The organism is Phenylobacterium sp. (assembly GCF_030646615.1).
Taxonomy (GTDB): Bacteria; Pseudomonadota; Alphaproteobacteria; order Caulobacterales; family Caulobacteraceae; genus Phenylobacterium.
Genome location: NZ_JAUSLG010000089.1, coordinates 1 through 85062, shown reverse-complemented (window position 1 = coordinate 85062; position 85062 = coordinate 1). Strand labels below are relative to the sequence as shown.

Below are 85062 nucleotides of genomic sequence, written 5' to 3'. Positions count from 1 at the left end.
GTGGCGCCGGACGGCACGCAGACGATGACCTTGGGGTTCACGAAGCCCTTGCGGTTGTGAACCTTGCGGATGAAGTACTTGATCATCTCCTCGGCGACTTCGAAGTCGGCGATGACCCCGTCGCGCATGGGGCGGATGGCTTCCATGTGGCCCGGCGTCCGGCCCAGCATCTGCTTGGCCTCGATGCCCACGGCGTGGACGATCTTCCGTCCGCCAATGTTTCGGAGCGCCACCACCGAAGGCTCGTTCAGCACGATGCCCTTGCCCTTCATATAGATGAGCGTGTTGGCGGTGCCGAGGTCGATGGCGATGTCGTTCGAGATGGCGCCGAAGAGGGACGAAATCATGCAGGGCCCTGGTGAAATGGGGGGCTTGGAGGACGCTATTCTACGACACCCCGACCCAATGAGCGCCGACTCAGGCGCGTGGGCGGATCAGGCTGTCGCGAGAAGGACTTGAGGTTCGTGTGCCCCGGCCCTTTGTTGATTTCAAGGCTTATTCATCCAAGGCCCCGCCGCCGCGGCGATACAGAGGCCAGCCCGTGGTGGAATTCAACCCAGGCATGCCGGCGCCCAGGCCCTGGCGGCCCCGATGGGCGAGCATCGCTTCGAACCCGATGGGCTCCGCAGGGGAAGCCAAAAGCCATGAAGGCCAAGGTCCCAGACGATCTGAGCCCCCGCGGCGCCGGAGCGCCTTCACCATGAGACACCGGACGCCGCGAGCTTCACAATGGATTTGGCTCGTCTCGCGCCAAAAAACGGGGGGGACGAAGAGCCGCGGACCCGCGAGGTCCTGAGGCCGTGCCGCCGCCGGGCCCGATTCGCTCCGGGTTCGGAAGACGCGCCCTAGCCTAGGGCGGTCAGGATCACCCCTGCAGCGGTGGCCGCGCCGGCCAGGGCCTGACGCAGGCTGAGTCGTTCCTGGAACAGGCGACGCCCTGCGGCGGCGGCGATCGGCGCCTCGATCACCCCCACCGCCCGGACCATGCCGGCCGGCGCCAGGGCCAGGGCCGAAAACCAGCAGGCTGAGGCTGCCGCCCCGAAGAACCCGGCCCCCAGGGACGAGCGCCAGGCCCGCGCCACGGCCGCCAGCGCCTGGGGCCGCGCCGCCGCCAGATAGGCCCCCAGGCCCAGCGTCTGCAGCGCCTGGGCCACGCACACCGCCGCGGTGGCCGCGTAGATCGGATAGTCGGGCTCCAGGGCCAGCCCCGCCTGACGATAGCCGTTCAGCGCCACGGCGAAGGCCGCGCCGGAGGCCAGGCCCATGGCGCTGCCGATCAGGGCGCCCCGGGCCGCCGCCCGGCCGGGCCAGGACAAGGCCACCAGCCCGACCGTGGTCAGGGCCACGCCTAGCCAGGCCTGCACGCTGAGACGGTCCCCGAAGACCACCAGCCCCATGAGGGCGGCCAGCGGCAGGGACGCCTGCTGCATGAAGGTCGCCACCGCAAAGCCTGAGCGGCGCATGGCCACCAGCAGGGCCGCTGTCGCCAGCACCTGGCCCAGGGCGCCGGCGCTCACCGCCCACCAGAACCTGGCGGTCGGCGTCGGATCAGCCAGGGGCGTCAGCACCGCCACCACCGCGAAGATCAGCAGGGCGAAGGGCAGGCCAAACAGGAAGCGGACGAGGGTCGCGCCCCACGGCCCGGCCTGGGTCATCAGACCGCGCTGCAGGGCGTTGCGCGCCACCTGCAGGGGCGCAGCGGCGATCGTCAGGACGATCCAGAGCATGGGGAAGCCTCGCCCCTCCCCCTTGCGGGGAGGGGTTGGGGTGGGGGCGCTGGCGCGATGTCAGAGCGCCGTCGAACGATCGGGGCGGAGCTCGCTTACAGACGTTCAGAAGCCGCTGGCGATGGCGTCCGGCGCGGTCTTTTCCTTGCGGGCGAAGAGGTTGTTCAAGGCGTTCACATAGGCCTTGGCCGAGGCCGTCAGGGTGTCGGTGTCGGCGGCCTGGCCGGTGGCGATGCGGCCATCCTCCTCCAGCCGGACCGAGACCTGGGCCTGGGCGTCGGTGCCCTCGGTCACCGCATGCACCTGGAACAGGCGCAGGATGGCGGTGTGCGGCACCACCTCGTGGATGGCGTTGAACACCGCGTCGACCGGGCCGTCGCCCGTGGCCGTGGCCGAGCGCTCGGCGCCTTCGACCGTCACGGTCAGGTGGGCCTCCTGCGGGCCTTCGGTGCCGGCGATCACCCGCAGCTGCTTGACCTGGATTCGGTCGGCGCCCGAGGCCAGGGCGTCGTCCACCAGGGCCACGATATCGTCGTCGAAGACGTGCTTCTTCTTGTCGGCCAGATCCTTGAAGCGCTGGAAGGCCTCGTTCAGGGCGTTCTGGCCCAGCTCATAGCCCAGCGCCTTCAGCTTCTCGCGGAAGGCGTGCCGGCCCGAATGCTTGCCCATGACCAGGTTGGAGCCGCCCTGCCCGACGCTTTCCGGCGTCATGATCTCGTAGGTGCCGCGGTCCTTCAGCATGCCGTCCTGGTGGATGCCGCTCTCATGGGCGAAGGCGTTCTTGCCGACGATCGCCTTGTTGAACTGCACCGGGAAGCCGGTGATGGCCGAGACGTATCGGCTGGCCCGGGTGATGTGCTGGGTCTCGGCCCCGGTGAAGTAGGGCAGACGGTCGCCGCGCACCTTCAGCGCCATGACCACCTCTTCCAGGGCCGCATTGCCGGCCCGCTCGCCGATGCCGTTGATCGCCACCTCGACCTGGCGCGCCCCGCCCTGCACGCCGGCCAGGCTGTTGGCCACGGCCAGGCCCAGGTCGTTGTGGCAGTGGGTGGACAGGATGATGTTGTCGACGCCGGGGACGTTCTCCACCAGGTCGCGGAAGATGGCCTCGTACTCCGACGGGTAGGAATAGCCCACCGTGTCGGGGATGTTCACCGTCTTGGCGCCGGCCTTGATGGCGGCCTCGACGCAGCGGCGCAGGAAGTCCTGTTCGGTGCGGGTGGCGTCCTGGGCCGACCATTCCACGTCGTCGCACAGGTTGCGGGCGTGGGTCACCGAGCGGGTGATGGCTTCCAGGATATCCTCCTGGCTCATCTTCAGGATGTGGTCGCGGTGCGAGGGGCTGGTGGACAGGAAGGTGTGGATGCGTCCGCGCTTGGCCGGGCGGATCGCCTCGGCGCAACGCTCGATGTCGATCGCCGCCGCCCGGGCCAGGCCGCAGACGGTGCTTTCGGTGACGATCTCGGAGATCTGGCGGACCGCCTCGAAGTCGCCATTGGAGGCGATGGGGAAGCCGGCCTCGATCACATCGACCCGCATCTCCTCCAGGATCTTGGCGAGTTCCAGCTTCTCCTCCAGGGACATGGAGGCGCCGGGCGACTGCTCGCCGTCACGCATGGTGGTGTCGAAAACGATGACGCGATCGCGTTCGGACGCGGCGTTGGAAGCTTGGAAAGTCATGTCAGGATCTCTTCGCGGGAGCTCATTCTAGAAAGGTCGGGCGGCGGGGTCATCCCCTGAGCGCCCGGCCCCGCGAACTTTCGCGCGAGCCTACAGAGGCGCCCAGGGGCGGCTAAGCCCCAGCGAACGGCCAAGAAGCAGGTTGTCGCGCTGCGTAGACATGGGCGGAATTCTTATCGAACCCCCATGAGCGGCGCAACAGAATTGCTCCAATTCCTCAGGACAGTCCCTCGGCGGCAAGAACCGTGCGCACCGTCGCGCTCAAGCCTCCGAATCTCCAGGCCAGGTCCGCGGGTGACGCTCAGCCGTCCCGTTCGGTCCCGCCGGCCTTCTGCGCCGCCGCCTCTCGAGACTTTAACCACTTGCGGGCGAACCAGCCCATGACCACCCAGCCGACGACGATGGCGACCAGCAGGCCGATGTGCCCGACCCCACCGCCCTTCATGGCCTGGGCGATGGAATTGCCGGCGAAGGCGGTGACGCCGATCTTCGGGATGATGCCGAGCGCCGTGCCGGCGAAGAAGTGGAACAGGCGCATGGGCGTGACGCCAGCGGCCATGTTGACGACGATGAAGGGCGCCGAGGGCACCAGCCGCACGATCAGGCTGGCCCAGAAGCCGTTGCGTCCGACCAGCGCCATGAACTGCCGCACGCCCTCACCGGCGAAGGCGTCCAGGACCCGGCCGCCCGCCACCCGGCCGATGAAGAAGCCCACCAGGGACGATACCAGGGTGCCGATCCAGCTGTAGGCGAAGCCGGTCCAGGGGCCGAAGGCGACCACGGCCGCGGCGATCAGGACGAACTGCGGCACGCCGACAAAGGCCAGCAGGGCGAAGGCCGCCACCGCGGTCGGCAGCGCCCAGGGGCTGTGGGCGGCCATGCCCAGCCAGTGCTCGACCGTCGCCTCGCCGTCGAAGCCCAGCACCTGGGCGCCGAACAGGAAGACCAGCCCCACGCCGCCAAACAGCACGAAGGAGATCGCCACGCCCCGCCAGGCGCGGGCGTCCATATTGGTCAGAAACCGGAACAGGCGGCGCATGGCCATGGCCTCGCCGATCCTGGGCCAGGGGTCAAGCGCGTCGCGGACGCGTCACTCAGGTCTCACAGCGGACCAGGCTGGGCGCCTCGCCCGACGGGGCCCCTTCAACGCTCATGGTTCGCCCGGCCGGACCAAAGCTCAGATGCAGCCGCCGGCTCTCGGGCGGCGCCTGCGAGGTGCACAGCGCAGCGATCTCATAGCCGTCGTCCAGGGCCGCAACGCCTTCGAACCGGCAAGCGACATCGCCGGGCGCCGACAGGCCATCATGACGAAAGTCCCAGGCGCGGCTTGCGCACATGGCCGGGCTGGCCGCCCAGCGCCCCACATAGGCCGGCTGGCCCGTGGCGTCGGAAACCGGCGCATCGGCCGTGGCGGACGGTTCGGGCGCGAGGCTTGGTGCTGGCGGGGCTTCACCGCAGGCGGCGAGCGGCGTGAGCAAGGCAAGGACGAGGATCGATCGGATCATGGAGGCCTTCTGGCGTCGGGCGGCTCTTCTGTGGCCCAGGCGCAAACGGCTGCGCCTATCGCGCTGTTCCCGCCGCGCCTGGGTTTGCGCGGCGCAGGCCTTAGGATAAACCCGCCATCTCCGCCACCCGCTCCAGAGAGAGTCCGTCTCCATGTCGCTGCAATCGTCCACGCTCGCCCGCGTCAAGCCGTCCGCCACCATGGCGACCGACCAGAAGGCGCGTGAACTGAAAGCCCAGGGCCGCGACATCATCAGCCTGGGGGCCGGGGAACCCGACTTCGATACGCCGCAGAATATCAAGGATGCGGCCATCAAGGCCATTCAGGACGGCAAGACCAAGTACACCACGGTCGACGGCATCCCCGAGCTGAAGGAGGCCATCGTCGCCAAGTTCGCCCGGGAAAACGGCCTGACCTACAAGGCCAGCCAGGTGAACGTCTCGCCGGGCGGCAAGCCGGTGATCTTCAACGCCATGATGGCCACCCTGAACCCCGGCGATGAGGTGGTTATCCCCACGCCCTACTGGGTGAGCTATCCCGACATGGTGCTCCTGGCCGGCGGCACGCCGGTGTTTGCGCCGACCACGGCCGAGACCGGTTTCAAGCTGCGGCCGGAGGACCTGGACAGGGCGATCACGGCCAGGACCCGCTGGGTGTTCCTGAACTCGCCGTCCAACCCCTCCGGCGCGGCCTATACCCGGGCCGAGCTGAAGGCCCTGGCCGACGTGCTGATGCGCCACCCCGACGTGTGGATCCTCACCGACGACATGTACGAGCACCTGTTGTTCGACGACATGGAATTCGTGACCATCGCCCAGGTCGAGCCCGGGCTCTATGACCGCACGCTGACCATGAACGGGGTCTCCAAGGCCTACGCCATGACCGGCTGGCGGATCGGCTACGCCGCCGGCCCCGAGCCGCTGATCAAGCTGATGGCCAAGGTCATGAGCCAGTCGACCTCCAACCCCTCGTCTGTGTCACAGTGGGCGGCGGTCGAGGCGTTGAACGGCCCGCAGGACTTCATCAAGCCCAACGCCAAGCTCTTCCAGAGCCGCCGCGACCTGGTGGTGTCGATGCTGAACCAGGCCACCGGCCTGAAGTGCCCGACGCCGGAGGGCGCCTTCTATGTCTATCCGTCCTGCGAAGGGCTGATCGGCAAGACTGCGCCCAGCGGAAATGTCATCGCCTCGGACAAGGACTTCGCCAACGAACTGCTGGAGGCCGAGGGCGTGGCGGTGGTGTTCGGTGAGGCGTTCGGGCTGTCGCCCTTCTTCCGCATCTCCTACGCCACCAGCAATGCGGTGCTGGAAGACGCCTGCGGCCGCATCCAGCGCTTCTGCGCCTCGGTCAAATAGGCGAACGGCCCCTCCGCATCGGAGGGGCCGAACCGCCCACAGGGCCGTTGGTGGAACCTAGTGCTTTTCGCGCCAGGAGGACTTGGCCGCGTCCTTGGTGAGGTTCAGGCGGACCTTGTCGTCCTCGATCCGGTCGACCCAAGTGATGGGAATCATGTGGTGCTTGAGGCCGGCGCCCATGTCGAACTTGGCCAGCTCGATCTCCGTGCCGACCACGTGATCGACGCGGCCGACGTGCTCGCCGTCCGAACCCACGACTTCCATGTGTTCCTTGATTTCAGCGGCTTGGATCATCTTGCATCTCCGTCTTGAGGGACTTGCAAGACGAACGCCCTCGGACCCGATCAGGTTCACGCCACCTTGCCGACCGCCATCATCTCGGCGGCCACCTGGCGCGGCGTCAGGAAGGTGATCACACAGCGCACGCCCTGGGCCGGGAAGGTCAGGTCCACCTCTCCGTCCAACTGATGGGCGAGGCCGCCGACGATCAGGCGAGAGCCGAAGCCTCGCCGCTTTGGCGGCGTCACCGGCGGTCCCCCCTGCTCCTCCCAGATAAGGGTCAGACGCTCCTGCTCGGCGGTCGCCTCGGACAGGGTCCATTCCAGGGCGACATGGCCCGTGGGGTTGGAGAGCGCGCCATACTTCACGGCGTTGGTGGTGAGTTCGTGCAGGGCCATGCTCATGGCCACGGCGGTATTGGGCGACAGCCAGACCGCCGGTCCGATGATCTCGATCCGCGCCCCGTCCGGCCCGGCATAGGGACGAAGCTCGATCTCGGCCAGCTCAGCCAGGTTGGCGCCGCGCCAGGCGTCCCGCGTCAGCAGGTTGTGGGCGTGGGAGAGCGCGATCAGCCGATCCTCGAAATTGCGCCGCACGCTTTCCACATCGCCGGTCTGGCGCAGGCTCTGGGCGGCGATCGACTGCACGGTCGCCAAGGTGTTCTTGACCCGGTGGTTCAGCTCGTCGAGCAGCAGCTTCTGCCGGGCCTCAATGGCGATGCGGGCGGCCAGTTCCCGCTCTGCGGCCATGCGGGCCTTGCCCTGGCGCCAGGTGGCGACGGCCACCAGGCCCGTCGCCAGCAGGCCGCCGCAGGCAAAGATCCACGCCAGCTCATGGGCGGCGCTGAAGCCAAAGCCGGGCCCCGCCCGATAGACGATCGTCCAGGTTCCGCCGGCCACCGACACCTGGCGCACCGCGAACAGGCCCGACGCCTGGCCGGCGTCGAGGGCGCTGGCGGGGGCGCTGGCGGCCAGGAGGTTATCGGGCGCGATCTCGCCATTGTAGACGGCGTAGTCGAACTCCCTCTGGTCGATCCCGTCGAAAACCGCCTGCAGGAGATCGCCGGCGCGGAATGGCGCATAGAGGAAGCCTGCCAGGGCGCTGCGCCGCGCCTCCAGGGTCGCCGGCGGGGCGCCGCCGGCATAGACCGGCTCATAGATCAGGAATCCAGCCTGCCTGTGCTCGTCGATTTCCTGGACGAGCTCGACCTTGCCGGACATGGCGGCGAGACCTGTGTCTCGCGCCCGGCTCATGGCCTCGCGGCGCACCGGCTCGGCGTACATGTCCAGGCCGATGGCCATCCGGTTGCGGGCGTCCTCGGGCTCCAGGAAGAGCACGGCGTGCCGCGCTTCGGCCCCGCCGCGCTCTGGCGTGATCTGCGCCGAATAGCCCAGCCCCTGGATGCCGCCATAGCGCCCGCCCAGGTCCACACGCTCGGCGAAAGCCCGAAACTCGTCGCGGGTCACCGTCTGGCTGGCGGCGAAGAGTCCCGCCCCCGCATGGAGGATGGCGACATAGGTCTGGAGCTGGCCGCCCAGGGCGTCATTGGCCTGATCGGCGAGGCTGTCGAACCGTTGGCGGTCGCGGACATCCCCGACCCGGTCGACCATCAAGGCCCCCGACAGGGTCGCGGCCAGGCCCAGGGCGACGATCAGGATGGGGAGGACCGGCGTCGTGCGACGCAGCCGCCGAAGCGCCGTCGAAAACGAACTGCCGGCCAAATCGGGCCCCTCTTCACCTCGCCTCTGAGTGCACCATTCGCGCATCCGTGTCGAGGATGGGCCGACCTCGGATGATGTTGCGCCATCTTGCGAAATGCGGCCGTCCGGCGCAGGCTTTGGGCGACCGGTGGAGAAGACCGATGGGCGAAATCGTCAATCTGAACAAGGTTCGCAAGGCCCGGGACAAGGCCGCGACTCAGGCTCAGGCCAAGGTCAATCGCGCCAGCCATGGCCGCGCCAAGGCCCAGACCCTGGCCGAACAGCTGGAAGCTGAGCGCCAGCGCCGCAAACTCGACCAGTCCCGCCTCGACGACGACTGATCGGCGCCTTCCTTAAGCCTGGGCTTCGTCGCGGGCTTCCGGCGGGATGGCGTGATAGATGGTGGGCGGTGTGATGTTCAGCCGCCGGCGCGCGGCGTCCAGGGGCTCAGCCATCAGGGCCTCATAGTCCTCCCCCAGCAGCCAGGCCGCGGCCTTGCCCCGCTGATAGCCCTGCCAGATCGCCTTGGCGTAGGGATGCCTGGCCTTGCGGCCGCGCAGGGCGCCGCCCACCGCGATCAGCGCCCAGCCAAGACCCCGGGTCTGGGCGTAGGAAAAGGCCACCAGGCACCCCTCCCCCAGACCGTCGCGATGATAGCCGCTGAGGATATGCCAGATGTCATGCACGTCCCGGGTGCGGCGGCCGAACCAGGCATAGGGATGCATCACCTCGATCGGCTTGGCCCCCATCCGGCTGATCTCAGCCAGGCCCTCGGCCGACAGCTGCTCGCTGCGGATGAAGTCGCGATAGGCGTGGCCCACCGAGCCCAGGGGCAGGCTGTCGAGCCAGGCGTCGTCCATCAGCCGGGGCGCCAGCTCGGTGCGCTCATAGGCGATGCGGCCGCCCTGCGGGGTCTCCAGCAGACGGTGATAGCCCCAGGCCGATGACCGGCCGTTCAGGGCGCGCATGATCTCGAAGACCTGGAGGGTGTCTTCCTTGTCGGCCAGCAGGCGCCGCAGGGCCTTGAGCGCCGCGCCCCATTGCAGCCGGGGCTTGGGCAGGCGCTCGGGCGCTGGGGCTCGGGCCGAGGCGGGGGCGTAGCTGTCGGTGGCGAGGCTCATGCATGCATCTCCCGGTCAGACGCCGAAAGATGACGCCTGCGTCACTCTCGATCAATGCCAAGAAGCATTGCCGCGGGGTTTCGACCGCGCAAGATAGGCCGATGGCGCGCTTGAAGAAGAGATCCGTCCTGCTGGCCGGCCACGCCACCTCCGTGGCCCTGGAGCCGGAATTCTGGGGGGCGCTGGAGGACGTGGCCGCCCATCGGGGCCTGAGCCTGGCCGCCCTGGTGACCGAGATCGACCTGGCCCGCGGCGACCAGGGCCTGGCCTCGGCCTGCCGGCTGGCCGTGCTGGCCCATCTGACCGCCAAGCCCGGTTAGCGCCTCGGCGCAGGAGCCGCCCCCCGGCTGGGCGACGGCTCCCCTCACCCGATCAGAAGGTGCTGCTGACCCGCACGCCGAAGCTGCGCGGGCGCGGCGAGAAGACCCGGATGCCGTCGGGGGATTCCACGACGCCGATATAGGCCGCCTCGTTGCCGAGATTGTTGCCGAACACCGCCAGGTCCCAGTTGTCCCGGCGCAGGCCGACCTTGGCGTTGACCAGGGTGTAGGCCGGCAGCTTGGTGTAATACTGGTTCTGGCTGTTGAAGGTGGTGAAGGACTCCCCGCGATAGGCGAGGCCCCCCTGGACATAGCCGTCCAGGCCATAGGCCAGGGGCTGTTCGTAGCTGGCCTGCAGCGAATAGGACCAGTTGGGCGTCAGCGGGATGTCGTCGCCCTCATAGCCGAAGGTGCCGGCGGCGAAGACGTCGGCCGGCAGGTCCTCGGCCAGCTTGGCGTCCACATAGTTGATGCTGCCGGCGATGTTCAGGCCCGGCATCGGATCGAACGAGCCGTTCAGCTCGACGCCGTTCACCTCGGTCTTGCCCGCATTGATCGTATAGCCGAAGGCGCCGGCCGCCTGGGCCGAGAGCTGCTGGTCGCTCCAGTCGATCCGGTAGATCGACAGGTCGGCATAGAGCCGGCGGTCGAGCCAGTAGGTCTTCACGCCGGCCTCGTAGTTCCACAGGCTGTCGGGATTGTAGGTGCCCGGGAAGACGACCCCGGCCTGCTCGGCCAGGGAGGTGGCGGTGTTCACCCCGCCCAGCCGGAAGCCCGAGGCGGCGCGGGCATAGAGGTTGATGTCCGGCGTCGCCTTCCACATCAGCGAGTAGTTGTAGCTGGTGTGCGAGTTCGAGCCGCGGCTGTCGCCGGTGATCGAGGGCGTGGTCACCTGGCCGAAGATGTAGTCCGGGAACACGGTCTGCAGATTGACCACCGTGTCGTGGATGCTGGCTTCGAAATAGCGGATGCCAACGGTGGCGGTCAGGGTGTCGGTGATCGCATAGTCGCCCTGGGCGAACAGGGCGTACTGGCCCACGCCGCGCTTGGTGCGGGTGCCGAACTCATAGAGGCTGTTGCCGCGGCCCGGCTCGTGCAGGCCCTTGGCCACGCATTCCCCATAGCTGTAGCAGAGCGCCGTGCCGGTCGAGGTCGCGAGCACGGAATTGGTCTGGTAGGTGCTCTGGCTGTTTTCGTAATAGCCGCCGGTCACCAGCTGGAACGGCCCGTCGAAGTCCGACGAGAAGCGCAGCTCCGAGACCACATTGCGGAAGTCCACCGAGGCGATGAACAGGGTCGAGCCCGGCAGGCCGAAGCTGTTGGCCGTCGGCGTGCTGTCCTTGGGATTGGTGACCCGCTGGCTCGAATAGGAGGTCGAGGCGATCACCGAGCCAAAGCCCAGGTCGTATTCGCCGGTCACCGAAAACAGGTTGTAGTTGTCCCGGTAGAACTCGATCGTCGGCGAACTGGTCTCATAGGCGCCGTCAGCCTGCAGCCAGGCCTGGGTGCCGTCGACATCGATCTCCTGATGCAGCGCCAGGGCGGTGAGGTTGAAATTGTCAGTGGGGCGCCAGAGGCCGACAATCCGCCCGCCCTTCACATGGGCGTTGTTGTTGTTCTCGTACAACGCGCCGTTGATCGTCTGGTCCACATAGCCGCCGCCGCTCTCGCCCCAGCCGGTGATGCGGACGCCCAGGGTGTCCTCGATGATCGGCACGTTGAGGGTCGCCGAGCCTTCGAAGACCTCGTCGCCGCCCTTGACCGTGGCGGCCGAAGCCTCGACCCGGCCGCCGAACTCGAACAGGTCGGGCTTGCGGGTGATCACCCGCAGGGTGCCGCTCATGGAGCTGGAGCCGAAAAGGGTGCCCTGAGGACCCTTCAGGACTTCGACGTGCTGGATGTCGTGCAGGCGAACGCCCGGCTTGCCGTCGCCCAGGATGTTGCCGCCCAGGCCGCCCACCAGGGGCGCTTCGTCGAGATAGACGCCAGACGTGGCGCCGACGTTCGACTCGATGCCGCGGATCACCACCTTGGTCTGAGAGGCGCCGAAGCTCTGGACGTTCAGGGACGGATCCAGGCGGGTCAGGTCCTGCAGGGAGCTGATCCCCTGCTCTTCCAGCTGCTGGCCGGAAAAGGCGGTGACGGCCAGCGGCGTGTCGGCCACCGAGACCGCGCCACGGCGGGCGGCGGTGACCACCAGCTCCGACAGGGTCTCAGCCGCGGCTACGTCCTGGGCCTGGGCCTGTCCGGCCATCAGGCCCAGCGCCACCGCGCTGGTTGAGGCCAGAAGGCCCAGGGACCGGCGAAGCCGGGAGCCGCCAGGGCGGCGCAGTGCGGTGTGCGACATGATGATCTATCCCCAATCTATGTCTTGCAGCAGGGCGGCCCCCGGGGAGACGCTGACGTGACGCTTGGTTTTTCTGCGCCCCGTCATGCCCCCGTCTCCATTCGAAGGCCGTGTAGTTTGTCTGACAAACCTACAGTCATACATGGTGGGCGCCCTGCTGACGCCGTCCGCATCCGGTCGATTTCCGCCTGACGCCGAAAGCTTGGGCGCCCGGCTTTGCCTTTGTGCAGGCGACGGGCGCCTCCGCCCCAAACAGGAGCCTCTGGTGGGGGCTGGGGGCCCTTGCCGGCGCGAAAATTCGTAGGAGCCCGCCGCTGATTTCAGCCGCTGGTCACATCCCAGGCGCCCATCCCGCCGCAGATTATATTGTATGACAATCATATTGACCCCTGCGGCGGCGCGGGCGAGGTCGAAGGACAGTCAGGAGCCCGCCATGTTCACCACCCGCCCGGAAATCCGCGGCACCTTCGGCGTCGTCACCTCCACCCACTGGATCGCCTCGCAGGTGGGCATGGCCATGCTGGAGCGCGGCGGCAACGCCTTCGACGCCGCCGTGGCGGCCGGCTTCTGCCTGCAGGTGGTGGAGCCCCATCTGTGCGGCCCGGCCGGCGAGGTCCCGATCATCTTCCACAGCGCCGCCACGGGGAAGATCGAGGTGCTCTGCGGCCAGGGTCCGGCGCCGGCTGGGGCGACCATCGCGGCCTTCCGCGACCTGGGCCTCGACGCCGTGCCGGGCTCAGGCCTGATCTCGGCGGTGGTCCCCGGGTCCTTCGGCGCCTGGCTGACCCTGCTGCGCGATCACGGCCGCCTGCGTCTGGAAGAGGTCATGGCCCCGGCCATCGGCTATGCCGAGCACGGCCACCCCCTGTTGCCGGGCGTCTCCCGGGCCCTGGCCGAACTGAAAGAGGCCTTCACCACCGAATGGCCGAGCTCAGCGCCGGTCTGGCTGCCGGGCGGCGAAGCGCCCCCTGCCCACGCCCTGTTCGCCAACCCGACCCTGGCGGCCACCTGGAAGCGGATCCTCGCCGAAGCCGGCCAGGGCTCGCGCGAGGTCCAGATCGAGCGGGCCCTGGCCGCCTGGTACGAGGGTTTTGTCGCCGAGGCCATCGACCGGTTCGGCCAGGCCGAGGCCCTGATGGATTCCAGCGGCCGGCGCCACAGGGCGCTGCTGCGCGGTCAGGACATGGCCGGCTGGCGCCCCGCCTATGAGGCGCCCGCCACGCTGGACTATCACGGCTGGACGATCTGCAAGACGCAGCCCTGGGGCCAGGGGCCGGTGCTGCTGCAGGCCCTGGCCCTGCTGCGGGGCTTTGATGTGGGAGCCCTGGATCCCAATGGCGCGGACTTCGCCCACCTGGTGCTGGAGGCCGCCAAGCTCGCCTTCGCCGACCGCGAGGCCTATTACGGCGACCCCGATTTCGTGCAGGTTCCGCTCGACGCCCTGCTCAGCGAGGCCTACGCGGCTGGCCGTCGTGGTCTTATCGGAGAGGCGGCGTCCCGCGAGCTGCGGCCCGGCGTGCTGCCCGGTTTCGAGAGCCAGGTCGCCCGGTCCCTCGCCATGGTCCGCGTGGCCTCCGGGGAAGGCGGCGGCCTTGGCGTGGGCGAGCCGACCATGGCCCATCTCAAGCCCACCCTGAAGCCCGGCGACACGGTGCATCTCGACGTCATCGATTCCTGGGGCAACATGGTCTCGGCCACCCCGTCCGGCGGCTGGCCGCAGTCCTCGCCGACCATTCCGGGCCTGGGCTTCGCCCTGAACACCCGGGCGCAGATGTTCTGGCTGACCGAGGGCCTGCCGGCCAGCCTGGCGCCGGGCAAGCGCCCCCGCACGACGCTGACCCCGACACTGGCCCTGCATGAGGGCCGGCCGGCCCTGGTCTGCGGCACCCCGGGCGGCGACCAGCAGGACCAGTGGCAGCTCGCCCTCTTGCTGCGCCGGATCCATCACGGGCTGGGGCTGCAGCAGGCCATCGACATGCCGCTGTTCCACACCGTCCACTTCCCGTCCTCCTTCTATCCGCGGGAGGCCATGCCGGGCGTCTCGGTGGCTGAGGAGTCCATGGGCGAGGCGGTCATCGCCGACCTGCGCCACAGGGGCCACGACCTGCAGATCGCGCCGGCCTGGTCGGCGGGCCGGCTGACCGCGGCCGAGCGCGGCGCCGACGGCGTCCTGCGCGCCGCCGCCACGCCCCGCCTGATGCAGGCCTACGCCGTCGGCCGCTGAGGGGCGCTCGCCAGGGCGCGGAAGCTGGGACGGCCGAGCGTGATCAGGCCAGCGGCGATCAGGCCGGCGATCAGGCCGACCAGGCCCATGGAACGGCCCACCGCCATGGGATCGGCGAACCCATAGTCAGTCAGCAGCGCCACGGCGGTGGGGCCGATCCCCATGCCGATCAGGTTCAGGGCCAGCATATAGACCGCAGCGATCCGTCCCCGCAGGTCCGGCGGACAGATGATCTGCAGGGCGGCGGGCGCAGCCCCCATGGGGAACATCATCATGAAGATCGCCCCATAGAGGATGACCACCGTCGCCGCGGTCCCAGGCGACAGGACCAGGCCGCTGAGCAGGGCGGCGGCCCCCAGGGCGCCGATCAGGGCCATGCGCAGATTGGCGTCGAGCCGCCCCGCCGCCAGCCAGCGGTCAGCCACCCAGCCGCCGAGCAGCAGGCCGGCGCAGCCCGGGCCGAGGAAGCCCAGGCCCAGGATCAGGCCGATCTGCCCCTGCTCCAGCTGGTGGACACGGCCGAGCAAGGTCGGCGCCCAGGCGCTGAGGCCGTGGAAGGCGATGTTCACCACCGAACAGCCGACGATCACCACCCCATAGGCCCGCCAGTGCCGGCGAAGCGCCTCCAGCGCTGCGGCCGGCCGGGCGGCGAGGGAGGGTCCGGCCACGGCGGGCGCGGCGGCCTTGCGCCGGGGCTCGGCCACCGCCAGCACCAGCAGCGCCACCAGCAGGCCCGGCGCGCCGACCACCAGGAAGACCAGCCGCCAGCCGCTGAATTCCCCCAGCAGGGGCAGGCTGACCGGCGGAAGGCCCGACACCGCCATGATGGTCCAGCCGCCGATCAGGAAGGCGAGGCCCGAACCGAAGCAGGCGCCCATGGCGTAGACGCCCTGGGCCCGGCTGCGATGCTCGGGCTTGAAGAGGTCGGGGATCAGGGAATAGGCGGCCGGCGACAGGGTCGCCTCGCCCGCGGCCACGCCGATGCGCGCCGCCAGCAGGCTCCAATAGTTGCCCGCCGCGCCGCAAAGCACGGTCATGACGCTCCAGATCGCCACGCCCGCGGCGGCCAGGCCGCGCCGGCTGCCCTTGTCGACGATCATGCCGAAGGGCAGGCCCAGGGCGGTGTAGAAGATGGCGAAGGCCAGGCCGGTCAACAGGCTGATCTGGGTGTCGCTGAGATGGAGCTCGGCCTTGATCGGCCCCACCAGCATGGCCAGGATCGTCCGGTCGATGAACGAGAAGGTGTAGGCCAGCACCAGGATGGCCAGGGAGGACGAGGCCCGCGCCAGGCTCGGATAGGCGGCCGTCGCCGGCAGGACTTCGCCCGGGGCGGACATCAGGCGGCCCCGTCCAGGAGCCAGACGTCGCCGCCCTCGACCTCGACCTTGAAGGTCTTCAGCGGGAACTTGCACGGCAGGCTGCAGGCCTTGCCCGAGCGGACATTGAAGCTGCCCCCATGCATGGGGCAGAAGATCACCTCGCCCTCAAGGCGGCCCTCCGACAGCGACGCGATGGCGTGGGTGCATTCGTCCTCGACAGCCAGGAAGGCGCCGTCCACATGGCAGAGCGCGATGGGGTCCATGCCCTCGGGCTCCACCTTCAGGATCTGACCCTCATCCACATCCGCCGCCGCGCACAGTCGAATTCGCCCCATTTCACAGCCTTCCAGAATCGTAAGCCCAGACACAAAACACCGGCCGCGACCGGCTAGGCCTCGGCGTTTGACGGACAATTGTCTGATTGTCATACAATGCAAGGGCCGGACGCGCCGGCTCCGTGAAAATTTGCAACTGATCGGAGATTGGGCATGAGCCACGTCCTGGTGCTCGACGCCGGCGGGACCATCAGTTCCCGGGCCGATGCGCGCGGGGTGCTGGGCGGCGGCCAGGGCCTGGCCCTGGAGGCTCCCGATAGGGAGGTGCGCCTCAGCCTGGTTCAGGTGCATTCGGGTCTGAGCGACGAACTGAGCCTGGCGGACGCTGCGGCCATCGTCCACGCCGCCCAGGCGGCCGCGGCTGACGGCGCCGACGACCTGACCGGCATCGTGGTCGCCCACGGCACCGACACCATGGAGGAGACCGCCTTCCTCGCCGACCTGGTCTGGACCTCGCCCCTGCCCCTGGTCTTCACCGGCGCCCAGCGGGCCCCGGCCCATCCGGAATCCGACGGCGCCCGAAACCTGGCCGACGCCGTCGCCCTGGCCGCCAGTCCGGCCGCCCGCGACCGCGGCGTGCTGCTGGCCTTCGGCGGCCGGGTCATGCCGGCCCGCCACGCGGTCAAGGCGCATACCTCCGAGCTGGCGGGATTCGCAGACCGCCAGGGCGAGGCGGGGAGCTCCGGCGACATCCTGGCCCGGCTCCGGCGCCTTCAGGATCGGCCCGCCGCCCTGCCCGAGCTGCGCCTGGATCCATCGGTGGAGATCCTGGCCGCCAGCCTGGGCTCCGGCGGCGGGCTGATCGATGCGGCCGCGGCGCAAGGGGCGCGGGGGCTTGTGCTGCAGGCCCTGGGCCGCGGCAACGCCAGCCCCGCCGTGGTCGCCGCGGTCGGCCGGGCCTGCGCGGCCGACCTCGTGGTGCTGGTGGCCTCCCGCTGCCCCTTCGGCCAGGTGGCGCCGGACTATGCGTCGGGCGCCCGGCTGGCCGAGGCCGGGGCCATCTTCAGCGACGACCTGGGCGCGAGCCAGGCCCGCATCCTGCTATCGGCCCTGCTGGGCCTGGAGGCCTCAGGCGAGGCGGCCGCGGCCCGCATCCGCGCCTGGCTGGCCCTCTAGGCGCTGGGCAGATAGCGCTCGGCGCGGATCGCCGACAGGGGCGCGCCCAGCACCGCCAGGGTGGTCCGCGCCGCCTCGACCATGGCCGGCGGGCCGCAGAGATAATAGGCGCTGCCGGCCGCCACATCGTCGGCCTTCAGCAGCGAGACCGCCGTCCCCGGGCTCGCATCGGGTCCGGGTTCGCCGATGAACACCGCAAACCGCGTCTGGGCCCGCCCGTGGGCGGCGGCCAGGGCCTGCAGTTCGGCCACATGAAACAGGTCGAGCGCGCTGGTGACCCCGAAACAGACCACCACCTCCCCCGCGCCGGGCGCCATGTCGCGCAGCATGGAGAGGGCCGGCGCCAGGCCCGTCCCGCCGACCACGAAGACGTGGCGGTTGGCCCGGGGGTCGCCGGCGAAGGCGCCTAACGGCCCCTGGATCTTGACCGCGTCGCCGGGGCCTGCGGCCGTCGCCACCCATTCCGAGGCCAGGCCGCCGGGCACATGGCGGATCAGGAATTCCAGCTGGCTGTCATCGGCCGGGGCGCTGGCGATGGAGTAGATCCGCGCGCCGCTCTTGCCGGGGGGCCGCAGGCGCACATACTGGCCGCTCTGAAAGCTGAACCCCTCCGGCCGCTCCAGGGACAGGCGATAGACACTCTGCGACAGGCGCTCCACCTCCTTCACCCGGGTCGAATGGCGCGCAGGCGCCGAGGGCTGCGGCTCCAGGGCGTAGGGCAGGTCAAAGGCCGCATCGCCGTTCAGGCGTGTCTGGCAGGTGGGTCGCAGGCCGCTGGCCGCCTCGGCCGCCGAGATCGGCGAAGGTCCGGCGGCGTCGAACTCCGCCTCGCCCGAGGTCAGCTGGGCGATGCAGGCGCCGCATTCGCCAGAGGCGCAGTCATAGCGGATCGGGGCGTCGATCTGCATCGCCGCCTCCAGCACCGTCTGGCCCGGGGCGACGGGGACCGAGGTGACGCGACCATCGGAAAAGGTGAAATGCGCGGCGTACATCGGCCCTCGCCATTTGACTGAAGTTTGTATGACGATATGACATTACAGCGTGAACACAAGAGGCGGTCTTCCTGGCCGCGCGAGCCCCGATGGAGGATCTCATGAGCCCGGCCAGCCCAACCGAACAGCTCGCCCGCCAGCTGCTGGACGCCTATGAGGGCCCCCGCCTGGCGCCGATCCGCGAGGCGTTTGCGCCCGGCGACGTGGCCGCCGCCTATGAGGTGCAACTGGCCCAGGTCCGCCACTGGACTGGCCAGGGCCGCCGGGTGGTGGGGCGCAAGATCGGCCTGACCTCCAAGGCCGTCCAGGCGCAGCTCGGAGTGTCGGAGCCCGACTTCGGCCATCTGTTTTCCGACATGGTGTTCGGCGACAACGAGGAGCTGCCCTTCGCCCGCCTGCAGCAGCCTAAGGTCGAGGCCGAGGTGGCCCTGATCCTGTCCCGGGACCTGGACCTGCCCGACTGCACGGTGGCCGATCTCTATGAGGCCGTGGCCTGGGTGGTTCCGGCCGTCGAGATCGTCTCCAGCCGCATCGCCGACTGGAAGATCAACATCCTCGACACCGTCGCCGACAATGCTTCGTCGGGCCTGGTCGCCCTGGGCGGACCGGTGCGGCGCCTGGACGGCCTGGACCTGATCGGCTGCGCCATGACCATGAGCGTCAACGGGGTGCAGGCCTCGCAAGGCACGGGCGCCGATTGCCTGGGCAGTCCCCTGAACGCGGCGGCCTGGCTGGCGCGCCGCTCGGCCGCCCTCGGCCATCCCCTGCGCAAGGGTGAGTTGCTGCTGACCGGGGCGCTCGGCCCCATGGCCAATGTCTCGCCTGGCGACAGGGTGGTGGCCGAGATCGGTGGCCTCGGCGCCGTCAGCCTGAATTTCAGCCTCTAGAGCGCCTCAAAAACAGGCGCCGCCCCTCCCTGCGGCAGCAGGGTCACGCCCCGCGCTTGCCTCGACGATTTCCGTCATATTGTCATACAAACAAGATCGCCAAAGTCGGCGCGCGTCAGAGTAGGAATCCCATGAGCGAGGATCATTTCGTCAATCCAGAGGTCGCCAACGCGGTCGGCGACTGGAAGGGCTATGTGGAGGCCAAGCTCGGCTTCCGGAATCACTGGTACCCGGTGCGCTTCTCCAAGGAGATCGCCGAGGGCGAGGCGATCACGGTCAAGCTGCTGGGCGAGGCCCTGATCCTCAAGCGTATCGACGGCAAGGTCTATTCGATCCGCGACCGCTGTCTGCACCGGGGCGTGCCCCTGTCGAAGAAGCTGGACTGCTACACCCGGGACACCATCACCTGCTGGTACCACGGCTATACCTACCGGGTTCAGACTGGCGAGCTGGTCAACATCCTGGCCGTGCCCGACAGCCGCCTGATCGGCCGGCGCAAGATCACCACCTTCCCGGTGGAAGAAGCCAAGGGCGTGGTCTTCGTCTTCATCGGCGACACCGAGGACGGCCCGCCCCCGCCCCTGGCGCACGACGTGCCGCCGGGCTTCCTGGACGACGACGTCATGATCCTGGGCAAGCACCGGGTGGTGAACTCCAACTGGCGCCTGGGGGCCGAGAACGGCTTCGACGCCCTGCACATCTTCATCCACAAGGACACCACGCTTCGCCACTACCGGGTGTTCAACTTCCCCATCGGCCACACCCCCCTGCCCGGCGCGGTGGAGACGGTGGAGGCGCCCGACGGCCCCAAGGGGGTGATCGACGACTTCGCCCTGCACAAGCCGGCCTGGGAGGGCGAGGTGGACGGCGAGGTGGTGGTCCGCGGCGTCCGCTCGGGCGAAGTCAGCGGCACGTCTGCGGCCATGAAGACCTCCTGCTGGCTGCCCGGCGTGCTGAAGGTCGACTCCTTCCCGGCGCCGGGCCTCACCCAGTTCGAGTGGTACGTGCCGATCGACGCCGACTCCCACATCTACTTCCAGACCATCGGCCACGAGGCCAAGACCGACGAAGCCCGGGTCAAGTTCGCCAACGACTTCGAGACCATCTGGAAGCCCCACGGCCTGGACGGCTTCAACGCCGACGACATCTGGGCCCGCGAGGTGACCCAGCCCTTCTATCAGGACGACTATGGCTGGCTGGATGAGATGCTGTGCGAGCCGGACGTGACGATCCTGGAATGGCGCCGGCTGGCCAGCCGCTGCAACCGCGGCATCCAGACCCCGGAGCACCTGCGATGAGCGCCGAGATGAAGCTGGACGGAACCGGCGTCACCAGCCGGTTCATCGAGGTGGGCGGCGTGCGCACCCACTATCTGGAGGCCGGCGAAGGCCCGCCCCTGGTCCTGGTCCACGGGGGCGGGGCCGGCGCCGACGCCTATGGCAACTGGATCGAGTGCCTGCCGATCTTCGCCCGCACCCACCGGGTGATCGCCCCGGACATGATCGGTTTTGGCCATACCGACAAACCCTCGCCCGAGACCTATCTCTACGACCAGCCGGGCCGGAACGCTCACCTGGCCGCCTTCCTCGAGGCCATGGACCTGGGCCCCGTCGTCCTGGTGGGCAACTCCATGGGCGGCGCCTCATCGATCGGCGTAGCCCTGGATCATCCGGACATGGTCGAGCGCCTCGTCCTGATGGGCAGCGCCGGCTTGCCGATCCCGGAAAAGCCCTCGCCGGACCTGATGAAGAACCTGCAGTACGACTTCACGGTCGAGGGCATGCGCCGGGTGGTCTCGGGCCTCACCGGCCCGGACTATGTCCCGCCGGAGGCGATGATCCAGTACCGCTATGAGATCGTCGATGGCCCTGAGGCTCGCGCGGCGCTGGCGGCGATCAACGCCCAGACCAGGACCGGCACGCTCAACTATCCCGAAGAGCGCCTGGCCACCCTCAAGCACCCGATCCTGGTGGTGAACGGCAAGGAGGACGGGGTCTCCATCCTGCCCCGGGCCTATCGGTTCCTGGAGCTGTTCGAGAACTCCTGGGGCTATATCGTCCCCCATTGCGGCCACTGGGCGATGATCGAGCAGCGGGACGACTTCTGCCGCGCCGTGCTCGACTTCGTTCAGCCCCGGACGCTCTAGCCATGGCCGCGCCCGAGGGCGTTCACGCCATGATTCACCACCTGATCGCCACGCCGGCCGACCGGGGGCTGATCCGGAGTGATCCAGCCCAGCTGTTCGACCGCTTCGGCGTGCCGGATGAGGCCCGCGAGGTCCTGAACCAGGGCGGGCGCGACGATCTGCACGGCCTGGGCATCCATCCGAACCTGATCATCAAGTGGCTGATCTGGTCGGGTCGGGCGACCATCACGCCGTTCCCCATCAGCTATTATTTCGACCGGAGATAGCCCATGGGCGAGATCGTCGGAGCCTTCGCCACCTCCCATGTGCTGGGCGCGCCGGACGGCGTGGAGGACCAGGCCGAGCGGGTCTTTCAAGGGATGCGCGAGATCGGCCGCCGGCTGCACGCGACGCGGCCTGATGTCCTGGTGGTCATCACCGCCGACCACCTGAACAACTTCCATGCCGACCAGCCGGCCCCCTTCGCTGTGGCCCTGGACGATGTCCTGGTCCCCTATGGCGACATGGGCCTGCCCACCGACCCTGTCCCCGGCGCGGCCGCCTTCGCGCAAGGCCTGGCCGACTTCCTCGACGACCAGGGCCAGGCGGTGCAGACCCTCTCAGGCGTGCGGCCCGACCACGGCGTGATGATCCCCCACGGGGTCGTCGACCCGAACCGGACCCTGCCCACGGCGCTACTCTATGTGAATGCCGCCATCGCCCCGGCGCCGGAGCCCGAGGCCTGCTGGCGCCTGGGCGGTTTGCTGAAGACCTATGTGGAGACCGTGCGTCCGGCGGGCGAGCGGGTCGCCCTGCTGGCCGGCGGCGGCCTCTCCCACTGGCTGGGGGTGCCGCAGGAAGGCCAGGTCAACGCGCAATGGGACCTCGCCTTCATGGCCGCCATGACCGAGGGACGTGGCGCCGAGCTCGCCCGCCTGACCAACGCCGAGATCCTGGAGGCGGCCGGCAATGGCGGGCTGGAGGTCAGCGCCTGGATCGCCTTGGCCGGCGCCACCCCCGGCGCCCGCGGCGAGCGCCTGTACTATGAGCCTATGCCCAGCTGGGCCTCGGGCATGGGCGGCCTGGCGCTAACCCTCTAGGCGGCCGGGCACCCTGGCGTCGTCGGGTCGGGCCGGACGGCGGCGGGGCGCGCAGGCCCCAGCAGCGGCCGGCCGGGCATGGTGCCGGTCAGCGCCCCTGAGCGGATCACCGGCACGCCATTGATGACCACATGGCGCACGCCCACCGCGTACTGGTGGGGGTCTTCGAAGGTCGCCCTGTCGGCGATGGTGTCGGCGTCAAAGACGGTGATGTCGGCGAAGGCGCCCTCAACCAGCCGGCCCCGCTCGGTCTGGCCGACCTGGTCGGCGGCCAGGGAGGTCATACGGCGCACGGCGTCCTCCAGGGTGATGACCTTCTGCTCGCGCACATAGCGGGCGAGCACCCGGGGGAAGGCGCCATAGGTGCGCGGGTGCGGGAAGCCGTCGCCGAAGCCCACCGGGTCGCCGTCGGTCTCGATCATGGCCAGTGGGTGCTGCAGGATGCGCACCACATCGGCCTCGTCCATCACGTGATAGATGGCCGTAAACCCGCCCTTGAGCTGCAGCTCGATCAGCAGCTGGATCGCGTCCTCCGGCGTGCCGGCCAGCCCACGGTCACGGGCGAGGTCGGCCAGGGTCCTGCCGTCATAGGACGGATCGGCCGCCAGGCTGCGGAACTGCAGGCGCTCAAGGTCCGCCCCGCCCCGCTGGACCATCAGGATCCGCATCATCTCGACCTCCACCCTGGGCCGGACCTCGGGATCCTCCATTCGGGCCTTGAAGCCATCGGGGCCGCCGGCCAGGGCCCAGCCGGGGAACATCACCGCCGAGGACGAGCTGGAGGCCGAATAGGGGTAGAGGTCATGGGTGATGTCGAGGCCCCGGGCGCGGGCCTCGTCGATCATGGCCAAGGTCTTGACGCTCCAGCCCCACTGGGTGGAGCCCATGGCCTTGTGGTGGTTGATCTGGCCCGGCAGCCCGGCCTGTTCGGCGACGTCGATCACCTCGGCCACGGAGTCCAGCACGCCGGCCCCCTCGTCGCGCATGTGCGAGACATAGATCCCGCCCCAGCAGGCGGCGACCTTGGCCATGGCGATCACCTCTTCGGGCCGGGCGTAGTTGGCCGGCACATAGACCAGGCCGGTGGACATCCCCAGCGCGCCGTCAGCCATGGTGTCGGCGATGATCTTCTGCATCTGCGCCAGCTCGGTCGGGTTCGGCGCCCGGTTGGCCATGCCCAGCACCTGGGTGCGGGCGAAGCTGTGGCCGGCGAAGAAGCCGACATTGGGGGCGACCTTCAGGGCTTCCACATAGGGCTTCAGCGGATAGGGCTGCGGGCCGCTGTGCAGGCTGGCGATGATGCTGGTTATGCCCTGGCGCACGAAGTTTTCGGCCAGGGGATATTGGTCGATGTTGTCGGCGATGTGGGCGTGGTTGTCGATGAAGCCCGGCGCCACGATCAGGCCGCGGGCGTCGAGCACGGCGTCGCCGTCCTCCGCCTTGAGCCCGTCCCGGGCGATCCGCACGATCCGGTCGCCGTCAATGGCCAGGTCGGCGCGATAGGCAGGCTTGCCCGTGCCATCCACCACCTGGCCCCCCAGGATCACCAGGTCGAAGGCGGCGGCCTGGGCCGCGCCCGCCCCCATCAGGGCGGTGGCGAGCAGAAGGGATTTCAGGGTCGCGCGGCGCATGATCTTGGTCCTGGACTGGAGGAGGCCTCGAAAGACGTTCGGGCCGGAGCCGCCTGTGGGGATGACGGCTCCGGCCCTGGCCTGCGCGGCTAGACTTTGAATTTAGCGCCCGCGCAGGATGACGCGGCCGGCGCGTTCTGAGGTGACTTCGCCCGCCGCCAAGGCCGCCTTGCCGTTGACGAACACGTACTCCATGCCCTGGGAATAGGCGTGCGGCTTGGGATAGGTGGCCACGTCGCGCACCGTCTCGGGATCGAAGACCAGCACGTCGGCATAGGCGCCGGGCTTGATCACCCCGCGGTCTGGGATGGAGAACACCTGCGCCGGCAGGCCGCTGGACGAATGGATCGCCTGGGCCATGCTGATCACCTGGCGCTCGATCACATAGCGCCGCAGCTTGCGCGGATAGGCGCCATAGGCCCGCGGATGCTCGGCGCCCTCGCCGAAGGTCACCAGGGCGCCGTCCGACGAGGTCATCATCCAGGGCTGCTTCATCAGCAGCTCGAGGTCGTCTTCGTTCATGTTGAACGAGACGATGCCGGCCCCGCCCTTGATCAGCAGGTCGATGGCGGTGTCCAGCGGGTCCTTGAGGTCACGCCTTGCGATCTCGTCCAGGCGCATCCCCTCTAGGGACGGATCGGCGCTGTAGCTTGAGATCATGATGGCGTTGGCGCCGGCGCGGCGGGCCAGGTTCTCGACCATGCCCTCGCGGATCAGGGCGCGCTGCTCGGGGTTCTGCAGTCGCTTGGACAGGGCCTCCTGGCCGCCCTCCTGGGCCCAGCCGGGGATCAGGGCCGCCGACAGGCCGGTGCTGGAGGCCGCATAGGGATATTGGTCGGCCCAGATGGACAGGCCCTCGGCCCGGGCGGCCTCGATCATCTTGATCGCATCGTCGGACTGGCCCCAGACCGTGGGGCCGAGCATCTTCATGTGGCTGACCACCCCGGTGATCCCGGTCTGGCGGGAGACCTCGATCAGCTCGGCCACCGAGGCCAGCACGCCGATGTCATAGCTGGACTCGTCGCGGATATGGCTGGTGTGGAAGGCGTTCGGGAACTCCGCGGCCACCTTGGCCAGGGCGACGATCTCGGCGGTGTCGGAGTACTTGCCCGGCACATAGAAGGGGCCGCTGGACATGCCCAGCGCGCCAAAGGTCATGGCCTGCCGCACCAGGCCCTGCATCTCCGCCAGCTCTGCGGCCGTCGGCTTGCGGTTCTCCAGGCCCATGACGGCGCGGCGCACGCCGTTATGGCCGATCATCGGGATGACGTTGACGCCCGGGCGGTTGGTCTCGATGGCCGCCACCTGCGGGCGCAGGTCGGCCGGGCCGCCGCCGTCGGGATTGATCATCGCCGTCGTGATCCCCTGGGTGAGGACCGAGATGGCCGGCGCCAGTTCCGGCGTCTCGATGCCCGGGGCGGCGTGGGAATGGGTGTCGATGAAGCCGGGCGAGACATACTTGCCCGTGGCGTCGACCACGGTGGCGGCGGTCGCGGCCGCCGGGATCTCGCCCACCTCGACGATGCGGTCGCCCTTGATCGCCACGTCGGCGGCACGGCCCTCGGCGCCCGTGCCGTCGAACAGCAGGCCGCCGCGGATCAGCACGTCGTAGTCCTGGGCCAGGGCGTGGCCCGAGACCCCCGACATCAGACCGAGCGCGAGGCCCGCGGCCAGGACCCGGCGGCGGAGGAAGTCGGGGGGCGTCTTCATGTCAGATCCTTGTTCAAACCAGGGCCGCTCGGACCGGCGCAGGCCGGATGGGCGACGTCCGCCTCCCGATCAAATCTCGGTTCACGGGCTAAATATTGACAGGAAGACTGCTCGAATCTTCGCGCGGACGCCCCGGCGCCGAAGACGTCTTGCTCCGGCCCCTGGGAAGGGTGTCAGTCCTGCGACATTAGTGTCAATCAAGACGCCCCTTCCGAATATTGCGCGATCAATAGCCTGACGTCATGGCTTGGCGCCGAACAGCCGCAGATCTGGGGCGGCGCCCCGAAACCGTCGTCCTCTCGCCCGGAATCGGGCGCTGTACGCTCCGTGGGCGGCGCGGTCTCGTCCTTTCCCGGCGTCGGACACCTGTGTAGCCATCCCGCGCAAAGGCAGGCCGGCCAAGGCCTCCCTCAGTCTCGGCGCCGGCCAGCCCGGCCACACCTATGTCTGAGGGTTATAGGCCCTGCAATATTCCGAAGGGGAGCCGGCGTTGACACTCCGGTGGGTGGCCGACAACCTCGTTATGAATACGGGCGCAGATCATCGCAGTTCCGGCGAATTATAATAAAGCCGGGCGCCAAATGAACATTCTGCTTATCGTCAATTCCGAGGGGGTTAGTCATGTCAAGAAATCTTCAGATGCACAACGTGCGGGCTCGGGGGCTTCGATCTGCCCGCAAATTGGGCCTGACCCACGGCGCTTCGGCCATGGCCCTGTTGCTGGGCGTCTCCGCGGCCGGCGCAGCCAGCGCGCAGACCGCCGCGCCGGTTGGCGTGGCCAGCGTGGAAGAGGTGGTGGTCACCGGCACCCGGGTCGTCCGTGACGGCTATCAGGCGCCCACGCCCCTGACCGTGATCAGCGAGACCGAAATCCTCGCCGCCGCCCCCTCCAATGTCGCTGACTTCGTCAACGACATCCCGTCCATCGTCGGCAGCGCCACGCCGCAGACCTCCAACGCCTCGATCAGCGCCGGCACCTCGGGCGTCAACGCCCTGAACCTGCGCGGCCTGGGCGCCACCCGCACCCTGGTCCTGCTGAACGGTCAGCGCTCGGTGGGCTCGACGATCACCGGGGCGGTGGACGTCAACACCTTCCCGCAAGGCCTGATCAGCGGCGTCCAGATCGTCACCGGCGGCGCGTCGGCGGCCTATGGCTCCGACGCCGTCAGCGGCGTGGTCAACTTCATCCTCAACACCGACTATCAGGGCTTCAAGGGCTCGGTCGAGGCGGGCCAGACCACCTATGGCGACGATGACGAATACCGGGTCAACCTGACCTACGGCACGTCCTTCGCCGGCGGCCGCGGCCATCTGCTGCTGAACGGCGAGATCGTTGATCGCGAAGGCATCTATGGGGTGCCGCGGGACTGGAACAACGACGGCTGGTACATCATCACCAACCCGAACTACGCCCCGGGCAACGGCCAGCCCGAGCGCTTCGTCACCAGCGGGGCGGGCCTGTCCAACGCCACCCCGGGCGGCATCATCACCAACACCCCCCTGCGCGGCACAACCTTCGGCGTCGGCGGCGTGGTGGGCCAGCAAGCCTACGGCCTGACCCGCGATCCCTGGATGATCGGCGGCGACTGGGAGTCGGTTCAGGTCAACGACAAGCAGTCCCTCAACGCCGACGACCGACGCAAGGGCGTCTTCGGCCGGGTCAGCTACGACCTCACCGACAATGTCGAAATCTTCGGCCAGTTCTCGTACAATGAGCACGCCTCCCTCGGCTGGACCGGCGTGCAGTTCAACCAGGGCAATGTCACCATCCGGTCGGACAACGCCTTCCTGCCGGCCGACATCCGCCAGCAGCTGGCGGCCCTGAACATCGCGAGCTTCAGCCTCGGGACCACCAACGCCGACCTGCCGATCCGCAAGACCGACAATGAGCGCAGCGTCACCCGCTATGTGGTCGGGGCCCAGGGCGACTTCGACGCCTTTGACCGCGCCTGGCGCTGGGACGCCTACTATCAGCGGGGCGAGACCGAGACCCTTGAGATCGCCAAGGACATCACCAACAACGCCCGCCTGGCCCTGGCCCAGGATGCGGTCTTCGCGCCGAACGGCGACATCGTCTGCCGCTCGACCCTGACCAATCCGACCAATGGCTGCGTGCCCTTCAACCGCATGGGTATCGGCGTCAATTCCCAGGCCGCCCTGGACTACATCCTGGGCGATCCGCAGCGGAAGCAGTTCTTCACCCAGCAGGTGGCCGCAGCGAACATCTCCGGCGACCCCTTCTCCACCTGGGCCGGCCCGGTCTCCATGGCGGCCGGTATCGAGCACCGCAAGGAAGAGGTGTCCGGCGAGGTCCCGACCGAGTTCCAGTCGGGCTGGTTCGTGGGCAATTATCGCCCGACCTTCGGCTCCTACACGGTGACCGAGGCCTATCTGGAAGCGGTCGTTCCCCTGGCCGACGGCTTTGACGTGAACGCCGCGGTTCGCGGCACCGACTACAGCACCTCGGGCTATGTCACGACCTGGAAGGTGGGCGCGGTCTATTCGCCGATCCCCGACGTCCGCTTCCGCGTCACCCGCTCGCGGGACATCCGGGCGCCGAACCTGAACGAGCTATTCGCCGCCGGCACCAGCCGCACCAACACGCTGCTGGACCCGTTCAACAACAATCAGTCCACCCAGTTCCTGGAGCTGACCACCGGCAACCTCAACCTCGACCCCGAACTGGCCGACACCTGGGGCGTCGGCGTGGTGCTGCAGCCCACCTTCCTGCCGGGCTTTGCGGCGGCCATCGACTATTTCGATATCCAGATCGAAGGCGCCATTGGCTCGGTGCTGGCCAGCACCATCGTCGATCGCTGCTTCCAGGGTAATCAGGAATACTGCGCGGCCATCGTCCGCTCGGGCAACCAGATCAGCCAGGTTTCGGTGAGCCCCTTCAACTTCGCGGTTCAGAAGTCGCGCGGCCTCGACCTGGAGGCCTCCTACCGGTTCAACCTCGGCGACGGGGCCGTGGCCCTGCGGGCCGTGGGCACCTACTACCTGGAGAACTACGAGGACAACGGCATCGACGTTCCGACCGACAACGCCGGTTCGATCGCCCTGCCGGAGTTCATCTATCGGGCGACGGCCACCTACACCGCTGATCCCTGGACCATCCAGGTCACGGGCCGCGGGGTCAGTGACAGCAAGCTCGACAACGCCTTTGTCGAGTGTGTCACCGGCTGCCCCGCCTCGACCATCGCCAACCGCACGATCAACGACAACCATGTGGATGGCGCCTTCTATGTCGACCTGGCCATGACCTACGACCTCAAGGTCCTGCAGAAGACCGAAGCCTTCGTCAGCATCTCCAACCTGTTCAACCGCGACCCGGAGATCGTGCCCCAGGGCCCGGCGGGCACCGCCTACGGCAACCCGTCCACCAGCCAGGGGGTCTATGACATCCTCGGCCGCGTGTTCCGGGTGGGCGTACGCTTCGAATACTAGCCAAGTCCAAGGGAGCCCCGGGCGAGAGCCCGGGGCTCTTTTCGTAACGGCCAGGCCGGCCCCGCATTTTGATCGGAAGGCCTGGAGAGGAACCGACGCCTCAAAACGTAACAGTTCGTGGAGACCACCATGACCCCCGCCCCTCACGTCACGACCCCGCCGAGTTTCCTTCGCCGCCGCGTCCTGGCGGCGGGCCTCGCGCTCAGCCTGATGTCGGGGGTCTCGGCCACGGCCCTGGCCCAGGAATACGACGTCCTGATCCGCGGCGGCATGGTCTATGACGGCACCGGCGCCGAGGGCCGCGCCGCCGATGTGGCGATCAAGGGCGACCGCATCGTCGAGGTCGGCGCCATCCCGGCCACCGCGACCGCCGCCACCACTGTCGACGCCACGGGCAAGATCGTCTCGCCGGGCTTCATCGACCCTCATTCCCACGCCGCGCCGGAGATCGGAACGCCCGAGCTCTCGGCCGCCGTGCCGATCCTCTATCAGGGGATCACCACCGTGATGATCAATCCCGACGGCGGCGGGCCTGGCGATCTCCGCCCCCAGATCGAGGCCATCGAAACCCATGTGCCGGGCGTGAACGTCGTGCCGATGATCGGCCACAACGGCGTGCGCAAGGACGTGATGGGCCTGGAGAACCGCAAGCCGACCGCCGCCGAGCTGGCCCAGATGGAAGCCCTGGTCAAACAGGCCATGGACCTGGGCGCCTTCGGCTTCTCCAGCGGCCCCTTCTATATTCCCGGCAAGTATTCCGACACGTCCGAACTGGTGGCCCTCGCCCGGGTCGCCCAGACCTATCCCGACGCCTTCCACATCAGCCACATCCGCGACGAGTCCAGCTATGACGTCGGCGTGCTGGGCGCGATCGAGGAGTTGATCGAGGTGTCCCGACAGACCGGGATCATCGGCGTGGTCACCCACATGAAGATGCTCGGCCCCAGCGTCTGGGGCCAGTCCGAGCAGGCGGTGGAAATGATCAACGCCGCCCGCGCCGAGGGCCTGTCCATCTGGGCTGATCAGTATCCCTATGCCGCCTCCGGCTCCTCGCTGCAGGCCTCCCTGGTGCCGGGCTGGGCGCAGGAGGGCGGGCCGGACGCGACGGTCAAGCGCCTGCAGAACCCCGAGCAGCGCGCCCTGATCCGTCAGGAGATGGTGGCCAATCTGGAGCGCCGGGCCGGCGCCAACGCCATTATGATCCGCAACTACGCGCCTGATCCCTCGCTCAACGGCATGCGCCTGGATGAGATCGCCCGCCGCAACCTGCAGGATCCCCTCGACACCGCCATCGACATGCTGGTCGAGGGCGGCGCCAGCATTGTCTCCTTCAACATGAACGAGCGCGATGTGGAGCGGCTGATGCGGCAGCCCTGGACCATGACCTCGTCCGACGGCGCCCTGGGCCCCTTCGGGGTCGGCGGCGAGCATCCGCGGGCCTATGGCGCCTTCCCGCGCAAGTTCCACCGCTATGTGCAAGAGCGCGAGGTGATCAGCATGGCCCAGGCCATCCACGCCTCCAGCGGCCTGTCAGCCGAGGTGTTCTCGATCAAGGATCGCGGCGTCCTGCGGCCAGGCGCCTATGCCGACGTGCTGGTGTTCGATCCCGAGACCATCCGCGATGTGGCCACCTACCAGCAGCCCCACGCCTATTCCGAGGGGATGGCGTACATCTTCGTCAACGGGAAGCCCGCCGTCATGGCCGGCGAGGTGACCGACGAGCGCCACGGCCGGGTTCTGCGGCGCGGCCAGTAGCCCTATCAAGACCTGGCGCGCCCGGCATGGGGCGCGCCAGCCGTACCTGTAACGCGTGGATGGTCCCGATGAGTCACCCGCAGCCCGCCTCGTCCGCCACCCTGCCGGGGCCTGCCTGGGCCGCCCGCCTGTCGGCCGAGATCGGCAAGGCGGTGCTGGGCCAGGCGCAGGTCGTCGAACGGCTGCAGATCGCCCTGCTGGTGGGCGGGCACGTCCTGCTGGAAGGCATGCCGGGCCTGGCCAAGACCCTGCTGGTCAAGTCCCTGGGCCAGGCCATGGGTCTGGATTTCGAACGCATCCAGTTCACGCCCGACCTGTTGCCCAGCGATGTGGTGGGCACGCTGGTCTATTCCCCCCACGACGGCAGCTTCACGCCGCACCTGGGGCCGGTCTTCGCCAATATCGTCCTGGCCGACGAGATCAACCGCTCGCCGGCCAAGGTGCAGAGCGCCCTGCTGGAGGCCATGCAGGAGCGGCAGGTGACCATCGGCGGAACCCGCCATCCCCTGCCCGACCCCTTCCTGGTCCTGGCGACCCAGAACCCGGTGGAGCACGAGGGCACCTATCCCCTGCCCGAGGCCCAGACCGACCGCTTCCTGTTCAAGGTCCTGCTCGACTATCCCTCCGATACGGACGAGCTCGAGATGCTGCGCCGCTGGGGCTCGGCCACAAGGTCGCCCTCGGTGGAGGCCACCTCCAACGGCCCGGAACTGCTGGCCCTGCGCCAGGGCGTCGATGAGGTGTTCGTGGCGCCGCAGATCGAGGCCTATCTGCTGGCCCTGGTCCGCAGGACCCGGGACATGGCTGCGCCCGGGACGCCAGGGCTTCGTCAGCTGGCCTTCGGCGCCTCGCCGCGGGCGACGCTGGCCCTCTATCAGTCCAGCCGGGCCCTGGCCTTCATCCGCGGCCTCGCCCAGGTGACTCCGGCCCTGGTGCAGGAGGTGGCGCATGACGTGCTTCGGCACCGGATCGGCCTGACCTATGAGGCCGAGGCCGCCGGCCTGAGCGCCGAGACGGTGGTCGCCCAGGTTCTCGCCGACGTTCCCGTCCCCGGCTGACGCGAGCCCATGACGGCCCGTCCGCCCGAGATCGACCCCCGCGCCCAGACCGCGCTGCGGCGGCTGGAATGGCAGCTGCGCCGGCGTTCGGTGCAGACCCTGCTGGCCGGCGGCTATCGCTCGGTGTTCCGGGGCCGGGGCATGGAGTTCGACCAGGTGGTCCGCTACGAGTTCGGCGACGACATCCGCGACGTCGACTGGAACGTCACCGCCCGGCTCGGCGACCTCTATCGCAAGGTGTTCGTCGAGGAGCGGGAGTTGACCGTCTACGCCGTGGTCAGCGACGACCCGGCCCTGCAGTTCGGCTCCGGCGGCGCCAGCAAGCGCGAGGTGTTGCTCCAACTCGCGGCGCTGACCCTGATGCTGGCGGTGGTCAACCGCGAGCGGGCCGGCCTGCTGCATGTCACCCCGGACGGCGCCGCCGCCTTCAGTCCCACAAGGCGCCGCGCCCGCATCCTTTCGGCCCTGGCCGCCCTGTTCGCCGCCCCGCCGCCGGACCCCGCGCCCGCCACGCCCTTCACCCCCTGGCCGCTGATCTCGCAGCAGGCGCCGCAGGGCGCCCTGGTGGTCTGGTTCGGCGAGGTTCCGGCCAGTCTCCCCCCGCCGGAATGGGCCGCCCTTCGCCGCCGCCATCCGGTGATCGGGGTGCGGGTGGAGGACGCCTGGGAACGGGACGGCCCCGCAGCCCAGGGCGTGACCGCCTATGATCCCGCCGCCGGCCAGCTGGTCTGGATGAACGCCACCCCGGCCAGCCGCGCCGCGCATGCCGCCTGGCGGATCGAGCGCGAGGCCCGATGGGCGGCCTGGTGGCCAAATCCCGGCGACCGGCTGGTGGTGCGCGCCGACGAAGATCCCCTGGCCGCCCTGGTGGGTTTCCTGCGCGCCCGCAGCGCCGGCGCCCTGCGCGCGGCCTCATGAGCCAGTTCCAGCTCGCCGCCCCGGCCTTCCTCCTGCTGCTCGCCCTGATCCCGGCGCTGGTCGCCTGGCGGCTGTGGCGCGGCCGCGCGCCGGTGTGGCTTGTGCCCTATGCCGCAGCCTGGAACCCCCGCAGCCGCACGCCCGCCGCCCCCTGGCGCATGGTCGCCCTCTGCGTGGGCCTGGCCCTGGTGGCGCTCGCCCTGGCGCGCCCCCAGCGCACCGACCAGCGGCAGGAGGTGGTCTCCCGGGGCTATGACCTGATGCTGGCCATCGACCTCTCCACCTCGATGCTGGCCGAGGACTATGTGGGCCCCGACGGGCCAATCAACCGGCTGGAGGCTGTCCGCCCGGCGATCCAGGCCTTTGTCACCCAGAGGCCCAATGACCGGATCGGCGTGGTGGTGTTCGCCGCCCGGGCCTACACGCTGGCGCCGCTGACCACCGACCACGCCTGGCTGGAGGACCAGCTCGCCTCCATCCAGATCGGCCTGCTGGACGACGGCACCGCCATCGGCGACGGCCTGGCCATCGCCCTGGCCGGCCTGGAGAATGAGCGCGACGGCGATGAGGCCGCCGTGGGCAAGTTCGTCATCCTGCTCACCGACGGCGCCAACACCAGCGGCAGCCTGACCCCGCCCCAGGCCACCGCCATCGCCCGCCATCGCGGCGTCCCGGTCTACGCCATCGGGGCGGGGCGCAACGGCATGGTCCCCTTCCCCATCTTCGACGATCAGGGGCAGAGGGTGGGAACCCGCCAGTTCCCCTCGGCCCTGGACATCGAGGCCCTGCAGCGCATGGCCCAGGAGACCGACGGCCGCTTCGTCCAGGCGGGCGACGTGCAGGCCCTCAACGCAGCCTTCGCCGCCATCGACGCGGCCCAGAAGACCGCCTTCAGCACCCGCACCCGGGTCGTCACCACCGAACTCTTCCCCTGGCCCCTGGGCGCAGCCCTGGTCGCCCTGCTGCTGGCGGCCCCCATCTGGAACGGCCTGGGCGCGCGCCTGGGCGGCGGCCGTCGTCGCAAGGCGGCGGCATGAGCTTCCTCTGGCCCCAACTCCTTTGGCTGGCCGCCCTGGTCGCGATCCTGGCGGCCCTGGATGTCTGGCTGTCGCGCGGCGGCGACGGCAAGACCGCCTGGCCGCAGATCCGGCGGGGCGTGGCCGCAGGCGGCCGGGTGCGCTTCGCTGACCGCCGGCGCGGGCGCCCGCAGCTGGCCTGGCGCTTCTGGCTGGCGCTCCTGCTGCTGGTGCTGGCCCTGGCGCGACCCCAGTGGGGCCAGGCGCCGCCGGCCGAGGGCGACCAGGCGCCGGGCGAGGTGATCATCGCCCTGGACCTGTCGCGCAGCATGCTGGCGGCCGATGTCTCGCCGAGCCGCCTCGCCCGGGCGCGCAGCCTCGCCACCCGGCTGGCCGAGGATCTGCCCGACCGGCGTATCGGCCTGATCGGCTTTGCGGGCACGGCCCACCTGCTGGCGCCGGTCAGCGAGGACCGGGCGATCCTCTCGGCCTATCTGCCGCAGATGGCGCCAGAGCACATGCCGGTCCCGGGCAGCGACTTTTCCGCCCTGCTGGATCTGGCCCTGGCCAGCTTCAGCGACGCCGACCAGGGCCGGGTCCTGGTGATCCTGACCGACGGCGAGGCCGAGCCCGGCGCCTGGCGCGAGCGGCTGGCCGACCTGCACGCCCGGAATGTGCGGATCGTCGCCGTGGGCCTGGGGACCGAGGCCGGGGCGACGCCGCCGGGGCCGGACGGCCAGCCCCTGGCCTTGGCTACCGGATCGCCGGTGGTCTCCCGCCTGGCGCCCGCCACCCTGAGCGAGCTGGCCAGCGCGACGGGGGGCCAGGTGGTTCCCCTGGCCGAGGCCGCCGACCTGACCGAGCTTGTCCGCACCGCCAGCCTCACCCCGCCGGACGGAGCCGGCGCCATCGAAGGCCGCCCCACCGCCAAGGCCGACCAGTTCGCCTGGTTCACCCTGGCGGCGCTGGCCCTGCTGGTCTGGAGCGCGGCGGTGGAGATCCCCGCCCGGCCCAGGCTGCGGCAAAGGCGCGCCCAGGCCATGGCTCAGGCGGCCCTGGCCGGCCTGCTGGCGCTGGCCTTCCTGCCTTTGGACCGCTCCCTGGCCCAGTCGCCCCTGCTGACCGAGGCCGATCTGCAGGGCGAGGAGGATCCCCTCCAGCAGATGCGCGGCCTGGCCGAAGAGCTGGTGGCCAAGCGACGGCTGGGCGCGCCCGACTATCTGCGCATCGCCGAGGTGGCGACCCGCTATGGCGAGATCCACCGGGGCCATGGCCACGCCCTGGAGGACGGGGTCATGCGCGACGGCCTGGCGGCCGCCCGGCGCGGCCGGGCGCTCGAGCCCGACCTCGCCGACTGGGCGGCCATCGAGGCCAAGCTGGAGCGCCTGCTGGTCCCGCCGCCGCCGGTCCCCATGGACGATCCCGGTCCCGCCGATCCCGCCAACGAACCCATGGGCGCCCAGGGCCAGCAGCCGGTGGCCGGCGAAGACGCCCGCGACGGCGGCGGCGATGGCCCGCCCGAGGACCAGCAGGAGCCCACCGCCGGCGAGCAGGGCCTGCAGAATGTCGGCGGCTCGCAGGAGGACGTCTTCGATCCATCCGAATGGAGCAATCCGGCCCTGGTCCAGCCCCTCGACGAGCTGCGCCGCCTGCGCGCCGCCGACTCCCCGGCCGAGCTCTTCCAGCGGCTGCGCAGCGCCACAGCCGAGTCCCGGCCGCCGGGAGCCCAGACATGGTGAACCTTCGCCGCACGGCCACCGCCTTCGCCGCCGTGGTCGCCCTGTGGGGCGCGCCCGCCATGGGTCAGAGCGTCACCGGCGCTTTCGAGGCGCCTGACAAACCCCTGTGGGCCGGGGAGGTCTTCGACCTGACCCTGGCCTGGACCGTGGACTGGGCGACCTTCGGCAATCTGGAGGGCGAACTGGAATGGGCGTCCGAGCCCCTGGTCGCCGAACCCTGGGGGGAGCCCGCCCTGCGCAATCCGCCTGCGCCGGGCGCCGCCCGGGCCGTCATCGAATTCAAGACCCGCGCCATGGCCCTGCAACCCGGACTGACCCCTCTGTCGCCGGCCAGCCAGGTCATGCGGCTGCAGACGGGCGTGGTGGACATGGAAGAATACCAGCGGGCCATCACCGAGACGCGGACCATCGAGAGTGACACCGGCCTGTTCAACATCCGCCCCCTGCCGCCAGCGCCGGAAGGCTTCACCGGCGCGGTCGGCCAGTTCACCGTCACCTCCGAGGTCGAGGCCGAGGAGATCCGTGTGGGCGAGAGCCTGACCTGGCGGGTGACCCTGTCTGGAACCGGCAACTGGCCGGCCATCCGGGGACTCCCGCCCCGCCAGGTCTCCCGCGACTTCGAGGTGGTCGGCGCGCCGGAGCTGGACGAGGCCGAAGGCTCGGGCCTGTTCGAACGGACCCTGAGCGAGACCGTGGTGCTCGTACCCCAACGGGCGGGCCGCTATGTGTTGAGCGACTTCGAAATGGTGGTGTTCAATCCCCAAGCCGGACGCTTTGAGCGGGTCCGGGCCGACGCCATCACCCTGGACGTCCTGCCAGGCCCCAACGGCGACCTGGTCCCGCCCGACGCGGCGTCCCCCGATGCGGCGGAGGATGAGGCCCGGCTTCCCCCGATGCTGAAGGGCCAGGGTTCGGCGGTGGGGCCGCCGGCCGGCCGCTTGTGGTTCGCCGCCCTGCTGGCTCTCCCGCTCATGCTGGCCGCCCTGTGGGGCCTGCTGGCGCTGTGGCGCGCCCACCAGACCGATCCCGACCGGATCCCCCGGGCCGCCCATCGCCGGCTGGCCGCCACCCTGGCCCGACTGGCCCGGAGCGCAGAAACGGCCGAGCGTCGGCGTCTGGTGCGAGCCTGGCAGGCCGACGCCGCCCTGCGCTGGCGTCTCGGCCTGGCGGCGCCGGCGCCAGACGCCTTCCCAGATCCTGAATGGCGCGCCCTGTGGGCGCAGGCCGACCAGTTCCTCTACGCCCGCGCCGGCGTGCTGGCCGACGACTGGACGCCGCGCGCCCAGGCCGCCTTGGCTGACCTTGGCCCGCCGCCGCCCTTCAAGCCGGCCACGGCCCTGCGCCGCGGCAATCTGCTGCCCGCCGCCGCCATGGCGGGGCTCGCCCTGATGGTGATGAGCGGCCAGGCCCTGGCCCAGGACATGACCGCGCAGGCCCTGCGCCAGAGCGTGGCCGAGGCGCCCCTCGACTGGCGCGCCCGGCACAACCTGGCCATTGCGCTCGCCGCCCAGGACCAGTGGGAAGAGGCCGCCGGCCATGCGGCGATCGCCTGGCTGCACAACCCCGCCGATCCCCAGACCCGCCAGCTCTGGATGACCACCAGCGCCAAGGCCGGCTACAGCCTGGAGCCGCGCGCCAGCGTGCCGCGCCCCCGGGACTGGCGCGGCCGGGCCATCGCCATCGCCTCGCCGGCCGCCTGGCGCTGGCTGCTGATCGGGTTCGCCTGGGTCGCCGCGGCCGGGCTCGGCGCGGCGCTTTATGCCCGCTACCGGCCCAGACGCCATCTCGCCCAGGCGGGCCTCGCCCTGGCGGGGCTGGCCTTGGTCGGCGTCGTGATCTGCGCCACGGCCCTGAGCGGCTATGGCGTACTGGCCAGCGACAGGGCCGTGCTGGTCTGGGGCGCCGGTCCCTTGCGCCCCCTGCCGGTGGACACCCCGGCCGAGGAGGCCGAGATCCAGCTGGCGGGCGGCGCGGTCGGGCGGGTCGACAAGGCCTATCTGGGCTGGCGCCGCGTGCGGCTGGCAGATGGCCGGTCGGGTTGGACACGGGCGGAGCGGCTTCTGCCGGTCTGGGACAGCCCGAACTGACCGGCCTGAGCTGAGGCTGGCCTACTCGACCGGCTTGGCGCGATAGGCGACCTCGTCCAACTCACCCTCCCACTTGGCCACGGTGACGGCCACCACCAGGTCGCTGGTGGCGTTGGGCACGGTGCGGGTCATGTCGAGGATGCGGTCGAAGGGCAGGATGAAGCCCACCACCAGGGCGGTCTGCTCGGCGCTGAGGCCGATCACCTGCAGCACGGCGGCCAGCATGAACAGCGAGGCCGAGGGCACCGGCGCGGTGCCGACCGCGACGATCACGCAGACCAGACCCACCATGAAGTACTGAGCCACACTCATATCGACCCCAAAGGCCTGGGCCGAGAACACCGCCAGCAGCGCCACATAGAGGGCCGTGCCGTCCATGCTCAGCGTCGCCCCCAGCGGCAGGGTGGTGGAGGCCACCGTGTGGCTGACGCCCAGGTTCTTTTCGGCCACCCGCATGGCCACGGGCAGGACCGCGGCGCTCGACGAGGTGGAAAAGGCGACGATCACCGCATCGGCGATGTCGCGGAAAAAGGGGACCACCGGCAGGCGCGCGATCAGGCCGATAACGCCCCCGTGGACGATCAGGCTCTGGATGGCGCAGCCCAGCACCAGGGCGCAGGCCAGCAGGAAGACGTGGATGAAGGTCTCCGGGCCTGAGGTCCCCATCACCCAGGCCACCAGGGCGAAGACCCCAAACGGCGCCAGCTCCATGATCACCCGGACGAGGACCAGCATGATGTCCGAGCCGATCTGGAACAGCCGGACGGCCGGAGCGGCCGGCTCGCCGATGATCAGCACCCCCATGCCGATCAGGATGGCGAAGAAGATGATGGCCGGGATATCGCCATTGCTCAGGGCGGCGAACGGGTTGAGCGGCACGATGCTCATCAGATAGGCGCCGAGCGTCGGCGCTTCGCCCAGCACCTGGGGTGTCGTGCCGGCGAAATCCATGCCGGCCCCGGGCTGGAAGAGGACCCCGAGCGACAGGCCCACCGAGACCGCCACGACCGTGAGGGCCAGGTACATGAACAGCGTCTTGGCCCCGATGGACCCCAGCCGTTTCACATCGCCCATGCCGGCGATGCCCGAGACGATGGAGAAGAAGACCAGCGGGGTGACGATCATGCGGATCAGCCGCACGAAGAGGTCGCCGATCCACTTGATCCCCATGGCTTGCTCGCCGATGGCCAGTCCCAGGATCGTGCCCAGGACCAGACCCAGAAGGATCCGCTTCCACAGGGTGACCTCGAGCCAGTAGCGCCGGACGAAGCCGCCGACGCCCTTGCGGTCAGGCGTGGCGGGCGCCGCAGGCTCAGGGGCGAGGTCGCTCATCGGCAGGTCTCCAGGACGAGGGGCAGGCGATCCTTAAGCGCGGCGACCCCGTGGGATCAGGCCGCGGTCTCCGGTGTCGCAGAGTCGGGCACGCCCCAGAGGGTCTCGGGCGGCAGCAGTTCGGCGCCGCGCTGGACCGCGCCGCCGGCATAGTCGTCGGCGAGCCAGGTGGGGCCGTCGAGATCGACGAAATCGGCGTGGCGGGCCACATGGAAGGCCGGGGCGATGGACATGGACGACGAGACCATGCAGCCGACCATGACGCCAAAGCCCATGCGACGGGCCTCGGCCAGCAGATCGAGGGCTTCGGTCAGGCCGCCGGTCTTGTCGAGCTTGATATTCACCACCTGATAGCGGTCCTTCAGCCCCGGCAGGTCGGCGGCCACATGGCAGGACTCGTCGGCGCAGATCGGCGCGCAGCTCTCGAAGCCCAGCAGGTCGCCATCCTCGTCGGCCGAGAGGGGTTGTTCGATCAGGGCGACCTTCAGCTCGCGAAGCACCGGCTGGAGCTGCGCCAGGGTCTCGATGGTCCAGCTCTCATTGGGATCGACGATCAGGGCGGCGTCGGGCGCCGCGGCGCGGACGGCCGCCAGGCAGGCGGCGGGATCCTTCCGGTCGACCTTGACCTTGATCAGGGTCGCCCCGGTCATCCGTGCGGCCGCCTCACCCATCGCCTGGGGGGTGTCCAGGCTCACGGTCAGCGCACTCACCAGGGGATGGAGCGGAGGCTGGCCGAGGGTGTCGGCGACCGCACGGCCGGCCAGGCGGGCTTCGAGATCCCACAGGGCGCAGTCGATGGCGTTGCGGGCGGCGCCCGGACCCAGCCGGCCGGCCAGGTCCGCGCGCGTCATCCCGTTGGTCAGCTCGGTCGACAGGCTGTTCACCTGCTCCAGGACCGACTCGATGGTCTCGCCGTAGCGGGCATAGGGCACGCCCTCGCCCCGGCCCCGCCGTCCGTCCTGGACCACGGTCACGGCCACCACGTCAGCGGCGGTCTTGACCCCGCGGGAGATGCGGAAGGGCGTGCTTAGCGGCCAACGCTCTGCTCGGACTGCAACGGTGCGAAGCATTCAACTAACCTGTCGACGATCTGGTCCACGCCCATGGAGACGGGGTCCTGGCAAGGGAGATTGAAGCGCGCAGAGGTCTCGTCGCAGAGACGGCGCGCCTCATCGGGGGCGAGGTTGGAGGTGTTGAACGCGATCCCCACCGGCGTCACGCCCGGATTGGTCAGGGCGGCCGAGGCGAGATTGGCCTCCAGGCAGGCCTTGAGGTCCGGCAGGGCGCGACCGGTGATGCCGCGCATGTGCGGACGGCCGGGCTCATGGCAGAGCACGATGGCGTCGGGCTGGGCGCCGTGCAGCAGGCCGAGCGACACCCCGGCGAAGGACGGATGGAACAGGGAGCCCTGCCCCTCGATCAGATCCCAGCCGCCGTCGGTGCGGGCTGGCGTAATGGCTTCGATGCCGCCGGAGATGAAGTCGGCGATCACCGCGTCGATGGGCACGCCCGACTGGGCGATGAAGATGCCGGTCTGGCCAGTGGCCCGGAAGTCGGCGTTCAGGCCGCGGCCGCGCATTTCCCGCTCGATGGCCAGCGTCGTGTACATCTTGCCGACCGAACAGTCGGTGCCGACGGTGAGCAGGCGGTGACCCGCCCGCGGCCGGCCGTTGCCGACGTCCATCTTCTTTGGCGGCTCGCGCACGTCGAACAGGGACAGGCCATTGCGCTCAGCGGCGGCGACGATCTCGGGATGGGCGGTCAGGCGCTCGTGCAGGCCCGAGGCCACATTGAGGCCGGCGTCCAGGGCCTTGACGGCGTCGGCGACGATCTTCGGCCCCAGCACCCCGCCCGCGTTGGCGACGCCGATGATAAGGGTCTTGGCGCCCCTGGCCGCAGCCTCGGCGAAGTCCAGGTGCGGCAGGTTCAGGGTGACCGTGCAGTCCGGCCCCCGGTGCTCGCCCAGGCTCCATTCGGGACGCCAGTAAGCCACCCCGCGGGAGGTTTTCACGGAAAGCTCGTTCTGGGAGTCGCCAAGATAGAGCAGGTAGGGCGGCGGGATCATAATGCCTCACTTCGGGCCGGCGCAGTGGTGTTGCGCAATCATCGCGCAACCAGGGCGCGCGCGAAGCTCGAAAGAAAGAGGAGTGTTATAGCCCCGGGTTATGCGCCTGCTGCTGGTCCTGGATATCGGCCTTGAGGGTGTTCACGAAAGCCTTGGCGATCTTGGAAAGCGGGCGGTCTTCCAGGTATATGCAGTAGACGCCAAAGTTGACCGGATGCTCCAACGGCCTGAAATCGAGATCAGGACCCAGGTTTTCCCGGGCGGTGAACTCATCGACAATCGCCACGCCCGCCCCGTGGCGCACCAGGGCGGCGGCGACATAATAGGTCTGCACCACGATGCCTTCGGGACCGCTGCGCTTTCCTTGCACCACCTCGCTGGCGTAGAGCGCCCCCACCGGGCCGCTTCCGGTCAGGCTGATCAGCTCGTGGCCGGCGAAGCGGTCGAGGCTGACCCGCGGCGGGGCGTCGGGCAGATACTCGCGCCGGTAGAGCACCACCAGTTCGCCCGTGCCGATGCGGATGTGGGCCAGGCGGGGATGGCGCGGGGCGTCATAGGCCACCGCCAGGTCCGCCTTGCGTTCATAGAGCGCGCGCAGCACGTCCTCGTCGTGCAGGGTCTGCAATCCAAAGGTGACCCCGGGATTCTTCTTGCGGAACAGGGCGACGGCCCGCGGCGCGACGCCGAGGCCGAGGGACGGCAACACCGCCAGGCCAATATGGGCCGACCCGCCCTTCAGCAGGTTGCGGGTGGTCTCCTTCAGCGACTCGATCTTGGTGTAGATCTCGTCCACGTCGCGGAAGAGGGCGTGGGCCTCCTCGGTCGGGGTCAGGCGTCCCTTGACCAGCCGGAACAGGGGAAAGCCCAGCCGGCCCTCTGCATGCTTCAGCACCTTGCTGACCGAGGGTTGCGACACATAGAGGGCCCGGGCCGCGGCGCTGATCGAGCCGGCCCGATAGACCGCGTGGAAGACCTCGATATGACGCAGATTCATCGAGGGTAGATTGGCGCCGGTCGGTTCCATGCCTCCTCAGACCATACCGCCGATGGCGCCGCAAGCGGCCGGGGTCAGCCGCCGCCCAGGTGCGCGTCCCGGCGTTCGAACAGGCTCGCATCGGCGAAACCCGCGGTTTCCGGGCGTCCGCGGCCCAGCATCACCTGCAGGTAGCAGTCCTCCTCGGTCTCGTTGACATAGCCATGGATGACGCCGGGCGGACACGAGATCATCTCCCAGGGGCCCAATTCCTGCGACAGGCGCCGGCCGTCCTCGTCCTCGATGAACACCACGCAGCGGCCCTGCAGGATGAAGAACACCTCCTCGACCTCGTGGGTGTGGGGCGCATTCCCCTGCCCCGGCGGCACCAGCATGATCGACAGGGTGAAGCCGGTGGCCGGGATCACCCCAGCGTCGTCATGCTTGCCCGAGGCGCCGGCGCCGATGAAGCGATGCTGGGCGCGGCGATAGCCTTCGATGCTGGCGTCGGAAAACGCGTTCCAGTCAGGGGTGCGGGTCTCGAACCTGGCCACATAGCGGGCCATCAGATCTTCGAGGGAGGCGTCGGCCAGTTCGGCCGGACGGGGATGGCGGGCGACGGACATGGGGCGGTGTTCCTTGGGGGCTAGAGGACGGCGTCGGCGACCTTCACGCTGTCGATCAGACAGGCGCGGCCGATGAAGGCGTCATGCAGGTCGGGGTCGAGACCGGCCTGGCGGATGGTCTCCAGGCCCTTGGCGCGGGCCTCGGGGTCCTTCTCGCCAAGCGTCTTCTTGTTCTGGATGCTCTGGGCCTGGACGAAATCGGTCTGGGCCTTGCGCCGCTGGCGGGAATAGCGGTCCAGCAGGGGCTGGGCGTCCGCCCCGCCGTTGAGGATCTCGTCCAGCTTGGCGGCCAGATTGACCGCGTCGTGGATGCCGCCATTCATCCCCATGCCGCCCACAGGGTTGTTCACATGGGCCGCGTCCCCGGCCAGCAACACCCGGCCCTTGTTGAAGGTCGCCGCCACCCGCTGGTGCACGCGATACAGCGCCACCGTGGCGATCTCATAGGGGCCATCCTTGGGGCAGAACTTCTGCAGGCGGGCCTCGATGGCGTCCGGCGACAGAAGCTCTTCGTCGGTCTGTTCGGGCAGGGTCGGGCTGACCGCCCGCCACAGGCCGCCGCCGTCCGGGCCGCGGGCCTTGAACAGGTTCATCCACTCGTCGGGATCGGAGAAGTAGTTGCGGTTGCTGAGGTCGGGCCGCAGGGACATGAAGTCGAAATGGGTGTCGACCTTGAGGAAGCGCTCGGGCCAGGTGAAGCCCTCGAACTCGATCTCGGCCAGGCGGCGGACCGTGCTGCGGCCCCCATCGCAGCCGATGAGATAGTCGCCTTCGATCTCCACCACGCCGTCGGTGGTTTCGAGCACGGCGCGGACCTTGTCGGCGCCCTGGACGATCTCGGTGAGACGGGCGCCCATCATCACCTCGCAGCCCGCATCGGCCTTCAGGCGCTCCAGGATGGTGGCCGAAATCTTGTACTGCTCCCACTGCAGCACATAGGGGTGCTCGGGCGGGGTCTGCATCTCGCGGATGTCGAAGCGGGCGATCCGCTGGCCGGTGGGCCGGTCCATATAGTGGAAGACCGGCGAGACCAGGCCCTGCTCCAGGCCCGCCTCCAGCAGGTCCAGCTCGGCCAGCATGGCGATGGTCGGGGGATGGCAGGAGGCGGCGCGGCAGTCGATCTCCGGCGCCAGCAGAGCCTCGACCAGGACCACCGGCACGCCCCGGCGGCGCAGGGCGTAGGCGGCGATGGTCCCCACGGGGCCGGCCCCCACCACGATCACTTTCGACCCAGACGCCATGGTACGCACTCCTCTTGAGAGGGGCGAGGCTAACGGCCTCCAGTTTGTATGACAATATTAGATGTTGGCGCCGAAGACCGCTTTGGGCGGCGCCTAGGAAGCAGCCTTTCGTTTCGCCGGAATGGCGGTTTTTTCATCGGCTTCGAGACGGGCCACGATGGCCGCCCGGGCGTTACGCAGGTGAACGGCCATGGCCTCGGCGGCCCGATCGGCGTCGCCGGCCTGCACCGCCTCCATCATGGCGTCCCATTCCTTCAGGCCGCCATCGAGGCGGCCGGGCTCGGCCATGGAGCGGATACGCAGATAGTTGACCCGCGCCAGCAGGGGGCGGGCCACCTCATAGATCACCCGGCTCTTGGCCCCGATCAGCACGCGCTCATAGAACTCGCTGGCGATGGCCGAGAGCTGGGCCATGTCGTTCTTGCTGAGCGCCTTGACCAGCCGCTTGTGCACCGCGGCCAGGGCCTTGCGCTCGGCGTCGTCGGACAGGGCGACGAAGCGCCGGATGGCCTGGGTCTCGAGCATTTCGCGGATCATGTAGATGTCGGCGGCGTCCTGGGCGGTGATCACCGCCACATTGATGCTGCGCCGCCGGCCGACCTCGACGAGGTTTTCCGACTGCAGCTGGCGCAGGGCCTCGCGCACCGAGGTCCGGCTGACCCCCAGGGCCTCGCACAGCTCCCGCTCCACCAGGCGCGCGCCGGGGGGATAGAGGCCAGAGCTGATGGCGTTGCGGAGCTTCGAGATCGCATGGTCGCGCACCAGCGACGGCGTATCGACAATCCTCAGGTCTTCGTATTCCAAGTCAGCCCCTTGTCACGCGGATCAGTGGTTCGCCGCGTCGCGATTCCGTGTCCGACAACCCTACCGTGGATTTGGCCCGGTCAGGGCTCAGGAAACAAGCCCGCCTGCAGGCGAGCCGCCGGCAGGCCGATCCCCAGCCGGGCGCATTGCAGCAGGCTGTGGGCCGTCAAGGCCGAGGTCTTGGGGTTGTCCGGCGCGGCCACGGCGAAGATCTCGAACAGGAACCGGCCGAAGTCGCCCTCGGCGGTGATGACGCCCAGGGGGTCGCTCACCTTGCGCGAGGAGATCAGCCGCACCCGGGTGCGGTCGAGCCCCAGCCCCGCCAGGGAGACGGCCACCGAGACATTGGCGTTCTTGGGATAGGCCGCCGCCGCCGCCCGGGCCGAGCCCTCGAAGAACACCTGCTCCTCCGCCGGATCGTCCAGGTCGATGGCCTGTTCGGCTGGCGTGCCGCGCCAGGCGTGGGGCGGCTTGTGGGAGTCGTAGGTGACGGCGCTCAGTCCTGCGAGGCTGGCGGCCACGAGACCATCGAGCCCTGCCACCGCGCCGGCCGGGATCAGCAGCCGCCCGCCCCCGGCCTGTTCGGCCGCCAGCAGGCGCCGCGTCAGATCGGTGTCGGTCAGGGCGCCCACGGAGGAGACCACCAGATCGACGCCGGCCGCCAGGATCTGCGCCCCGAATTCGCGCACCGCCCCATGGCCGGCGCATTCCAGCACCACATCCGGCTTCGACGCCAGCAGGCCCGCCAGATCATGGGCGCAAGGGACGCCGGCGGCCTCGCGGCCCGGCCGCACCAGCACGGCGCAGACGCTGTCAGCCTCGCCCAGGCGCCCGGCCGTGGTGATGATTTCCTGCCCGATCGCCCCAAGGCCGATCAATGCGATGCGTTTGTCGCTCGCCATTTCCAAACTCCGCTGAGCACCCTTGACTTATAATATTGTATGACAAGATTGCCACCCGAATTGAGGGCGCTTCGGGCGTCCGCAAACAGGAGAAGCAGCGCCGTGGAGTCCCCATCCTCGCCGGTCAAGGTGGCCATCATCGGCCCGGGCAACATCGGGTCGGACCTGATGATCAAGATCATGCGCCTGTCCAAGACCCTCGCCATGGGCGCCATGGTCGGCGTCGATCCGGCCTCCGATGGTTTGCAGCGGGCCCAGCGGATGGGGGTGCCCACCACCGCCGGCGGCATCGACGGCCTGGTGGCCATGCCGGAGTTCGGCGACATCCAGATCGTCTTCGACGCCACCTCGGCCGGCGCCCACCAGCGGCATGACGAGGTGCTGCGCGCCCATGGCAAGACGGTGATCGACCTGACCCCGGCGGCCATCGGCCCCTATGTGATCCCGCCGGTGAACGGCGAGGCCAATCTCGACCAGCCGAACCTCAACATGGTCACCTGCGGCGGCCAGGCGACCATCCCCATCGTGGCGGCGGTCAACCGGGTCTCCCCGGTGATCTATGGGGAGATCGTCGCCTCCATCGCCTCAAAATCGGCCGGCCCCGGCACGCGGGCCAATATCGACGAGTTCACCGAGACCACCTCCCGGGCCATCGAGCAGGTGGGCGGCGCGCGGCGGGGCAAGGCGATCATCGTGCTCAATCCGGCCGAGCCGCCGCTGATCATGCGCGACACGGTCTATTGCCTCTGCGAGGGCGGCGACCCGGCCGCCATCGAAGCCTCGATCCTGGAAATGGTCGCCGAGGTGCAGACCTATGTGCCCGGCTATCGCCTGAAGCAGGCGGTGCAGTTCGAGACCATCACCGACAATGCCCGCCTGCTGATCCCGGAGATGGGCGAGGCCTTCGCCGGCCTGAAGGTCAGCGTCTTCCTCGAGGTGGAGGGCGCGGCCCACTACCTGCCGGCCTATGCGGGCAATCTGGACATCATGACCTCGGCGGCCCTGCGCACCGCCGAGCGCATCGTTGAACGCCGCGGCGCAGGAGTTTCCGCATGAGCGCCCCCGCCCCCGCCCGCAAGCTCTACATCCAGGACGTCACCCTGCGCGACGGCATGCACGCCATCCGCCACCAGTATGGGCTGGACCAGGTCCGGGCCATCGCCCGCGCCCTGGACGAGGCCCGGGTGGACGCCATCGAGGTCTCCCACGGGGACGGCCTCTCGGGCTCGTCCTTCAACTACGGTTTTGGCGCCTGCACCGACTGGGCCTGGATCGAGGCGGTCGGCGAGGTGCTGCAGCACGCCGTCCTGACCACCCTGCTCCTGCCCGGCATCGGCACGGTGCATGACCTGAAGCGCGCCTATGAGCTGGGCGTCCGCTCGGTGCGCGTGGCCACCCACTGCACCGAGGCCGACGTCTCGCGCCAGCATATCGAGGCCGCTCGCAACCTCGGCATGGACGTCTCCGGCTTCCTGATGATGAGCCATATGAGCGCGCCCGAGGCCCTGGCGCAGCAGGCCCTGCTGATGGAGCGCTACGGCGCCCACTGCGTCTATGTCACCGATTCCGGCGGGGCGCTCACCATGGAGGGCGTGGCCGAACGGCTGCAGGCCTATGACGCGGTGCTCAAGCCTGAGACCGAGCGGGGCATCCACGCCCACCACAACCTGTCGCTGGGCGTCGCCAACTCCATCGCCGCGGTCCAGAACGGGGCCATCCGGGTGGACGCCTCCCTGGCCGGCATGGGGGCCGGCGCCGGCAATGCGCCGCTGGAGGTCTTCATCGCCGCAGCCGACGTCTATGGCTGGGACCATGGCTGCGACCTCTTCAAGCTGATGGACGCGGCCGAGGACCTGGTGCGCCCGATCCAGGACCGCCCCGTCCGGGTGGACCGCGAGACCCTTAGCCTCGGCTATGCCGGGGTCTATTCCAGCTTCCTGCGCCATGCCGAAAAGGCCGCCGAGACCTATGGCCTCGACACCCGCGCCATCCTCATCGAGCTCGGCCGCCGCCGCATGGTCGGCGGCCAGGAGGACATGATCGTCGACGTCGCCCTCGACATGGTCCGCACCCGGGAGGGATGAGGCCTGTCATGATGACGTCTAGCGTTCGCTGGTAGGCTGAAAGCCATGAGCAGCAGCGCGCGCGACGTCATCGGCCTCTACCGGCGCCATGCCGCGGCGTGGGTGCGCAACCGCGGCGACCAACTGACCGAGGGCGTCTGGCTCGACCGGTTCCTGGGGCTGCTGCCGGAGGGCCGCCGTGTGCTCGATCTTGGCTGCGGGTCTGGAAGCCCGATCGCGCGCCACTTGATCGGCCAAGGTTGCGCCGTGACCGGCGTCGATGGGTCACCAGAGCTGATCGCGGTCTGTGAAGCGGCCTTTCCCGATCAGACCTGGCGCGTGGGCGACATGCGCCTCACTGACCTGGGCCAGAGGTTCGACGGCGTGCTGGCCTGGGACAGCCTGTTCCACCTGGATCATGACGATCAGCGGCGCATGTTTGACGTGTTCCGTCGCCACGGCGCGCCAGGCGCGGCCCTGATGTTCAACAGCGGTCCGGCCCATGGCGAGGCGGTCGGCGCCTTCAAGGGCGAACCCCTCTATCACGCCAGCCTCGCGCCCGCGGAATACAGGTCCCTGCTGGCGGAGCGCGGGTTCGAGGTGGTCCGGTTCACGCCGGAGGACCCGACGTGCGGCGGACGTTCGGTCTGGCTCGCCCGGCTGCCTTGAGGCAGGCAGTTTGAGCGCCTCACCTTGACCTAAGCGGACACGCCTTGATTCAGAGTCGGGAAAGCCACGCCTGGAGACGGAATGCCGAGGAACGGGCAGAGCTGGCCCCAGCCCTGCCCGCCGGCCACATCCAGTTCCAGCAGATCATTTGGCCGTTGGGCGAAATAGCGCCGAACCTCGCCGTGATGGCGGATGAATGCATCGGCCAGCGTCCGGCGTTCAAAGCCAACGGTCTCGTAGATGGCCATTCGCCGCGCAATTCGATCATGCTCGCCTAGGACAGGGCGAGGATTATGCAGATGAGACCGTTCCATGGATGCGAGCCAGCTCTCGACCGTTCGCGTGGTCAGCACGAACTTCGAGCCCGGAAAAATGTAATCCAGGTATTTGAAGTGGAGCACCACTGTGTTGCCGGACCCGCCTTGCAGATTGCGAAGCACGTCAAATGTCGGGTCCTGCTGAACCGGGTCATATCCCAATAGCTGAAGACCGGCGCAGAAGGACGTATTCCCCGTCCTCGCCAACCCCACGCCCCAGCAGCGTTGCTGTTGGCTCATCTCAGATTCCGCCTGGAAGCTCTTCGCGCTGAGCGCTCAACGGTGAACCCTGACTCACAGGCTCCCGTACGCCACGTAGTCGGCGTCGGCATGCCACTCGCTGAAGGTCGCGAACGGATCCGACGCGATGTGACCCCGCTTGGACAGCATCACGCGGTCGCCCTCGACCAGATAGGTGAGGCGATCCCCGGGCTTCAGATCGAGGGCCGCACGAACGGCCCGGGGAATGGTCGTCCGCCCCGAGGACGTGAGCTTGCTGGTGATCATGGAGAGCGCCTGCCAGGCTTGCCGAACTGCGGAGGACATCGGACAAGTTTCAAGACACCGTGTCCAGCCACCCACCCCCTAAACCCGCGGCGGATCGGCTTCGAAGTGGGCCAGGAGGGCGTCGATGAAGGCTTCGACCGCGGCCTCGGCGGCGTCGGGGTCGCGCTGCTCGAGGGCCTGCAGGATGCGGCCGTCGCAGAGCAGGGTCAGCTCGCGGTTGGCGGCGGTCTCGTGCAGGCGCCCGCGCATGGTCTGGAAGACGTCGTCCACCATGGCCGCGCAGCGCCTCAGCAGGGCGTTGCGGCAGGCCTCGCGCAGGGCGCTGCGGAACTCGCTGTTGCGCTCGACGAACACCCGGGCGCGGCCGGCCTCGTGGGCGGCCCGCTGACGCTCCAGGGTCCTGCGGAGGGCGGCGATCTCCTCCGCGGTGGCCCCCAGGGCCGCATGGCGGGCGATGCGGGCGTCCAGCAGCCGGCGGACCTCCAGCCGGTCGACCACATCCTTCTGGGTGTCGACGGGCACCAGATAGCCGCGCTCCTGCGGGGTCAGCAGGCCCTCGCGCGCCAACTGCAGCAGCACCTCGCGCACCGGGGTGCGGGAGACGCCATAGGCCTTGGCCAGCTGCAGCTCCACCAGCCGGGCGCCGGGCTCCAGCAGACCCGACTGCAGCTCCTCGCGCATGCGCCGATAGACCTGGTCGCGCAGGCGCTCGGTGGGGGCGACGGCTCGCGAAGGTCCTGGCAAGCGCGGGATTCCCTTAATTGACGGCGATCGATCCCCCTTCGACTAGGCCATAGACGCGCCGGCGGCAACGGCGCCTCGCAGCGGGCGCCTGACAGAGAATACGGGATACTGTATACAATAGACTTGAAGCCGAGGCGCGCCTCCCGCCAGATGGCGCAGCGCTCGCGCACCTTGTTTCGATCAATGGGATTTCAATGTCGTACAGGACCCTCCAGGCCCAGCCGCTTACCCCCACCATCGGCGCCGAGATTTCCGGCGTCGATCTGACCCAGCCCCTGAGCGACGAACAGGTCGCCGAGGTGCGTCAGGCCCTCCACGACCACGGCGTGATCTTCTTCCGCGACCAGCCCCTGGATCCGGCCTCGCTGAAGCGGGTCGGCCAGTATTTCGGAGAGTTGCAGATCCACGCCCTGAAGGGGCTGCCCGAGCATCCGGAGGTGCGCAAGCTGCACGCCGACGCCACCTCCAAGCACGTGGCCGGCGAGGAGTGGCACACCGACATGTCCTGCCTGCCGGTCCCGCCCATGGGCAGCGTGCTCTATCTGCACACCCTGCCGCCGATGGGCGGCGATACGGCGTTTTCCAGCATGTATGCGGCCTATGACGCCCTGTCGGCGCCGATGAAGGCCTATCTGGAGCAGCTGACCGCCACCCATGACGGCAAGCTGGCCTTCGGCCGCTTCGATCCCGACGGCAAGTATCCGGTCGCCGTCCATCCGGTGATCCGCACCCACCCGATCACGGGGCGCAAGCTGTTGTTCGTCAACCGCGGCTTCACCAGCCACATCAACGATGTGCCGCAGGACGAGAGCGAGGCCATCCTGCAGTACCTCTTCAAGCATGCGGAGAACGCCTATTTCCAGGTGCGCTTCCGCTGGACGCCCCATGCGGTGGCCTTCTGGGACAATCGCTGCACCCAGCACCTGGCGATCTGGGACTATTTCCCGCACGAACGCTCGGGCTTCCGGGTGCAGATCGAGGGGAATGCGGCAGACTACGCCGCGGCCTGATCGCCGCCTTACGGCCGGAACGACAAAGGGCCCGCGCCAGGGGATGGCGCGGGCCCTTCCTTTTCGTTGCGACGACCGGGGAGAGCCGCGCAAGGAAAGCTCAGGTCACGGAGACGGGGCCGCCGCGGCGGCGCTCCTGATAGGGGTTGAGGGTCAGGACCAGGCTGGAGGCCACCAGGCAGAGCCCTGCGCCGACGGCCAGCATGGCCTGGTAGGAGCCGGTCAGGTCGAAGACGAAGCCGAAGGCGACGGGGCCAAGCCCCATGGCGATCATCACCGCCCCGAACAGGACCCCGAAGATCTGGGCGAAGCACTTCAGTCCGAAATAGCGGCTGGCCAGATAGGCCAGCATGTCCACCTCGGCGCCCAGGCTGCCCCCCAGCAACAGGGCCGGGAAGATCATCGCCCAGGCCGGCAGCGGCGCCCACAAAAGGGCCAGCCCCACCGCCGAGAGGCTGAAGAAGACCAGGCCGATATGCCGGGCGTCGAACTTGTCCAGCAGGAAGCCGATCAGGATCCGGCCGCCAAAGGTGGCCAGGCCGAAGATCGAGGCGACCCCGGCGGCGGCCTCGGGGCTCATGCCCCGGTCGCCGAGCAGGGGCACCATGTGCGGGATCAGCCCATAGAGAACGAAGGCCAGCACCACGAAGATGGCGATCAGCATCCAGAAGTCGCGCTTGGCCATGGCCTGTTTCAGCGTGTCGCCCAGGGCGGCGGCGGGCGGGGCGTCCGCCCCCTGCCCGGCCGGCGCGCCCGGCTGTTCCTGCAACAGGAAGACCACCATGGGCAGGGCCACACAGAGCAGGATCAGGCCCAGCGCCACATAGCCGCCCTGCCAGCCGAACTGCGAGATGGCGCCCTGGCCCACCAGGGGCACATAGGCGAAGCCGAAGCCCGTGCCGCTGCCGGCGATGCCGATGGCCAGGCCCCGGGACTTGTCGAACCAGGTGGCCAGGACCCGCATATAGGCCACGCTGTTGGAGCCCGCCGCCACCGTGCCCATGGCCACGTAGATCCCCATGAAGTGCCAGAGCTGGGTGACCTGGGTCAGGGCCAGCATGCAGGCCGCCAGGATCACCAGGGAGGGGATCAGCACCCGGCGCGACCCGAACCGGTCCACCAGGCGTCCCACCAGGGGCATGGAGACCGCCGAGCACAGCATCATCAGCGAGGCTGCGGCGCTCATCTCCGCCCGGCCCCAGCCGAACTGCTGCTCGAAGGTCCCGATGAACAGGCCAAGCGAGGCGATGCCGAAGGCCGCTGGCCCGGCCGAAATTCCCACCAGGGAAACCGCGACGATCAGCCAGCCTCGGACGGTCGGCCTTGCGGCGCCCGGCTCGCCGGTTTCGGCGACGGAGACCGCGCTCACGGGTTCACCATCTGGACGTACAGGTTCTCGCCGCCGGCCTTGTAGACCACCCCGCCCTTCATCACGAACTGGACGCGCTCCAGTTCGGTGATGTCGGTCAGGGGATCGCCGGCGACGGCCACGATGTCGGCATAGCGGCCGGCCTGCACCGCGCCGATCTCGTTGGAGCCGATCAGGTCGGCGGCGTTGGCCGTGGCGGCCAGGATCACCTCGGCCGGCGTCATGCCGGCCTCCACCATCAGGGCGGCCTCCTGCAGGTTCTCACCGAGCCCCGTGTCGCTGCCGAAGGCGATCTTCACCCCAGCCTTATGCGCCCGGGTCAGCTTGCCGATGCTGGATCCCATCTCCAGCACCTTGCGCACCGTGTACGGGTTGAGGGTCTGAGGCGCATGGGTGGCCAGGTCGTACAGCCGCTGGGTGGTCAGCAGGGTCGGCACGAAATAGGTCCCGTGGGTCTTCATCAACCGCCAGCTCTCATCGTCGGCATAGGTGCCGTGCTCGATGGAGGACGCGCCTAAGCGCACGGCGATGTCGATGGCTTCCTTGCCGTGGCCGTGGGCGGCGACCTTCATGCCCATGGCGTGGGCGGTGTCGACGGCCGCCCTGATCTCGGCCTCGGTCATCAGCTGGGCCTTGGGATCGTCCCCCTGGCTGACCACCCCGCCGCTGGGCATGATCTTGATGATATTGACGCCGAGCTTGTGCTGGGTGCGCGCCAGGCGGGTGACGGCGTCGGCGCCGTCGGCCAGCCCTGCCCCCCAGTCGCGGCGGGACATGTCCTCGGCATAGCCATGGCTCCAGTCGGTGTGGCCGCCGGTGGGGCCTATGGCCTCGCCGGCCACCCACATGCGCGGGCCGGCCACTTCGCCCAGCTCGATGGCCTTCTTCAGGGCGAGGTCGGTCCCGTAGTTGCCGCCCAGGTCACGCACCGTGGTGACGCCGGAGCGCAGGATGGCCTCGGCGTTGACCGTGGCGGCCAGGGCCATGTCCAGCGGGGAATAGGTGACGCTCTTGGCGATGCCGTTGCCCGTGCGGCGCAGGGAGGTCACATGGGTGTGGCCATCGATCAGGCCCGGCAGCACTGTGGCGCTCGACAGGTCGATCACCTCGGCCCCGGGGGGCGAGACAAAGCCCGGCTCCACCGCCGTGATCCGATCGTCGGTGATCAGGATGGTGACCTGGCTCTGCGGCCGGGCCGAGAGGCCATCGATCAGGCGGCCGGCGTGTATGGCGGTGGTTTTCGGCGTCGGCGAAGGCCCCGGCGCCTGGGCGAGGCTTGGGCTGAGCCCCACGGCGCAGGCCAGGGCCACGCCGCCGGCCAAGGTTCTGAACAAGCTCGCCATATAAACGCCCTCCACACGAATTACGTATGATTGTCATACATCAATGCGGTGTTGAGCGAGCCCGTTTGCGCCCCGGCGAGCGACGGGGCGCCGGGCGCCCCGGGCGACGGCGTTCAAGGCGATCGGCGCCGCTTTCCTAGGCGCCCCTGTTGGCTGGCGTGAAGCCCGCCGCGCTCGGTGAGTATGCTGGAAGCCCGTCGGGCCCACGTCCTATGCGGCAGACGCGAGCAGACGGCGCCGCCCCGGGGCTGGACCGGTCAGACCTCAGTAGAGCTGGGTCTTGTAGTTGGTCTTGAGGCCGCTGGCGATGAGACCCCGGTTGACCGACAGTCGCAGCAGGGTGGCCGCCACGCCTCGGGCCTTGTTGTGCTTCAGATGCGCCATGAGGATGGCGGCGGGATCAATGTCCGGCGCCGGAGCCTCGCCAGCCCAGGGCGCGGCCCGCTCCAGGGCAGGACTGTCAACAAGGTCGAGGTTAAGGTCATCAATGAGCATGGCCAGGATCGGCGCCTTGTCCTCGACGACAAAGGCCGCGCGAAGGGCCTCTTCGGTGGTGAGCTGGGCCCGCCCGGAGAGCTTCAGAACGCGGCTTGCGCCAGGAACCAGGCCAAGGGCGGCGATTCTCGGCTGGGTGATGATGTTGCGATAGCCAAACGCCAGGCGATTGCCCGGGCGTTCGGCCAGCGCCGCGCGGCCCTCGATCAACCGGATCAGACGGCCGGCTGGATCCCCCTTGGGGCTGATATCGACGCGGCCCTCTTCGTCCATGCTGGCCAAGGCCAGGAAGCGGACTGCGCCCAGGAAGGCTTCGGGTGCAGATGGCGGCGCCGCCTCGTCGGCCGCCCAGAAGTCGGAGCGGATCAGCGCCTTGGCGCAGTGGACAAAGCACTCATCGACGGCGATCTCGACGGCGTCAGCCGAGAGGCCAGCGATCCGGCCATTGACGCGCAGGGTTTCCCCGACCCCGGGGGCGAGGAAGAGCGCGCCGGCTCCGGCCCCCTCGTGAATCTGGTCGAGGCCATCGATCGCCGAGCGGGGAATCCTCAGCTGCGCCGGGGCCGGCGCCGAGGCGAAGCCGGCCGTTCCGCCCGCCACCGCCGCCTGCGGTCCGTCTGGCCCGCCGATGGCGACGAAGGCGAGCGGCGAGGACGCCAGCCATCGCGCCGCCTCGGCGTCCAGGTGATCGATAATCTTCATCTTCACCGGCAGGGCGGCCACGCCGATGCAGGCCTCCAGATCCTCAAGGGTGTCGATCATCCCGGTCATGCCTCGTGACAAAGGGTTGCAGGGTCGCTTGCAGCAACGACGTTGGAGCGCCCGTTCGCCGGACCACCTCCGCCGGTAAAAGGCTTGGAGGGGAACCAACCCCTCCGCGCCGTCCATACTTGCTAATAATTATTACATGCATTAATGCCCTCGAGAAGCCCTATCGAGGAGAGCCCCATGCGCGCGACCATCACCGTAACCCTCGCCGCCGCCCTGCTGGGGTGGGGAACCCTGGCCGAGGCCCACGAGGTCTGGTTGGAGCGCGATGGCGCAGGACCCGTTCGGGTCTATCTCGGCGAGCCGGCCGAGCCGGTTCCTGCCGGCGGCGATCCGGAATTCGCCAAACTGAAGGCGCCGGTGGTGTTCACCACCGACCGCAGCGCGCCCGCCGTCCTCACCCGCAAGACCGACCACCTGGAGGTTGCCGTCACCGGCGATGGGGATGTGCGCGCCACCGACGACTCGGTGTTCGCCCCCTGGGGCGAGGACGACGCCAAGGAGGCTGCGGTCTTCCACGCCCGCGCCGGGCGAACCGAAACCCGCACGGTCCTGGACCTGGAGATTGCGCCGGTCACGCCGGAAGGGGACACCTTCGCCGTGACCTATGAGGGCAGCCCCCTGGCCGACGCTTCGGTGACGCTGATCAATCCGGATCGCTGGTCGAAGTCTTTCAAGACCGACGCCGCCGGGCGTCTCACCATCCCGACCACCTGGGATGGCCGCTACCTGCTTGCCGTGAGCCACACCGTCGAATCCCCCGCCAGGGTGGGGGAGCACGAAGTCGCCAAGATCCACCACATCGCCACCCTCACCTTCGTGGATTAGCCGGCCGGAACGCCGTTGCCGCCCCCGTGGGACGGCGCAAATTCTCGCGACCCTGCCTGGAGATGATCCAGGCAGGGTTTTTTGATGCGACGCCGGGAACCGCCATCCCTGCTGAACCTCGTCGAACATTGACTCCGATTTCTGAGTATGGACTATTTCGTCCACATGCGGAGCTAGATGGGGGCCACGGTGGCGTTTCAGTTTGATCGCCTGTTCATTGGCGGAGAGTGGGTGGCGCCGCTGGATGGCGGCCTCCGCGCCAGCATCGATCCCGCCACCGGGCGGAGCTGGGGACAGGTCGCCTATGGCGGTGTTCAGGATATTGACCGTGCGGTGGCCGCGGCGCGGGCGGCGTTCGAGGGGCCCTGGGGACGGCTCGCCGGCTGGGAGCGGGCGGCGATGCTCCGCCGCTTCGCCGATCTCTATGCGACGCAGGTCGAGGCCCTGGCCCAGGTCGAATCCCAGGACAATGGCCGTGCGATCCGCGAGTCGCGGGCCGATATCGGCCTGCACCCCCAATACTTCCACTGGTTCGCCTCCCTGGCCGACAAGCTCGATGGGCGGACCATTCCCCTGGACGACGCCGTACACGCCTTCACCAGCCGGGTTCCCGTCGGCGTGGTCGGCGCCATCACGCCGTGGAATGTCCCGTTGATGGCGGCGACCTGGAAGCTTGGCCCGGCCCTGGCGGCCGGCTGCACGGTGGTCCTCAAGCCCGCAGAACAGACGCCCGCCTCGTCCCTGGCGCTGGCGCATCTGGTCGAGGCGGCGGGTCTACCGCCCGGCGTCGTCAATATGGTCCCAGGCGACGGGGCGAGCGCCGGCGCCCGGCTGGCCACACATCCCGATGTGGCCAAGATCAGCTTCACCGGCTCGGGCGCCACGGCCAAGACGCTCCTGAAGACCGGCGCCGACACCCTGAAGCGCTTCACCTTCGAGCTGGGCGGCAAGGCGCCGCACGTCATCTTCGCCGACGCCGATCTCGAACAGGCCCTGAACGCCGCCACCGGCTCGGCCTGGGCCCTGTGCGGCCAGAGCTGCGCGCTCGGGGCCCGCGTCCTGGTGGAACGGCCGATCTATGACCAGGTGGTCGAGGCCTTCCGGCGCACGGCGGGCCGGGTGCGGGTCGGCGCGCCGCTGGACCCCGCCACCCATATGGGGCCGCAGGCGCACCAGCAGCAGCTGGACAAGACCCTGGGCTATATCGAGATCGGGCGAGACGAAGGCGCGACCCTGGTCGCCGGCGGCCGCCGCATCGAGACGGCGGAATTGGCGGCAGGCTATTTCGTCGAGCCCACCGTCTTCGCCGACGTGACGCCGTCCATGCGCATCGCGCAGGAGGAGATCTTCGGCCCTGTGGTCGCCATCCTGCCCTTCGACGGGGAGGACGAGGCGGTGGCCATCGCCAACGACACCTCATACGGCCTGGCGGCGGGGCTCTGGACCTCCGATGTGGGCCGCGCCCATCGGGTGGCCGCCCGCATCCAGGCCGGCATGGTTTGGGTGAACACCTATCGCTACATCCGATGGTCGACGCCCTATGGGGGCATGAAAGCCAGCGGCTGGGGCCGCGAGAACGGGGTCGAGGCGCTCGATCCCTATCTCGACACCCGCACCACGATCATCTCCACCACCGGCCGGTTCGCCGACCCCTTCGCCGCCTAGAGGAGCGCGCCAATGCGCCTGCAGGGAAAACTGGCCGTGGTCACCGCCGCCGCATCGGGCATGGGACGGGCCGGGGTGGAGCGGTTCGTCCGCGAAGGCGCCAAGGTGGCGGCCATCGATCTCGACGCCCGCGCCCTCGAGGCCCTGGTGGCCGAGATCGGGCCTGACAAGGTCTGCCCCATCGTCGCCGACCTCTCGACGCCACAGGGCGCGCGCGACAGCATCGACCAGGCCGCGCTGATCCTCGGCGGGATCGACATTCTCTGGGCCCATGCCGGCATGCCCGGCCCCGCCTCGGTCGAGAACCTGGACATGGCGGCCTATGACAAGGCCATCGCCCTCAATGTGACATCGGCGGCCCTGGGCGCTGGCCAGGCCGCGCCCCATATGCGCGCCCGGGGCGGCGGCGCCATCGTCTTCACCGCCTCGATCTCGGGCCTGGTGGGCTCGATGATGAGCCCGATCTATTCAGCGGCGAAATGGGGGGTGGTCGGGCTGGGGAAGTCCCTGGCCCTGGCCCTGGCCGGCGATGGCATCCGCGTCAATGTGGTCTGTCCGGGCCTGGCCGATACGCCCATGAAGCAGGGCTTCACCGGCCGGAGCGGCGATCCCGCCGAGGCGGCGGCCAATGAGGCCAAGATCGTCTCGGCCGTGCCCATGGGGCGTCTGGTGCAGCCCGGCGAGGTGGCCGACGCTGTCCTCTGGCTGGTCTCCGAAGAGGCGAGCTTCGTCACCGGCGTCGCCCTGCCGGTCGATGGCGGCTTCACGGCGCGCTGACATGGATCACCGGCGCAGCCAGGGCGACCCCGTTGCCGCCGACGCCAATCCGCCCTACCCCGGCGGCCAGCCCTTCTGTTTCTTCACAGGCGCTCTCAGCCATGTATGTGCGGCAAGCCGCCAACGCCCTTCAGATCCTGGAATATTTCGCCGGGAAAGGCCGACCGGCGACGGCGGCGGAGATCGCCGACGACCTGGGCTGGCCCAGGTCCAGCACCTTCAAGCTGGTGGGCACCCTGGCCGCCAAGGGTTACCTCTACGAGCCCCAGGCCCGAGGCCGTCACTATCCCAGCCCCCGCTGGCTGGAGCTGGCGCAGAAGGTCGCCCACAGCGATCCCTTGCCCGCCGACCTGCAGCGGCTTTTGAGCCAGCTCGTCCAGGCCACCGGGGAGACCGTGGCCATCTCGGCGCCGGCGGGCGCCTCGGCCATGTTCATGGAGGTGGCGGAGTCGCGCCAGGCCGTGCGCTATATCGCCCGGGTCGGCGACCAGGTGCCGATCCATGCCAGCTCGGCCGGCCGGGCCCTGCTGGCCCAGATGAGTCTGGAGGAACGCCAGATCCTCTACCGGCGCATCGACTTCCTGCCCTACGGGCAGACCACCCCCACCAGCCCCGACCAGGTGGAGGCCGAGCTGCAGGCCGCCCTGACCCGCGGCTATCATCAGAGCAACGCCGAATACACTCCGGACCTGGCCGGGGTCGCCATGCCCCTGGCCGATCCCAGCCGCCGGCTTTCGGTGGTGGTTGTGGGGCCGGTCTCCAGGTGCCTGGACCGTCGCCCCGAGCTGGCGGCGATGCTGGCCCAACACATCGAGGCGCTGCCCCACCGAGCCTGAGGCGCCAGCCTGCCGGGACGACAGGAGCTTCTTCATGAGCCGTCCCGCGACAGACCCCAGGGCGACCATCGCCGCCGAGCCCATGCGGCTGGCGCAGTTCGTGGTCGTGGCTATCTGCATCACCCTGAACGCCCTGGACGGGTTCGACGTCCTGGCCATCAGCTTCGCCGCCCCGGGCATCGCCGCCGCCTGGGGCGTTAATCCAGCCGCGCTGGGGGTGCTGCTGTCGATGGAGTTGATCGGCATGGCGGTGGGCTCGGTGGCCATGGGCAATGTCGCCGACCGGATCGGACGGCGGCCCACCATCCTGATCTGCCTGACCATGATGATGATCGGAATGTTCGCCGCCGCCTTCAGTCCCGGCATGACGGCGCTGTTTGCGGCGCGCCTGTTCACCGGCCTCGGCATCGGCGGCATGCTGTCCTCCACCAGCGCTCTGGTGGCGGAATTCTCCAATGACCGAAACCGCGGTCTGGCCGTGGTGCTCAACATCGCCGGCTATTCGACCGGGGCCATTCTCGGGGGGCTGGTCGCCTCGGCCCTGCTCGAGGCCAGCGGCGACTGGCGCTCGGTCTTTCTGTTCGGCGGCGTGGCCACGGCGCTCTGCCTGCCGCTGGCGATCTTCCTGCTGCCGGAGTCCATCGACTCCCTGCTCGCCCGACGGCCGGCCGGCGCCCTGGAGGCCGTAAACCGGACGCTGGCGCGGCTTCGGCGCGCGCCCATCGACGCCCTGCCAGAGGGCGAGATTCAGACCCGGCCGTCGATCGGCGCCCTCTTCTCGCCGGGCTATGGGCAGGTCACCCTGACCCTGACCACCGCCTACTTCGCCCAGATCATGTTCTTCTACTACATCCAGAAATGGGTTCCGAAGATCGTGGTCGATATGGGCTTTGACGCGGCCTCGGCCGGCCGGGTCCTCGTGTGCGCCAATATCGGCAACCTGCTGGGCGCCCTGGCCATCGGCGTCGCCAGCCAGCGCCTGCCCCTGCGGCCGCTGGTGATCGGGGCGATGCTCGCAGGCGTCGCCGCCATCGCCGTCTTTGGCCTGGGCGTGCGCGATCTTGTGGCGCTTTCCATCACGGCGGCCCTGGCGGGGTTCTTCGTCAATGCGGGCGTGGTCGGCATGTATCCCATACTGGCGGCGACCTATCCCGCCGCGCTCAGGGCCAGCGGCACCGGCTTTGTGATCGGCGTCGGGCGCGGGGGCTCGGCCATCGGCCCGGTGGTCGCCGGCGCGCTTTTCGCCAGCGGCGGCGGGCTGATGACCGTGTCCCTGGTCATGGGACTGGGGGGCCTGCTGGCCGCGGCCATGCTGTTCATCCTGCCCCGGGCGGCCGGCAGATCGCCGGGCTGAAGCGGCGGATGATCAGGACGCAAGGGGAAGGAAGACCGCACCATGATTGATCGTCGCCATCTGCTGGGGGCAGGCGCCCTGGCCCTGCTGTCGACCCAGGCGCTGACGGCCCGCGCAGCCGACACCGGGCTCGACCTGGCGCTCGTGAACGGCCAGGTCTGGACGGGGCGGCCCAGCGCGCCCCTGGCCGACGCCATCGGCGTGGCCGCAGGCAAGATCGCGGCTGTGGGGGCGGGTCAGGTCCGCGCCCTGACGACCTCTCGAACCCGGGTGATCGACCTGGCCGGCGCCTTCGCCATGCCCGCCTTCATCGACAACCACACTCATTTCCGGCTGGCCTCGACCATGTTGGCCCAGCCCGACCTGCTGGGGGCGGCTGACCGCGCCGATTTTGTGAACCGCGTGGGCCAGGCCGCCTCGCAGCTAAGACCAGGGCGCTGGCTTCGGGGCGGCTCCTGGGACGAGCAGCGTCTGGGCGGTCAGCTGCCCGACCGCCACTGGATCGATGCGGCGAGCCCTGAGACCCCCTTCATCGCCCCGCGCACCGATCTGCATATGTATCTGGTCAACAGCCTGGCCCTGCGCCTGGCCGGGATCACCCGCGAGACCCCAGATCCGGCCGGCGGCGTAATCGACCGCGACGCCTCAGGCGAGCCCACAGGCATCTTGCGCGACAACGCCAAGGACCTCGTGGACCGGGTCATCCCGCCGACGAGCGAGGCCGAGACGGACGAGGCGATGCGCGCCGGCATCGCCCACGGCCTCAGCCGCGGCGTCGCCCAGGTCCACTGCCCGGAGATCGACTGGAGCGTCCAGGACTCACTCCTGCGCCTGCGCGGCAGGGGCGAAACTGACATGCGCTTCTATTCCTTCGTGCCCCTGCAGGACTGGGAGAGGATGGCCGAGTTCGTGGCGGGCCATGGCCGCGGCGACGACTGGGTGCGCTGGGGCGGCGTCAAGGGTCTGGCGGACGGCTCGCTGGGCTCGCGCACGGCGCTCTTCTACGACCCCTATGCCGACGCCCCCGACCAGCGCGGCACGCGGGTCATGGCCCTGGACGAGCTGCGCGAGGCGGTGATCGCCGCCGATCGCCACGGCCTGCATGTGACCGTTCACGCCATCGGCGACCGGGCCAATGACGATGTCCTGGACATCTTTGCGGAGGCCGAGCGGGTGAATGGCGCGCGGGATCGCCGCTTTCGCATCGAACACGCTCAGCATGTGCGGCCGCAGAGCATTCCGCGGTTCGCCCGCCAGAATGTGATCGCCTCGGTGCAGCCCTTCCACGCCATCGACGACGGGCGCTGGGCGGTCCAGAGGATCGGCCCGGCGCGCCTGGCCGGGACCTACGCCTTCGCCTCGTTCCTGGAGGCCGGGGCGCGGATGACCTTTGGCTCGGACTGGCCGGTGGGACCGATCGATCCCATCACCGGCGTCCATGCCGCAGTGACCCGCCGGACGATCGACGCCGCCAATCCCGACGGCTGGATTCCGGAGGAGAAGATCACCGTGGAGCAGGCGCTGATCGCGTATACGGGGCAGAACGCCTATGCCGGCTTTCAGGAGGATCGCCTGGGCGAACTGTCCATCGGCCGGCTGGCCGACATCGCCGTGCTGGACGTCAATCCGCTGACCGCGCCCATCGACGGGCTGGCTAAGATCCAGGTGTTGCAGACCATCGTCGATGGCCAGCCAAGGTACGAGGCATGAGCGACAGGCCGCAGCCGATCTCTCCGTTCGACCCCGCCCATCCCTCCGAGGTGGGCGCGTTCGTGAGCGACCAGATCCTGGGCCTGGTGACCACCAGCGGGCCGCCGGCCCATGTCACCCCGCTGCCGCTGCTGGCCCAGCTCGACGCCGAGGGCGGCGTCGCCGAATTCTTCGGCCATTTCGGGCGATCCAACCCGCAGATCGAGGCCTTGCAGGCCGATCCCCGGGCGCTCGTGATCTTCATGGGGCCCCACGCCTATGTGCCGACCGCCTGGGTCAGCCCGACGGGGTGGGCGCCGACCTGGAACTATGCGCTGGCCTATTTCGAGGTCGAGGTGCGCTTTGACGCCGGAGAAAATGATCGCGCCCTGGCTGAGCTGGTCGAGACGATGGAACAGGGCCGATGGACGCCCGACCGAATGGGCGCGCGTTACGAGCCCCTGGCCCAGCGCATCCTCGCCTTCCGCGCCCGGGTGATCCGTCAGGTGGGAAAGTTCAAGCTGGGCCAGGACGAGACCCCGGAGACCTTCGAGAAGATTCTCCAGCGCCTGTCGCCGTCCCCCCTCGCCCAGCTGATGCGCCAGACCCGCGAAGGGTCCGATACATAGACGTCCAGCCAGGCTCGCCCCGGGGCGCTGGGTGGGGCGGGTTCGCTTACCCATCTTTGGGCTGACTTACCCTGAAAACCCCGTCGGCCTCTGTTCAGCCTGGTGTTCAATGCCCTGGGGATGCCTCGCGCGCCGCCGCGGCGGGTCGTCGAAACGAACATAATACGGGGGTGTATGTGATGCTTAAGCTCATCGATCGACCGAAGGCCGCCAGGCGCCTGTGCGTCGCGCTGATGTCCAGTTGCGCCCTGGCCGCCCCGATGGCGGCCCTGGCCCAGACCGAAGCGAGCAATGTGGATGAAGTGGTGGTGGTGGGCGCCCGCGCCGTGGCCGCCACCAAGACCGACACCGAACTGACCGAGGTGCCCCAGGGCATCAGCGTGATCACCGCCCAGGAGATCGAGGACCGCACCGTCGTCGATCTGCAGGATGTGTTCCGCTACACCGCCGGCGTCGCCTCGCCCGGCAGCATCGATTCCCGGGGCGACTTCGTCGTGTCCCGCGGGTTTGACGCCGCGCAGTACCTCGACGGCCTCAAGCGCATGCCCGACTTCATCTATGGCGCCCGGCTGGAGACCTTCACCCTCGAACGCGCCGAAGTGCTGCGCGGCCCGTCGTCGGTGCTCTACGGCGCCGGCGGCCCGGGCGGCGTGCTGAACGGGGTCAGCAAGACGCCCCGGTTCGAGTTCGGCGGCGAGGTGGGCGCCTTTGTCGGCACTGACGATCGCGTCCAGGGTCAGATCGACCTCACCGGTCCCCTCTCCGACAAGGTGGCGGCGCGCTTCGTGGGCGTCTGGCGGGATGGCGAGACCCAGTGGGGCACGGCCGACGACCGCCTGGTCATCAACCCCTCCCTGCGGTTCGAGCTGACGCCCGACACCTCGGTCAACCTGATCGCCCTCTACCAGAAGGACATGCAAGGGTCGCTGGGCTACGCGCCGCTCTTCAAGTCGTTCCTGGCCGACAACGACGCCGAGAAGGTCGCCTTCAACTTTTTCCAGGGCGAGCCGGACTTCAACAAGATGGATACGGAGTTCACCTCCCTGGCCATGGTCATCGACCACCGGCTCAGCGACGCGATCAGCTTCCGCAGCGCCAGCCGGTTCAGCGACATGGATACCGACTACCAGGAGGTCTACACCAACTACACCGACTCTCAGTGGGCCGACCCCGCCGAGACGATGCTCAAGCGCGAGTTCTATGTGAACTACGAGAAGAGCAAGGTGTTCAACACCGACAACCACGTCAGCGTGAAGTTCGACACCGGCGCCATCAGCCACAACGTCCTGGTCGGCGTGGACTATATCTGGTTCGACCAGACCAAGGACGAGGGGTTCTCGTATCTGAACTTCTACCCCTACCCGTCCCCGCCGCCGATCAATGTCTATGACCCGCAGTATGGCGTCGCCTTCCCCTATGGGGCCTTCAACAGCCTCGACTATCGGAGCACCCAGTTCGGCGTCTATGTGCAGAACCAGCTGAGCTATGCCGAACGGGTTCACCTGGTCGTGGGCATGCGCCGGGACACCGCCACATCGCGGCGTAATGGGGTGGACGAGGCTGACCAAACCAAATGGTCGTTCCGCGGGGGTCTGATCGCCGAGGTGTTCGAGGGCGTGTCGCCCTACTTCAACTACGCCGAGTCCTTCCTGCCGGTGCCCGGCGGCGACTTCTACGGCAATCCCTATGAGCCCCGCCTCGCCCGCCAGTACGAGGGCGGCGTGAAGTGGGAGCCCATGCGCGGGGCTTTGGTGACGCTGGCCTATTTCGACATCGAGGAAACCAACTACCTCTCCCAGGACCCGGCCAACATCCAGAACTTCATCCAGGGCGGCGCCGTGGGCTCGAAGGGCTTCGAGGCCGAGGCCGTCTATCGCGTGCCCGAGAACTTCGACGTCACAGCCTCCTACAGCTACATCGACGCCGAGGTGATCACCTCCAGCCAGGCCCTGACCGCCGGTGACCGGATCGCCGGCCAGCCCCGGCGGCTGGCCTCCCTCTGGGGCACGAAGACCTTCTTCATCGGCGACGACTGGAAGCTCCGGATCGGCGGCGGCGTGCGTCATGTGGGCGACCGGATCGACGCCAGCCAGACCCTGGTCATGCCGTCCGTGACCCTGGTCGACGCCATGATCTCGGCGGCCTATGGCGACTGGGAGGTCTCGGTGAACTCCAGCAACCTGCTCAACAAGGAGTATTACGACCTCTGCAGCATCTACGCCCCGAACTCCGGCACCTGCACGGCGGCCAAGGATCGGACGGTGCTCGCCTCCGTCAAGCGCAGGTTCTGATGATCACGAGCCGGAGGCGCATCGGCGCCTCTGGCCGCCCGTAGAGGTTCTTCCATGTACCGTATGCCGCGTCCCCGCCCCGCCCCTCTGGCCCGCATCCTCGCCGCCGGCGTCGCTGTGCTGGCCCTGGGGGCCTGCGCAACCCCTAACGCCCTGGCCCAGGCCGCCGCCGCCGCCGCCGCCGATCTGGTTATGACCAACGCCCGGATCTACACCGTCGACCCCGACCAGCCATGGGCCGAGGCCATCGCCGTCAAGGACGGATTGATCGTGGCGGTGGGGTCCCAGGCGGCCCTGGCGCCCTACCAGACCGGGGCCCAGGTGATCGATGCCCAGGGCCGGCTGGTCCTGCCCGCCTTCGCCGACGCCCATGTGCATCCGGTGTTCGGCGGCATGGCCTTTTCCCGCTGCTCCCTCCACAAGGGCCGCAGCATCGAGGAATACCAGAGGATCATCGCCGGCTGTGTCGCCGCCCATCCCGGCGACGGGGTCGTCTACGGCGTCGGCTGGGAGGACTCCCTCTTTCCGCCCAGCGGCATACCGACCAAGGACCTTCTGGACCAGGTGTCCAGCGACCGGCCGCTGATCTTCGAATCCGTCGGTGGCCATACGTTCTGGGTCAACTCCAAGGCCCTCGACGTCGCCGGGATCACCGCCGACACCCCCAATCCCCCCAACGGCGAGATCAACCGCGAGCCGACCACAGGCGAGCCGGTCGGCGCGCTGCAGGAATCGGCCATGGCCCTGGTCGCCGGCCAAGTCCCGCCGCCAACCCGGGAGGAGATCGAGGCCTCGATCATCTATGTGGTCGAGCTGTTCAACAGCCTGGGGATCACCGGCCTGCACGACGCCGGCATCGACCTGGCCCCGGACGGAACCAGCCAGATGATGGCCGCCTACAAGGCGCTGAAGGATCAGGGCGCGCTCACCCTCGACGTCACCCTGGCCCTGAAGTGGGACAATGACCGCGGTCTGGAGCAGATCCCGGCCCTGATCGCCGCGGCCGACCGCGCCGAGGCCTGGGGCCTGAAGGCGCGGACGGTGAAGTTCTACCTCGACGGGGTCATCCCGCAGCAGACCGCGGCCATGATCGAGCCCTATGAGGGCTCCGAGGGAAGCGGAACCCTGCAGATCGAGCCTGAGCGGCTCACGGCCGCCGTCACCCAGCTCGGCGCGGCTGGCTTCCAGCCCTATGTGCATGCGATCGGGGATCGGGGCGTGCGCGTGGCCCTCGACGCCTTTGAGGCCGCAATCGCCGCCAACGGCGCCCTGGACCGGCCGATGATCACCCATATGAACGTGATCCATCCCCAGGATCAGCCGCGGTTCGGCGAGCTCGGCGTCATCGCCCAGTTCCAGCCGACCTGGTCATCCAACTATCCCTATATGGACCTGACCAAGGCCGCGATCGGACCCGAGCGCTCGACCTACATCTATCCCACCGGCTCCATCCTGCGCGGCGGCGGCATGGTCGCCTTCGGCGCCGACTGGCCCGTGGCCACGGCCGACCCGCTGTCGGGGATTCAGGTGGCGGTCACGCGGGTCAATTATGAGGACCGGGTCACCCCGCCCTTGCTGGCCGAGGAGGCCATCACCCTGGAACAGGCGATCGCCGCCCACACGCTGAACGTGGCGGTGGCCAACGGCGTCGGCGACGTCACCGGCTCTATCACCGTCGGCAAGAGCGCCGACCTGATCGTTCTCGACCAGAACATCTTCGAACTGCCGCCCATGGATATCGACCAGACCGATGTCCTGGTGACCCTCTTCCGCGGTCGAGCCGTGCATGGCGCCCTCGACGCGCTGAAGGCTCCCGTCCGTCCCTGATCCCCTGGCGGTCGGGCGCTGCGACGAGCACGGCGGGGACGGGGCGACCCGATCCCCGCCGTGAGCTCAACACGGCTAGAGCGGCGCGCCCATCAGGGCCACTGGTTCGCCCAGCGCAGGGTCGTCGTCAGGGCGCGATGGGGGACGCTCAGATGTCCCTCCTCCTCCAGCAGCATGAAGCGGCTGCGCAGGCCATCGGCCGAGAGCGCCTGCAGGCGCGCCGCCAGGGCCCTGTTGTCGATGATGGTCACCGGAGCCTCCTCGCCCTCGCCGACCAGGAGCAGCAACCGCGCCACCCGCTCTGGCGGGGTGGCTGACCGCAGGGCGGCGCGAAAGGCGGCCTCCTCCGCCAGGATCATCTGATCATCCCACCCGAGGCTCGCGCTGGCGGCCGTAATGGTGTGGAAGGCGTCTGGCCGGGTGTAGAGCATGTGCAGGGCGAAGAGGCCGCCCAGGGAATGCCCATAGAGCGACTGGCGATCTGGATGAACGCTGTATCGCCGGGCGACCTCGGGGCGCAGTTCGTCCAGCAGGAAGGCGGCGAAGGCCTCGCGCCGCCCCTGGGGGTCGTCGCGGTGATAGGCGGCGAGCGCGGGATTTCGTATGGGCGGGGTGAAGTCGCCGACCCGGCGGCTGTCATAGAGGCTCCCGCCCGGATAGCCGACGCCGACGATGATCATCTTGTCGGCGCCGGTGGCATAGGGACTCTGGATCCGGCGGGCCTCGGCGAAGCCTGCGAACACGGCGTCGCCATCCAGGACATAGAGCACCGGATAGCCCCCGGCCGGAGCCTCCCCCGGCGGGCGCGACACATAGATCCCGTAGATCTCGCCCTGGCGGCTCTCGATCTCCCACCCCTCGGTCTCCGGCACCACATAGCCGGCGCTCGGCGCCGGGGCCTGCGCCTGCGCGGCCGGGGCCATCAGGGCGGCGCTGCAGAGCAGGAGGGCCAGACGCGTCATGGAGATCTCCCGGTTGCAGCGCGCGGCGCCTGAAGGATCAGATCCGCTTGCGGAGTCGAAGCAGCGCCAGATAGGCGACGGCGGCGAGGATGGTGGCGTCCAGGGCCGGGACCGTGGTCACCGTCCAGCCCAGGGCGGTGGCCGGCATGGTGATCGCCAGGGACCCCAGCCAGACGCCGATCGCCTCCCACCGGAACCTGCCGCTCCAGGACGCCTCGCCTGACCGGAAGACCATGAACCCGTCGATCACATAGATCGCCGCGATCGGCGGAATGATGAGGCCAAGCGCCACCAGGAAGGGAATAAAGGCGTCGAGGATGCCCATGAGCGCGAACAGGCAGCCCAAAGCGCCGCCGCCGATGGTGAACATCCAGGACGGGACCCTTGGGAAGGTCGCCGCCATGGACAGGCCGGCGGAATAGAGATTGAGCGCGTTGATGGTCCAGACCGAGAGCAGCAGCATGGCCAGAGCCGGCGCGCCGAGCCCATAGCTCACCACCAGTTGCATGATGTCGGTGCGGCCCGTCGCCAGGGCGATCAGAACCGAGATGACCATGAAGATCGGGGTGGCCAGCGGGTAGGACAGCACCATGGCCGAGACAGCGCCCCGCTCGCTGCGGATGAAGCGCGACAGGTCAGGCATGGCGGCGATGGCCAGCATATTGCCCCCCACCAGGGAGGACAGGGCGACGCCGAAGCTCATCGGCGCCGGGGGGTTGGCGACGGCCGCCAGCTCGAAGGGGCCGGCGCGAACGGCCAGCACACAGACGATCAGCAGGATCACCCCCACCAGGGGTACGGCCACCATGGCCAGGCGATCCAGGGTCTTGAACCCGTAGATGGTCGAGAGCGTGATGACGATGCTGCCGACGATCACGAACAGGGCGAAGTCCCCGGGCGGGCCGTAGCCGCCGGTCTGGGCCGCCACCAGGGCGTCGCCCAGGAAGGAGACATTCACCCCGAACCAACAGTAATGGATCACCGCCACCACCAGGTTCACCAGGGCCGCGCCGCCCACCCCCAAAGGACCGCTGGACCAGCATGTAGGTGGTCAGCCGCGTGCGCACGCTGACCACGGCGGTGAGGGCTGCCCCGGCGCAGAGGATCAGGCCCGCCAGCACAGACACCAGCAGGGCTGGCCAGAAGCCCACCGCCAGGCCGATCTGCGCCCCATTCAGAAAGCCGGGCAAGGAGAAGGTGAAGCTCGCCAGAATCAAGGCCACCCGCCAGCCCGGGATGGTGAGGCTCTCGGGTAACGGACCACTGGCGTAGTTGTCCGTCGGCGCTGATGTGCTCACGCTGCGATCTCCGCATTCAGGCGCTCGACGGGGACGAAGGGGGTGTCATATCCGAACGCCGCCGGGCCCACGAAGGACAGGGCTGTGGCGTCCCGCAACTGGGCCGGCGCGGCGGCGGCGACGACACGGACCCGCTGCCCATACTTCAGCCGCTCGGTGGTGATGGCGTCGGCGGTCTCGCTGTCCATGATGGTGATCAGGTCCGGGACGATGGCCCGCAGGACCCCGTCGCCCCAGGCGGCCAGGTTCTCGTTCTGGAATTCGATCATCATCCGGCTGGAGCTGCGCAGCCCTTCGATGATGACCCGCCCGACCGAGAAGCCGCCCCGGGTCTCCCGTTCAAGATCGACGATCTTGCCGTCGAAAAGCGTGCGGCAATAGGGATAGAGGCCCGTCGCCTCCACCGCCCGTTCCAGCGCCGCAAAGGAACTGCGCCCGTCGGCGCGGGCGCGGCGCACCGCCGCCCCGATGGCGCAGGCCGTGCTGACGCTGCCGGGGATGGCTGTGGCCTTGGCCTGGGCGCCCGACAGCGGATACTCGACCATGTGGGCGATGCCCCCCATGGACACCGAGAGCCCCCGGGCGATGCGCTCATGGGCGTCGTTGTCCGTCGTCTCGATGACCGCCAGCGCGCCCGAGGCGTCGGTGACGATCGACGGACAGGCCGAAAGCCCGCGGATATTGAAGATCGCCATCTGGGATTCGGGGAAGGCGCGGCCCATTCCGTCGCAGTCCAGCACCGGCACGCCCAGCTCTGCGGCGGCGAGGAAGGGGGCAAGCCCGTTGCCGCCGCCGATCTCGATCGGCAGCACGGCGTCGATGCGGCGCCCCATGATCGCTTCCAGTCGCCGCAGGCCGCTCACCGCCTCATTGCCGTTGGGCAGCTTCTCCACCGAGACCGTGGGCGCGCCGATCCAGCCGCAGGGCGCCACCAGGGCGTCATCGGCGATCTCATCCAGACCGATCAGCTCGAAACCGCCAGAGCGTTCGAAGGCCGCCTCCGCCAGCAGGAGGCTGTAATAGGGATCCCCGCCCCCGCCCGATCCCAGGAAGGCGGCGCCCCAGGCCAGATCGGCCAGGGCCGTGCGTTCAATGCGCATGTCTGGCCTCCGCGGAAACGTCCACCCCCGTCGTCGACGCGCCGGCGAGGTGCTCAAGATCGCCCACCGCCCGCATGCGGACCTGGGCCGCGCGGCCTGGGAGGTAGCTGAGAAAGATCTCGTCGATATCCACCACCTGGAAGGTCTCAGCGACGCCGCCGGCCGCGGCGATCTGGTCGGCGAGTTGGGCCTTCATCTGCGCCAGCGCCGCCTCGCGGGGGGTCTGGTCATAGTCGAGGATCTGTTCCAGCTGGGCGCCGACCTGGGCGATGGCGGCCCCGATGGCGTTGGCCACGGCGGCATGCTGCGGGCGCACCACCCTGGCCGCCCCGGGAAGGCTGTCGCCGATCAGGAAATGGCCGCCCCCCACAGCGATGATGTCGGCGTCCCCAGGGGCGGTCTTCATCCGGTCGAGGGCGCTGGCGAGCATGTCCTGCATGTGGTTCCAGACCCCGTCGCGCACCGCCAGGCTGAGGTTCGGGAGGTTTTCGGGGTCGCCAAAGCGTGCCCGGCCCACGGCCACGGCGATGTCGCTGGCGGTCAGGGTCTCACCGCCAAAGATGTAGCTCTCCTCGGTGATGCGGAAGCCGACCGACTCCGGCCCCACCCGCAACTTGTCCGGATCGAGCGTGTCCGAGACGTAAAGGGCCGGGTCGAGATGGACGCAGGCGCCGCCGCCCAGGCCCAGCGCCAGGACGTCGGGCATCCGGAAGTTGGTGCGCACCCCGCCGATATCGACGGCCACGGCGGACTCGCGGGGAAAGCCACCCGCCAGGACGCCGACATCGCAGGTGGTGCCGCCGACATCCATGACGATGGCGTCCTGCATGCCGCTCAGGAACGCCGCGCCCCGCATGCTGTTGGTGGGGCCCGAGCCGATGGTCATGACCGGGTATCGCGCCGCGTTCTCCGACGAGGTGAGCGTGCCGTCATTCTGGGAGATGTAGAGCGGCGCCGCGAGGCCAAGATCGCGCAGCGCCTCGGCGAAGGAGGCGATGACCTGTCTCGCCAGGCTTGTCAGCGCGGCGTTGAGGATGGTCCCATTCTCACGCTCGATCAGGCCCAGCCGGCCGATGGCGTGGGACAGGCTGACCACCGCCTGCGGGTGCTCGTCCAGGATGACGCGCTCGGCGCGGGTTTCCATCGTGGCGTTCATCGGCGCAAACGCGCTGGTGACGGCGATGGCGGTCAGGCCGGCCCCGCGGCAGGCGCGGGCGGCCTGGCGGACAGCGGCCTCATCGAAGGGCGCGATCTCGCGTCCATCGACCTCATGCCCACCGGGCAGGAGAAAGATGGATTTCCCCAACTGCTCGACCAGTCCCGCCGGCCAGCCGGTCAACGGCGGAAGTGCTTCCCCCGACGGCGAGGCCAGCCGAAATACCCCCACCTGATCCAGCCGGCGGCGCTCCACCAGGGCGTTGGTGAAATGGGTGGTCCCGATCATGACCGCCCCCACCGCCTCAGGCGACACCTTGGCCTGGCCAAGCACCTCGGTGATCGCCGCGGCGACGCCGGTCCGGACATCGGCCGTGGTGGGCTGTTTTGTCGAGGCCAGGATACGGGTGCTGTCGATCAGCACGGCGTCGGTATTCGTCCCGCCCACATCGACGCCAATTCGCACGCTTACACCTCGTCGCCCCGCTACGCCGTGGATTAGAGGCGCCCTGGGATGAGCGAGCAATGAGCAAGGCGGGTGATATCGGCGCCCAGAAGGGTAATCACGCAGACAGAACGGGTAAGTCCGCGCGCCAACGGGTGATCGGCGTTTTGCGTCCCTTACGACTAGCCCCTAGTCTGACTTGAAGTTGTCGTAGGGATGAGGCCTCGAGCGCTCGTGACTTCCGTGGACGACCTATTGGCCGCGAAGTTTGATCCGCCGGTCTGGATCGGCGATCAGATTCGGCGCGCCCCGCTGCTTGAGCGCCTGCGGGCGGCGCTGGACAACCGCCTGACGCTGATCCACGCCCCGGCCGGCTACGGCAAGACCAGTCTTTTGGCCCAATGGCGTGACAGCCTGGCGACAAGCCGGGTTCGAACGGCCTGGCTGAGCCTCGAACGCGACGATCGGGATGTCAAACGCCTGGTGCGCTACCTGATGCTGGCCATCCGTGGAGACGAGGCCGAGGGCGCGGGGGGCGGACCACACCCTGCCGAGCTTCCGCCCCGGGCGGCGCTTTCGGCCATTCTGCACGAGCTTGCGGCCTGCCAGCTGCCCTTCGTTCTTATCCTCGATGACCTGCATCACGCCGACAGCCCGCAGGTCACGGCCTTCCTGCAGTCGATGATCCGCCTGGCGCCGGCCCACTGCCATTTCGTCTTCGCCTCGCGGGACTATCCCTCGCTTGGTCAGTCCGTGCTCGCCGCAGAGGCGCAGTTCCTTGAGATCGACGTGACCGACCTCCGCTTTTCCGAGCAGGAGGCTGAGACCTTGCTGGAGCGCGCCGGGCGAGGCCTCGCCGCCGGCGATGTCGACAGGATTCTTGAACGGACCGAGGGCTGGCCCATCGCCGTCAAGCTGACCGGCCTGTCGCTCCAGCGCGGCGTCCCGCAGGACGAGGCGATGGCGAGATTCTCAGGCCCCAGCGTGGAGCTCGCCCGCTATCTCTCCGAACAGGTGCTCATGACCCTGCCGGACGAGACCCGGGACCTGGTCATGCAGACCGCCGTGCTCAACCGCCTGACGGGAGAACTGGTCAATGTCCTCCTTGAGCGCACCGATGGCGGGCTACTTTTGGAAAGGCTCGAACAGCAGGGGGTCTTCCTCGCCCCGGTGACGCCGAACCGAGACGCTTATCGCTACCACCAGCTGTTCGCCGACTGCATGCGCGACCGGCTGTTGCGGGTCGATCGCGACCTCCACGCCGCGCTGCAGCGGCGGGCGGCGCGGTGGTTTGCGGAAGGCGGCGACATCGCCGAGGCGGTGAACCACGCCCTGCAGGCCTGCGACCAGGCCCTGCTGGCGGAGATTCTGGAGACCGCAGGCGGCTGGCGGCTGATCCCCCAGGGCCAACAGGGGGTGGTGGAGCGTGGGCTGGCCGGACTGTCCAAGGCCGCCATCGCCGCCCGTCCCTGCCTGGCGCTCGCCGAGGTCTATCTTCAGATCAAGACCGGCGAGCTGGGCCTGGCGCGGGCCTCGTTCGACGGCTTCCTTGCCCAGGGCCAGGACCATCTGCCCGCCGAGTTGCAGACCGAGATCCAGGTCGTGGGCGACACCCTGAGCGACTACGAAAACCAGCCCCTGCGCCTGGAGGATCTGCTGGCCCGCGAGGCCTTGCTCCGCAAGCTGCCGGCCAATGACCACCTCGTGCTGGCCAACACCAGCGAGACGGTGGGCGCCAAATATTTCGAGGGCGGCTGGCTGGAGCGCGCCCTGCAGCCCACCCTGGCTGCCCGGGACCATTACCAGGCCCTGGGATCGCTCTATAGCGACCTGTTCACCCGCTTCCTGGAGTCCCGCATCAAGCGCGCCCAGGGCCGGTCCATCGAGTCGGCCGCCATCCTGGACGAGGCCTGGCGCCAGATCGTCGATAATTTTGGGCGCCAGTCGGATCTGGCGGCCAACTGCGCGGCCTTCCAGTCGGTGCTCTTGTATGAACTTGATCAGGCCGATGAGGCGCGCGCCCTGCTGGCCTGGGCGCTTCCGCATATGGAGCGGTTCGACGGCTGGGTGGACGTCTATTCCGCGGCCTACTTCACCGAGGCTCGCGCCCTGGCCGGCGCCGGCGCCCTCGACGAGGCGCTGGATGTGGTCGATCGCGCGCGCCGTACGGCGCTGCGGCGGCGCCTGCGGCAGCTCGAATTGCTGGCCGATCTCTGCGAGATCGAGCTCCTCCTGATGAGCGAGGCGTCCCTGGAGGTGATCCATAGCCGGGCGTCCGCCATCGGCCTGGACGCCCTGGCGGACGCGATGGCGGAAGATTCGCCGGGGTACCGCCCGGTCGCCGTGGCCGCAGCCCTCTGCCGCGGCCGGCTGATGCTGCAGGAGGGCCTGATCCTTGAGGCCCTCGCCGAGCTTGGCCAACTGAAGCGATGGGCGGAGGCGCATGGCGCCTCGCGTCTCCTGATCGACGTCAACATCCTGCTGGCCCACGGTCAGCACGAACTGGGCGACGAGGCCGAGGCCCGCATCACCTTCGATCAGGCCGTTGAACTGGCCGTGTTCCAGGGCCTTTCGCGGCCCTTCATCGACGCCCACGCCATCCTGCAACCGCTGCTCGATGACGCCATCGCCGCGGGTTTCGGCGCCGACCGCTTCCGCGAACACTTCCTGAAAGGCCTGTCGAGGACCCTGGCCGCCACACGCACGAACCGCACCCTCCACGGCCTCAGCGCGGCCGAGGGCGACGTGCTCTACTATCTGAGCCAGGGCCACTCCAACAAGGAGATCGCTCGGATCATCGGCATGTCCCCCGACACGGTGAAGTATCGCCTGAAGTCGGTGTTCCGGAAAATCGGCGTCAGCCGCCGCCGCGACGCGGTGCGCGTCTCCGCCGAGCGGGGGCTCATCCCCGAACCTTCCCTGCGGACTCCGCCGGAGAACGACCGCCTCGGAGATCGTACAGCCCTCTCGGCCTGAGGACGCGCAGCCAACCCGACGTGTCAGCAGCCCAGGGCGGGCGTCACTGACCGAACTTAGTTATTCACCCTCTTGAGAGTGAAGATTGACTCCCTGGCCCGATCATGGCCCCATCCCGGCGAACGTCGGCGCTCATGACCGACGTCGAGGGAGGACATCAAATGAGGGCGTATCTTCTCGCCTCAGCGTGCGCGGTCGCGTGCGCGGGGGCTTCGACGGCCGTGGCGCAAACGGCCGCCACGCGCACCCAGGGCGAAGCAGCGGTGGTCGAGGAGGTCATCGTCACCGCCACCCGACGCGAAGAGCGGCTGCAGGACGTGCCACTCAGCATCACGACGCTGTCTCAGGAGGAGCTCAACCGGAAGGGCATCGTCGGCTATGAGGGCCTGGCCTACGAGACGCCGGGCGTCGTGCTGAACCGGGCCAGCGCCAACTTCAACAATTTCACCGCCCGCGGCATTTCCACCAACGGCTACAACGCCAACCTGCAGAGCACGGTGGCGATCTATATCGACGAACTGCCGATCTCGGCGAACGGCAATTCGACCATCCTGGACCCCACCCTGTTCGACGTGGAGCGGATCGAATTCCTGCGCGGCCCGCAGGGCACCCTGTTCGGCTCGGGCTCCCTGGCCGGCGCCCTTCGCATCCTAACGAAGAAGCCCAATCCCGCGGCCTTCGAGGCCGAGGCCCTGGTGGATTTCGGCATGACCGACGGCGACGCCCTTCGGCAGCGCTATAACGGCATGGTCAACATCCCGCTCATCGAGGACAGGCTCGCCCTGCGGATCGTCGGCTTCCGCCGCGACGAAGAGGGCTATATCGACAATGTCGGCGCCGGGATCGAAGGGTCCAATGCGCTGGAGGCCTGGGGCGCCCGCGCTAGTCTGCTGTGGGAGCCCACCGACCGGCTCTCGGTGCGGCTCACCGCCTCCCACGAGGACAGCGAGCCCAAGGATTCCTCGCTGACCAGCCCGGCCCTGGGGGTCGACAAGCGCATCTCCGACCGTCCGGACCTGTTCACCGGCGAGATGACCAACCAGAACGTGACGGTCGAATACCAGTTCGACGGCGCGCGCCTGACCAGTTCGTCCACCTGGTCGGAGTTCAACCAGACCTTCTATGTGGACCTGGCCGGCACCTTCGCCCAGGCCATCGCCTTCGCCCTCGACGCCGACGCCTATGACGACACCTTCGTCCAGGAGATGCGGCTGGTCTCCGACCCCGGTGGGCGGTTCGACTGGTCGGTGGGCGGCTTCTACTTCGAGCGTCGCCGGGATGTGGATTTCGGCTATCGCTCGCGGCCGGATTTCCTGACGGCCCGCGGCATCACCGGCCTGCCCGACGAATATTACCAGCGGCTGTACAACCACTCGATCGCCCATGAGAAGGCGGTCTTCGGTGAGCTGACCTATCGCTTCACCGACGACCTGTGGGTCACCGGCGGCCTTCGGTACGGCTCCATCGACGCCCAGGCCTTCACCGAGGAAGGCGGCTATAACAGCAACTACCTGACCGCGGCCCTGACGGGGGTGTCGGGTCCCTTGACCATCACGCCGATCGTGGCGGCCGAAGGGGCCAAGGCCAAGGAGAAAGGCCCCTCATACCGGCTCAGCCTCTCCTGGCGTCCCCAATCGAACATGACAGTCTACGGCGCCGTGGCCACAGGCTTCCGCGCGCCGGTCGTCAACGCCTTCGCCGGGCGGGTCAGCGTGGTCGATCCGACCGACCTGGTGATCCCGCCCGGGGCGGATTCCGACAAGCTGATCAATTACGAGGTCGGGCTGAAGGGCCGCTGGCTGGACGGCCGCCTCAGCGCCAATCTGGCCCTCTACCGGATCGACTGGAACAACATCCAGGTCCAGGCCAACCGGGTCTCGGACTCCGTCCAGTTCGCCACCAATATCGGCGGCGCCATCAGCCAGGGGCTGGAGTTCGAGCTGCTGGCCGTCCCCCACCCCAGCTGGACGGTCGCGTTCAACGGCGCGATCAACGATTCCGAGGTCGACGACCTGTCGCCCCAGGAAGCCGCCATCTCCGGCGCCGAGGAAGGCGTTCGGCTATCGGGCCCCCGATTCCAGGGCTCGCTGGTCACCAGCTATCGCTTCCCCGTAGGCGCCACGGGCCAGGGCAATGCTTCGTTCTCGATCCAGCGGGTGGGCTCCTTCCCCAACACCTTCCCGAATACGCCCGGACGCCCGACCGTCCCCACCCCCACCTTCGACCACACCGACGCCTATACGGTGGCGAACGCCAATGTGGCCGCCGCCTTCGACCACGTCACCGTAGGCGCCTATGTGGAGAACCTGTTTGACGACCGCTCGGTGACCTATGTGCACCCCGAGGCCTTCACGGCCAGCCGCTACGCCCGGGTCCGCCCGCGCACGATCGGCATCCGTGTCGGGTACGTCTACTGATGTCGGTCCAGGCGCATTCCCCCGCCGCGGCCGTCACCGCCCGCCCAGGCCCCACGGCCTGGGCGGTGCTGGCGACCCTGTGCTTCATCTATGTCCTGAACTTCCTGGATCGACAGCTGCTGTCGATTCTGGCCAAGCCCATCCAGGACGAACTGGGCGTCACCGATGGTCAGCTTGGCCTGATCAGCGGACTCTATTTCGCGCTCTTCTACTGCATTCTCGCCCTGCCGGTCGGATGGCTGGCGGACCGGACCAACCGGGTGAAGGTGCTGGCCTTCTCCTGCGGGCTCTGGAGCGCCGCCACCGCCGCCTGCGGCCTGGCGGGCAGCTATCCGCAACTGGCTGCAGCGCGCATGGCCGTCGGCGTGGGCGAGGCCGGCGGCGTGCCGCCCTCCTACGCCATCATTTCCGACTACTTCCCCTCCGGCCGGCGGGGCACGGCGCTCAGCCTGTTCAATCTGGGGCCACCCATCGGCCAGGCGATCGGCATCGCGTTTGGCGCCTCCATCGCCGCGGCCTATTCCTGGCGCCTGGCCTTCCTCTGGGTCGGCGCGATCGGCGTGGTCACGGCCGTGGCGGTGTGGGTCTTTGTGCGCGAGCCTCGGCGAGGCGCCCTGGACCAGCCCGCGGTTCCGCCTGCGGAGATTCTGGACGCCACCGCCGCAGCGCCGCCCCAGGCGAGTTTCTGGGACACCTGCCGACTCTTCTTCACCCATCCGGTGCTGTTGCGCACCGCCCTGGCCTGCGCGGCGACGCAGTTCATCACCTATGCCGTGCTGAACTTCACCACCCTCTTCCTGATGCGCGAAAAGGGGATGACGCTGCAGCAGGTGGCCCTGTGGTACGCCCTGCTGATCGGCGTCGGGGTGAGCGCTGGCATGTTCGTCTCAGGCCGGCTGATCGACCGCTATGCGCCACGATGGAAGGCGGCCTACGCCTATATCCCCGCCATCGGGCTGGCCCTGGCCGCGCCGCTGTTCGTGGGCTTTGTCTGGGCGCCGAGTTGGCCCCTGGCGCTCCTCTTCCTCGCCCTGCCCACGGGGCTCAACTACTTCTACCTCTCGCCGGCCGTCACCCTGGTGCAGGAAGAGGTTCGCCCCGACCAGAGGACCTTGGCCGGCGCCCTCCTCCTGCTGGTCATGAACCTCATCGGCCTGGGACTTGGGCCCACCTATCTGGGCTTCATGAGCGACTGGCTTCGCCCGTCCCACCCCGACAACTCCCTGCAACTGGCCTTCTACAGCCTGGTCCCGTTCTACGGCGTGGCGATCCTGGCCTTCCTGTGGCTGGCCCGGGCGATCCGGCGCGAAGGCGTGGAGGCGCGGGCATGAGACGCAGCATGATCGCCCTGCTGGCGGCTTCAGTTCTGTCCCTGCCGGCCCAGGCGCTGGCCCGAGGCCCGGTTATCGAGACCGTCTCCGGGCCGGTCCGCGGCGAGGTCCAGGATGGCGTCGCGGTGTTCAGGGGCCTGCCCTATGCCGCCCCGCCCGTGGGTCCTCGCCGCTGGCGTCCGCCGGCCCCGGCGGCGAGCTGGACCGAGGTCCGCGAGGCCTCGCAGTTCGGCGCGGCCTGTCCCCAGCCCCCATCCCGGCCCGACAGCATCTATGCCGCACGCCACCGGGCGGTCAGCGAAGACTGCCTCTATCTGAACATCTGGGCGCCCGCCGGGGGGCGCGACGCCCCGGTGTTCGTCTGGATCCACGGCGGCTCCCTGACGACCGGCGCCGGCAGCGAGCCGATGTATGACGGAGCAAAGCTCGCCGCCCAGGGGCTGGTGGTGGTCACGATCAACTACCGGCTGGGCGTCCTGGGCTATCTGGCCCATCCGGAACTCAGCACGGAATCCCCCGACGGCGTCTCCGGCAACTACGGACTGCTCGACCAGATCGCTGCGCTGAGGTGGGTTCAGGACAGTATCGCCGCCTTCGGGGGCGACCCGGCCAATGTCACCGTGGCCGGCGAGTCCGCAGGGGCGCTGAGCGTCATGTATCTCATGGCCTCGCCCACAGCCCGGGGCCTGTTCCACAAGGCGGTGGCCCAGAGCGCCTACATGATCTCGACGCCGGAGCTGAAGGCCGATCGGCACGGGGCGCCCTCGGCGGAGTCCGCCGGCGTAGAGCTCGGCCGTCGGCTGGAAGCCCGCAGCCTGGCCCGGCTTCGGGCCATGGACGCCCAGGCCCTGACGATCGCCGCCGCCACGGCCGGCTTCCAGCCCTGGGGGACGGTCGATGGCCGCGTCATGCCGCGCCAGCTCGTCGAGGTGTTTGATCGCGGCGAACAGGCGGCGGCGCCCGTCCTGACCGGCTTCAATGAAGGGGAGATCCGTTCGCTCCGCTTCCTGGCCCCGCCGCCGCCCGAGAGCCCGGAGGCCTACGAAGCGCTCATCGGCGCGCGCTACGGCGACCTGTCCGAAGACTTCCTCCGGCTCTATCCGAGCGATGATCTGGCCGCCAGCGTGCTGGCTGCGCCGCGGGATGCGCTCTACGGCTGGACCGCCGAACGTCTGGCGCGCAGCCAGACCGCCCAGGGGCGGGACGCCTATCTCTACCTGTTCGACCATGGCTATCCGACCGCCGATCAGTTGGACCTGCACGCCTTCCACGCCGCCGAGATCCCCTACGTCTTCGGGACCCAGGGTCGCACGCCGCCCAGGTGGCCCGCGTCGCCCGACACGCCGGCCGAACGGGCGTTGTCGGCGGCCATGATGGACTATTGGACGAGCTTCGCACGCAGCGGGGCGCCGGCAGTCGAGGGCGGGCCGGTCTGGCGCCCCTATGCCGAGGACCAGGCCTACATGGCCTTCGTTGATGCGCCCCAGCCGGGCCATGATCTCATGCCCGGCATGTTCGAACTGAATGAAGCCGTCGTCTGCCGGCGCCGAAAGGACGGGACCACGGCCTGGAACTGGAATGTCGGCGTCGTGGCGCCGCCGCTCCCGGCCGGAGGGCCGTCATGCCCGTAGCCGATGGGGAGATGCAGGCCTATGCGCTCACCCTCGACAGGTTCCTTGACCACGCGGCCAAATGGACTCCGCAGGCCGAGGTGGTCAGCGCCCAGGCCGATGGCCGGCGGATCCGCATCAACTATGCCGACCTGCGCGAGCGCGCCCGCCGAGTTTCACAGGTGCTGCATGATCGGGGCGTCAGGACCGGCGACCGGGTCGCCACCCTGGCCTGGAACAGCCAGGCGCACCTGGAGGCCTGGTACGGGATCATGGCCATGGGGGCGGTGTGCCACACGCTCAATCCCCGGCTCACGCCGGACCAGCTTGCAGCGATGATCAGCCGGTCTGAGGCGCGCCTTCTCATCGTAAGCCAAGACCTGGCGGATCTCGCAGGCCGGCTGGTCGGGGCGGCCGCCTCGCAAATCGACCTGCTGCTGATTGACCCCGAGGCGACGGCTGACGATTCAGCCCCCATCCGCCTGGAGTCGCTGATGGAGGGCGCAGCCCCCAAGATCGCCTGGGGCCAGTTCGACGAGACGGCGCCCTGCGGTCTCTGCTTCACCTCCGGAACCACGGGCGCGCCAAAGGGCGTCACCTACACCCATCGGTCCAGCTATCTGCACACCCTGCGCCTGCTGCAGACCGACGTCCTGGGCCTCTCCGCCCGTGACAGCGTGCTGGTGGCGGTGCCGATGTTCCACGCCAACGCCTGGGGACTGCCCTTCGCCATACCGGCGGCGGGCGCCAGGATGGTGCTGCCGGGCCGGCGGCTTGAGGGGGCGGCCCTGGCGCAGCTGATCGAGGCCGAGGGCGTCACCATCGGCGTCGGGGTCGCCACCGTCTGGCTGGGCCTGTTGGAGCATGTGGAGGCGAGCGGCGGCCAGACGCCGTCCCTGGAGCGCCTGGTGGTGGGCGGGGCGCCCTTGGCGCCGGCGCTCATGGCGCGGCTGGAAGACCGGCTCGGGGTCACCGTCCAGACCAGCTGGGGGATGACCGAGCTCTCGCCATCGGGCGTCTTCGCCAGGCCGAACGATCCCCACCGCTCCGCCGCCCGTTCCGGCCGGCCGGCGGTAGGGGTGGATCTGCTGCTGACCGACGCCGAGGGCCGCCCCCTCGCCGACCAGCGGGGGGCGGAGGGCCATTTGGTGGTGAAGGGTCCAGCGGTGGTGCGCCGCTATTTCGGCGAGGAGTCTCCGGCCACAGACGACGACGGCTGGTTCCCCACAGGCGATCTCGCCCGCATCGAGGCAAGCGGCGAACTGGTCATCACGGGCCGGGCGAAGGACCTGATCAAGTCCGGCGGCGAATGGATCAATCCCGCCGAGATCGAGGCGGTGGTCAATGAGATCCCCGGCGTCTCCCTGGCCGCGGTGATCGGCCGTCGCGACGCCAAGTGGGGCGAACGCCCGATCCTGGTGGTCCAGGCCCGCAGCGAGGGGGTCAGCGACGAGGCGCTGCTTTCGCCTCTGCACACCCGGGTGGCGTCCTGGTGGATTCCCGACGCCATCATCCGGGTGGAACAGATGCCGCTGGCCGCTACTGGTAAGATCGACAAGTCCCGACTGAGAGCTGAGTATGGCCGCGAGTGATCCCCTCCCCGAGAGCGCCCCGAAACCCTCGCCCAAGGGCAGGGCGGCGCCCCCTGTGCGCACGGCGGCGCGCCCCACCAAGGAGCAACAGCGCGCCGACAAGATGGAGCAGATCCTCGACGCGGCCGAGCGGCTGTTTTCCCGCCATGGGCTGCATGGGGTGACGCTGAAGGATGTCGCCAAGGAGGTCGGCGCCCACCACACGCTCGTGAACTACTATTTCAACGACAAGAAGCAGTTGTTCGACGCGGTCTTCGCCCGCCGGGCCGTGGTCACCCGCGATCTGCGGATGGCGGCGCTCGACCGGTACGACGCCGAAACCCAGGGCAGCCCCACGGTCGAGGGCGCCCTGCGCGCCTTCCTCGACACCGACCTTGATCTCTACATCCAGGGCGGCGAGCCCTGGAAGAACTATGGAGCCCTCGGCGCCCAGGTGGCCAACACCCCCGAATGGGGCGCAGAACTGATGGACCAGCACTTCGATCCGGTGGTCCTGCGCCTGATCGATCTCCTGAAGAAGGCCCTGCCCGACTGCGCCGAGGCCGACATCTTCTGGGGCTACCACTTCGTCACCGGCGCACTCATGCTGACGCTGGCCAGGACGGGCCGCATCGACAAGCTGTCCAACGGGGTGTGCAGCTCCGAGGACTTCGTCGCCGTCAAGGAGCGCATGGCCGCATTCATGGCCGGCGGCTTCATGACGATCTGCAAGCCCAGGGATGAGGCCGGGGCCTGAACGGTTCGCCGGCCCTAGATGTCCGCCGCCGCCACCTGGGCGACGAGCCGACGGAAGCCCTCGGCCGCTGCGACGGTCGCCGCGACGTTCAGGCAGCGCTCGTCGTCCTCGGCCACGTGGTGATAGCGGTGGATGCCGAAGACCCCGGCGGCCGGGCTGTAGCCGGCCTTGATGACCTCGACCAGTTCGCCGGCGGCCAGCACCTGGCTCGAGACCGGGGCCTCATAGCCTGTCTGGCCGGCGAACACCTCGCGGGCCATCGGGAGCAGATCGGGCGATACCGACAGGAACCGCTGGCTGTCCACGCTGGGCAGCGGGGCGGGTTTCCCGGGTGTCTCGTGCCAGTCGCGGGCCGCCACATTCGCCCCCAGGTGGAGCCAGAAGTGCGTGGCGGCCGGTGGCGGGGCGATCGCCTTCATGGCCTCGGCCGCCCCGAGGTATTCGTATTCGTGGCCCGTATTGCAGATGAAGGTCAGGTCGTGGTCCGGGAGGGCGTCGCGCGCCCATCGTGCAAGATCCAGCCAGACCGCCACGCCAGGCCCCCGCTCGGCCGCGCAGACGAACCAGCCGGATCGGGGGGTCGAGATCGCCAGCCACCGCCCCTTGCCCCGGTCCATCCGGCCGACAAAGTTGAAGGCCGTTCGCCGCCCGCCGTCCCCCTGGATGGTGAGGCGCGCCTCTCGCCGTTCCATGGCGCCGGCCAGGATGTCGCCGGCGTCCTCCGGCGCGACCAAGGCGACAGGCCCGTCAAACATCGGCCCGCGGCCATCGGCGTTGAGCGCGATCACCTTGCCGGTGGGGCCGTTGGTGATCGCCACGGCCGCCTTGGCGCCGCCGGCGAAGGCCCGCTTGATGGGATCTCTCGCGCCGGGCGACAGCAGCGACGACCAGCGCGCATGCGCCAGATCGACCACGGCGATGGCGCCGTCCAGCGCGCCGGAATAACGGCCGCCGGAATCGACCCGCACCAGGGGGCCGGAGACACCTTCGGGTCCGGTGGGCCTGACGATGGGCTGAGGATAAAGGGGGGTATGGGCGCCGCCGATCTCGATGTCGGCCCGCTGCGTGTCAAAAAACGGCGCGGAAAAGGTTTGCCGCTCGACCGCGTAGCCCAGGCCCGCAAGCTCGCCTGCCAGCCACTCGCCGCAGGCCGTGTCGCCGGGGCCGCCGGCGCGCTTTTCGCCGTAGCCGACATAGCGAAGCAGGTCGGCCTCGATGGAGGGGCTGTTCATTGATGCGCTGTTCCCGGTCGGTTGAGTTGCGCGGGCGGCAGGGACGCCGGTGGCAAGCGACAGCAGCGCGCCGGCGCCCAGGAAGACTCGCCTGTCTGGCCCCACCATTTCATTGTTCTCCCGACGTTCGTCCCGTTGAGCCTGGCTGCGTCACAAGGCGCGCTCGGCGCGCCATTGTCGCATGCGCGCCTCGGCCTGTGGACCATACCTTATGCCGGCCAACCGCGGGACCCCCGGGCAGATGGCTTGCCCGCAGCGGCCGTGAGACCTACCAAATAACGCTGTGCAAGGGTGTGCGACAGACGGCGGGCGCGGCGGCGCCTAGGGGGTTGAGGGTTTGCAACGCCCACCCAAACACCGCCGACAGCATCTGAAGGCGACGATGACATCCACGCTTCAGCCTCGCATGCTCGCCGCGGTCCTCGCCCTTCTGGCGACGGCGCCAGGCGGCTGCGCGCAAACCGCCCCTGACCCCACGCTCCAAGCCCCCGCCTCAGCTGCGATGAATGACCTCCTCACCTATCTGAAGCACCAGAACAGCACCGGTTTCATCGTGATCCTGGACGGCCAGATGCTGGTCCATGAGGCCTGGCCCGCGCCCCAGGACGACCAGGTGTTCGCCAACCTGACCTATGGCCTGACCGCTGAGGGCGTCCTGCTGGAGGACGTCGCGTCCCAGCAGAAGAGCTTCATCGCCGTCCTCGTCGGCGTCGCCGTCGACAAGGAACTGCTCGACGTGGACGCGCCGGTTTCGCGCTACCTGGGCGAGGGATGGTCAAAAGCCTCGGCCGATCAGGAAGCAAAGATCCGGGTTATCGACCTCCTGATCATGAGTTCGGGTCTCGATGAGCAGTTCGCCTATGTGGCGCCCGCCGGATCGGCCTTCCTCTACAACACGCCGGTCTATGCGATCACTAAGGACATCCTGACCGCGGCCGCCGGCCAGCCCCTCGAGACCCTCACCCAGGACTGGCTGACCACACCGCTGGGCATGAGCCAGACGGCGTGGCGCAAGCGGCCGGCCGCGCTGGCCTCAGTCGGGAACGCCACAGGCCTGGTGACCACGCCGCAGGACGTCGCCCGCTTCGGGCTGATGATTCTCAATAACGGACTGGCGGAGGACGGGACCCGCATCATCTCGCAAGGTCAGCTGGACGCCCTCTTCCAGCCGTCCGACGCCAACCCGGCCTACGGGCGGCTCTGGTGGCTGAACGGCGGCGACTACGTCATCCGCGCCCAGGGCGGACGCGCGGAAGGCCCCCTGATCCCCACCGCGCCCGATGATCTGGTGGGCGCCTTCGGGGCTCTGGACCGCCGGCTCTACGTGGTTCCTAGCCGCCGATTAGTGGTCGTCCGCACCGGGGCGGCCGCGGTGGACCCGAACTTCGACCAAGAACTCTGGCGACGCCTGACGGACGTGCTTGGCTGATCTGATCTGCGGGAAGGCGTTGGCGGCCATGGCCTTGACGCCGAAACGCCCGCCGGGGGGTTTAGGTCCTGGCGGGCGTTATGGGATGTATGGGTGCGGGGACAGGATTTGAACCTGTGACCTTCAGGTTATGAGCCTGACGAGCTACCGGGCTGCTCCACCC

Annotated in this window: 70 protein-coding genes; 37 read left to right on the top strand and 33 right to left on the bottom strand. The window is 69.1% G+C overall.

What is annotated here, in order from left to right; all coding sequences use genetic code 11:
* The 5 genes from Q7S93_RS15945 to Q7S93_RS15925 all read right to left on the bottom strand — a co-directional run.
* A partial coding sequence (locus Q7S93_RS15945) for a rod shape-determining protein (protein WP_304714975.1) occupies positions 1–347 on the bottom strand: 347 nt, incomplete at its 3' end.
* Between the two features lie 498 nt (positions 348–845).
* Positions 846–1727, bottom strand: a complete 882-nt coding sequence (locus Q7S93_RS15940; RefSeq protein ID WP_304714972.1) for a DMT family transporter — start codon at positions 1725–1727, stop codon at positions 846–848.
* Positions 1728–1832: 105 nt separating this feature from the next.
* A complete protein-coding gene (locus tag Q7S93_RS15935) occupies positions 1833–3407 on the bottom strand; it encodes a 2-isopropylmalate synthase (RefSeq protein WP_304714971.1) in 1575 nt (524 codons plus the stop codon).
* A 301-nt stretch (positions 3408–3708) separates the two neighbouring features.
* Positions 3709–4446, bottom strand: a complete 738-nt coding sequence (locus Q7S93_RS15930) for a TVP38/TMEM64 family protein (RefSeq protein ID WP_304714980.1) — start codon at positions 4444–4446, stop codon at positions 3709–3711.
* Between the two features lie 55 nt (positions 4447–4501).
* Positions 4502–4912: a hypothetical protein gene (locus Q7S93_RS15925; protein WP_304714968.1), complete on the bottom strand. Its 411-nt coding sequence runs from the start codon at positions 4910–4912 to the stop codon at positions 4502–4504.
* Between the two features lie 151 nt (positions 4913–5063).
* On the opposite strand from Q7S93_RS15925, the gene Q7S93_RS15920 reads away from it, so the two are divergent.
* The gene (locus Q7S93_RS15920) at positions 5064–6266 is read left to right on the top strand and encodes a pyridoxal phosphate-dependent aminotransferase (protein WP_304714967.1); all 1203 of its coding nucleotides are present in this window, start codon (positions 5064–5066) and stop codon (positions 6264–6266) included.
* Between the two features lie 57 nt (positions 6267–6323).
* Here Q7S93_RS15920 and Q7S93_RS15915 read toward each other — a convergent pair whose 3' ends face one another.
* Positions 6324–6560 (bottom strand): DUF2171 domain-containing protein, encoded by a 237-nt coding sequence (locus tag Q7S93_RS15915; protein ID WP_304714966.1) that lies wholly within the window; start codon positions 6558–6560, stop codon positions 6324–6326.
* A 56-nt stretch (positions 6561–6616) separates the two neighbouring features.
* Complete coding sequence (locus Q7S93_RS15910; RefSeq protein ID WP_304714962.1) at positions 6617–8266, bottom strand: CHASE domain-containing protein; 1650 nt, start codon at positions 8264–8266, stop codon at positions 6617–6619.
* Positions 8267–8406: 140 nt separating this feature from the next.
* On the opposite strand from Q7S93_RS15910, the gene Q7S93_RS15905 reads away from it, so the two are divergent.
* Positions 8407–8586, top strand: coding sequence for a DUF4169 family protein (locus Q7S93_RS15905; RefSeq protein ID WP_304714959.1), 180 nt, complete (start codon positions 8407–8409; stop codon positions 8584–8586).
* Positions 8587–8598: 12 nt separating this feature from the next.
* Here the strand turns inward: Q7S93_RS15905 and Q7S93_RS15900 are convergent, their stop codons facing one another.
* Entirely contained in the window at positions 8599–9366 is a 768-nt protein-coding gene (locus tag Q7S93_RS15900) for a Coq4 family protein (protein WP_304714957.1), read from the bottom strand.
* A 101-nt stretch (positions 9367–9467) separates the two neighbouring features.
* Between Q7S93_RS15900 and Q7S93_RS15895 the strand changes: the two genes are divergently transcribed.
* Positions 9468–9686: a ribbon-helix-helix domain-containing protein gene (locus Q7S93_RS15895; RefSeq protein ID WP_304714954.1), complete on the top strand. Its 219-nt coding sequence runs from the start codon at positions 9468–9470 to the stop codon at positions 9684–9686.
* Positions 9687–9738: 52 nt separating this feature from the next.
* On the opposite strand, the gene Q7S93_RS15890 is transcribed toward Q7S93_RS15895, so the two are convergent.
* Positions 9739–12033: a TonB-dependent receptor gene (locus Q7S93_RS15890; RefSeq protein WP_304714950.1), complete on the bottom strand. Its 2295-nt coding sequence runs from the start codon at positions 12031–12033 to the stop codon at positions 9739–9741.
* 433 nt (positions 12034–12466) lie between these two features.
* On the opposite strand from Q7S93_RS15890, the gene Q7S93_RS15885 reads away from it, so the two are divergent.
* Positions 12467–14257: a gamma-glutamyltransferase family protein gene (locus Q7S93_RS15885; RefSeq protein ID WP_304714945.1), complete on the top strand. Its 1791-nt coding sequence runs from the start codon at positions 12467–12469 to the stop codon at positions 14255–14257.
* On the opposite strand, the gene Q7S93_RS15880 is transcribed toward Q7S93_RS15885, so the two are convergent.
* Together Q7S93_RS15880 and Q7S93_RS15875 are read right to left on the bottom strand one after the other, a co-directional pair.
* The gene (locus Q7S93_RS15880; RefSeq protein WP_304714942.1) at positions 14239–15594 is read right to left on the bottom strand and encodes an MFS transporter; all 1356 of its coding nucleotides are present in this window, start codon (positions 15592–15594) and stop codon (positions 14239–14241) included. The two genes, Q7S93_RS15885 and Q7S93_RS15880, sit on opposite strands and share 19 nt — an antisense overlap.
* The gene (locus Q7S93_RS15875) at positions 15594–15911 is read right to left on the bottom strand and encodes a non-heme iron oxygenase ferredoxin subunit (RefSeq protein ID WP_304714939.1); all 318 of its coding nucleotides are present in this window, start codon (positions 15909–15911) and stop codon (positions 15594–15596) included. Before Q7S93_RS15875 ends, Q7S93_RS15880 begins: the two co-directional genes overlap by 1 nt.
* Before the next feature lie 153 nt (positions 15912–16064).
* Between Q7S93_RS15875 and Q7S93_RS15870 the strand changes: the two genes are divergently transcribed.
* Positions 16065–17027, top strand: coding sequence for an asparaginase domain-containing protein (locus tag Q7S93_RS15870; RefSeq protein ID WP_304714937.1), 963 nt, complete (start codon positions 16065–16067; stop codon positions 17025–17027).
* On the opposite strand, the gene Q7S93_RS15865 is transcribed toward Q7S93_RS15870, so the two are convergent.
* The gene (locus Q7S93_RS15865; RefSeq protein ID WP_304714936.1) at positions 17024–18019 is read right to left on the bottom strand and encodes a 2Fe-2S iron-sulfur cluster binding domain-containing protein; all 996 of its coding nucleotides are present in this window, start codon (positions 18017–18019) and stop codon (positions 17024–17026) included. The two genes, Q7S93_RS15870 and Q7S93_RS15865, sit on opposite strands and share 4 nt — an antisense overlap.
* 101 nt (positions 18020–18120) lie before the next feature.
* Between Q7S93_RS15865 and Q7S93_RS15860 the strand changes: the two genes are divergently transcribed.
* From Q7S93_RS15860 to Q7S93_RS15840, 5 genes are all read left to right on the top strand, one after another.
* Complete coding sequence (locus Q7S93_RS15860) at positions 18121–18906, top strand: 2-keto-4-pentenoate hydratase (protein ID WP_304714933.1); 786 nt, start codon at positions 18121–18123, stop codon at positions 18904–18906.
* A gap of 131 nt (positions 18907–19037) precedes the next feature.
* Complete coding sequence (locus tag Q7S93_RS15855; RefSeq protein ID WP_304714928.1) at positions 19038–20204, top strand: Rieske 2Fe-2S domain-containing protein; 1167 nt, start codon at positions 19038–19040, stop codon at positions 20202–20204.
* On the top strand, positions 20201–21052 hold the full coding sequence (locus tag Q7S93_RS15850; protein WP_304714927.1) for an alpha/beta fold hydrolase: 852 nt from the start codon (positions 20201–20203) through the stop codon (positions 21050–21052). The genes Q7S93_RS15855 and Q7S93_RS15850 overlap by 4 nt, the downstream gene beginning before the upstream one ends.
* A 2-nt stretch (positions 21053–21054) precedes the next feature.
* Positions 21055–21318 carry a hypothetical protein gene (locus Q7S93_RS15845; protein WP_304714926.1) on the top strand — a complete coding sequence of 88 codons (264 nt, stop codon included), beginning with the start codon at positions 21055–21057 and terminating at the stop codon, positions 21316–21318.
* Between the two features lie 3 nt (positions 21319–21321).
* A complete protein-coding gene (locus Q7S93_RS15840) occupies positions 21322–22131 on the top strand; it encodes a hypothetical protein (RefSeq protein ID WP_304714925.1) in 810 nt (269 codons plus the stop codon).
* Here the strand turns inward: Q7S93_RS15840 and Q7S93_RS15835 are convergent.
* Both Q7S93_RS15835 and Q7S93_RS15830 read right to left on the bottom strand, forming a co-directional pair.
* On the bottom strand, positions 22128–23762 hold the full coding sequence (locus Q7S93_RS15835; protein WP_304714924.1) for an N-acyl-D-amino-acid deacylase family protein: 1635 nt from the start codon (positions 23760–23762) through the stop codon (positions 22128–22130). The two genes, Q7S93_RS15840 and Q7S93_RS15835, sit on opposite strands and share 4 nt — an antisense overlap.
* Positions 23763–23864: 102 nt before the next feature.
* Complete coding sequence (locus tag Q7S93_RS15830; RefSeq protein ID WP_304714923.1) at positions 23865–25472, bottom strand: N-acyl-D-amino-acid deacylase family protein; 1608 nt, start codon at positions 25470–25472, stop codon at positions 23865–23867.
* Between the two features lie 708 nt (positions 25473–26180).
* On the opposite strand from Q7S93_RS15830, the gene Q7S93_RS15825 reads away from it, so the two are divergent.
* The 7 genes from Q7S93_RS15825 (at position 26181) to Q7S93_RS15795 (ending at position 37492) form a co-directional block, all read left to right on the top strand.
* On the top strand, positions 26181–28919 hold the full coding sequence (locus tag Q7S93_RS15825) for a TonB-dependent receptor domain-containing protein (RefSeq protein WP_304714922.1): 2739 nt from the start codon (positions 26181–26183) through the stop codon (positions 28917–28919).
* Positions 28920–29048: 129 nt separating this feature from the next.
* Positions 29049–30674 (top strand): N-acyl-D-amino-acid deacylase family protein, encoded by a 1626-nt coding sequence (locus Q7S93_RS15820; RefSeq protein WP_304714921.1) that lies wholly within the window; start codon positions 29049–29051, stop codon positions 30672–30674.
* 68 nt (positions 30675–30742) lie between these two features.
* Entirely contained in the window at positions 30743–31732 is a 990-nt protein-coding gene (locus Q7S93_RS15815) for an AAA family ATPase (protein WP_304714920.1), read from the top strand.
* Positions 31733–31741: 9 nt separating this feature from the next.
* On the top strand, positions 31742–32650 hold the full coding sequence (locus Q7S93_RS15810) for a DUF58 domain-containing protein (protein WP_304714919.1): 909 nt from the start codon (positions 31742–31744) through the stop codon (positions 32648–32650).
* Entirely contained in the window at positions 32647–33687 is a 1041-nt protein-coding gene (locus Q7S93_RS15805; protein WP_304714918.1) for a VWA domain-containing protein, read from the top strand. The genes Q7S93_RS15810 and Q7S93_RS15805 overlap by 4 nt, the downstream gene beginning before the upstream one ends.
* The gene (locus Q7S93_RS15800; protein WP_304714917.1) at positions 33684–35405 is read left to right on the top strand and encodes a VWA domain-containing protein; all 1722 of its coding nucleotides are present in this window, start codon (positions 33684–33686) and stop codon (positions 35403–35405) included. Before Q7S93_RS15805 ends, Q7S93_RS15800 begins: the two co-directional genes overlap by 4 nt.
* Positions 35399–37492: a BatD family protein gene (locus Q7S93_RS15795; RefSeq protein ID WP_304714915.1), complete on the top strand. Its 2094-nt coding sequence runs from the start codon at positions 35399–35401 to the stop codon at positions 37490–37492. Before Q7S93_RS15800 ends, Q7S93_RS15795 begins: the two co-directional genes overlap by 7 nt.
* A gap of 21 nt (positions 37493–37513) precedes the next feature.
* Here the strand turns inward: Q7S93_RS15795 and Q7S93_RS15790 are convergent, their stop codons facing one another.
* From Q7S93_RS15790 to Q7S93_RS15755, 8 genes are all read right to left on the bottom strand, one after another.
* Complete coding sequence (locus Q7S93_RS15790) at positions 37514–38824, bottom strand: dicarboxylate/amino acid:cation symporter (RefSeq protein WP_304714914.1); 1311 nt, start codon at positions 38822–38824, stop codon at positions 37514–37516.
* Between the two features lie 56 nt (positions 38825–38880).
* Positions 38881–39894, bottom strand: a complete 1014-nt coding sequence (dgcA, locus tag Q7S93_RS15785; RefSeq protein ID WP_304714913.1) for an N-acetyl-D-Glu racemase DgcA — start codon at positions 39892–39894, stop codon at positions 38881–38883.
* A complete protein-coding gene (gene dgcN, locus Q7S93_RS15780; protein ID WP_304714912.1) occupies positions 39852–40889 on the bottom strand; it encodes an N-acetyltransferase DgcN in 1038 nt (345 codons plus the stop codon). The genes dgcA and dgcN overlap by 43 nt, the downstream gene beginning before the upstream one ends.
* A gap of 85 nt (positions 40890–40974) precedes the next feature.
* A complete protein-coding gene (locus Q7S93_RS15775) occupies positions 40975–41913 on the bottom strand; it encodes a LysR family transcriptional regulator (protein WP_304714911.1) in 939 nt (312 codons plus the stop codon).
* A 44-nt stretch (positions 41914–41957) separates the two neighbouring features.
* Positions 41958–42488 carry a cupin domain-containing protein gene (locus Q7S93_RS15770; protein ID WP_304714910.1) on the bottom strand — a complete coding sequence of 177 codons (531 nt, stop codon included), beginning with the start codon at positions 42486–42488 and terminating at the stop codon, positions 41958–41960.
* A 20-nt stretch (positions 42489–42508) separates the two neighbouring features.
* Positions 42509–43729, bottom strand: a complete 1221-nt coding sequence (locus Q7S93_RS15765) for an FAD-dependent oxidoreductase (protein WP_304714909.1) — start codon at positions 43727–43729, stop codon at positions 42509–42511.
* A 93-nt stretch (positions 43730–43822) separates the two neighbouring features.
* Positions 43823–44533, bottom strand: coding sequence for a GntR family transcriptional regulator (locus Q7S93_RS15760; RefSeq protein WP_304714908.1), 711 nt, complete (start codon positions 44531–44533; stop codon positions 43823–43825).
* Between the two features lie 80 nt (positions 44534–44613).
* Positions 44614–45435 carry an aspartate dehydrogenase gene (locus Q7S93_RS15755; protein WP_304714907.1) on the bottom strand — a complete coding sequence of 274 codons (822 nt, stop codon included), beginning with the start codon at positions 45433–45435 and terminating at the stop codon, positions 44614–44616.
* A 102-nt stretch (positions 45436–45537) separates the two neighbouring features.
* Here Q7S93_RS15755 and Q7S93_RS15750 point away from each other — a divergent pair, with 102 nt between their 5' ends.
* From Q7S93_RS15750 to Q7S93_RS15740, 3 genes are read left to right on the top strand one after another with little or no spacing between them, the layout of a single operon-like run.
* Entirely contained in the window at positions 45538–46491 is a 954-nt protein-coding gene (locus Q7S93_RS15750) for an acetaldehyde dehydrogenase (acetylating) (protein ID WP_304714906.1), read from the top strand.
* Positions 46488–47519 (top strand): 4-hydroxy-2-oxovalerate aldolase, encoded by a 1032-nt coding sequence (dmpG, locus tag Q7S93_RS15745; RefSeq protein ID WP_304714905.1) that lies wholly within the window; start codon positions 46488–46490, stop codon positions 47517–47519. The genes Q7S93_RS15750 and dmpG overlap by 4 nt, the downstream gene beginning before the upstream one ends.
* 45 nt (positions 47520–47564) lie before the next feature.
* Entirely contained in the window at positions 47565–48167 is a 603-nt protein-coding gene (locus tag Q7S93_RS15740; RefSeq protein ID WP_304714903.1) for a class I SAM-dependent methyltransferase, read from the top strand.
* Positions 48168–48196: 29 nt separating this feature from the next.
* Here the strand turns inward: Q7S93_RS15740 and Q7S93_RS15735 are convergent, their stop codons facing one another.
* From Q7S93_RS15735 to Q7S93_RS15725, 3 genes are all read right to left on the bottom strand, one after another.
* Entirely contained in the window at positions 48197–48724 is a 528-nt protein-coding gene (locus Q7S93_RS15735; RefSeq protein ID WP_304714901.1) for a sulfotransferase, read from the bottom strand.
* A gap of 54 nt (positions 48725–48778) precedes the next feature.
* Positions 48779–48991, bottom strand: coding sequence for an AbrB/MazE/SpoVT family DNA-binding domain-containing protein (locus Q7S93_RS15730; RefSeq protein ID WP_304714900.1), 213 nt, complete (start codon positions 48989–48991; stop codon positions 48779–48781).
* A 78-nt stretch (positions 48992–49069) separates the two neighbouring features.
* Positions 49070–49735 (bottom strand): GntR family transcriptional regulator, encoded by a 666-nt coding sequence (locus tag Q7S93_RS15725; protein ID WP_304714898.1) that lies wholly within the window; start codon positions 49733–49735, stop codon positions 49070–49072.
* A 194-nt stretch (positions 49736–49929) separates the two neighbouring features.
* Between Q7S93_RS15725 and Q7S93_RS15720 the strand changes: the two genes are divergently transcribed.
* Complete coding sequence (locus Q7S93_RS15720; RefSeq protein ID WP_304714897.1) at positions 49930–50745, top strand: TauD/TfdA dioxygenase family protein; 816 nt, start codon at positions 49930–49932, stop codon at positions 50743–50745.
* Between the two features lie 100 nt (positions 50746–50845).
* Here Q7S93_RS15720 and Q7S93_RS15715 read toward each other — a convergent pair whose 3' ends face one another.
* From Q7S93_RS15715 to Q7S93_RS15705, 3 genes are all read right to left on the bottom strand, one after another.
* Positions 50846–52114: an MFS transporter gene (locus Q7S93_RS15715; protein WP_304714896.1), complete on the bottom strand. Its 1269-nt coding sequence runs from the start codon at positions 52112–52114 to the stop codon at positions 50846–50848.
* On the bottom strand, positions 52111–53457 hold the full coding sequence (locus tag Q7S93_RS15710) for a metal-dependent hydrolase family protein (protein WP_304714895.1): 1347 nt from the start codon (positions 53455–53457) through the stop codon (positions 52111–52113). Before Q7S93_RS15710 ends, Q7S93_RS15715 begins: the two co-directional genes overlap by 4 nt.
* 264 nt (positions 53458–53721) lie before the next feature.
* Positions 53722–54723, bottom strand: coding sequence for a pyridoxamine 5'-phosphate oxidase family protein (locus Q7S93_RS15705; protein WP_304714894.1), 1002 nt, complete (start codon positions 54721–54723; stop codon positions 53722–53724).
* Positions 54724–54900: 177 nt separating this feature from the next.
* Between Q7S93_RS15705 and Q7S93_RS15700 the strand changes: the two genes are divergently transcribed.
* The 9 genes from Q7S93_RS15700 to Q7S93_RS15660 all read left to right on the top strand — a co-directional run bounded on the left by Q7S93_RS15700 (position 54901) and on the right by Q7S93_RS15660 (position 66616).
* Positions 54901–55548 carry a DUF4198 domain-containing protein gene (locus Q7S93_RS15700; RefSeq protein ID WP_304714893.1) on the top strand — a complete coding sequence of 216 codons (648 nt, stop codon included), beginning with the start codon at positions 54901–54903 and terminating at the stop codon, positions 55546–55548.
* A 189-nt stretch (positions 55549–55737) separates the two neighbouring features.
* Positions 55738–57213: an aldehyde dehydrogenase gene (locus Q7S93_RS15695; RefSeq protein WP_304714892.1), complete on the top strand. Its 1476-nt coding sequence runs from the start codon at positions 55738–55740 to the stop codon at positions 57211–57213.
* Between the two features lie 12 nt (positions 57214–57225).
* Positions 57226–57990, top strand: a complete 765-nt coding sequence (locus tag Q7S93_RS15690) for an SDR family NAD(P)-dependent oxidoreductase (RefSeq protein ID WP_304714890.1) — start codon at positions 57226–57228, stop codon at positions 57988–57990.
* A gap of 101 nt (positions 57991–58091) precedes the next feature.
* On the top strand, positions 58092–58826 hold the full coding sequence (locus tag Q7S93_RS15685) for an IclR family transcriptional regulator (RefSeq protein WP_304714889.1): 735 nt from the start codon (positions 58092–58094) through the stop codon (positions 58824–58826).
* 34 nt (positions 58827–58860) lie between these two features.
* On the top strand, positions 58861–60180 hold the full coding sequence (locus tag Q7S93_RS15680; RefSeq protein ID WP_304714888.1) for an MFS transporter: 1320 nt from the start codon (positions 58861–58863) through the stop codon (positions 60178–60180).
* A 42-nt stretch (positions 60181–60222) separates the two neighbouring features.
* Positions 60223–61890: an amidohydrolase gene (locus tag Q7S93_RS15675; RefSeq protein WP_304714887.1), complete on the top strand. Its 1668-nt coding sequence runs from the start codon at positions 60223–60225 to the stop codon at positions 61888–61890.
* Entirely contained in the window at positions 61887–62498 is a 612-nt protein-coding gene (locus tag Q7S93_RS15670; protein ID WP_304714886.1) for an FMN-binding negative transcriptional regulator, read from the top strand. The genes Q7S93_RS15675 and Q7S93_RS15670 overlap by 4 nt, the downstream gene beginning before the upstream one ends.
* Positions 62499–62677: 179 nt before the next feature.
* A complete protein-coding gene (locus tag Q7S93_RS15665) occupies positions 62678–64789 on the top strand; it encodes a TonB-dependent siderophore receptor (RefSeq protein WP_304714885.1) in 2112 nt (703 codons plus the stop codon).
* Positions 64790–64843: 54 nt separating this feature from the next.
* A complete protein-coding gene (locus tag Q7S93_RS15660; protein WP_304714884.1) occupies positions 64844–66616 on the top strand; it encodes an amidohydrolase in 1773 nt (590 codons plus the stop codon).
* Positions 66617–66708: 92 nt separating this feature from the next.
* On the opposite strand, the gene Q7S93_RS15655 is transcribed toward Q7S93_RS15660, so the two are convergent.
* The 4 genes from Q7S93_RS15655 to Q7S93_RS15640 form a co-directional block, all read right to left on the bottom strand.
* Positions 66709–67578 carry an alpha/beta hydrolase gene (locus tag Q7S93_RS15655; protein WP_304714883.1) on the bottom strand — a complete coding sequence of 290 codons (870 nt, stop codon included), beginning with the start codon at positions 67576–67578 and terminating at the stop codon, positions 66709–66711.
* A 37-nt stretch (positions 67579–67615) separates the two neighbouring features.
* Positions 67616–68596 carry a cytosine permease gene (locus tag Q7S93_RS15650; protein WP_304714882.1) on the bottom strand — a complete coding sequence of 327 codons (981 nt, stop codon included), beginning with the start codon at positions 68594–68596 and terminating at the stop codon, positions 67616–67618.
* A 276-nt stretch (positions 68597–68872) separates the two neighbouring features.
* On the bottom strand, positions 68873–69976 hold the full coding sequence (locus Q7S93_RS15645; RefSeq protein ID WP_304714881.1) for a DUF917 domain-containing protein: 1104 nt from the start codon (positions 69974–69976) through the stop codon (positions 68873–68875).
* Complete coding sequence (locus Q7S93_RS15640; protein WP_304714880.1) at positions 69966–71597, bottom strand: hydantoinase/oxoprolinase family protein; 1632 nt, start codon at positions 71595–71597, stop codon at positions 69966–69968. Before Q7S93_RS15640 ends, Q7S93_RS15645 begins: the two co-directional genes overlap by 11 nt.
* A 234-nt stretch (positions 71598–71831) precedes the next feature.
* Between Q7S93_RS15640 and Q7S93_RS15635 the strand changes: the two genes are divergently transcribed.
* From Q7S93_RS15635 to Q7S93_RS15610, 6 genes are all read left to right on the top strand, one after another.
* Positions 71832–74552 (top strand): helix-turn-helix transcriptional regulator, encoded by a 2721-nt coding sequence (locus Q7S93_RS15635; protein WP_304714879.1) that lies wholly within the window; start codon positions 71832–71834, stop codon positions 74550–74552.
* 221 nt (positions 74553–74773) lie between these two features.
* Positions 74774–76969, top strand: coding sequence for a TonB-dependent receptor (locus Q7S93_RS15630; protein WP_304714878.1), 2196 nt, complete (start codon positions 74774–74776; stop codon positions 76967–76969).
* Positions 76969–78300 carry a spinster family MFS transporter gene (locus Q7S93_RS15625; protein WP_304714877.1) on the top strand — a complete coding sequence of 444 codons (1332 nt, stop codon included), beginning with the start codon at positions 76969–76971 and terminating at the stop codon, positions 78298–78300. Before Q7S93_RS15630 ends, Q7S93_RS15625 begins: the two co-directional genes overlap by 1 nt.
* Positions 78297–79931, top strand: a complete 1635-nt coding sequence (locus Q7S93_RS15620; RefSeq protein ID WP_304714876.1) for a carboxylesterase/lipase family protein — start codon at positions 78297–78299, stop codon at positions 79929–79931. The genes Q7S93_RS15625 and Q7S93_RS15620 overlap by 4 nt, the downstream gene beginning before the upstream one ends.
* The gene (locus Q7S93_RS15615; protein WP_304714875.1) at positions 79922–81502 is read left to right on the top strand and encodes an AMP-binding protein; all 1581 of its coding nucleotides are present in this window, start codon (positions 79922–79924) and stop codon (positions 81500–81502) included. Before Q7S93_RS15620 ends, Q7S93_RS15615 begins: the two co-directional genes overlap by 10 nt.
* A gap of 103 nt (positions 81503–81605) precedes the next feature.
* Positions 81606–82238 (top strand): TetR/AcrR family transcriptional regulator, encoded by a 633-nt coding sequence (locus tag Q7S93_RS15610; protein WP_304714978.1) that lies wholly within the window; start codon positions 81606–81608, stop codon positions 82236–82238.
* Positions 82239–82252: 14 nt separating this feature from the next.
* On the opposite strand, the gene Q7S93_RS15605 is transcribed toward Q7S93_RS15610, so the two are convergent.
* Positions 82253–83470, bottom strand: a complete 1218-nt coding sequence (locus Q7S93_RS15605) for a hypothetical protein (RefSeq protein WP_304714874.1) — start codon at positions 83468–83470, stop codon at positions 82253–82255.
* A gap of 502 nt (positions 83471–83972) precedes the next feature.
* Here Q7S93_RS15605 and Q7S93_RS15600 point away from each other — a divergent pair.
* Entirely contained in the window at positions 83973–84899 is a 927-nt protein-coding gene (locus tag Q7S93_RS15600) for a serine hydrolase domain-containing protein (protein ID WP_304714872.1), read from the top strand.
* Positions 84900–85062 lie beyond the last annotated feature (163 nt).

Bases quoted from the DNA above. Each gene is read 5' to 3' on its own strand.
- Q7S93_RS15940 (WP_304714972.1), bottom strand. From the start codon at position 1,727: ATGCTCTGGATCGTCCTGACGATCGCCGCTGCGCCCCTGCAGGTGGCG.
- Q7S93_RS15935 (WP_304714971.1), bottom strand. From the start codon at position 3,407: ATGACTTTCCAAGCTTCCAACGCCGCGTCCGAACGCGATCGCGTCATC.
- Q7S93_RS15930 (WP_304714980.1), bottom strand. From the start codon at position 4,446: ATGCGCCGCCTGTTCCGGTTTCTGACCAATATGGACGCCCGCGCCTGG.
- Q7S93_RS15925 (WP_304714968.1), bottom strand. From the start codon at position 4,912: ATGATCCGATCGATCCTCGTCCTTGCCTTGCTCACGCCGCTCGCCGCC.
- Q7S93_RS15920 (WP_304714967.1), top strand. From the start codon at position 5,064: ATGTCGCTGCAATCGTCCACGCTCGCCCGCGTCAAGCCGTCCGCCACC.
- Q7S93_RS15915 (WP_304714966.1), bottom strand. From the start codon at position 6,560: ATGATCCAAGCCGCTGAAATCAAGGAACACATGGAAGTCGTGGGTTCG.
- Q7S93_RS15905 (WP_304714959.1), top strand. From the start codon at position 8,407: ATGGGCGAAATCGTCAATCTGAACAAGGTTCGCAAGGCCCGGGACAAG.
- Q7S93_RS15900 (WP_304714957.1), bottom strand. From the start codon at position 9,366: ATGAGCCTCGCCACCGACAGCTACGCCCCCGCCTCGGCCCGAGCCCCA.
- Q7S93_RS15895 (WP_304714954.1), top strand. From the start codon at position 9,468: ATGGCGCGCTTGAAGAAGAGATCCGTCCTGCTGGCCGGCCACGCCACC.
- Q7S93_RS15890 (WP_304714950.1), bottom strand. From the start codon at position 12,033: ATGTCGCACACCGCACTGCGCCGCCCTGGCGGCTCCCGGCTTCGCCGG.
- Q7S93_RS15885 (WP_304714945.1), top strand. From the start codon at position 12,467: ATGTTCACCACCCGCCCGGAAATCCGCGGCACCTTCGGCGTCGTCACC.
- Q7S93_RS15880 (WP_304714942.1), bottom strand. From the start codon at position 15,594: ATGTCCGCCCCGGGCGAAGTCCTGCCGGCGACGGCCGCCTATCCGAGC.
- Q7S93_RS15875 (WP_304714939.1), bottom strand. From the start codon at position 15,911: ATGGGGCGAATTCGACTGTGCGCGGCGGCGGATGTGGATGAGGGTCAG.
- Q7S93_RS15870 (WP_304714937.1), top strand. From the start codon at position 16,065: ATGAGCCACGTCCTGGTGCTCGACGCCGGCGGGACCATCAGTTCCCGG.
- Q7S93_RS15865 (WP_304714936.1), bottom strand. From the start codon at position 18,019: ATGTACGCCGCGCATTTCACCTTTTCCGATGGTCGCGTCACCTCGGTC.
- Q7S93_RS15860 (WP_304714933.1), top strand. From the start codon at position 18,121: ATGAGCCCGGCCAGCCCAACCGAACAGCTCGCCCGCCAGCTGCTGGAC.
- Q7S93_RS15855 (WP_304714928.1), top strand. From the start codon at position 19,038: ATGAGCGAGGATCATTTCGTCAATCCAGAGGTCGCCAACGCGGTCGGC.
- Q7S93_RS15850 (WP_304714927.1), top strand. From the start codon at position 20,201: ATGAGCGCCGAGATGAAGCTGGACGGAACCGGCGTCACCAGCCGGTTC.
- Q7S93_RS15845 (WP_304714926.1), top strand. From the start codon at position 21,055: ATGGCCGCGCCCGAGGGCGTTCACGCCATGATTCACCACCTGATCGCC.
- Q7S93_RS15840 (WP_304714925.1), top strand. From the start codon at position 21,322: ATGGGCGAGATCGTCGGAGCCTTCGCCACCTCCCATGTGCTGGGCGCG.
- Q7S93_RS15835 (WP_304714924.1), bottom strand. From the start codon at position 23,762: ATGCGCCGCGCGACCCTGAAATCCCTTCTGCTCGCCACCGCCCTGATG.
- Q7S93_RS15830 (WP_304714923.1), bottom strand. From the start codon at position 25,472: ATGAAGACGCCCCCCGACTTCCTCCGCCGCCGGGTCCTGGCCGCGGGC.
- Q7S93_RS15825 (WP_304714922.1), top strand. From the start codon at position 26,181: ATGGCCCTGTTGCTGGGCGTCTCCGCGGCCGGCGCAGCCAGCGCGCAG.
- Q7S93_RS15820 (WP_304714921.1), top strand. From the start codon at position 29,049: ATGACCCCCGCCCCTCACGTCACGACCCCGCCGAGTTTCCTTCGCCGC.
- Q7S93_RS15815 (WP_304714920.1), top strand. From the start codon at position 30,743: ATGAGTCACCCGCAGCCCGCCTCGTCCGCCACCCTGCCGGGGCCTGCC.
- Q7S93_RS15810 (WP_304714919.1), top strand. From the start codon at position 31,742: ATGACGGCCCGTCCGCCCGAGATCGACCCCCGCGCCCAGACCGCGCTG.
- Q7S93_RS15805 (WP_304714918.1), top strand. From the start codon at position 32,647: ATGAGCCAGTTCCAGCTCGCCGCCCCGGCCTTCCTCCTGCTGCTCGCC.
- Q7S93_RS15800 (WP_304714917.1), top strand. From the start codon at position 33,684: ATGAGCTTCCTCTGGCCCCAACTCCTTTGGCTGGCCGCCCTGGTCGCG.
- Q7S93_RS15795 (WP_304714915.1), top strand. From the start codon at position 35,399: ATGGTGAACCTTCGCCGCACGGCCACCGCCTTCGCCGCCGTGGTCGCC.
- Q7S93_RS15790 (WP_304714914.1), bottom strand. From the start codon at position 38,824: ATGAGCGACCTCGCCCCTGAGCCTGCGGCGCCCGCCACGCCTGACCGC.
- dgcA (WP_304714913.1), bottom strand. From the start codon at position 39,894: ATGCTTCGCACCGTTGCAGTCCGAGCAGAGCGTTGGCCGCTAAGCACG.
- dgcN (WP_304714912.1), bottom strand. From the start codon at position 40,889: ATGATCCCGCCGCCCTACCTGCTCTATCTTGGCGACTCCCAGAACGAG.
- Q7S93_RS15775 (WP_304714911.1), bottom strand. From the start codon at position 41,913: ATGGAACCGACCGGCGCCAATCTACCCTCGATGAATCTGCGTCATATC.
- Q7S93_RS15770 (WP_304714910.1), bottom strand. From the start codon at position 42,488: ATGTCCGTCGCCCGCCATCCCCGTCCGGCCGAACTGGCCGACGCCTCC.
- Q7S93_RS15765 (WP_304714909.1), bottom strand. From the start codon at position 43,729: ATGGCGTCTGGGTCGAAAGTGATCGTGGTGGGGGCCGGCCCCGTGGGG.
- Q7S93_RS15755 (WP_304714907.1), bottom strand. From the start codon at position 45,435: ATGGCGAGCGACAAACGCATCGCATTGATCGGCCTTGGGGCGATCGGG.
- dmpG (WP_304714905.1), top strand. From the start codon at position 46,488: ATGAGCGCCCCCGCCCCCGCCCGCAAGCTCTACATCCAGGACGTCACC.
- Q7S93_RS15740 (WP_304714903.1), top strand. From the start codon at position 47,565: ATGAGCAGCAGCGCGCGCGACGTCATCGGCCTCTACCGGCGCCATGCC.
- Q7S93_RS15735 (WP_304714901.1), bottom strand. From the start codon at position 48,724: ATGAGCCAACAGCAACGCTGCTGGGGCGTGGGGTTGGCGAGGACGGGG.
- Q7S93_RS15730 (WP_304714900.1), bottom strand. From the start codon at position 48,991: ATGATCACCAGCAAGCTCACGTCCTCGGGGCGGACGACCATTCCCCGG.
- Q7S93_RS15720 (WP_304714897.1), top strand. From the start codon at position 49,930: ATGTCGTACAGGACCCTCCAGGCCCAGCCGCTTACCCCCACCATCGGC.
- Q7S93_RS15710 (WP_304714895.1), bottom strand. From the start codon at position 53,457: ATGGCGAGCTTGTTCAGAACCTTGGCCGGCGGCGTGGCCCTGGCCTGC.
- Q7S93_RS15705 (WP_304714894.1), bottom strand. From the start codon at position 54,723: ATGACCGGGATGATCGACACCCTTGAGGATCTGGAGGCCTGCATCGGC.
- Q7S93_RS15700 (WP_304714893.1), top strand. From the start codon at position 54,901: ATGCGCGCGACCATCACCGTAACCCTCGCCGCCGCCCTGCTGGGGTGG.
- Q7S93_RS15690 (WP_304714890.1), top strand. From the start codon at position 57,226: ATGCGCCTGCAGGGAAAACTGGCCGTGGTCACCGCCGCCGCATCGGGC.
- Q7S93_RS15685 (WP_304714889.1), top strand. From the start codon at position 58,092: ATGTATGTGCGGCAAGCCGCCAACGCCCTTCAGATCCTGGAATATTTC.
- Q7S93_RS15680 (WP_304714888.1), top strand. From the start codon at position 58,861: ATGAGCCGTCCCGCGACAGACCCCAGGGCGACCATCGCCGCCGAGCCC.
- Q7S93_RS15675 (WP_304714887.1), top strand. From the start codon at position 60,223: ATGATTGATCGTCGCCATCTGCTGGGGGCAGGCGCCCTGGCCCTGCTG.
- Q7S93_RS15670 (WP_304714886.1), top strand. From the start codon at position 61,887: ATGAGCGACAGGCCGCAGCCGATCTCTCCGTTCGACCCCGCCCATCCC.
- Q7S93_RS15665 (WP_304714885.1), top strand. From the start codon at position 62,678: ATGCTTAAGCTCATCGATCGACCGAAGGCCGCCAGGCGCCTGTGCGTC.
- Q7S93_RS15660 (WP_304714884.1), top strand. From the start codon at position 64,844: ATGTACCGTATGCCGCGTCCCCGCCCCGCCCCTCTGGCCCGCATCCTC.
- Q7S93_RS15655 (WP_304714883.1), bottom strand. From the start codon at position 67,578: ATGACGCGTCTGGCCCTCCTGCTCTGCAGCGCCGCCCTGATGGCCCCG.
- Q7S93_RS15645 (WP_304714881.1), bottom strand. From the start codon at position 69,976: ATGCGCATTGAACGCACGGCCCTGGCCGATCTGGCCTGGGGCGCCGCC.
- Q7S93_RS15625 (WP_304714877.1), top strand. From the start codon at position 76,969: ATGTCGGTCCAGGCGCATTCCCCCGCCGCGGCCGTCACCGCCCGCCCA.
- Q7S93_RS15620 (WP_304714876.1), top strand. From the start codon at position 78,297: ATGAGACGCAGCATGATCGCCCTGCTGGCGGCTTCAGTTCTGTCCCTG.
- Q7S93_RS15615 (WP_304714875.1), top strand. From the start codon at position 79,922: ATGCCCGTAGCCGATGGGGAGATGCAGGCCTATGCGCTCACCCTCGAC.
- Q7S93_RS15610 (WP_304714978.1), top strand. From the start codon at position 81,606: ATGGAGCAGATCCTCGACGCGGCCGAGCGGCTGTTTTCCCGCCATGGG.
- Q7S93_RS15605 (WP_304714874.1), bottom strand. From the start codon at position 83,470: ATGAACAGCCCCTCCATCGAGGCCGACCTGCTTCGCTATGTCGGCTAC.
- Q7S93_RS15600 (WP_304714872.1), top strand. From the start codon at position 83,973: ATGAATGACCTCCTCACCTATCTGAAGCACCAGAACAGCACCGGTTTC.